General features: G+C 71.8%; 103 protein-coding genes (2 of these 103 running past the window's edge). 36 read left to right on the forward strand and 67 right to left on the reverse strand.

Annotation, left to right across the window (positions count from 1 at the left end):
• The 7 genes from ASH01_RS02065 to moeB all read right to left on the reverse strand — a co-directional run.
• Positions 1-2,326 carry the 5' portion of an ATP-dependent helicase gene (locus ASH01_RS02065; protein ID WP_056770730.1) on the reverse strand. 1,175 nt of this gene lie to the left of the window's left edge, so 2,326 of the gene's 3,501 nt are visible here — the first part of the coding sequence; it begins with the start codon at positions 2,324-2,326; its stop codon lies off the left edge, out of view.
• Positions 2,323-5,559, reverse strand: coding sequence for an ATP-dependent helicase (locus tag ASH01_RS02070; protein WP_056770732.1), 3,237 nt, complete (start codon positions 5,557-5,559; stop codon positions 2,323-2,325). Before ASH01_RS02070 ends, ASH01_RS02065 begins: the two co-directional genes overlap by 4 nt.
• Positions 5,560-5,772: 213 nt before the next feature.
• A complete protein-coding gene (katG, locus tag ASH01_RS02075) occupies positions 5,773-7,956 on the reverse strand; it encodes a catalase/peroxidase HPI (protein ID WP_235509534.1) in 2,184 nt (727 codons plus the stop codon).
• Positions 7,957-8,028: 72 nt separating this feature from the next.
• Positions 8,029-8,457, reverse strand: coding sequence for a Fur family transcriptional regulator (locus ASH01_RS02080; protein ID WP_056770740.1), 429 nt, complete (start codon positions 8,455-8,457; stop codon positions 8,029-8,031).
• A 31-nt stretch (positions 8,458-8,488) separates the two neighbouring features.
• A complete protein-coding gene (locus ASH01_RS02085; protein ID WP_056770743.1) occupies positions 8,489-9,232 on the reverse strand; it encodes a DUF4386 family protein in 744 nt (247 codons plus the stop codon).
• A gap of 169 nt (positions 9,233-9,401) precedes the next feature.
• The gene (locus ASH01_RS22325) at positions 9,402-10,142 is read right to left on the reverse strand and encodes an MGMT family protein (RefSeq protein WP_082619347.1); all 741 of its coding nucleotides are present in this window, start codon (positions 10,140-10,142) and stop codon (positions 9,402-9,404) included.
• A gap of 10 nt (positions 10,143-10,152) precedes the next feature.
• Positions 10,153-11,331: a molybdopterin-synthase adenylyltransferase MoeB gene (gene moeB, locus ASH01_RS02095; RefSeq protein WP_056770746.1), complete on the reverse strand. Its 1,179-nt coding sequence runs from the start codon at positions 11,329-11,331 to the stop codon at positions 10,153-10,155.
• Between the two features lie 102 nt (positions 11,332-11,433).
• On the opposite strand from moeB, the gene ASH01_RS02100 reads away from it, so the two are divergent.
• From ASH01_RS02100 to ASH01_RS02115, 4 genes are all read left to right on the forward strand, one after another.
• A complete protein-coding gene (locus ASH01_RS02100) occupies positions 11,434-12,126 on the forward strand; it encodes a TetR/AcrR family transcriptional regulator (protein ID WP_056770750.1) in 693 nt (230 codons plus the stop codon).
• Between the two features lie 56 nt (positions 12,127-12,182).
• Positions 12,183-12,404: a DUF3107 domain-containing protein gene (locus ASH01_RS02105; protein ID WP_026864027.1), complete on the forward strand. Its 222-nt coding sequence runs from the start codon at positions 12,183-12,185 to the stop codon at positions 12,402-12,404.
• 283 nt (positions 12,405-12,687) lie between these two features.
• Positions 12,688-12,960 (forward strand): GlsB/YeaQ/YmgE family stress response membrane protein, encoded by a 273-nt coding sequence (locus tag ASH01_RS02110; protein WP_056770754.1) that lies wholly within the window; start codon positions 12,688-12,690, stop codon positions 12,958-12,960.
• Positions 12,961-13,152: 192 nt separating this feature from the next.
• Positions 13,153-13,416 carry a GlsB/YeaQ/YmgE family stress response membrane protein gene (locus tag ASH01_RS02115; RefSeq protein ID WP_056770758.1) on the forward strand — a complete coding sequence of 88 codons (264 nt, stop codon included), beginning with the start codon at positions 13,153-13,155 and terminating at the stop codon, positions 13,414-13,416.
• Positions 13,417-13,554: 138 nt separating this feature from the next.
• On the opposite strand, the gene ASH01_RS02120 is transcribed toward ASH01_RS02115, so the two are convergent.
• The gene (locus tag ASH01_RS02120; RefSeq protein ID WP_056770763.1) at positions 13,555-14,283 is read right to left on the reverse strand and encodes a ferritin-like fold-containing protein; all 729 of its coding nucleotides are present in this window, start codon (positions 14,281-14,283) and stop codon (positions 13,555-13,557) included.
• A gap of 250 nt (positions 14,284-14,533) precedes the next feature.
• Between ASH01_RS02120 and ASH01_RS02125 the strand changes: the two genes are divergently transcribed.
• Together ASH01_RS02125 and ASH01_RS02130 are read left to right on the forward strand one after the other, a co-directional pair.
• Complete coding sequence (locus ASH01_RS02125; RefSeq protein WP_056770767.1) at positions 14,534-16,408, forward strand: DEAD/DEAH box helicase; 1,875 nt, start codon at positions 14,534-14,536, stop codon at positions 16,406-16,408.
• 204 nt (positions 16,409-16,612) lie between these two features.
• Positions 16,613-17,185, forward strand: a complete 573-nt coding sequence (locus ASH01_RS02130) for a pyridoxamine 5'-phosphate oxidase family protein (RefSeq protein WP_056770772.1) — start codon at positions 16,613-16,615, stop codon at positions 17,183-17,185.
• Between the two features lie 108 nt (positions 17,186-17,293).
• Here the strand turns inward: ASH01_RS02130 and ASH01_RS02135 are convergent, their stop codons facing one another.
• The 10 genes from ASH01_RS02135 to ASH01_RS02180 all read right to left on the reverse strand — a co-directional run bounded on the left by ASH01_RS02135 (position 17,294) and on the right by ASH01_RS02180 (position 28,460).
• Positions 17,294-18,340, reverse strand: a complete 1,047-nt coding sequence (locus tag ASH01_RS02135) for an NAD(P)-dependent alcohol dehydrogenase (protein ID WP_056770774.1) — start codon at positions 18,338-18,340, stop codon at positions 17,294-17,296.
• A gap of 103 nt (positions 18,341-18,443) precedes the next feature.
• Positions 18,444-19,238, reverse strand: a complete 795-nt coding sequence (locus tag ASH01_RS02140; RefSeq protein WP_056770777.1) for a ParA family protein — start codon at positions 19,236-19,238, stop codon at positions 18,444-18,446.
• 13 nt (positions 19,239-19,251) lie between these two features.
• Positions 19,252-19,977 (reverse strand): FkbM family methyltransferase, encoded by a 726-nt coding sequence (locus ASH01_RS02145; RefSeq protein ID WP_056770780.1) that lies wholly within the window; start codon positions 19,975-19,977, stop codon positions 19,252-19,254.
• A 241-nt stretch (positions 19,978-20,218) separates the two neighbouring features.
• Complete coding sequence (locus ASH01_RS02150) at positions 20,219-20,896, reverse strand: maleylpyruvate isomerase N-terminal domain-containing protein (RefSeq protein ID WP_056770782.1); 678 nt, start codon at positions 20,894-20,896, stop codon at positions 20,219-20,221.
• A complete protein-coding gene (locus tag ASH01_RS02155; protein WP_235508477.1) occupies positions 20,889-21,773 on the reverse strand; it encodes a RecB family exonuclease in 885 nt (294 codons plus the stop codon). The genes ASH01_RS02150 and ASH01_RS02155 overlap by 8 nt, the downstream gene beginning before the upstream one ends.
• A gap of 55 nt (positions 21,774-21,828) precedes the next feature.
• Positions 21,829-22,767 carry an NAD(P)H-dependent flavin oxidoreductase gene (locus ASH01_RS02160; protein ID WP_056770789.1) on the reverse strand — a complete coding sequence of 313 codons (939 nt, stop codon included), beginning with the start codon at positions 22,765-22,767 and terminating at the stop codon, positions 21,829-21,831.
• Positions 22,764-24,539, reverse strand: a complete 1,776-nt coding sequence (locus ASH01_RS02165) for a class I adenylate-forming enzyme family protein (RefSeq protein ID WP_056770791.1) — start codon at positions 24,537-24,539, stop codon at positions 22,764-22,766. Before ASH01_RS02165 ends, ASH01_RS02160 begins: the two co-directional genes overlap by 4 nt.
• Positions 24,540-24,654: 115 nt before the next feature.
• A complete protein-coding gene (locus tag ASH01_RS02170; RefSeq protein ID WP_056770794.1) occupies positions 24,655-25,659 on the reverse strand; it encodes a winged helix-turn-helix transcriptional regulator in 1,005 nt (334 codons plus the stop codon).
• Positions 25,643-27,160: a carotenoid oxygenase family protein gene (locus ASH01_RS02175; protein ID WP_056770797.1), complete on the reverse strand. Its 1,518-nt coding sequence runs from the start codon at positions 27,158-27,160 to the stop codon at positions 25,643-25,645. Before ASH01_RS02175 ends, ASH01_RS02170 begins: the two co-directional genes overlap by 17 nt.
• A gap of 49 nt (positions 27,161-27,209) precedes the next feature.
• The gene (locus tag ASH01_RS02180; protein ID WP_056770800.1) at positions 27,210-28,460 is read right to left on the reverse strand and encodes an acetyl-CoA acetyltransferase; all 1,251 of its coding nucleotides are present in this window, start codon (positions 28,458-28,460) and stop codon (positions 27,210-27,212) included.
• A gap of 171 nt (positions 28,461-28,631) precedes the next feature.
• Here ASH01_RS02180 and ASH01_RS02185 point away from each other — a divergent pair, with 171 nt between their 5' ends.
• Positions 28,632-29,861, forward strand: coding sequence for an acetyl-CoA C-acyltransferase (locus ASH01_RS02185; protein WP_056770802.1), 1,230 nt, complete (start codon positions 28,632-28,634; stop codon positions 29,859-29,861).
• A gap of 20 nt (positions 29,862-29,881) precedes the next feature.
• Here the strand turns inward: ASH01_RS02185 and ASH01_RS02190 are convergent, their stop codons facing one another.
• The 5 genes from ASH01_RS02190 to ASH01_RS02210 all read right to left on the reverse strand — a co-directional run bounded on the left by ASH01_RS02190 (position 29,882) and on the right by ASH01_RS02210 (position 34,875).
• A complete protein-coding gene (locus tag ASH01_RS02190) occupies positions 29,882-30,496 on the reverse strand; it encodes a MarC family protein (protein ID WP_056770805.1) in 615 nt (204 codons plus the stop codon).
• Positions 30,493-31,383 (reverse strand): PHP domain-containing protein, encoded by an 891-nt coding sequence (locus ASH01_RS02195; protein ID WP_056770808.1) that lies wholly within the window; start codon positions 31,381-31,383, stop codon positions 30,493-30,495. The genes ASH01_RS02190 and ASH01_RS02195 overlap by 4 nt, the downstream gene beginning before the upstream one ends.
• A gap of 164 nt (positions 31,384-31,547) precedes the next feature.
• Positions 31,548-32,483, reverse strand: coding sequence for a type IV toxin-antitoxin system AbiEi family antitoxin domain-containing protein (locus tag ASH01_RS02200; RefSeq protein ID WP_056770811.1), 936 nt, complete (start codon positions 32,481-32,483; stop codon positions 31,548-31,550).
• A gap of 188 nt (positions 32,484-32,671) precedes the next feature.
• Positions 32,672-33,301 (reverse strand): MaoC family dehydratase, encoded by a 630-nt coding sequence (locus ASH01_RS02205; protein ID WP_327191906.1) that lies wholly within the window; start codon positions 33,299-33,301, stop codon positions 32,672-32,674.
• Positions 33,302-33,330: 29 nt separating this feature from the next.
• Positions 33,331-34,875, reverse strand: coding sequence for a threonine/serine ThrE exporter family protein (locus ASH01_RS02210; RefSeq protein WP_235509505.1), 1,545 nt, complete (start codon positions 34,873-34,875; stop codon positions 33,331-33,333).
• 135 nt (positions 34,876-35,010) lie between these two features.
• On the opposite strand from ASH01_RS02210, the gene ASH01_RS02220 reads away from it, so the two are divergent.
• A complete protein-coding gene (locus tag ASH01_RS02220) occupies positions 35,011-36,555 on the forward strand; it encodes an aminopeptidase P family protein (protein ID WP_056772569.1) in 1,545 nt (514 codons plus the stop codon).
• Between the two features lie 98 nt (positions 36,556-36,653).
• Here the strand turns inward: ASH01_RS02220 and ASH01_RS02225 are convergent, their stop codons facing one another.
• The 5 genes from ASH01_RS02225 to ASH01_RS02245 form a co-directional block, all read right to left on the reverse strand.
• On the reverse strand, positions 36,654-37,712 hold the full coding sequence (locus ASH01_RS02225) for a hypothetical protein (RefSeq protein WP_056770821.1): 1,059 nt from the start codon (positions 37,710-37,712) through the stop codon (positions 36,654-36,656).
• 69 nt (positions 37,713-37,781) lie between these two features.
• Positions 37,782-38,384, reverse strand: a complete 603-nt coding sequence (locus ASH01_RS02230; protein ID WP_056770824.1) for a general stress protein — start codon at positions 38,382-38,384, stop codon at positions 37,782-37,784.
• A gap of 40 nt (positions 38,385-38,424) precedes the next feature.
• On the reverse strand, positions 38,425-39,624 hold the full coding sequence (locus ASH01_RS02235; protein WP_056770827.1) for an acyl-CoA dehydrogenase family protein: 1,200 nt from the start codon (positions 39,622-39,624) through the stop codon (positions 38,425-38,427).
• A 139-nt stretch (positions 39,625-39,763) separates the two neighbouring features.
• On the reverse strand, positions 39,764-40,639 hold the full coding sequence (locus tag ASH01_RS02240) for a caspase family protein (RefSeq protein WP_056770829.1): 876 nt from the start codon (positions 40,637-40,639) through the stop codon (positions 39,764-39,766).
• A gap of 61 nt (positions 40,640-40,700) precedes the next feature.
• Entirely contained in the window at positions 40,701-44,183 is a 3,483-nt protein-coding gene (locus ASH01_RS02245; protein ID WP_056770833.1) for a DUF7379 domain-containing protein, read from the reverse strand.
• Positions 44,184-44,433: 250 nt separating this feature from the next.
• Between ASH01_RS02245 and ASH01_RS02250 the strand changes: the two genes are divergently transcribed.
• A complete protein-coding gene (locus ASH01_RS02250; RefSeq protein ID WP_082619351.1) occupies positions 44,434-45,342 on the forward strand; it encodes a serine protein kinase RIO in 909 nt (302 codons plus the stop codon).
• A gap of 90 nt (positions 45,343-45,432) precedes the next feature.
• Here ASH01_RS02250 and ASH01_RS02255 read toward each other — a convergent pair whose 3' ends face one another.
• The 3 genes from ASH01_RS02255 to ASH01_RS02265 form a co-directional block, all read right to left on the reverse strand.
• Complete coding sequence (locus ASH01_RS02255; RefSeq protein ID WP_156415381.1) at positions 45,433-46,098, reverse strand: nitroreductase family protein; 666 nt, start codon at positions 46,096-46,098, stop codon at positions 45,433-45,435.
• Between the two features lie 111 nt (positions 46,099-46,209).
• Positions 46,210-47,619: a proline--tRNA ligase gene (gene proS / locus ASH01_RS02260; protein WP_056770837.1), complete on the reverse strand. Its 1,410-nt coding sequence runs from the start codon at positions 47,617-47,619 to the stop codon at positions 46,210-46,212.
• Positions 47,620-47,668: 49 nt separating this feature from the next.
• A complete protein-coding gene (locus ASH01_RS02265) occupies positions 47,669-48,571 on the reverse strand; it encodes an extensin family protein (RefSeq protein WP_056770841.1) in 903 nt (300 codons plus the stop codon).
• A gap of 152 nt (positions 48,572-48,723) precedes the next feature.
• Here ASH01_RS02265 and ASH01_RS02270 point away from each other — a divergent pair, with 152 nt between their 5' ends.
• Both ASH01_RS02270 and ASH01_RS02275 read left to right on the forward strand, forming a co-directional pair.
• Positions 48,724-51,159, forward strand: a complete 2,436-nt coding sequence (locus tag ASH01_RS02270; protein ID WP_056770844.1) for an FdhF/YdeP family oxidoreductase — start codon at positions 48,724-48,726, stop codon at positions 51,157-51,159.
• Between the two features lie 185 nt (positions 51,160-51,344).
• Positions 51,345-52,130, forward strand: coding sequence for an alpha/beta hydrolase-fold protein (locus tag ASH01_RS02275; protein WP_056770846.1), 786 nt, complete (start codon positions 51,345-51,347; stop codon positions 52,128-52,130).
• A gap of 9 nt (positions 52,131-52,139) precedes the next feature.
• Here ASH01_RS02275 and ASH01_RS02280 read toward each other — a convergent pair whose 3' ends face one another.
• The 3 genes from ASH01_RS02280 to ASH01_RS02290 all read right to left on the reverse strand — a co-directional run bounded on the left by ASH01_RS02280 (position 52,140) and on the right by ASH01_RS02290 (position 55,067).
• A complete protein-coding gene (locus ASH01_RS02280) occupies positions 52,140-53,018 on the reverse strand; it encodes a GNAT family N-acetyltransferase (protein ID WP_056770850.1) in 879 nt (292 codons plus the stop codon).
• A gap of 88 nt (positions 53,019-53,106) precedes the next feature.
• Positions 53,107-53,988 carry an HpcH/HpaI aldolase/citrate lyase family protein gene (locus tag ASH01_RS02285; RefSeq protein ID WP_156415384.1) on the reverse strand — a complete coding sequence of 294 codons (882 nt, stop codon included), beginning with the start codon at positions 53,986-53,988 and terminating at the stop codon, positions 53,107-53,109.
• Between the two features lie 5 nt (positions 53,989-53,993).
• On the reverse strand, positions 53,994-55,067 hold the full coding sequence (locus ASH01_RS02290; protein ID WP_056770853.1) for an HpcH/HpaI aldolase/citrate lyase family protein: 1,074 nt from the start codon (positions 55,065-55,067) through the stop codon (positions 53,994-53,996).
• A gap of 89 nt (positions 55,068-55,156) precedes the next feature.
• On the opposite strand from ASH01_RS02290, the gene ASH01_RS23305 reads away from it, so the two are divergent.
• From ASH01_RS23305 to ASH01_RS02310, 4 genes are read left to right on the forward strand one after another with little or no spacing between them, the layout of a single operon-like run.
• Positions 55,157-55,921 carry a hypothetical protein gene (locus tag ASH01_RS23305; RefSeq protein ID WP_200961742.1) on the forward strand — a complete coding sequence of 255 codons (765 nt, stop codon included), beginning with the start codon at positions 55,157-55,159 and terminating at the stop codon, positions 55,919-55,921.
• A gap of 17 nt (positions 55,922-55,938) precedes the next feature.
• Positions 55,939-57,246 carry a magnesium transporter MgtE N-terminal domain-containing protein gene (locus ASH01_RS02300; protein WP_020143111.1) on the forward strand — a complete coding sequence of 436 codons (1,308 nt, stop codon included), beginning with the start codon at positions 55,939-55,941 and terminating at the stop codon, positions 57,244-57,246.
• A complete protein-coding gene (locus ASH01_RS02305) occupies positions 57,243-57,803 on the forward strand; it encodes a DUF1003 domain-containing protein (RefSeq protein WP_056770855.1) in 561 nt (186 codons plus the stop codon). Before ASH01_RS02300 ends, ASH01_RS02305 begins: the two co-directional genes overlap by 4 nt.
• 57 nt (positions 57,804-57,860) lie before the next feature.
• Positions 57,861-59,003: an Mrp/NBP35 family ATP-binding protein gene (locus ASH01_RS02310; protein ID WP_056770857.1), complete on the forward strand. Its 1,143-nt coding sequence runs from the start codon at positions 57,861-57,863 to the stop codon at positions 59,001-59,003.
• A 155-nt stretch (positions 59,004-59,158) separates the two neighbouring features.
• Here ASH01_RS02310 and ASH01_RS02315 read toward each other — a convergent pair whose 3' ends face one another.
• From ASH01_RS02315 to ASH01_RS02345, 7 genes are all read right to left on the reverse strand, one after another.
• Positions 59,159-60,988: an ABC transporter ATP-binding protein gene (locus ASH01_RS02315; RefSeq protein ID WP_056770859.1), complete on the reverse strand. Its 1,830-nt coding sequence runs from the start codon at positions 60,986-60,988 to the stop codon at positions 59,159-59,161.
• A complete protein-coding gene (locus ASH01_RS02320; RefSeq protein WP_056770862.1) occupies positions 60,985-62,799 on the reverse strand; it encodes an ABC transporter ATP-binding protein in 1,815 nt (604 codons plus the stop codon). Before ASH01_RS02320 ends, ASH01_RS02315 begins: the two co-directional genes overlap by 4 nt.
• Positions 62,800-62,852: 53 nt before the next feature.
• Positions 62,853-63,209, reverse strand: coding sequence for a twin-arginine translocase TatA/TatE family subunit (locus tag ASH01_RS02325; protein ID WP_020143116.1), 357 nt, complete (start codon positions 63,207-63,209; stop codon positions 62,853-62,855).
• Between the two features lie 55 nt (positions 63,210-63,264).
• Entirely contained in the window at positions 63,265-64,923 is a 1,659-nt protein-coding gene (locus ASH01_RS02330; protein WP_056770865.1) for a S1C family serine protease, read from the reverse strand.
• Positions 64,920-65,642 carry a hypothetical protein gene (locus ASH01_RS02335; protein ID WP_056770868.1) on the reverse strand — a complete coding sequence of 241 codons (723 nt, stop codon included), beginning with the start codon at positions 65,640-65,642 and terminating at the stop codon, positions 64,920-64,922. The genes ASH01_RS02330 and ASH01_RS02335 overlap by 4 nt, the downstream gene beginning before the upstream one ends.
• 19 nt (positions 65,643-65,661) lie before the next feature.
• Positions 65,662-66,309, reverse strand: a complete 648-nt coding sequence (gene sigE, locus ASH01_RS02340) for an RNA polymerase sigma factor SigE (protein WP_156415385.1) — start codon at positions 66,307-66,309, stop codon at positions 65,662-65,664.
• 166 nt (positions 66,310-66,475) lie between these two features.
• Positions 66,476-66,934, reverse strand: a complete 459-nt coding sequence (locus ASH01_RS02345; protein WP_056770874.1) for a hypothetical protein — start codon at positions 66,932-66,934, stop codon at positions 66,476-66,478.
• A 72-nt stretch (positions 66,935-67,006) separates the two neighbouring features.
• On the opposite strand from ASH01_RS02345, the gene ASH01_RS02350 reads away from it, so the two are divergent.
• Positions 67,007-67,630 carry an O-methyltransferase gene (locus ASH01_RS02350; protein WP_056772578.1) on the forward strand — a complete coding sequence of 208 codons (624 nt, stop codon included), beginning with the start codon at positions 67,007-67,009 and terminating at the stop codon, positions 67,628-67,630.
• Between the two features lie 119 nt (positions 67,631-67,749).
• On the opposite strand, the gene ASH01_RS22330 is transcribed toward ASH01_RS02350, so the two are convergent.
• The gene (locus ASH01_RS22330) at positions 67,750-67,923 is read right to left on the reverse strand and encodes a DUF3117 domain-containing protein (protein WP_013493416.1); all 174 of its coding nucleotides are present in this window, start codon (positions 67,921-67,923) and stop codon (positions 67,750-67,752) included.
• 152 nt (positions 67,924-68,075) lie between these two features.
• On the opposite strand from ASH01_RS22330, the gene ASH01_RS02355 reads away from it, so the two are divergent.
• Positions 68,076-68,897: an enoyl-CoA hydratase/isomerase family protein gene (locus tag ASH01_RS02355; protein ID WP_056770877.1), complete on the forward strand. Its 822-nt coding sequence runs from the start codon at positions 68,076-68,078 to the stop codon at positions 68,895-68,897.
• A 115-nt stretch (positions 68,898-69,012) separates the two neighbouring features.
• Here the strand turns inward: ASH01_RS02355 and ASH01_RS02360 are convergent, their stop codons facing one another.
• From ASH01_RS02360 to dapE, 5 genes are all read right to left on the reverse strand, one after another.
• A complete protein-coding gene (locus ASH01_RS02360; protein WP_056821987.1) occupies positions 69,013-69,987 on the reverse strand; it encodes a hypothetical protein in 975 nt (324 codons plus the stop codon).
• 201 nt (positions 69,988-70,188) lie between these two features.
• Entirely contained in the window at positions 70,189-71,403 is a 1,215-nt protein-coding gene (locus tag ASH01_RS02365) for a hypothetical protein (RefSeq protein WP_056770882.1), read from the reverse strand.
• Complete coding sequence (locus ASH01_RS02370) at positions 71,400-71,870, reverse strand: hypothetical protein (RefSeq protein WP_056770886.1); 471 nt, start codon at positions 71,868-71,870, stop codon at positions 71,400-71,402. Before ASH01_RS02370 ends, ASH01_RS02365 begins: the two co-directional genes overlap by 4 nt.
• On the reverse strand, positions 71,867-72,640 hold the full coding sequence (locus ASH01_RS02375; RefSeq protein WP_056770889.1) for a TIGR00730 family Rossman fold protein: 774 nt from the start codon (positions 72,638-72,640) through the stop codon (positions 71,867-71,869). The genes ASH01_RS02370 and ASH01_RS02375 overlap by 4 nt, the downstream gene beginning before the upstream one ends.
• 22 nt (positions 72,641-72,662) lie before the next feature.
• Complete coding sequence (gene dapE, locus ASH01_RS02380) at positions 72,663-73,787, reverse strand: succinyl-diaminopimelate desuccinylase (RefSeq protein ID WP_056770892.1); 1,125 nt, start codon at positions 73,785-73,787, stop codon at positions 72,663-72,665.
• A 125-nt stretch (positions 73,788-73,912) separates the two neighbouring features.
• On the opposite strand from dapE, the gene dapD reads away from it, so the two are divergent.
• Together dapD and ASH01_RS02390 are read left to right on the forward strand one after the other, a co-directional pair.
• Positions 73,913-74,845, forward strand: coding sequence for a 2,3,4,5-tetrahydropyridine-2,6-dicarboxylate N-succinyltransferase (gene dapD / locus ASH01_RS02385; RefSeq protein WP_056770895.1), 933 nt, complete (start codon positions 73,913-73,915; stop codon positions 74,843-74,845).
• A 52-nt stretch (positions 74,846-74,897) separates the two neighbouring features.
• A complete protein-coding gene (locus ASH01_RS02390; RefSeq protein WP_235509506.1) occupies positions 74,898-75,770 on the forward strand; it encodes a hypothetical protein in 873 nt (290 codons plus the stop codon).
• 59 nt (positions 75,771-75,829) lie between these two features.
• On the opposite strand, the gene ASH01_RS02395 is transcribed toward ASH01_RS02390, so the two are convergent.
• The 4 genes from ASH01_RS02395 to fdxA all read right to left on the reverse strand — a co-directional run bounded on the left by ASH01_RS02395 (position 75,830) and on the right by fdxA (position 79,147).
• Entirely contained in the window at positions 75,830-76,180 is a 351-nt protein-coding gene (locus ASH01_RS02395; protein ID WP_056770898.1) for a hypothetical protein, read from the reverse strand.
• Positions 76,181-76,252: 72 nt separating this feature from the next.
• Positions 76,253-77,533: a citrate synthase gene (locus tag ASH01_RS02400; protein WP_081633811.1), complete on the reverse strand. Its 1,281-nt coding sequence runs from the start codon at positions 77,531-77,533 to the stop codon at positions 76,253-76,255.
• A 148-nt stretch (positions 77,534-77,681) separates the two neighbouring features.
• Positions 77,682-78,818 carry a succinyldiaminopimelate transaminase gene (gene dapC, locus ASH01_RS02405; protein WP_327191898.1) on the reverse strand — a complete coding sequence of 379 codons (1,137 nt, stop codon included), beginning with the start codon at positions 78,816-78,818 and terminating at the stop codon, positions 77,682-77,684.
• Positions 78,819-78,820: 2 nt separating this feature from the next.
• Positions 78,821-79,147, reverse strand: a complete 327-nt coding sequence (gene fdxA / locus ASH01_RS02410) for a ferredoxin (protein ID WP_056770903.1) — start codon at positions 79,145-79,147, stop codon at positions 78,821-78,823.
• Between the two features lie 64 nt (positions 79,148-79,211).
• On the opposite strand from fdxA, the gene ASH01_RS02415 reads away from it, so the two are divergent.
• Positions 79,212-80,342, forward strand: coding sequence for a GNAT family N-acetyltransferase (locus tag ASH01_RS02415; RefSeq protein WP_235508481.1), 1,131 nt, complete (start codon positions 79,212-79,214; stop codon positions 80,340-80,342).
• A gap of 45 nt (positions 80,343-80,387) precedes the next feature.
• Here the strand turns inward: ASH01_RS02415 and ASH01_RS02420 are convergent, their stop codons facing one another.
• From ASH01_RS02420 to ASH01_RS02440, 5 genes are all read right to left on the reverse strand, one after another.
• Complete coding sequence (locus ASH01_RS02420; RefSeq protein ID WP_056770911.1) at positions 80,388-82,115, reverse strand: VanW family protein; 1,728 nt, start codon at positions 82,113-82,115, stop codon at positions 80,388-80,390.
• A 109-nt stretch (positions 82,116-82,224) separates the two neighbouring features.
• Positions 82,225-83,157, reverse strand: coding sequence for an N-acetyl-1-D-myo-inositol-2-amino-2-deoxy-alpha-D-glucopyranoside deacetylase (gene mshB / locus ASH01_RS02425; RefSeq protein WP_056770914.1), 933 nt, complete (start codon positions 83,155-83,157; stop codon positions 82,225-82,227).
• Between the two features lie 44 nt (positions 83,158-83,201).
• Positions 83,202-84,974 carry an ABC transporter substrate-binding protein gene (locus ASH01_RS02430; RefSeq protein WP_056770916.1) on the reverse strand — a complete coding sequence of 591 codons (1,773 nt, stop codon included), beginning with the start codon at positions 84,972-84,974 and terminating at the stop codon, positions 83,202-83,204.
• Between the two features lie 7 nt (positions 84,975-84,981).
• Complete coding sequence (gene typA, locus ASH01_RS02435; RefSeq protein WP_056770920.1) at positions 84,982-86,880, reverse strand: translational GTPase TypA; 1,899 nt, start codon at positions 86,878-86,880, stop codon at positions 84,982-84,984.
• Between the two features lie 67 nt (positions 86,881-86,947).
• Entirely contained in the window at positions 86,948-87,424 is a 477-nt protein-coding gene (locus ASH01_RS02440; protein WP_056772584.1) for a (deoxy)nucleoside triphosphate pyrophosphohydrolase, read from the reverse strand.
• Between the two features lie 72 nt (positions 87,425-87,496).
• On the opposite strand from ASH01_RS02440, the gene ASH01_RS02445 reads away from it, so the two are divergent.
• From ASH01_RS02445 to ASH01_RS02485, 9 genes are all read left to right on the forward strand, one after another.
• Positions 87,497-87,805 (forward strand): 4a-hydroxytetrahydrobiopterin dehydratase, encoded by a 309-nt coding sequence (locus ASH01_RS02445; protein WP_056770921.1) that lies wholly within the window; start codon positions 87,497-87,499, stop codon positions 87,803-87,805.
• A 223-nt stretch (positions 87,806-88,028) separates the two neighbouring features.
• Positions 88,029-89,636, forward strand: coding sequence for a hemolysin family protein (locus ASH01_RS02450; protein ID WP_056770924.1), 1,608 nt, complete (start codon positions 88,029-88,031; stop codon positions 89,634-89,636).
• The gene (locus ASH01_RS02455) at positions 89,633-90,646 is read left to right on the forward strand and encodes a hemolysin family protein (RefSeq protein ID WP_056770927.1); all 1,014 of its coding nucleotides are present in this window, start codon (positions 89,633-89,635) and stop codon (positions 90,644-90,646) included. Before ASH01_RS02450 ends, ASH01_RS02455 begins: the two co-directional genes overlap by 4 nt.
• Positions 90,647-90,948: 302 nt before the next feature.
• Positions 90,949-91,941 (forward strand): ABC transporter permease, encoded by a 993-nt coding sequence (locus tag ASH01_RS02460; RefSeq protein WP_056772586.1) that lies wholly within the window; start codon positions 90,949-90,951, stop codon positions 91,939-91,941.
• Between the two features lie 45 nt (positions 91,942-91,986).
• Positions 91,987-93,768, forward strand: a complete 1,782-nt coding sequence (locus ASH01_RS02465; protein ID WP_056770929.1) for an ABC transporter substrate-binding protein — start codon at positions 91,987-91,989, stop codon at positions 93,766-93,768.
• Positions 93,769-93,884: 116 nt separating this feature from the next.
• Positions 93,885-94,898 carry an ABC transporter permease gene (locus ASH01_RS02470; RefSeq protein WP_056770930.1) on the forward strand — a complete coding sequence of 338 codons (1,014 nt, stop codon included), beginning with the start codon at positions 93,885-93,887 and terminating at the stop codon, positions 94,896-94,898.
• The gene (locus ASH01_RS02475) at positions 94,895-96,034 is read left to right on the forward strand and encodes an ABC transporter ATP-binding protein (protein ID WP_156415386.1); all 1,140 of its coding nucleotides are present in this window, start codon (positions 94,895-94,897) and stop codon (positions 96,032-96,034) included. Before ASH01_RS02470 ends, ASH01_RS02475 begins: the two co-directional genes overlap by 4 nt.
• Before the next feature lie 67 nt (positions 96,035-96,101).
• Positions 96,102-97,256, forward strand: a complete 1,155-nt coding sequence (locus tag ASH01_RS02480) for an ABC transporter ATP-binding protein (RefSeq protein WP_056770932.1) — start codon at positions 96,102-96,104, stop codon at positions 97,254-97,256.
• A 42-nt stretch (positions 97,257-97,298) separates the two neighbouring features.
• On the forward strand, positions 97,299-98,018 hold the full coding sequence (locus ASH01_RS02485; protein WP_056770934.1) for a DsbA family oxidoreductase: 720 nt from the start codon (positions 97,299-97,301) through the stop codon (positions 98,016-98,018).
• Positions 98,019-98,033: 15 nt separating this feature from the next.
• On the opposite strand, the gene ASH01_RS02490 is transcribed toward ASH01_RS02485, so the two are convergent.
• Positions 98,034-98,717 carry a winged helix-turn-helix transcriptional regulator gene (locus ASH01_RS02490; RefSeq protein WP_056770938.1) on the reverse strand — a complete coding sequence of 228 codons (684 nt, stop codon included), beginning with the start codon at positions 98,715-98,717 and terminating at the stop codon, positions 98,034-98,036.
• A gap of 201 nt (positions 98,718-98,918) precedes the next feature.
• Here ASH01_RS02490 and ASH01_RS02495 point away from each other — a divergent pair, with 201 nt between their 5' ends.
• Both ASH01_RS02495 and ASH01_RS02500 read left to right on the forward strand, forming a co-directional pair.
• On the forward strand, positions 98,919-99,755 hold the full coding sequence (locus ASH01_RS02495) for a class I SAM-dependent methyltransferase (RefSeq protein ID WP_056770941.1): 837 nt from the start codon (positions 98,919-98,921) through the stop codon (positions 99,753-99,755).
• 103 nt (positions 99,756-99,858) lie between these two features.
• A complete protein-coding gene (locus ASH01_RS02500; RefSeq protein WP_056770944.1) occupies positions 99,859-101,238 on the forward strand; it encodes a ferredoxin reductase family protein in 1,380 nt (459 codons plus the stop codon).
• Between the two features lie 181 nt (positions 101,239-101,419).
• Here the strand turns inward: ASH01_RS02500 and ASH01_RS02505 are convergent, their stop codons facing one another.
• Positions 101,420-102,310: a hypothetical protein gene (locus ASH01_RS02505; RefSeq protein ID WP_056772591.1), complete on the reverse strand. Its 891-nt coding sequence runs from the start codon at positions 102,308-102,310 to the stop codon at positions 101,420-101,422.
• Between the two features lie 6 nt (positions 102,311-102,316).
• Positions 102,317-102,682, reverse strand: coding sequence for a hypothetical protein (locus ASH01_RS02510; RefSeq protein ID WP_056770948.1), 366 nt, complete (start codon positions 102,680-102,682; stop codon positions 102,317-102,319).
• Between the two features lie 180 nt (positions 102,683-102,862).
• Here ASH01_RS02510 and ASH01_RS02515 point away from each other — a divergent pair, with 180 nt between their 5' ends.
• Positions 102,863-103,627 carry a DUF5995 family protein gene (locus ASH01_RS02515; RefSeq protein ID WP_056772595.1) on the forward strand — a complete coding sequence of 255 codons (765 nt, stop codon included), beginning with the start codon at positions 102,863-102,865 and terminating at the stop codon, positions 103,625-103,627.
• A 245-nt stretch (positions 103,628-103,872) separates the two neighbouring features.
• Here ASH01_RS02515 and ASH01_RS02520 read toward each other — a convergent pair whose 3' ends face one another.
• Both ASH01_RS02520 and ASH01_RS02525 read right to left on the reverse strand, forming a co-directional pair.
• Positions 103,873-106,539: an MGH1-like glycoside hydrolase domain-containing protein gene (locus ASH01_RS02520; protein ID WP_082619353.1), complete on the reverse strand. Its 2,667-nt coding sequence runs from the start codon at positions 106,537-106,539 to the stop codon at positions 103,873-103,875.
• Positions 106,540-106,656: 117 nt separating this feature from the next.
• Entirely contained in the window at positions 106,657-107,808 is a 1,152-nt protein-coding gene (locus ASH01_RS02525) for an ROK family transcriptional regulator (RefSeq protein WP_056770950.1), read from the reverse strand.
• An 88-nt stretch (positions 107,809-107,896) separates the two neighbouring features.
• Between ASH01_RS02525 and ASH01_RS02530 the strand changes: the two genes are divergently transcribed.
• Complete coding sequence (locus ASH01_RS02530) at positions 107,897-109,189, forward strand: DUF1479 domain-containing protein (RefSeq protein ID WP_056770954.1); 1,293 nt, start codon at positions 107,897-107,899, stop codon at positions 109,187-109,189.
• A gap of 2 nt (positions 109,190-109,191) precedes the next feature.
• On the opposite strand, the gene ASH01_RS02535 is transcribed toward ASH01_RS02530, so the two are convergent.
• Positions 109,192-109,548: an ArsC/Spx/MgsR family protein gene (locus ASH01_RS02535; RefSeq protein ID WP_056770955.1), complete on the reverse strand. Its 357-nt coding sequence runs from the start codon at positions 109,546-109,548 to the stop codon at positions 109,192-109,194.
• A gap of 138 nt (positions 109,549-109,686) precedes the next feature.
• On the opposite strand from ASH01_RS02535, the gene ASH01_RS02540 reads away from it, so the two are divergent.
• Positions 109,687-110,253, forward strand: a complete 567-nt coding sequence (locus ASH01_RS02540) for a hypothetical protein (RefSeq protein WP_156415387.1) — start codon at positions 109,687-109,689, stop codon at positions 110,251-110,253.
• Positions 110,254-110,270: 17 nt separating this feature from the next.
• On the opposite strand, the gene ASH01_RS02545 is transcribed toward ASH01_RS02540, so the two are convergent.
• Positions 110,271-110,606, reverse strand: a complete 336-nt coding sequence (locus tag ASH01_RS02545; RefSeq protein WP_056770961.1) for a DUF4760 domain-containing protein — start codon at positions 110,604-110,606, stop codon at positions 110,271-110,273.
• A gap of 358 nt (positions 110,607-110,964) precedes the next feature.
• On the opposite strand from ASH01_RS02545, the gene ASH01_RS02550 reads away from it, so the two are divergent.
• Together ASH01_RS02550 and ASH01_RS23310 are read left to right on the forward strand one after the other, a co-directional pair.
• Entirely contained in the window at positions 110,965-111,168 is a 204-nt protein-coding gene (locus ASH01_RS02550) for a cold-shock protein (RefSeq protein ID WP_009777120.1), read from the forward strand.
• A 199-nt stretch (positions 111,169-111,367) separates the two neighbouring features.
• Positions 111,368-111,652, forward strand: a complete 285-nt coding sequence (locus ASH01_RS23310) for a hypothetical protein (RefSeq protein ID WP_056770963.1) — start codon at positions 111,368-111,370, stop codon at positions 111,650-111,652.
• A gap of 229 nt (positions 111,653-111,881) precedes the next feature.
• Here ASH01_RS23310 and ASH01_RS22335 read toward each other — a convergent pair whose 3' ends face one another.
• The 4 genes from ASH01_RS22335 to ASH01_RS02570 all read right to left on the reverse strand — a co-directional run.
• Positions 111,882-112,295: an acyltransferase gene (locus ASH01_RS22335; RefSeq protein ID WP_162263855.1), complete on the reverse strand. Its 414-nt coding sequence runs from the start codon at positions 112,293-112,295 to the stop codon at positions 111,882-111,884.
• A gap of 122 nt (positions 112,296-112,417) precedes the next feature.
• On the reverse strand, positions 112,418-113,512 hold the full coding sequence (ychF, locus tag ASH01_RS02560; RefSeq protein WP_056770966.1) for a redox-regulated ATPase YchF: 1,095 nt from the start codon (positions 113,510-113,512) through the stop codon (positions 112,418-112,420).
• Between the two features lie 67 nt (positions 113,513-113,579).
• On the reverse strand, positions 113,580-114,119 hold the full coding sequence (locus ASH01_RS02565; protein WP_056770969.1) for a histidine phosphatase family protein: 540 nt from the start codon (positions 114,117-114,119) through the stop codon (positions 113,580-113,582).
• Positions 114,116-114,237, reverse strand: the end of a protein-coding gene (locus ASH01_RS02570) for a thioesterase family protein (RefSeq protein WP_056770975.1). Its footprint extends 727 nt past the window's final position; only the last 122 of its 849 coding nucleotides appear in the window; its start codon lies beyond the right edge, outside the window — the gene reads right to left on this strand; it ends in the stop codon at positions 114,116-114,118. The genes ASH01_RS02565 and ASH01_RS02570 overlap by 4 nt, the downstream gene beginning before the upstream one ends.

Below are 114,237 nucleotides of genomic sequence, written 5' to 3' on the forward strand. Positions count from 1 at the left end.
CCTTGACGTCACCCGAGCAGGCGTATGCCGTGGGCTCGCTGTCGGCGACGGGCGCCACCGCGGTCGCGCCGTGCGCCGGGAAGACTCCCTCGACGAGGGTCGGGACGGCGACGACGTCCCACTCGAGCCCCTTGGCCGCGTGCACGGTCAGGACCTGGACGGCGTCGGCGTCGGACTCGGTGTGCCCGGCGTCGAGGCCGCGCTCCTGGTCGCGGGCGGCGTCGAGCCAGCTGAGGAAGCCGGACAGGGTGGGTCGATCGGCGGTCGTGGCATAGCGCGCCGCGACGTCGGCGAAGGCGTCGAGGTGCACGCGGGCGGTCGAGGCCGTGTGCTCGGGCCGCGAGAGCACCTCGATGTCGAGCCCGATGGCGACCTCGGCCTCGGCGACGAGGTCGACGAGGGGCAGCGCCGTGAGCCGACGGAGCCGCCGCACGACGTCGCCGAGGTCGTGCAGCCGGGCCAGCGCCTCGTCGCCGATGCGGGCGCCGTCGCGTCCGGTCCACCCGGCGCGAGGCAGGTCGTCGAGGGCCTCGACGAGCGTGGCGGTGTCGGCGCTGTCGGCCGCGAGGTCGGAGCCCCGGCGGTCATCGGCTGATGCCGTGCCGCCATCGGCACCCGCCACCTCCGCCACGACGCCGTCCGCCGGGGCGCCGTCGCCCGTGGGTGGCCGGCCTCCGGAGGGCCCGGATCCCGGGCTCCGCTGCGCGGCGACTGCGCCGGGGCTGCCGGCCGCCGGCTGGTCGGGTGCGGTCGAGGTGGCGGCCCCGACGCGGGGCGTTCGCCGGTGCAGCTCACGCGCCCAAGCCCACAGCCCGGCCAGGTCGGCCGCGCCGAGGCGGACGACGGGCCCGGTCAGCAGGCGCATCAGCTGGTCGCCGCGGCTGGGGTCCTGCACCACCCAGAGGGCGGCGACGAGGTCGCTGACCTCGGGGGTGACGAGCAGCCCACCGAGGCCGACGACCTCGACGGGCAGCTGGTGGCGGCGCAGCGCCTCGAGGACGACGGGGAAGGTCGAGCGTCGCCGGCACAGCACGGCCGCGCTGCGGCCGGTGCGCCGGCCGCTCGGGCTGAACCAGTGCGCGGCGATCCAGGCGGCGAGGTGGTCGGCCTCCTCCTCGGCGGTCCCGAGCCGGGCCACCTCGATCGTCCCCACCCCGGCGCCCGGCCGAGGCCGCAGCGGCTGCACGTGCTCGGTCGCGAGCGGCGCGGCCACGGCGTTGGCCGCATCGAGGATGAGCGAGTCGTTGCGCCAGCTCGTCGACAGCGGCAGGACGTCGGCGGGGCCCTCGTCGCCGCCGAACTCGGACGGGAAGCGCAGCAGGGTGGTGGCGCTCGCGCCACGCCAGCCGTAGATCGACTGGTTGGGGTCGCCGACGGCGGTCAGCGCCACCCCGGGGTGGTGGAAGAGCGAGCGGAGCAGCTCGAGCTGCGCCTCGGACGTGTCCTGGAACTCGTCGAGCAGCACGGCCCGGAACCGCTCGCGCTCGATCTGGCCGACGGCCGGCACCGAACGGGTGAGCCGGGCCGCGATGGCCATCTGGTCGGCGAAGTCGAGGGACTCGCGCTCGCGCTTGAGCGCGAGGAAGGCCTCGACGATCGGCAGGACCGTGCGGCGCTCGCGCAGGACGGCGACCGCGTCTCGCGCGGCGGTGAGCGACCCACGGCCCTCGCCGTCGGGCAGGGCGTCGAGGCGCGCGAGCACGGCGTCGAGGTGGTCCATCACGTCGACGGGCGTGCGCACGTGCTCGGCCATCTCGCCGGCGAGCGCCATGACGGCCTGGATGACGGTCGCCTCGCTCTTGACGACGTCGTCCATCGGGCCGTCCCAGCGCGACACCGCCTCGGCAGCCAGCTGCCACGCCCCGGCCTCGGTGAGGATGCGGAACTCCGGCTCGATGCCCACCCGGAGGGCGTGCTCGCGGACGAGCCGGCCGGCATACGCGTGGTAGGTGGAGACGGTCGGCGTGCCGCCGAGCACCTCGGCGCCCGTGCCGTCGTCGGCGGGCGGCGTCCAGATGCCGGCCCGCTCGAGGCCTCGCAGGCGCTTGGCGATGCGCTGGGAGAGCTCGGCCGCGGCCTTGCGGGTGAAAGTCAGGCCGAGCACCTGGTCGGGGTCGACGAGGCCGTTGGCGACGAGCCACACGACGCGCGCCGCCATCGTCTCGGTCTTGCCCGAGCCCGCGCCGGCGACGACGAGCAGCGGGCGGGCACCCGCCTCGATGACGGCGGCCTGCTCGGCCGTGGGCGGCGGCATCTCGAGCGCCGTCGCGATGTCGAACGCACTGTGCGCCACCGTCGTCGCGGGGCGCGCCTCGGTCGTCGTCACAGGGCGTCTCCCTCGGGCTGGACGGGGCACGACGACCGCACCGGGCAGGTCTCGCAGGCCTTGCCCTGCGCAGCCCGGAACTCGGCCGCCCCCATCCCCTCGGCGGTCTGCTGCACGAGCGTCCGTGCCCACGTCGGATCGTCGCTGCTCGCGAGCGGTGGCTGTGGCAGCACGCTCGGCTTGAGCCCGGAGAGCCCTCCCTTGCCGATGAAGGCGAGCGCCGCCCCGGCACTGCGGTCTCCGAGCGCGGGGAACCCGCCTTCCTCGACGGCCACCTGGTAGGCCCCGAGCTGGCCGTGCTGGGCCAGCTCGGCCTTGGTCGGCTTGGTCTTGCCGGTCTTGAGGTCGACGATGCGCAGGCGCCCCTCGGCGTCGCGCTCGATGCGGTCGACGCGCCCGGCCACGACGGCGCGCCCCACCTCGACCCGGAAGTCGGACTCGATCCCGACGCGCTCCCAGTCGCGCTCGGCGGCGGACCGGTAGGCGACGAACCGCGCCACCATGTCGTGCGCCTCCTGGTGGGTGCGGTCGGTGACCCAGCCGGGCTTGAGCCCCAGGCGTCCCCACCGTGCGTCGACCTCGTGCTTCAGCACCTCGAGCGGCGCGTCGGGCAGCTCGGCGACGATGTCGTGGACGAAGGTGCCGACGGAGGCTGCGCCGAGGGAGACGCCCTCGCCACCGACCGACGTGAGGAACCAGCGCAGCCCGCACTCGGCGAAGTAGGTGACCTTCGACGGCGACACGGGCACCGGCTCGTCGGGTCGGCGCACGGGACGCTCGCTCGTGACCGACCGGAGCGCCCACCACGAGGTCGGGTCGGCCCCGCGCACGCCCTCGCGCGCCGCGGCTGCGAGCAGGTTGAGGGCCGGCTCGGCGACGCCCGGGTCGGGGCTGACGGCCTCGCGCCTCAGCTCTCCGACGAGCCCCGGCAGGGTCATGGTGCGCGCCACCTCGGAGTGCGGGCGCACCTCGTCGGCCAGACGCGTCGTGGCAGGCGGGTCGACGAGGTCGAGGTAGACCGACGGCTGCTCGTCCTCGTTGCCGACGGCGGTGACGAGCAGCCGCTCGGTGGCGCGGGTGACGGCGACGAGGAAGAGGCGCGTCTCGTCGTAGCGCACCGCGGCCTGGGCGGCGCGGAAGCCGAGCGGCCGCTGGGCGACGACGTCGACGAGGTCCTCGGACCCGAGGACCGAGCCGCGCAGGCGCAGGTCGGGCCACACGCCCTCCTGGACCCCCGCGACGACGACGATGCGCCACTGCCGGCCGGCGGCGGTCTGCGGCGTCAGCAGCGCGACCCGGCCCCCGGACTGACCGCCGACGAGCAGGGTGTCGCCGGGGACGTCCTGACCCTGGATGTGCTCGAGGAACTTGTCGGGGCCGGCGGTCGGCAGCCGGTCGACGAACGCGCCCGCCGCGTCGAAGAGCGCGAGCACGGCGTCGAGATCGCGGTCGGCCCGCTCGCCCGACGTGCCTCCGGAGAGCGCCTGTCGCCGCCACCCGTCGGCGACCCCCGCGCCCTGCCAGATGGCCCAGAGCACGGACTCGGCCGTGACCCCGCGCGCCCACCGGCCGTCGTCGGCGACGCGCGCCGCCGCGGCGCCGGCGGCGAGCGCCGTCGCGATGCGTTCGGCGGGCCGGGCGGTCGACCCGAGCATCCGGGCGCGGGGCTGCGACTGGAGCAGCTCGGCGAGCAGCTCGTCGCTGGACCGCCCACCGCCAGAGGCGAGCTCGTCCTGTCGGAGCAGCCGTCGCAGTCGTCGCAGCCCGACGGTGTCGCTCCCCCCGACGGGGGACAGCACGAGGTCGGCGGCCCGCACGGGGTCGATGACGTGGGTGTCGCCGCGGTGCTCGGCGCGAGCGATGGCGATGCTCTCGTCGAGCAGGTGCAGCAGCGGGCGCACCGCGCTCTCGTCGCGGACCGGAGTCTCGGCGCTGCCGGCCTGGACCGGCACCCCGGCCTGCCCGAGCAGGCGACGCATCGCGTCGGCGCGGCCCGATCCGCGCACGATGACGGCCATGTCGGTCCAGGGCACGCCCTCGACGAGGTGCGCCCGGCGCAGCAGGGCCGCGACGTGAGCCGTCTCCTGGGCGGCGGAGCGCAGCAGGGCCACCTCGACGGTGCCCCGCGACGGGTCGCCGGTCGCCGACGACATCCGGCGCTGCTCGCCGCCGCCGAGCGCCCCGATGCGCCGCGAGACCCGGTCGGCCACCCCCACCATGGCCGCGCCGAGCCGGTGGGTCCGGTCGAGGACGACGGTCTCGCTCGCACCGTCACCGGCGTCGTCGATGAGGTCGAAGAGCCCGCCGACGAAGCGGGGGTCGCGCCCGCTCCCCGCGAGGTCGGTCCAGCCGTCGGCGAGGAAGCGCGGGTCGGCGCCGCGGAAGGTCTGGACGGCGACGTCGGGATCGCCGAGGAGGACCACCCGAGGGCCACCGGCGCGGGCGACGACGCGCAGCAGCCGCGCCGCTGCCGACGTCAGCTCCTGGGCGTCGTCGACGACGACGAGGCGGATGCGCTCGTGCAGCCGGTCGAGTGCCGACGGGTCGTCGTCGAGCAGCTCGGCCACCGCGGTGAGCACCCACGCGGGGTCGTAGGAGCCGTGCCGGCTGAACGAGGTGACCTGGTCGTACTCGCGCAGCACGTGCGCCGCCGCAGCCCACTCGGGCCGGTCGTGCTCGTCGGCGAGCCGAGCGAGATCGTCGGGGCCCTGCCCCAGCTCGACCGAGCGCATGAGCAGGTCGCGCAGCTCGTTGCGGAAGCCGCGGGTCGTCAGCGCCTCGCGCAGCTGCTCGGGCCATGCCGGCCCGCGCACCTCCCCCGACGCGTGCCCGGCGAGCAGGTCGCGCAGGATGACGTCCTGCTCGGGGCCGTTGAGCAGCCGGGGCGGTGGGTCGCCGCGCAGCGCCGCCTCGGCCCGGAGCACCCCGAATCCGAAGGCCTGCCACGTCCGGGCGAGCGACTCGGTGGACGTGCCGCCGAGCCGCGCCGTGACCTGCTGGCGCAGCGCGCCGGCCGCGCTTCGGCTCGAGGTGAGCACGAGGCACGAGTCGGCCCGCAGCCCCTGACGGCGCACGGCGTCGACGACGAGCTCGACCGCGACGGTCGACGTGCCGGTGCCCGGCCCGCCGAGGACCCGCAGCACCCGGGCCGAGGAGTCGAGCGCGGCCTGCTGCCGCTCGTCGAGCCGCACCTGCGCCGGGGCGAGGGCGGGAGCTCGACGGAGGATGACCACCGGAGGATTCCATCACGCCCGACCGACACCCGCGCACGACCCGATGGCGTATGCCGTCCGCCCCGTCCCGGCGGGCGCGCCCCGCTCCTGCCTCGGCGGGGCCCAGGGCCCTCGGTGACGCGACCTCGACCCAGCCGCCCGCGGCGCGAGCGGGCACGCGAAGGGCCCGGGACGGCATACGCCATCCCGGGCCCCGTGCGGTGCTTCAGGCCGTCACCTGACGTCGAAGCGGTCGGCCTCCATGACCTGCGACCAGGCAGCGACGAAGTCGTGGACGAACTTCTCGGCGGCGTCGTCGCTCGCGTAGACCTCGGCGAGGGCGCGCAGCTCGGAGTTGGAGCCGAAGAGCAGATCGACGCGGCTGCCGGTCCACGTCTGCTCGCCGGCGGCGTTCGTCGCGGTGAACGTGTCGCCGCCCTCGTTCGCAGCGGTCCACGTCGTGCCGAGCTCGAGCAGGTTGACGAAGAAGTCGTTCGTCAGCGTGCCGACGCGGTCGGTGAGGACACCGGTCGTCGAGCCACCGGTGTTGGCGCCGAGGACGCGCAGCCCGCCGACGAGGACCGTCATCTGCGGGGCCGAGAGGCCGAGCAGGTTGGCGCGGTCGACGAGGAGGTACTCGGCCGGCACGCGGCCGGGCTTGCCGACGTAGTTGCGGAAGCCGTCGTGCCTCGGCTCGAGGTAGCCGAACGACTCGACGTCGGTCTGCTCCTGCGTGGCGTCGACGCGGCCGGCGCGGAAGGGCACCTCGACCGTGACGCCGCCTGCGGCAGCGGCCTGCTCGACCGCGACGTTGCCGCCGAGGACGATGAGGTCGGCGACCGACACGGTGGCCCCGCCGCGACCGTTGAAGTCGGCCTGGATGCCCTCGAGGGCGCGCAGGACGGTCGCGAGCTCGGCGGGGTCGTTGACGTCCCAGCCGCTCTGCGGCTCGAGGCGCACGCGGGCACCGTTGGCGCCGCCGCGCTTGTCGCTGCTGCGGAAGGTCGACGCGGACGCCCACGCGGCCTTGACGAGCTGGGTGACGGTGAGGTCGGAGTCGGCGATGGCCTGCTTGAGGGTCGCGACGTCGTCGGCGCCGATCGCCTGACCGGTGGCGGCGGGCAGCGGGTCCTGCCAGAGCAGCTCCTCCTGCGGCACCTCGGGGCCGAGGTAGCGCTCCACCGGGCCCATGTCGCGGTGGGTCAGCTTGAACCACGCGCGGGCGAAGGCGTCGGCGAACTCGGCGGGGTTCTCGTGGAAGCGGCGGGAGATCTGCTCGTAGGCCGGGTCGACCCGGAGCGACAGGTCGGTCGTCAGCATCGTGGGCAGTCGCTTGGCGCCGCCCTCGTCGGGCGCCGGGATGATGGCCTCGGCGTCCTTGGCGACCCACTGGGCCGCGCCGGCGGGGCTCTGGGAGAGCTCCCACTCATGGCCGAAGAGCATGTCGAAGAAGGTGTTGTCCCACTGCGTCGGCGTGGGCGTCCACGTGACCTCGAGGCCTGAGGTGATCGCGTCCTTGCCCTTGCCCGAGCCGAAGGACTGCTTCCAGCCCAGGCCCTGCTCCTCGAGGCCGGCGGCCTCGGGCTCCTTGCCGACGTACTCCAGCGGGTCGGCCGCGCCGTGCGTCTTGCCGAAGGTGTGGCCACCGGCGATGAGGGCGACGGTCTCCTCGTCGTTCATCGCCATGCGGGCGAAGGTCTCGCGGATGTCGCGGGCCCCGGCGAGCGGGTCCGGGTTGCCGTTGGGGCCCTCGGGGTTGACGTAGATGAGGCCCATCTGGACCGCGGCGAGGGGGTTCTCGAGGTCACGGTCACCGGTGTAGCGCTCGTCGCCGAGCCACTCGGCCTCCGAGCCCCAGTAGACGTCGGCGTCCGGCTCCCAGACGTCCTCGCGTCCGCCGCCGAACCCGAACGTCTCGAAGCCCATCGTCTCGAGGGCGACGTTGCCGGTGAGGACCATGAGGTCGGCCCACGAGAGCTTCTGGCCGTACTTCTTCTTGACCGGCCACAGCAGGCGGCGGGCCTTGTCGAGGTTGCCGTTGTCGGGCCAGGAGTTGAGCGGGGCGAAGCGCTGCTGGCCGGAGCCCGCGCCGCCGCGACCGTCCTGCACGCGGTAGGTGCCCGCGCTGTGCCAGGCCATGCGGATCATGAAGGGGCCGTAGTGGCCGAAGTCGGCGGGCCACCAGTCCTGCGAGTCGGTGAGCACGGCGGCGATGTCGGCCTTGACGGCGGCGAGGTCGAGGCTGGTGAAGGCCGCGGCGTAGTCGAAGTCGTCACCGAGCGGGTTGGCGACCGCGGGGTTCTTGGAGAGGATCTTGAGGTCGAGGCGGTTGGGCCACCAGTCCTCGTTGCTCGTGCCCGCGGGGCGGGTCGACCGGTCGTGGGCCACGGGGCACTTGCTGGCCTCGGGCTCGTTCATCTCGCCGACTTCGGCGTTGGGCTGGTTGAGCTCAGACACGAGGACGTCCTTCTCTTTCTGGGGTGGGCAACTTCAGGAGGCGGCCTCGGCGGCGCACGCAGGGCAGATGCCCCAGTACGTCACCTCGGCCTCGTCGATCACGAATCCGTGAGGGTCGGATGCCGTGAGGCAGGGGGCGTGGCCGACGGCGCAGTCGACGTCGGCGATGGCACCGCACGAGCGGCACACCACGTGGTGGTGGTTGTCGCCGACACGCACCTCGTAGCGGGCGACGGAGCCCGTCGGCTGGATGCGGCGCACGAGACCGGCGTCGGTGAGGGCGCGCAGGACGTCGTAGACGGCCTGGTGGGACACGTCGCCGGCGACCTCGCGGACGCGGCGGATGACGGTGTCGGTGTCGGTGTGCGGGTGGTCGTGCAGGACCGAGAGGACGGCGACGCGCTGGCGCGTGACGCGCAGACCCGCCTCGCGCAGCTGCACCTCGACGTCGGCTCCGGTCATGTCCCGAGTCTCCCGACTTGTCTGGAACAAATCAAGTCTTGATCACTCTCTGGCGACCGAGCCGGTAGAGGTGCCAGGCCACTGCGGCCATCCAGATCGGCAGCAGGACCCCGTAGACGACGTAGAACCCCTCGACGACCGTGCGCAGCGCCTCGGCCGCGATCCCGAGCACCCCGGCGACCACCCCCAGCCAGGCCACCCAGCGAGGGAAGACCCCCCGGAGCATGACGACCGAGACGAGGAGCAGGCCCACGGTCGTCAGGGGCCCGACGACCGACGTCGTGCGGTTCTGGGCGATGAGCGTCTCGGCCGCTGTCGCGAGGGCGAGCCGACGCGCGGGCCCGGCCACGGCGAACTGGTCGCTGAGGTGGACGAGGGCCGGCGCGCCCGTCGTCGTCGTGGGGATCGTCAGGGTGAGTGCCCAGGCTCCGCCACCGATGGCCGCGCCCAGGGCGGCCAGGCTCCGGTCGAGGTGCTTGAGCGCCGGGAAGAGCGACAGGTAGACCACCGCGGCGAAGACTCCCGGGACGAGCCACAGCTGCTGCTGGACGACGTAGAGCGATCGGTGCGCGGCGATGTGGGCGAGCGTGGCCTCGCCGCCCTCGGTGGGCGCGGCCGGAGCCGCCACGGCCAGGACGATGCCGGCCGTCACCATGACGACGAAGACACCGGCGCAGACCCCACCGATCCGGTAGAGGCGGGCCCACGACGGGTCCGCCCCCGTCACCGCGGTGCTCGCGCTGCCCGGCGCCGAGGCATACGTGGACGTGACCATCGGACCGTCTCCTTGGTGACCTGGCTGACGACGTGGCGTCACCCTCGTGAGCGACCCACAGCCACGGGCCGCTCTCCCACCCTCACGCGCCGCGGCCCCGACCGGCAGGGCCGAAGGTCCCGGCAGGGGTCCCGACGTCCGGACGGGGCCGTGCGTCCGGGATCCGGCGTCAGGTGTCAGCCGCGACGACCTCGACCTCGAAGCCCTCGCCGCTCTCGAGGTAGGCGGCGTAGTGCTGCGGGCCACCGGCATACGGGTGGGTGTCGGCGAACATCAGCGTCCAGCCGCCCTCGCCGCAGGCGTCGACGAGCGCGTCGACCTCGGCGCGCGAACCGCCGTGGAAGGCAAGGTGGTTCAGGCCCGCGCGGGTGCGCTCATGGCGTCCGGCGACGACGTCGGGCCCGGCCTCGACGACGACGTAGAGCGAGCCGAGCTCCCACGCCTGTCCGTGCCCCCAGTCGTCACCGAGGTGGTAGCCGAGTCGTCCGAGCAGCCAGCCCCACTCGCGCGTGGCAGCGGTGATGTCGTCGACCCAGATCTCGATGTGGTGCAGGCCGCCGCGCGGCACCGCTCCCCCGGCGGCACCGGACGCCGCCGGCGCTCCGCCGAAGTCCCAGCGCGCGCGGCCCATGTCGGCGCGGCCACCCTCGACGAGCCCGCCCACCATGGGCGTCCCCTCGGCCCGCCAGTGCTCGAGGGCCTCGTCCTCGAGCCCCTGCGGCGGCCGACCGTCGGAGCGGATGACCCGCCACCACGGCAGGTCGGACCCGTAGCGGCTCATCACGGTGCCGACCGTGCGCGGACCCATGCCGCCGAGACGCTTGGCGATGTCGCCGTAGGCGAGCACCCGCCCCTCGGGGATGGTCGCGACGAGGTCGAGCACGCGCTCGGCGTGGTCCTCCAGCGGCACGGGCGTCCTCTCAGTACTCGGGTTGGCTCGGGTCGATCTCCCGGAGGTAGGCGAGTATGCCGCCCTCGACGTTCGCGACGTCCGTGAGCCCCGCGCGGAGCGCGAGCCGCGTCGCCTCGGCCGATCGGCCACCCACCTTGCAGTGGATGAGCACCCTTCTGTCCGTGGGCAGCTCGTCGAACGCCTCCCCGGACCGGAAGCGGTCGAGGTGGATCGCGACGGCGCCGGGGATCGAGGCGATGGCCCGCTCCTCGTCACCGCGCACGTCGACGAGCAGGGGCGGCTCGTCGGCGGCGAGCTCGCCCACCATGTCGTGGACGGTGACCGTCGGCAGGTCGCCCTCGTCGTGGGCGGCGGCACCGGGCACGCCGCAGAACTCGACGTAGTCGATGAGCTCGGTGACGGTCGGCTCGTCGCCGCAGACCGGGCACTCGGGGTCGGCCCGGACCGTCAGGGTGTCCCAGGTCTGGCGCAGCGCGTCGTGGACCACGAGCCGGCCGACGAGCGGCTCGCCGATGCCGAGCAGGAGCTTGATCGCCTCGGTCGACTGGATCGACCCGATGGCGGCACACAGGACCCCGAGCACGCCGCCCTCGGCGCAGCTCGGCACCGAACCGGGCGGCGGTGGCTCGGGGAAGACGCAGCGGTAGCACGGCCCCTGACCGGCCCACCACACCGAGACCTGGCCGTCGAAGCGGAGGATCGAGCCCCACACGTGCGGCTTGCCGAGCATGACGCAGGCGTCGTTGACGAGGTAGCGGGTCGGGAAGTTGTCGGTGCCGTCGACCACGAGGTCGTAGTCGCCGATGATCCCCAGGGCGTTGGCCGAGTCGAGCGCGACGTCGTGTCGGACCACCTCGACGTGCGGGTTGACGCGGTGGACGGCGGCCTCCGCGGACTCGGTCTTGAGTCGACCGATGTCGGCGTCCGAGTGGATGACCTGACGGTGGAGGTTGGTGAGGTCCACGACGTCGGCGTCGACGACCCCGATCGTGCCGACCCCGGCGGCGGCGAGGTAGAGCAGCGCGGGCGACCCGAGACCACCGGCACCGACGACGAGCACCCGGGCGGCCGCCAGGCGCTCCTGTCCGTCCCGGCCCACGTCGGGCAGCAGCACGTGGCGGGCGTACCTCGTCGTCTCGGCCTTGCTGAGCGCCCGACCCGTCTTGACCAGCGGATCCGTCGACATGCCCTCACCGTACTGCTCGGTATGGTGAGACGGACACGGTCGTCTGCGGGGGCGGACGCCGAGGACCGACGAGCAACGCGCCCACACCCGAAGAGGATCCGCATGGCAGACGAGACCACCCCGCCGGGCCGCGGCCAGCGGCTGCCCCGATCGGAGCGGCGCGCCCAGCTGCTCGACGCCGCTCTCGGCGTCTTCGTCGAGAACGGCTACCACGCTGCCGCGATGGACGACATCGCCGCGCGGGCCGGGGTGTCCAAGCCGGTGCTCTACCAGCACTTCCCCGGCAAGCTCGAGCTCTACCTCGCGCTCATCGACCAGCACACCGGCGAGCTCGAGCAGCTCGTTCGCGACGCCCTGGCCCTGTCGGACAACAAGGCCCGCATCAACACGATGACGCGCGCCTACTTCGACTTCGTCGGCCAGGAGGGCGCGGCGTTCCGGCTCATCTTCGAGTCCGACCTCGCCAACGAGCCCGAGGTGCGCCGCCGTCTCGACCAGATCGACCTCACGTGCGCCGAGGCGATGGCCGAGATCATCCGCAGCGAGACCTCGATGGACCAGGAGGAGGCCGTCCTCGTCGGCGTGGCCTTCGTCGGCCTGGCGCAGACGTCGGCCCGCCACTGGCTGACCCACGAGGCGACGCTCTCCAAGGAGACGGCCGTGCGCCTCACCGCTGCGCTCATCCGCCGCGGCTTCGGTGCGTTCCCGGTCGTCGGACGGGGCGACGGCCGCGGCGACGAGGGCGACAGGCCCGGCGGCGCGGCCAGGGAATCGGTCGGCACGCCGGCTCGTTAAGGTGACGACAGGACGCGGTCGACCGCGTCCACCAGAACTGAGAAAGCAGGTTTGACGTGGAGGTCCGCATCGGCGTGCAGAACGTGGCACGCGAGATCACCTTCGAGACGACCCAGAGCAGCGACGAGATCTTCGCCGCCGTCAAGGCGTCGCTCGGCTCCGAGGCCCTCGAGCTGACCGACGACAAGGGCGGTCGCATCATGGTCCCGTCCGCCTCGATCGGCTACGTGACGACGGGTGCCGAGCGCAAGTCGGGCGTCGGCTTCGGCGCTCATTGAACGCGTCCGAGGAGCACGACCCCGCCGACATTCCCGGTACCGGCCAAGGCGACCGCCGCGACCCGCCGGAGGACCACAGCCCGAGGACGGGCCGTCCAGGCATGACGAAGGCCGCCGACCACCACGGTCGGCGGCCTTCGTCATGCCCGCCGAGCCGGCGTCCCGACACGTCCTCCGTCGGGGTGTGGCCCGGAGCGACCATGCGGGTACAAGGTGGAGGAACGAGCCGGGATCGCCGGGTCGTCGCCGCCCGTCCTGCGGGCTCGAAGGAGGAAGCGTAGACATGATCGGAACCATCCTTGCCGCCCTCGTCGCGGGTGCGATCGTGGGACCGCTCGCCCGGCTGGTGCTCCCCGGGAAGCAGGACATGAGTGTCCTGCTCACCGTCATCCTCGGTGCCATCGGCTCCCTGATCGGCGCGTTCATCTACTACAAGGCCACCGGTGTCAACGACACCAAGGGGATCGACTGGATCTCCGGCCTGATCGGCGTCGTCGTCGCAGCCGCGCTCATCGTCGGCTACGGCATGATCACCGGCAACCGCCAGACGCGCTGACGCTTTCGGACGGGCTCCCGACCCGGGTCGCTCGTCCCCTTCGTCCCCTCGCGGGCGAATCCCCGTGGAATTGGCAGGCGCCACATCCACCACACCAGCCCCACGCGATGGGACATTGATCTCGTCGCATGTGTTGTCCGCACCCCTCGCGGACCAAGCGGTCGCCCCTGTGGCGGCCAGAAGGAGCGTCACATGATCGGAACAATCATCGGGGCCATCATCGTCGGTGCCATCATCGGTGCACTCGGCCGTCTGATCCTCCCCGGCAAGCAGAACATCTCGCTCGTCGTGACGATCCTCATCGGCATCGTCGCCAACGTCCTCGTGACGTTCGTCGTGCGCCAGCTCGGTTACTCCAACAACTCAGGTATCGCGTGGATCCCGCTGATCCTCGGCGCCATCGTGGCGGCGATCATCATCGTTCTCTACGGCCGCATGAGCCACAAGTCGGTCTGACCGACCGCACGACCGAAGGGCCCGACCGCACGCGGTCGGGCCCTTCGGCATGTCCGCCCACCGCGTGGCGTATGCCGTGTCGCCCGGTCCGAGGGACCGCGGCCTCCGTCGGTGGCCGGGAGGGCGGCATACGCCCCCTCAGGCCGACAGGCCGAGGCGCTCCATCCGGCGGGAGTGCTCGTCGGTGAGACGGGCGAACATGCGGCCGAGCTCGGCCAGGTCGGCCCCGGCGCGCCCGGGGGCCCCGACGAGGATGCTGGCCAGCGCGTCCCGCTCGACGCCGACGCGCTGGGCCTGGGTGATGGCCTCGCCGACGAGACGACGGCCCCAGAGCGCGAGCCGGCCCGCGAGGCGCGGGTCGGCGGCGATGGCCTCGCGGACGACGGTGACCGCGAAGTCGGCCTGACCGGTGTCCTCGAGGACGCTGACGACGAGCGCGCGCGTGTCCTCGTCGACGTAGCGCGAGATCTCGCGGTAGAAGTCCTGGGCGATGCCCTCGCCGACATAGGCCTTGACGAGTCCCTCGAGGAAGTCGGAGGCGGCCGTGCGCTCGTGGAAGGCGTCGACCGCCGGCACGAACGGCTCCATGGCCGACTCCGGCTCGACGCCGAGGGACTGGAGGCGCTCGGTGAGCACCGAGTAGTTCTTCAGCTCGTGGGCGGCGAGGACGGCGAGCGCCGACTTGTGATGCAGCGTGGGCGCGAGCTCGGCGTCCTTGGCCAGCTGGCTGAAGGCACGCAGCTCGCCGTACGCGAGCGCACCGAGCAGGTCCGTGACGGCGGCGAGGTAGCCGGGCTCGTCGGTGCTCTCCTCGCGGCTCCCATGGTCCGTGTCGACCTGGGGTCCGGGCGTCGCGTCGTCGCTCATGCGCCCAATCTAGTGAAGGAGTTCGGGCGTTCTGCCCGCATGCCGGTAGACTGGGCTTGACAACTCGGTGCCCGGTCGGCCCGATGGTTTGCCCAGATGGTGCTCGCGGAGTCCCCGCGCACCGGTGGAGCCCGCACCGCGTCCAAGCAGTGCGAGAGCCACCCACCGTCCCTGACAGTCTCCGATCGGCCCGTCACGCGCCACTGAGCTCCCGCACCGTCGGGGTGCTCGTGCCGATCGAGAGATGCCCATGACCCAGCCCCACGAGACCCCCGCCGACGCGGGGGTCGCCACGGACGCGCCCGAGCCCACCGTCGCCGAGACGGTCGCGGACACGGCTCCCGAGGCCCCCACCGAGTCGGCCGAGCCGCTCACCCCCGCGGCCGAGGAGCCGGTCGCCCCCGAGCTGACCTTCGCCGACTTCGACGTCCACCCCGACATCGTCGCCTCGCTCGCCGAGCACGGGATCGTCCACCCCTTCCCCATCCAGGCGATGACGCTGCCGGTCGCCCTCGGTGGCCACGACATCATCGGCCAGGCCAAGACCGGCACCGGCAAGACCCTCGGGTTCGGCGTGCCGATCCTCAACCGCGTCCTCGCCCCCGGCGACGCCGGCTTCGACGAGCAGGCCCGTCCGGGCAAGCCGCAGGCCCTCGCCGTCGCCCCGACGCGCGAGCTCGCCGTCCAGGTCGCGAGCGACCTCGAGCGGGCCGGCCGCAAGCGCGGCGTCCGCGTCCTCACCGTCTACGGCGGCCGCGCCTACGAGCCGCAGATCGAGGCCCTCAAGAAGGGCGTCGAGGTCGTCGTCGGCACGCCCGGCCGCCTCATCGACCTGGCCAAGCAGGGTCACCTCGACCTGTCGCAGGCGCGCACCGTCGTGCTCGACGAGGCCGACGAGATGCTCGACCTCGGCTTCCTGCCGGACGTCGAGACCCTCATGTCGCTGACGCCGGCCTCGCGCCAGACGATGCTCTTCTCCGCGACGATGCCGGGAGCCATCGTGGCCCTCGCCCGTCGCTACATGTCCCAGCCGACGCACATCCGCGCGATGGGCGACGAGAACGAGAACGCCCACACGGTCAAGGCCGTCGAGCAGTTCGTCTACCGTGCGCACGCCATGGACAAGGTCGAGATGCTCTCGCGCATGCTCCAGGCCAACGGCCGAGGGCTGACGATCATCTTCAGCCGGACCAAGCGCACCGCCGCCAAGGTGTCCGACGAGCTCGTCGAGCGTGGCTTCGCGGCTGCCGCGATCCACGGTGACCTCGGGCAGGGTGCCCGCGAGCAGGCGCTGCGCGCCTTCCGCAACGGCAAGGTCGACATCCTCGTCGCCACCGACGTCGCGGCCCGCGGCATCGACGTCGAGAACGTCACGCACGTCATCAACTACCAGTGCCCCGAGGACGAGAAGACCTACCTGCACCGCATCGGCCGCACGGCCCGCGCCGGCAACACCGGCGTCGCGGTGACCTTCGTCGACTGGGACGACCTGCACCGCTGGGCGCTCATCAACAAGACGCTCGACCTCGGCATCCCCGAGCCGCAGGAGACCTACTCGAGCTCCGACCACCTCTACAGCGACCTCGACATCCCCACCGACGCCAAGGGCCGCCTGCGTCGCTCGCAGCAGAAGCTCGCGGGCCTCGGTGCCGAGGAGATCGAGGACCTCGGTGAGACGGGCAAGCGCCACGGCAAGTCCGGCGCGGGCGCCGGAGCCGGTCGCGGCGACCGTGACCGGGGTGAGCGCGGTGACCGTGGCGGCGACCGTGGGCGCTCGCGCTCCGACCGCGGCCGCGGAGACGCCGAGGCGAACGGCTCGTCCGGCTCGGCAGGCTCGTCCGACTCGTCCGACGCCGGTGAGACGCCGGCCGCCGAGGGTGGCGAGAGCCGCCCCCGCCGCAGCCGCAACCGCCGTCGCACCCGTGGCGCCGGCGCTGCAGCCGCCGGTGCCGCAGGCGAGGCCGGTGGCTCCGAGTCGTCGGCTCCTGCCGGCAACGGCCCCGACGGTGGGTCCGACGCCGCCGAGGGTGGGTCGCGTCCGCCGCGCCGTCGCCGTCGTGGCGGTGCCGGCCGCGGTGGTGCGGGTCACGGCGAGTCCGAGCCCGCGACAGCCGCTGCCGAGTGACGGCGCGACGTCGAGCCACATCGGCTGACGTCGCATCCAGCACGTGAGAGGCCCGGGCCGACACCACACGGTGTCCGCCCGGGCCTTCGCACACCCATGTGGCCGCCCGCACACCCGGTCGGGTCCACGCTGCGGTCAGCCCGGGTCGGCGTCGTGACGGGCTCCTACGCTGGGGCGAGACGCCGGCACCGAGGAGGGCCACCCATGAAGCTGCACGATCGGATCGACGAGCGCCTGCGCGCCTTCATCGAGGCGCAGCACCTCTTCTTCGTCGCGACGGCGCCGCTCGCCTCCGACGGACACGTCAACCTCTCCCCCAAGGGCCTCGACGGCACCTTCGCGGTGCTCGGCGAGCACGAGGTCGCCTACCTCGACCTTACGGGCAGCGGCTCCGAGACCGTGGCCCACCTGCGCGAGAACGGTCGCATCACCGTCATGTTCTGCGCGTTCGAGGGGCCGCCGAACATCGTGCGGCTGCACGGGACCGGTCGCTACGTGGCGCTCGGTCACAGCGAGTTCGACTCGTACCGTGGACTCTTCGCCGAACACCCCGGTGCCCGGGGAGTCGTCGTTATCGACGTCGAACGCGTCTCAGACTCGTGCGGCTATGCCGTGCCGTTCATGAGCCACGAGAGCGACCGGGACCTACTGACCCGGTGGGCGGGCAACCGGGGTGACGAGGGCCTGGCGACCTACCGTGCGACGAAGAACGCCACCTCCATCGACGGCCTCCCCGCCCTCGACCCGACGGCCACACCATCAGCCGCAGCCGACTGACGTCGCCACCCACGCCTCGAAGGGGCAGGTGACTCCGGGAACGCGGACGGCCGGGCCCTCGTGGGACCCGGCCGTACGGCCTACGCCCTCGGTGGGGCGACGGTTGGATCAGGCGTTGATCGTCGCGGTGTCGATGACGAAGCGGTAGCGCACGTCGCCGGCCACCACGCGGTCGTAGGCCGCGTCGACCTCGTCGGCCGAGATCGTCTCGACCGACGCGCCGATGCCGTGCTCGGCGCAGAAGGCCAGCATCTCGGCGGTCGCTGGGATTCCGCCGATGTTCGAGCCGGCCACGACGCGGCTGCCTCCGACGACGGCACCGGGCGCGAAGTCGTAGTTGCCCGTGGGCAGCCCGACGTTGGCGATGACACCGAGCGGGCGCAGCAGGCCGATGTAGGTCTGCATCGGCAGGTCGGCGCTCACCGTGTTGATGATGATGTCGAAGGTCCCCTTGAGGCCCTTGAGGACACCCTCGTCGCCGGTCGCGAAGTAGTGCGTCGCGCCGAGCGCCTCGCCGTCGCCCTTCTTGGCGTCGGTGCGGCTGAGCACGCTGACCTCGGCGCCCATGGCGGCGGCGAGCTTGACGGCCATGTGGCCCAGGCCGCCGAGTCCGATGACGGCGACCTTCTTGCCGGGGCCGGCGCCCCAGCGCTTCAGCGGGGACCACACGGTGATCCCGGCGCAGAGCAGCGGGGCGGCGACGTCGAGCTCGATGCCGTCGGGGATGCCGACGGCGAAGCGCTCGGAGACGACGACCTGCTGGGCGTAGCCACCCTTGGTCGGCTCGCCGTCGTAGCCCTTGCCGTTGTAGGTCATGACCGCGCCCTTGGAGCAGAACTGCTCCTCGCCGTCCTTGCAGAACTCGCACTCGCCGCACGAGTCGACCATGCAGCCGACACCGACGCGGTCGCCGACCTGGTACTTCGTGACACCGTCACCGACGGCGGACACGACACCGGCGATCTCGTGGCCGGGGACCATGGGGAAGATCGCGCTGCCCCACTCCTCGCGGACCTGGTGGATGTCGCTGTGGCAGATGCCGGCGAACTTGATGTCGATGAGGACGTCGTCGTCTCGCAGGTCGCGGTGCTCGACGGTCCGGGCCTCGAAGGCGGCTCCGGCGCTCGGTGCGACCAGTGCGGGGGTGGAAATCAAGGGGATTCTCCTTCGTGGTGGGTGGCGACGCTCTCAGGTGCAGCGCGCCCTCACCACGGTTCATTCCCCGTCGGCGGGTCCGGTCGAACGTCTGGGACCTTGCTCACAGCCTCGCGAGCAGCGAGGCGGCGACCTCGCGGTAGGCCTGCGCGCCCTTCGACGTGCGGGCCGTCGTGAGGATCGAGCGGCCGACGGCGGGTGCCTCCGCGAAGCGCACGGTCTTGGGGATCGGTGGCTCGAGGACGGGCAGGTCGTAGCGCTCCCCCACGTCGGCGAGCACCTCGCGCGCGTGGTTGCTGCGACCGTCGAAGAGGGTCGGCAGGATGCCCCACACCTCCAGGTCGCGGTTGAGGATCTTCTGCACGTCGGCGACGGTGTCGAGCAGCTGTCCGACGCCGCGGTGGCTGAGCATCTCGCAGGGCATCGGGATGATGAGGGCATCGGCGGCCGTCAGCGCGTTGAGCGTCAGCACCCCGAGGCTCGGCGAGCAGTCGAGCAGCACGACGTCGTATGCCGTGTCGGCGCCTTCGAGGGCCGAGCGCAGGACGTACTCGCGACCGGGTCGCGGCAGCAGCATGGCCTCGGCGCCCGCGAGATCGATCGCCGATGGCACGAGGTCGATGCCCTCCTCGCACGTGACGACGACGTCACCGAGCTCGGCGGAGCCGGTGAGGACGTCGTGGATCGACCGCTCGACGGTGTCGGGGTCGACGCCCAGCGAGAAGGTGAGGCAGGCCTGCGGGTCGAGGTCGACGAGGAGGACGCGCTGCCCGAGCTCGGCGAGCGCGGCGCCGATGCTCGCGACCGACGTCGTCTTGGCGACGCCGCCCTTCTGGTTGGCCAGGGCCACGACGGTCGGTGCCCTCTTCACGTCGCTGCTGCGGCTGCGGGTCCCCATGCCCGACAGTGTGTCAGGCGCGGGGGCCCGGGATGAACAAGACGTCCGTCGTGCTCCGCAGGTCGCGGACGTCCACCTCGTCGCCGTTCACCAGCGTGGTCCCGTAGCCGAGCGCTTTCAGCGCGTCGAAGGCTGCAAGCTCCTGGGGCCACTCCGGGTGCCCGGCACCCCAACCGACCTCGCAGAGGATGACCGGCAGTGGTGACCACAGCGCGATGGACGGCAACATCCCTGCGAGCACGCGGTACTCCGCACCTTCGACGTCGATCTTGACGAGGTCGGGCACGTCCGTGATCGCGAGACCGTCGAACCGGGCGACCTCGATGTCGACGGGGATCATCGCCTTGCCGTGTGCCTTCTTCTCGACCATGGTGTTCCAGCCGAGGTTGCCGTCGCTCGAGACGAAGATCTCCAGGTGCGAGTCGGCGTCGCTCAGGCCGATGCGGTGGACCGTCGCATCGCAGGGCAGCTCGTCCGCCGTCCGGGCACAGAGCTCGGCCAGGTTGGGCACGGGCTCGAACAGGTGAGCGCGACCCGAGAAGCCGGTTCGCTCGACCAGCACCTTCGTGAAGAAGCCGACATTGGCTCCGACGTCGAAGAGGACGCCGTCGGTCGGTAGGTACGGCGCCACGGCGTCGGCCAGGGTCTCATAGGCTGCGCGTCGCTTCTCGAAGAACGCGTTGGCCCCGTCCAGGTCGACGGTCTGTGCCGTGACGGCGCCCGCTGCACCAGGTTTCACCTCTGCCGGCGGGACCGACGCCGAGGGTGCAGGACGTGCCGGCGGCCCGGGCGAGGCGGTGCGTGACCGCACCAGTCGCAACGTCCAGGCCCGGGTGGCCCTCAGGACCCCCGGCAGCCCTCCACGTGCATAGGCCCTGCGGATCGACGACAGGTCTGGCATGGCACGACAGTAACCACCTACGGGGGTCGGTGGCACTGACGCCGACATTGCCGGGTCGGGTCTCCGGCCTGCGACGAGGTCAGAAGGCCGAGATCGTTCGCGGGGCGCGCTCGGCGCGTGACAGAGCGGACACCAGGGCGCCCTGCCCGTGCCGGCGCGCGGCCAGTCGGGTCAGCAGGGCCATGACGGGCGCGAGCACCTCGTCGGACAGCGTCGGGGCGGTGAAGCCGACGCTCGCGGCGACGTCCTCACCGTGGACGACGATTTCCATCATCCGGCCGGTGAGGAAGTCGTCGCGGCGCAGCGCCCAGCCCGTCCACGGGATGAGGACGGCTCGGTCGGCCTCCTGGCCGGCGAGCACGTCGGGGAGCTCGGCCCGCGCTGCGACGACCCGCCCGAGGACGGCGTCGCGGCCGGCGTCGGCCTGCTCGTCGCTCCCGGACCGGATGGAGACGTTGACGTCGTCGTCGAGGCCGCCTGACACCCATGCCGACCGCGCGTAGTGCTCGTCGAGCGCGATGGCGTCGGTCACGGGATCGGCGCGCAGCAGGGTCAGGGCCGTGACGGGCTGGCTCGCGAGGTGGGCCACGAGGCCGCCGACGCTCCACTCGGGCAGCGCGCTCGCCTGGTGCCAGGCGGCGGCGACGTCGTCCCGGGACAGGATGGCGATGACGTGGTCGGTGGCCGCGAGGAACGCCGGCCGCAGGTCGCGCTCGGGTGCGGACCGGGTGGTGGGCTCAGCGGTGGGCTCAGGCATCGTCGCGCTCCGGTGGGGTCGTCTCGTAGCCGGCGGGCTCGAGGCCGGCCCAGTCGGACTTCTCGGGGCCCATCTGCTGGCCCTCGGGGCAGTGCGCGCGGAAGTCGCACCACGAGCAGATCGCGGAGGTGCGGGGCGCGAACCTCGTCGACTCGACGCCGAGCTCCTTGAACTCGGCGTCGGCCCGGCGCAGGTCGGAGGCGATCGACTCGGCCTCGGCGATCTTGCGCGCGAGGGACTCGTCGGTGTGCTCGTGCGCGGCGATCGTGCCGGAGGGCACGTGGTGCAGCTCGACCCGGTGGCACGGCCGGCGGAACATCCGGGAGGCTGCGACGGCATACAACGCGAGGGGCAGCGAGGTGCGCGCGTCGTCGTCGGTGGGGACCTGGCGGCCCGTCTTGTAGTCGACGACGACGAGCTCGCCCGCGCGGTCGTCGAGCCGGTCGATGCGGCCGGTGATGGCGACCTCGTCGGTCTTGAGCGAGACGCTGCGCTCGATGCCGACGGGCTGGTTGTCGCGGTCGCTGGAGCGGAGGTACTCGGTGACGGCGTCGCGGACCCGCAGCCGCCATCCGGCGGACTGCTGGGGGTCACGGAAGCCCACGTCGATCCACGACGAGCGGACGAGCTCGGCGACGCCGGCCGGCGTCCGCTGGCCCACCGGGAGGTCCCAGAAGTCGCGGAGCGCGTTGTGGGTCGCGATGCCGACCGAGGTGTGGGCGCGCTGCGGACGGGCCTGTGGGCGGGGTCGGTCGAGGTACTGCATGCGGTAGCGCCTCGGGCAGTCGAGCCACGCGAGCAGCCGCGACGGCGAGCCGGAGTAGAGCGGCGTGGGCATGCCCGCAAAGGTCGTCTGCTCAGCCGGTCCCGTCGTCACGCCGACACCCTACGACCCGCCCGCGACATCCACCCGACGACATCCCCAGCCCCGGTCAGTGGCGGCGGGAGGCGACGCGGTCGAGGCGTGCCGCGGCGGCCCGGAACTCGCGCTCGAGCTCGTCGACGACGTCGGCGACCGGGAGCACCGACCGGATGCTCTGGAGCCCCTGCCCGGCGGCCCACAGCTGCGACCACTTCTTCGCCGGTGACTCGGCCGCGTCGTAGCTGCGGACCCCGTCGTGCACGAGGTGGTCGGGGTCGAGCCCGTGAGCCCGCAGGCTCGGCCGCAGCCAGGACGCATCGGCTCCCGTGATGCCGTCGCTGACGACGAGGTCGTCGGGGCCGTGCGCGACGACCATCTGCTTGTAGTCGTCGGCGGCCCGGCTCTCCGTCGTCGCGAGGAAGCGGGTGCCCATGTAGACGAGGTCGGCACCCGCGGCCACGGCGCCGGCGACGCCGGCACCGTCCGCGATGCCCCCGCCCACGGTGACGAGACCGTCGAAGAGGTCGCGCACGGCGGAGACGAAGGCGAAGGGCGACAGGTGCCCGGTGTGTCCCCCGGCCCCGGCGCTGATGCAGGCGAGGCCGTCGACGCCCGCCGCGATCGCCTTGCGGGCGAGGACGAGGTCGATGACGTCGGCCACGACGAGCCCGCCGTACGCCTTGACCGTGTCGATGACCGGACGCGGCGAGCCGAGCGCGGTGATGACGACGGGCGGTCGGTGCGCCGCGACGAGGGCGAGGTCGTCGGCCAGGCGCGTGTTGCTCCGGTGCGTGACGAGGTTGACCGACCACGGTGCCTGACCCGAGCCCGAGGCGATCGCTCCGAGCCACTCGTCGAGCTGCTCGGGCGTGCGGCAGTTCTGCGTCGGGAAAGCGCCGAGGATGCCCGCCCGGGCCGCCGCGACGACGAGCTCGGGCCCCGAGACGAGGAACATCGGCGCCGCCACGACGGGGAGCCGCAGCGCCGCGAGCAGCTCCTGCGGCGTCACCCGCTCGCCCCCGGCGTCCCGGCTCCGCCACCGTCGGGGAGGTCGCGGACCGCGGGCGCGTCAGGTTGCCGCAGGAGCCGCTTGAGCACCTTGCCGACGGGGTTGCGGGGGAGCTCGTCGCGCACCTCGAGCCGCTCGGGCAGCTTGAACGAGGCGATGCTCCGCTCACGCAGCCACCCGACGAGCTCGTCGAGCGTCAGGCTCGTGCCCGGGCGCAGCACGACGACGGCCGCGACACGCTCGCCGAGCCGCTCGTCCGGGTCGCCGATGACGGCGACGTCGGCGACGGCCGGGTGGTCGGCGATGAGTCCCTCGAGCTCGGCCGGGGCGATGTTCATGCCGCCGCGGATCACCTGGTCGCGGGCCCGGTCGAGGTAGCGGAGGAACTGTCCGTGGTCCCCCGCGATCTCGAAGAGGTCCCCGGTGCGCAGGTAGCCGCGGTCGTCGAAGGGGCTCTGCAGCTCCTCGCCGTGGAGGTATCCGGCGAAGACGCTCGGCCCGCTGATGTGCAGCTCACCCGGGTGGCCGGGCTCGGTGACGTCCTCGCCCGTGACGATGTCGACGAGCCGGGTGTCGGTCCACTCCCCGGCCCGGGTCGACCACGTGACCCCCGGCGCGCCGAACCGCGGGAAGAACTGCGCGCGGTCGTCGGGGTCGGGGAAGTCGACAGGACTCGACAGCAGGCCGATCCCCTCGTTGGACCCGAAGAAGTTGATGACGCTGATGCCGTGCCGCTCCTGCCAGCCGCGCACCATCGCGGGCTGCAGCGGCGCCGAGCCGGAGCCGATGCGGGTCAGGCTGCTGACGTCGACGGTCGCCATCAGCGCCTCGTTGCCGAGCAGCATCCACAGCAGCGCGGGAGGCGCGCACGTGTAGGTGGCGCGCTCGACGGCGACCTGACCGAGGAACGTCGGCAGGTCGAAGGGGTGGTGCTGCACGAGGACGCAGCCCGTGAGCAGCCACGGCAGGAACATCCCGCTGATGCCGGCCATGTTGATCATCGGGAAGGGGTTGAGCAGCACGTCGTCGACCGTCACCTGCGGCGCCTCGGTGGTCGCGACCCCGATGGCGAGCCAGTCCATGTGACAGCGCGGGACGCCCTTGGGCGCGCTCTCGGTGCCCGACGTCCAGCAGATCGTCACGGCGTCGTTGGCCTCGTTGGGGTCGGCGGCGGCGCGTGCCTCGACCGCCTCGCGATCAGCGTCCGTGCCCGGGCCCGGGTGCCAGACGCGGACGCCGATGGGCACGTCGGCCGTCTCCTCCTCGGGGCCGTAGGCGATGACGGCCCGCACCGATTCCACTCCACCGAGCGCAGTCGCCGCGTCCACGGCCAGGGCCCGGTCACCGAACCGGGCACTGCCGAGGTATGCCGTCACGCCGGCCCTCGCGCACATGGCGGCCACCTCACGCTCGCGCAGCTGCACGGGCAACGGCGACACGACGACGCCGAGGCGCCAGGCGGCGAGGTAGACCTCGACGAGCTCGACCGAGTTGGCGAGCTGGACCGCGACCACGTCACCTCGGACGAGCCCGAGCGACATCAGCCGCGCGGCGAGGGCCGTGACCTCGTCGTCGAGCTCGCGCCACGTCAGCCGTCGCGGCGCCGAGCCGAGCAGCGCCTCGCGGTTGGCGGGGTCGACGACGGCGAGGGCGTCCCCGCGGGCGCGCACCCGCTCGGCGAAGAGCCCGTCGAGGGTGTCCTCGCCCCACCAGCCCCTGGCCCGGTAGTCGGCGACCTTCTCCGGCGCGTGCAGTCCCCGTGCGTTCGCCATGGCTCGGCGCTCCTTCGTGGTTCGGCGTGAGGTGGTCACTGCGAGCTGTACGTGTACGTGTGCCTGAGCTGCGTTGCTGCTGCGGGTCTTTCGTCTCGGGAGTGGCTGCCCGCCTCTAGCGGTCGGACCGGCGGTGCGCGCGTGGCACGACCTCGATGTCGCTGCCGTGGAGGTCGGCCGAGCACTGGTCACAGGCGAGCGCGACGGCGAGCGGAGCCCCGCACGGCACGTGCTGCTGCACGAGCGCGGGACCCTCCTCGGCGGCATACCAGTGGTGCGCCCAGTCGATGGCCACGGCGACGACCGGGTAGAAGGCGTGGCCCTTGTCGGTGAGGTGGTACTCGGCGCGGCCGTCGGCACCGCCCGTCCGGCGCCCCCTGGCCTCGAGCACGCCGATGTCGCAGAAGGCGCGGAGCCGCTCGGCGACGAGGCTCGGCGGCGCGCCGAGGGCCTCCTCGAAGTCACCGAAGCGCGTCAGCCCCCGGAGGGAGGCGCCGATGAGGGCGGAGGACCACCGGTTGCCGAAGATCGCCATCGTCTCGGGAAAGAGTCCCGCGGAGGACCGGTCCACGCGGGGGTCTGAGCGCCGCCGCGTCGTCGACTCCGGGACGGACCGCTCCCACGAGCCGCTCGGCCCCCACTCGGCGTGGACGTCGCCGGAGCGCACGACCTCGCGGCAGCCGGTGCACGTCAGGACCGGTGCGAAGTTCTGGCCGCAGAGCGCGTGGCGCATCGCCGGGAGCGTCGCGGCGTGCCGCGGCACCCATCGCCGCTCCCAGTCCCAGATCGCGATGGTGACCGGCCACAGCCCACGGCCGCGCTGGGTGAGGACGTACTCGGCCCGGACGGGGCGCTCCTGGTAGACGACACGGCGCAGCAGGCCCTCGCGCTCCATCGTCGCGAGGCGGGAGGTGAGGACCGCGTTGGAGATGGCGACCTCGTCGAGGAACTGGCCGTAGCGGGTCGTGCCGCGCAGCGCCCGCTGGAGGATGAGGAGGGTCCACTCGTCGCCGAGCAGCCCGAGCATGCGTCCGATGGCGTTCGTCGACCCGGGATCGAGCCGGTTGGGCACCGTGCCGGGGTCGACGTCGTCGACCACCGGCTCAGAGACCGATCGCATCCGCTGCCGTGTCAGCCGTGCTCCACCGTCGCAGCTCGGCACCCGGGGCCCAGGTCGAGTGGGTGCCACTCGAGATCCGCTCGGGCAGCCGGAGCTTGCAGACCGGCCCGTCGGAGACCCGGGCGGCGTCGAACACGACGCAGTAGGAGGCGTCGTCGTTCATGTCGGTCGTCAGGGTCACGAGGTAGCCGTCGTCCTCGCCGGCGCTCCCGACGCGCGGCGCCATCGCGGTCTCGCTGCCGAAGACGTTGTCCCCGAAGGAGTATCGCTCCTCCGTGCCCGAGTGGAGGTCGTGCTTGACGAGGCCGTCGAAGAGGAACCAGGCGGGCTTGCCGGTCGCGGCGTAGGCATACCGGTACTTCCCACCGGCGTACGAGCCGTTCATCATGCCGAACTCGGTGATGCTGTCGGAGAGCGGCGACTCGGTGACGAGGCCGGTGCGGAGGTTGAGCCGCCAGCGGTGCAGGCGTGCCTGCATGCGGTCGAGGGCGAGGAAGCGGAAGGCCCGCTCCCACCGGTTGCCCATGCCGTTGTCCTGCGGCTCGGGGTCGCCCTGGAAGAAGCCGTCTAGGACGATCTCGTCGCCGTCCTCGTACGCGTTGACGAAGTGCAGGACGTACGTCGGGTCGGCCTCGAACCACCGGATGTCGCTCGTCTTCCCGCGCCGCGGGATGACGGCGAAGCGGCTCGGCATGTCACGGTGGAAGCGCGCGACGTGTGCGCCCTTGGCGAGGGCCTCCGGCTCCCAGAAGAGCGGGAAGTCGTTGAGCACGACGTAGTTCTCGGTGAAGGCCATGTCGTGCGGCAGCCGCGGCCCGGGCAGCGGGACGTCGACGTAGTGGACGAGGTCGTCCGCCTCGTCGACGACGCCGTAGTGCATGTACGGCGCCTCCTTGCTGTAGTTGAAGAAGAGGAGCTCGCCGGTGCGGTCGTCCACCTTCGGGTGCGCTGAGACGCCCCAGTCGAAGGGAAAGCGGCCGTTCCACGTCGCCTTGCCGAGGGTCTCGGCCGACGTCGGGTCGACGCGGTAGAGGTCGCCGCACTGGTAGAAGCTCGTGAGGGCCGTGCCGCGGTGGACGATGACGTCGGTCGACGACGCGTCCTTCATCTGGCGGCGGGCGCCCCAGCCGTCCTCACGGAGCGAGAGGTAGGGCGGTTCGGCCAGACCGGCCCACAGCGACTGTCCTGCCTCCTGCTCGGCGAGGAAGCCGTCAGTGCGCACGAACCGGTTGCGGTAGAAGGCTTTTCCGTCACGGAAGCCGACGACGTGGACCATCCCGTCGCCGTCGAACGGGTGGTAGTGCTTGAGCGAGGGGTGGACGGGGTTCTCCGTGTTGCGGAGGTAGACCCCGTCGAGGTCGTTGGGCACCTCACCCTCGACGACGTCGAGGTCGTCCGCCCTCCACTCGGTCGTCTGCGGCTGCCACGGGCCCGTGCGGTAGGGATGGTCGTCGTCCGCGGGCAGGGTCGACAGCATCCGACCGACGATGTCGACATCCATCCGGGTCTCCTTGGCTCTCAGTGGTTTCCGTGGTTCGGGGAGTTCGCGTTCAGTCGGCGACGGCGCCGACGACGAGGCTGACGGTGGTGGCGGTGCTGCCACCGAAGTTGAGCGTGCCGAAGGTGCGGGCACCCTCGACCTGGTAGTCGCCGGCAGTCCCGCTGACCTGCTTGGCCGCGTCGACGAGCATGCGGATGCCGCTGGCCCCCACCGGGTGGCCGCCGCCGATGAGCCCACCGCTCGGGTTGATGGGCAGGCGACCACCCAGGGCGATCGAGCCGTCCTCGACGGCCTTCCACGACTCCCCCGGACCGGTGAGCCCGATGTGGTCGATGGCGAGGTACTCGGTCGGGGTGAAGCAGTCGTGCACCTCGAAGCCGTCGAGGTCCTCGAGGATGACGTGGGCCCGGTCGAACGCGTCGGTCACAGCCCGGCGCACGTGCGGCAGGACGTAGAGCTCGTCGCGGTCACGGTCGAGCTTCTGCCGGAGCCCGAGGCCGACGGTGCGGTGGCCCCATCCCTCGATGCGCGCGACCGGTCGTCGCCCCGGGTGGTCGCGCAGCCACGCGTCGGAGACGAGGACCACCCCGGCGGCGCCGTCGGTGACCTGGCTGCAGTCGTAGCGGCGGATCCGGCCCTCGACGACGGGGTTTCGCGTGTCGTCGGTGGCGTCGGGGCCGGTGAGGTCCGGGACGTCCCAGCCGCGGGTCTGGGCGTGGGGGTTGCGTCGGGCGTTCGCGAGGTTGAGCGCCGCGATGGCGCGCAGGTGGGCCTCGTCGAGGCCGTGCCGCCGGTCGTACTCGTCGGCGATGGCGCTGAAGACGTGGGGCCACATGAAGCGAGCGCCCTCACCGTCGTGCCCCACCCAGGCGGCCGCGCCGAGGTGCGTGGCCGCCTCGTCGCCGGGCACGGTCTTCTCGAGCTCGACGCCGAGCACGAGGGCACAGTCGTAGTGCCCTGCCCGGAGGTCGGCCATGGCGGCGAGCAGCGCCACCCCGCCCGACGCGCACGCGGCCTCGTGCCGGGCGGCCGGAACACCCCACAGGTCGGGCCGGACCGTCGCGGGCATGGCCCCGAGGTGGCCCTGACCGGTGAAGAGCTGGCCGAAGGCGTTGCCGACGTGGATGACCTCGACCTCGGCCGCGCCGGAGCGGCTCGCCTCGAAGGTGCGGTCGACGATCTCGCCCACGAGGTCGGAGACGTCTCGCCCCTCGCGGGTCAGGTGGCGCGCGAAGTCCGTCTGCGAGCCACCGAGCACCCAGACCCCCGTCGGGGAGGTGCTCGAGCTGCCGCCCGTCATGTCCGCCTCCGCTCCCGACGCCGCCGTCGGTGCCCAGCCTTGCCCTTCTCCGGGCACGGTACTACAACTAGCAGAGTGACTCGCCGGGTGCGACGCGGCCGTTCCGGGTCCGGGCCGGACGACCAGGAGCGGCAGGTCTCGTGAGCTCCGGCAGGACCGAACGGAGGACGAATGGACGACGGCGACGACGCGTACGTCCTCGATGTCGTCCGCACCCCGCGCGGGCGCGCGTCCGCGCGGGGTGCGCTGCACGGCCTCACCGCCGTCGACCTCGTCGTGCACCTCCAACGGGCCCTCGTCGAACGCACCGGGATCGACCCGGAGCGCGTCGACGACGTGACGCTGGGCTGCGCGACCCAGGTCGACGAGCAGGGCGCCGACCTCGCCCGCACGGCCACCCTCGTCGCCGGCTGGGGCACCTCCGTGCCGGGTGTCACGCTCAACCGCTTCTGCGCGTCCGGCATCGACGCCGTCGGCCAGACTGCGGCCCGGGTCCGCGCCGGCGACCTCTCGCTCGCCGTTGCCGGGGGCGTCGAGAGCGTGTCGCGCGTGCCGATGTTCGCCGACCGCGGCGCGCTGTATGCCGACCCCACCCTCGTGCGCCGTCTCGGCTCGGTCCACATGGGCATCGCTGCAGACCTCAACGCGACGCTCGAGGGCTTCACCCGCGAGCAGCTCGACGCGTATGCCCTCGAGACGCAGGCCAAGGCGACCCGGGCACGCGTGATGGGTGCCTTCGCCCGGTCGCTCGTCCCGGTACCGGCCGACGACCGCGGCCCCGGCCTCGACCACGACGAGCTCGTCCGGCCCGGCACGACCGCCGAGTCGCTCGCGGCGCTGCCGCCTGCCTTCGCGGAGCTGGGGTCGGACGGCCAGGACGACATCGCGCTCGCGGCGGCGCACGGCATACGCCCCCTCGACCGGATCGAGCACCTGCACACGGTGGGCACCTCCCCCGCCGTCGCGGACGCCGCAGCGCTGCTGCTCGTCGGTTCGGCGCGAGCCGCCCGGGCCTCGGGCCTCGCGCCGCGGGCGCGGATCGTCTCGGCCGCGTCGACGGCGGTGGACCCCGTCGTCATGCTCACCGCCGGGCAGTCGGCCGTCGAGCAGGTGCTCGCGAGGGCCGGCCTGTCTCCCAGCGACATCGACGTCTTCGAGTTCGCCGAGGCCTTCTCGGCGCTGTGCCTCCGCTTCCGCCGCGACCTCGACGCTGGGCCGGACCGGATGAACCCGGACGGCGGCACCATGGCGATGGGTCACGCCTTCGGGGCGACGGGCGCGATCCTCGTCGGCCAGTGCGTCGAGGCGCTCGAGCGCCGTGGCGGGCGCTGGGGCGTCGCGGCCGTCAGCGGTGCCGCCGGCCTCGGCACGGCCGTGCTCGTCGAGCGCGTCGACGGTTGAGCGGCCCGGCGCTTCGGCCGTCAGCCCTCGCCGTTGACGAACGCCCGCACCGAGTCGGCGACCATCTGCACGGCGATCGCCGACAGCAGCAGCCCGGCGATGCGGGTGAGCAGCATCGTGCCGCTCTCACGCAGCAGTCGGCGCACCTGCCCGGCGAAGCGGAGCACGAGGTAGACGACGAGCATCGCCCCGACGAGGGCGGAGCCGACGGCGACGTACGCCCCGGTCGTGTCCGAGCCCTGCACCGCGAGCATCGTCGCGACGATGGCGCCCGGACCCGCGAGGAGCGGCGTCCCGAGCGGCACGAGGGCCACGTTGACGCCGGCGTCGGCGAGCGAGTCGGACTCCTTGCCGGTCAGCAGCTCGAGCGCGACGAGGAGCAGGAGCAGGCCGCCGGCCCCCTGGAGCGCGGCGATCGAGATGTGGAGGTAGTCGAGGATCCTCTTGCCGAAGAGCGCGAACATCCCGATGACGAAGACGGCGACGAGCGAGGCACGCCGCGCCGCGACGTGGCGCTGCACCTTCGTCAGTGACCCGGTCAGGGCGAGGAAGACCGGCACCGCGCCGGGTGGGTCGAGGATGACGACCAGGGTGATGAAGGTGCTGAGGAAGACGGTCGTGTCGAGGACGCTCACGGCCTGACGACCTCCGTGGCCCCGCTCGAGGCCGCCTCGATCGCGTCGAGCACCTCGAGGGACGTCGTGTTCTCGGCGAGACGGTTGCGCTTGCCCTCGCCGTGGTAGTCGCTCGAGCCCGTGAGGAGCAGCCCGAGCCGGTCGGCGAGCGCCGTCGCCCGGGCGACCTCCTCGGGACCGTGGTCGCGGTGGTGCGCCTCGAGCCCCACGAGCCCGGCCTCGCGCATCCGCGCGACGAGGGCGTCGTCGAGGTCGCCCGACCGGGTCCGCGTGAAAGGGTGCGCGATGACCGGCACCCCGCCCGCTGCGCGCACGAGCTCGACCGCCCGTACCGGGTCGGGCGCGTAGTGGCCGACGTAGTAGGGCGAGTCGTCGCCGAGCCACGAGCGGAACGCCTCGTCGCGGTGGCGGATCGTGCCGTTGGCGATGAGGGCGTCGGCGATGTGGGGGCGTCCCGGGGTGGCACCGGGGCCGACCTGCGCGAGCACCTCGTCGTAGCCCAGGGGTATGCCGTCCGCCGCCATGAGCGCGACCATCCGCTCGAGACGCGTCGAGCGGGAGTCGCGGGCGCGGGCGAGCTCGTCCCGGAGCGGCCGGTCGTCGGCGTCGGGGAGGTAGCCGAGCAGGTGGATCGAGGAGTGGCGCCAGGCGCACGAGATCTCGATGCCGCGCACGAGCGTCACACCGTGGACACGCGCTGCGTCGGCGGCCTCGGCCCAGCCGCCGACCGTGTCGTGGTCGGTGATGGCGAGGACGTCGACGCCGGCCGTGGCTGCAGCGGCGACGAGCTCGGTCGGCGTCTCCGTGCCGTCGCTGACCGCCGAGTGGGCATGCAGGTCGATGACCGGTCGTGGGTGCCCTGCACTGTCGGTCCCGGTCGGAGTCACGCCCCCAAGCGTAGGGGCGCGCCGTGCCCACCCTGCCGTGCCCACCCCCGCCGCCCCTCCCCGCAACACACCGTGCAGGTCACAACCCACCGGGATCGGATCACGGTGGGTGGTGACTTGCACGGTGTGTTGCACCAGTCAGCAGGGTCAGGCCGGGCGTGGGGCTAGGGGGCGACGAGCGCACTGGCGGAGCGCACCCGGGCACCGATGAGCCCCGGGCGGGCCAGCTCGCTCCAGATGACGCGCTCGACGGGGTGGCCCAGCCGCCGGATCGCGTCCTCACGTCGCTTCTCGAGCCAGACGACCTCCTCCGGCCCGGCCGAGCCGTCCTCGGCGTCACGCTGGCGCGCGTACTTCACCTGCCCGTCGAACTCGAGGACAACTCCGTCCACGACCAGGTCGACACGCGCGATGAAATGGCCACCGGAGTCACGCAGGACCACTTGGCTCTCGGGGGTGAAACCGAGGCGACGCAGCGCCAGACGAGTTCGGGACTCGCCCACGGACTCGCTCCTGCCGTCCATGAGCAACACGGCCTCCAGGGCCCGCCGGCGCCCTTGGTGCGGGGAGATGAGCGCCACCTCGGTGACCAGATCCGCCTCGGTGACCAGACCTCGACGCAGAGCCGCATCCCCCGCCACGACGGCACAGTCCTGGCCCATCGTCAGGGCCGTCCGAACGAGTGCCCGCGCAGGCGAGACACTCGGAGTGTCCGCGACCGGAGCTAGGACGACGCCGTCGTCCGGATGGAGCCACACCGCCCCGCGGCGCACGCCCTGGACCGTGTCGGTCACCAGGTCGATTCGTGCTGCGTCGTGTCCCCAGAGCGGCAGCCCGAGCACGGCGAGGGCCGCGTGGTGGCTCAACGCGTCACCCGGTCTGGACCTCGCTACCGCGAGACACCCGAGCCGGTAGCGCTCGTCGGGCGACGCGTGCTGCCAGACGGTCGCCTGGACGTAGGCGCCTCGCCGCACCCGAACCAGCTCGCGCGCACGGAGTGCCCGGTGCAGGCAGGCATTGGTGACCCCTGCGGCCAGGGCCTCGTGGGCGGCGAACATCCCGCCTTGGCGGCCGGCCAGAGCCTCGAGTCGTGTGTCCATGGGAGCAGGCTCTGGGGCATACGGCCAGGTTCTCGTAGTCGCGACGGCACCTGTGGACAGAGGGGTCGTCGGCGCGCCGGCTGTGGACGGCCACAACACACCGAGTAGGTCACAACCCACCGGGATCGGATCGCGGTGAGTTGTGACCTACTCGGTGTGTTGCGGGAGAGGGCTGGTCGCGCCGTGGGTCAGGGCTGCGGAGCCGCCTCGGAGGTGGCGTCGCGGCCCGGCCAGTTCTTGTCGGGCACGGGGACCGGTCGGCCGGGCTGCTCGCCGCCGCGGGCCTCGAGGTAGTTCTCCTTGGGCACCATGACCTTGCGCCGGAAGATGCACACGACGGTGCCGTCCTGCTTGTAGCCGATCGTCTCGACGTGGACGACGCCGCGGTCGTCCTTCGAGGTCGACTCCCACTTGTCGAGGACCGTCGTCTCGCCGTAGATCGTGTCGCCGTGGAAGGTCGGCGCGACGTGCCGCAGCGACTCGATCTCGAGGTTGGCGATGGCCTTGCCCGACACGTCCGGCACCGACATGCCGAGGAGCAGCGAGTAGACGTAGTTCCCGACGACGACGTTCTGCCCGAACTGCGTCGACCCCGCGGCGTAGTGGGTGTCGAGGTGGAGCGGGTGGTGGTTCATCGTCAGCAGGCAGAAGAGGTGGTCGTCGTACTCCGTGACCGTCTTGCCGGGCCAGTGCCGGTAGACCGCACCGACCTCGAACTCCTCGTAGCTGCGTCCGAACTGCATGCCCGCTCCTCGTCGAAGGTGGTCACCCGGCCCCGCTGGGACGAGCGGCTCCCAGCCTGCCGGAGCGGGCGGCATACGCCCATGGTCGTATGCCGTGTGCTTGCTCACGCCTGCGCGTCGGCGTCGCTCGTGGCAGCGAGGTCGCTCGTCTCGGAGAGCACCGGCGCGGTGCTGCCGGACGCGTCGGGGTCGGGGTCGGCGGGGAGGGTCGCGCCGGCGGCGGGACGCGGCCGCACGCCCTGGCTCTTGGCGACGAGCAGGCTCGCGAAGTAGGTGCCGAGCGAGACGCCCGCGGCGAGCCCGAGGCCGAGCCCGAAGGCCAGCAGGAGCGTCGGCACGCCGATCGCGAACCCGTTGCCGTCAGGGTTCGTGACGATCTGCGAGATGCCCTCGTAGGCCATCCGGCCCGGCAGCAGCGGCACGATCGCGGCCGTCGTGACGGCGAGCGCAGAGATGGTCAGGTGCCGGGCGACGAGCCGGGCCGCGAAGCCGATGACGAGCGCGGCCGTCGCCGACGCGCTCACAGCGCCGAGCTGCAGCAGCCGCTCCCCCAGCGCGAGGACGGCCCAGCCGAGGCCGCCCGCGACCCCGGCCACGGCGACCGCACGGCCGCTGGCGTAGGACATGACGGCGAACGAGACCGCGATGATGACGGCGCAGACGACCTGCACGACGACGTCGTCGCTGAGCAGGGTCTGCGAGCTGATCGCGATCGGGTAGTCGAGCCGGTTGCCGAGGGAGAGCACGACGGAGATGCCGACCGCGATGCCGAGCGAGAGCACGATCACCTCGAAAGCCCGCGCGCCGGCCGTGACGTAATAGCCCTCGAGGGCGTCCTCGGCGGCTCCGACGACCGACAGTCCCGAGAGCAGCAGCACGATGCCGGACGCGACGACGAGCGAGGGTGACACGTCGCCGACGAAGGTCATCCCGGCCGACTGGGCCGCGACGACGAGGGTCGCCACCGCGGTCGGGATGGCGGCGCCCACGCACTGTGCGAAGAAGGCCGCGACGCCTGCGCCGGTGAGCCAGCTGAGGACCCGCCCGACGACGGTCGCGGTGAGGAAGCTGAGCAGGATGATGAACGGCCCTGCGCCCACGAGGCCGGCGGCACCCGCTGCGAGCGCGCCGCCGGCGACGGTGACGAGCCAGCGGCGGTAGGGGTGTGGGGCCGTGATGACCGAGTCGAAGCGCACCCGGGCCTCGTCGACGGGCACCGGGTCCTGTGAGAGGTCGACGATGAGCCCGCGGAGGCGCTCGAGCCGCGTGTAGTCCTGCACGCGGAACCGCACGATGCGCATCACGGTGATCGGGTCGGCGTTCGGGCCGCGGTGGTAGGAGACGGTGACCGACGTGTAGGTGACGTCGACGTGGACCGAACTGAGGCCGTACGCCTTGGTCAGGGTGAGCACGGTCGCCGTGACGTCCGCGGCGGCCGCCCCGGTGGCGATCATCGCGACGCCGGCGCGCATGGCGAGGTCGATGACGGCCTGGGCGGTCACCGAGTCGACCCCGTCCGGCGTCGTCCAGATGGGGATCTCGTCGGTCGGCGGCCCGCTCGGTCTCATGGCCCGCCGGGTGCTCGCCCTCAGCGAGGGCAGGCTCCGGTGGGCGGTGGTCGGCCGGGCGGGTCGGTCGGTGCGGGCCACCCCCAGACCGTATGCCACCGCCCCGGACCCGCAGGTACCCCACCGGGGTGCCCGGCGGGAGCGGGACGGGCCGTACGCGGGCGCGGTGAAAGCTGGTTCGGCGGTCCCCGTGCCGCGTGGCACCATGGCGGGGTGATGAGTGAAGAGCAGAAGACCTCTCCGAGCCGCAAGCGCCCGACGACCGACGAGTTCCGGGCCTTCGTCGCGACAGGGTGGGCGCCGCGCGACACCGGGGTGACCCCCCGGGCCGAGGTCGCCGACCACGCAGCCCGTCGCCGTGACGCCGTCAGCGCCGCCTTCCCCGGTGAGCGCCTCGTCGTCCCGGCCGGCGGCCTCAAGGTGCGCAGCAACGACTGCGACTACGTCTTCCGTCCGCACAGCGCCTTCGCCCACCTGACGGGCCTCGGCAGCGACCGCGAGCCCGACGCCGTGCTCGTGCTCGAGCCGCGCGCCTCCGCCGACGGCGAGGCCGGCGACGGGCACGAGGCCGTCCTCTACTTCCGCCCGCTCGCCGACCGCGACACCGAGGAGTTCTTCGGCGACTCGCGCTACGGCGAGTTCTGGGTCGGGGCCCGCCCCACCCTCGCCGACATCGAGTCCGAGCTCGGCCTCACGGCCCGCCACATCGACGAGTTCGGTGAGGCCGTCGGCAAGGACGCCGGCCAGGTGACGATCCGCGTCGTGCGCGACGCCGACGCCGAGGTCGCGACCCGCGTCGACAAGGCCCGCGCCGCCGCGGCCGAGACGCAGGAGTCCGCCGAGGCCGAGACCCGCGTCGACCGCCAGCGCGAGGCCGACGAGCAGCTCGCCGCGTTCCTCTCGACGCTCCGCTTCGTCAAGGACGAGTGGGAGGTCGAGCAGATGCGCGACGCCGTCGACGGCACCCACAAGGGTTTCGACGCCGTCATCGCCGACCTGCCCGAGGCGGTCCGCCGCGGCCGCGGCGAGCGCTGGGTCGAGGGCGTCTTCGGCCTGCACGCCCGCCACCACGGCAACGGTGTCGGCTACGACTCCATCTGCGCCAGCGGCGACCACGCCAACACGCTGCACTGGATCAAGAACACCGGCGACATCAAGGACGGCGACCTGCTGCTCCTCGACGCCGGCGTCGAGGTCGACTCGCTCTTCACCGCCGACATCACCCGCACCCTGCCGGTCAGTGGCACCTTCACCGACGCGCAGCGCAAGATCTACGACGCCGTGTACGCCGCCCAGGAGGCCGGCATCGCGGCCTGCAAGCCGGGCAACACGTTCAGCGACGTCCACGCAGCGGCCATCCGCGTCATCGCCGAGCACCTCCACGAGTGGGGCCTGCTCCCCGAGGGCGTCGACGTCGAGGGCACGCTCGACGCCGACCACGGTCAGCACCACCGCCGCTGGATGGTGCACGGCACGAGCCACCACCTCGGCATCGACGTGCACGACTGCGCCCTCGCGACCCGCGAGGAGTACTCCGACGCCGAGCTGAAGCCGGGCATGGTCCTCACCGTCGAGCCGGGCCTCTACTTCAAGGCCGACGACGAGCTCGTCCCCGACGAGTTCCGCGGCAACGGCGTGCGCATCGAGGACGACATCCTCATCACCGAGGACGGCTGCGAGAACCTCTCGGCCGCGATGCCGCGCAGCTCCGACGAGGTCGAGCGGTGGATCGCCCGCATCTGGGACGGCGCCGAGGCCTGAGCGACTGACCGACCCTCCCCCACCTGACCGAACGCGGCTTCGGTCTCGAGCTCCGCGGCAGCACACCGCTGTCGAGACGGAACGCCGCGTTCGGTGGGTCAGGGCGACGTCGACGACACCGAGCCGTTCAGGTCGGGGCCCGGGATGCGCGGGCTCCACTGCTCGACGAGCTCGACGAGCGAGGACGCGTCGGCGGACTCGAGGTTCGAGCCGAGCACGGCCGGTGCGCAGTCCGGGTCGATGGTGAGGCGCACGGGCGGCCCCACGGCATACGTGAGCAGGAGCGTGAACCGCCCGTTGCTCGGGTCGTCCGGGCGCTGGCACGTCTGCCCCGTCGGCTTCGTCGGCAGGGCGCGCAGCGCTGCGACGACCTCGGCCGACTTCGCGGCGTCCAGCTGCGCCACCTTCACCGTGCCGTCTGCCGCGTCACGGCACACGGTCGCCGTCGGGTTGCCCTCCGGGGCCAGGCTCCGGTCGTCGCCGAGGCGTCCCCACGACGCCCGGTTGCACGCGGCGACCCCGGCGGACGGAGGGGTGCGCGTGCCGAACATCTGGTCGAGCACGACCGCCGGGCCGGGACCCGACCGGAAGTCGCCGTTCGTCGACGTCGAGCAGGCGTTGGCGTCGGCCAGCGCGCCGACCCACACGATCGCGTCACCGTAGGCGGCCCCGACGACGTATGCCGTCTCGTTGCCGGCCATGAGCGTGCACACCCGCTGGGCCCCGGTGTCGCGCGGCGACCACGTCAGAGCCTCCACCAGTGCCGCCCGTTGCGCGTCGCTCGCGACGGTGCGCTTGGCCAGGCGGAACGGGGCCGAGACCGGCTTCATGATGTCGGCAGCCGGATAGCCGCAGACGACGAGCGAGGTCGGGTCGCGGTCGGGCAGGAGCCGACCCGTGGCGTCGACGCCCTGCGGCTTCTGAGGCACGGGCACGGGCTTGTCGAGGGCCGCGGTGTCGATGGACTCGGGGCACCGCAGACCCCCGTCTGCCTCGACGGGCTGGCTGGTGACGGGCCGCACCGGGCCGGCGGCGAGCGACGTCTCCCCCGGCTGGGGCGCAGTGGCGCTGCCGCACGCGACGAGCGCCACGGCGGCGGCGACGCCGGTCACGAGGACGCGGCCGACGGCATACGGGCGGGGCCTTCGGGACTGCATCGGGCGCTCCTTCGTCGGGGATCCGTCACCGGGAAGGACACCTGGGCGAGCGCATTCGTTGCAGCTGCCTCAGCCGGCGGGAGGCGGCGGACCCGGATGGTCCGGGCTCGACGGCTGCGTCGGCGGCGAGGTCGGAGTGACCGGGGCGATGCCGATGCCCTCCCGGCCGCCGACGTCGATGCCCGCGTCGGCGAGGATCTGGCGACCCTGCTGGGCGAACTTGTGCTCGCAGAAGACCTCGTAGCGGGTCGCGACGACCTGGCTGACCGACGAGAAGTCGCGTGCACCGCGGGTGAAGGCGTAGCCGACGACCGACCAGATGAGGCCGAACACGGCGCCGTAGAGGGCGGTGTAGAGCAGCAGGGTCAACGGGTTCGAGGGGCGGGAGAAGAGCGAGAGGATCAGGCCCACGAAGAGCCCGAGCCACACGCCGGAGAGCAGACCGCCGAGAGCCACACGTCCCCACGTGAGGCGTGCGGTCACCCGCTCCATCTGCTTGAGGTCGGTGCCGACGATGAGGCAGTTCTCGACCGGGAACTGGTTGTCGGACAGCGTGTCGACGGCCTTCTGCGCGTCGACGTACTGCTCGAACACACCCAGCGACATGGGGTACTCCAGGGAGAGTGTCGCGAATCCCTGGCGTCCCCCCGGACCCTTCGGTTGCAGGCTCATGCGTCCATCCTCGCATCCCCGCCGCGGTGGAGAGGGGCCCTCAGGCCTTGAGCTTGTAGTCCTCGACGAGGCGGCGGCCGATGATCATCCGCTGGATGTCGGCCGTGCCCTCGCCGATGAGCAGCATCGGCGCCTCGCGGTAGAGGCGCTCGATCTCGTACTCCTTGGAGTAGCCGTAGCCGCCGTGGATGCGGAAGCTGTCCTCGACGACCTGCGAGCAGTACTCGGACGCAAGGTACTTCGCCATGCCGGCCTCGAGGTCGTTGCGCTGGCCGGAGTCCTTCTTGCGGGCGGCCTTGACCATCATCTCGTGCGCGGCCTCGACCTTGACGGCCATGTCGGCGAGGCGGAAGAGCACGGCCTGGTGGTCGACGATCTTCTTGCCGAAGGTCTCGCGCTGCTGGGCGTAGGAGATGCCGAGCTCGAAAGCCCTTCTCGCGACACCACATCCGCGCGCAGCGACGTTGACACGGCCGACCTCGACGCCGTCCATCATCTGGTAGAAGCCCTTGCCCGGCTCGCCGCCGAGGATCTGGGCGTCGGTCGTGCGGTGCCCGTCGAAGATGAGCTCGGTCGTGTCGACGCCCTTGTAGCCCATCTTGTCGATCTTGCCGGGCACCGTGACGCCCTGGGCGGTCTCGCCGAAGCCCGACTCCTTGTCGACGAGGAAGGTCGTCATGTTCTTGTAGACGGAGTCGGCGCCCGTGTCGGTCTTGACGAGGACGGCGACGAGGTTGGCGGAGCCGCCGTTGGTCAGCCACATCTTCTGTCCGGTGATCGACCACTCGCCGTCGTCGCCCTTGACGGCCTTGGTCTTGATGGCGGCCACGTCCGAACCGCAGCCCGGCTCGCTCATCGAGAACGCACCCCGGATCTCGCCCGTCGCCATCTTCGGCAGGTAGTGCTGCTTCTGCTCCTCGGTCCCGTGCTGGAGCACCATGTACGCGACGATGAAGTGGGTGTTGATGATGCCGCTGACACTCATCCAGCCGCGCGCGATCTCCTCGACGCAGAGGGCGTAGGTCAGCAGGGACTCGCCCAGGCCGCCGTACTCCTCGGGGATCATCAACCCGAAGATCCCCATCTCCTTCATTCCGTCGACGATCGCCTGGGGGTACTCGTCCTGGTGCTCGAGCTCCATGGCGACGGGGATGATCTGCTCGTCGACGAACTCACGGACGAGCTTGATCAGCTCGGTCTGCTCCTCGGTGAGGCCGTCGGTCTGCTGCAGTCGGGACATGCTCGGATCGCCACCTTGCGTCTGGGCTCTCGGACAACTGCGACCGAGTATGCCGTCGCCCCGGGCACGCGGTCAGCGCGCCCGCGTGTGAGTGTCGACACCTGTGTCCTCGGTCACCGGAGTTCGTCGGAGCCACCAGCTACCAGAGCTGGCCGAAGGCGACCTTCTTGGCCTTGACCGGGCCCTCGAGCGTCGAGCGCTGGCTGAAGTCGCCGTCCTTGAGCCCGGCCGTCACGGTGCGGAGCAGCTCGGTGCGGGTCGCCGTCGGGCTCGCCTTCATGGCCTTGAGGAAGAGGTAGGTGAAGGCCCCGTTGGAGCGGCCGTCGAACGTCGCGTCGGACGCCGTCTGGTTGGGCTTGCACGCCGCGAAGAGGACGGGCTTCGAGGCCGTGGCGCGGCTCTTCGTCAGCTCCACGAGCGCCTTGCGGTCGACGGTGCGCACCGGCGTGACGGCACGGATGGACCTTGTCTGCTCGAGCCCTCTGGGAGTCGGCGGCGGCAGGTAGCGCGGCTTGCGGCCGAGCAGCTGGGCCTGGAGGATCTCGTCGAGGTCCTTGAGGCCGGTGCCGCTGTGGCACGTGTCGAGCAGCACCTCTAGCAGGACGCCGGCGGGCACGCGGGTGAAGAGGTCGCGCAGCTCGTCGTCGACGATGACGGTGTCGCGGTCCCACTGGTCGCCCTTCTGGCGGATGTCGTGGCACGCGAAGGCCTCGTCGAGACCGTCCGGCTCGTCGTCGCCACCGGGCTCGTTGGGCACCTGCGTGCCGTGGCTGGAGAAGGTGAAGATGAGGTGGTCACCGGCCTTCGCGGTGTCGACGAGCGTCGTCAGCGCCGCCATGACGGCCTTCTTCGTCGCGCCGGCATCGGTGAGCACCGTCGTCGCGCGCGCGGTGAAGCCGAGGGGCCGCAGCGCCTTGGCGATGTCGTTCGCGTCGTTGACGCAGCCGTTGAGCCAGCTCGTCTGCGGCAGCGACTCGAACTCGTTGATCCCCACGCACAGAGCCCTGCTTGCCATGGCCGTTCCTTCCTTCTCGGAACCCCTCGGTTGAGCGGGTTCGACTGGGGTGTATGCCTTTTCACACTGTCTCGAGGACCGCGTCGGGTCTCGCGTACACGACGTAGGCGAGCCACGTCGGGTCGTCCGCGTCCCGCGCGGCCGCCCGGGCGAGCGCGCTCGCCCGGGACATCTGGGTGCCCTTGAGCAGCTCCTCGTAGAGCGTCTCGACGAAGACCCGCGCCGGCTCCTCCTGGACCGACCACAGGCACGACACGAAGGCCGAGGCGCCGGCGTCGAGGAACGCCTTCGCGAAACCGCCCACCGTCGTGAAGAGCTCGCCGGACCGTCCGGTCTGACAGGCGTTGAGGACCACGATCGGGCCGACGCTGTCGGGGCCCGTCCAGTCGAGGTTCTGGGACACGTCGGTCGAGCTGAGGTACTGCTCACGAACGCTGGTGCCGCGCCGCTGGCCCTTGAGCAGCACCTTCGCCTCGGCGATGTCGTCGGTACGTGCCGCCCCGTGGCCCGAGAAGTGGAGCAGGTCGAAGCCGCCGCCGCGCAGGAGACGCTCGACGCCGCTCGGGGTCGCCGTCACGGCCTTGGCGCCGAACCGGTCCTTGAGGTAGCCGGCCTCGGCGACACCGACGTCGTTCTTGAACATCGGGTTGGCGTAGACGGGACAGATCGACCGTGCGTGGCCCCGGCGCACGCGGACGGCCCGGGGCGGGAAGCTGCCGAGCTGCCAGCGCACGAGCCCGCCGGACGCGAGGAAGCGTGGCGTGGTGCCGCGCTTGCCGCGGGCGGGCTTGAGGTGAACGAGCTCCCACGGCACGAACGGCTCGTCCGTGTAGACGATGAGGTCGTGCACGAGCTCGCGGTGCTCCCAGAGGTGGGCCTGCATGTCCTCGGGGAAGAACTGGTCGAAGAGCATGGTGCCGGTGTTCTGCAGCTGCGACATCCTCTGGCGCGGCGTCAGGTCGGGGTCCTTGATGACCCGCTCCACCTCGGCGATCCGGTCGCGCACGAACTCGTCGCGCCCGAGGATCGGTGCCGACTCGAAGACCCGCTCGGCCTCGCCCGGCACGAGCCGGAGCGCATAGCTGTAGACGCGCTCGCCCGTGACGCGACGACTCTCGACGATGTCGAGACAGGGCAGGCCGTCGAGCTCTGGGGCGTCGATCCCGGTGTGGACCGTGGCGGTGACGGGCGTCGGGGCGACCATCCCCGCAGCGGCTGCGGTCGACTCCAGGGTGACCGTGGCGACGGGCACCCAGCCCTGTCGTAGGACGACGGAGACGCGGACGGGCCCGGGCGCCAGGGCACGTACCCGGAAGGTCAGCTCGCTGGCCCAGTCGCCGCTCGGCAGGCCGAAGACCTTGGCGTCGGTCTCGAGGACCTGCACGTTGTCCTTGGCGTAGACCTGCACACTGATCGGGCGCTCCGCGTCGACGTGGACCGTCCTCGAGACGTGGACCGTGCCCTCCGTCGGTGCCAGCGTCTGCCGTGCCAGCCGAACCCGCACCGTGGCGTCGGCACCCGGGGACACCGTGGAGGGCATCTCCGCCGCGAGCTCGGCCTCCGTCGTGCCCTCGAGAGGGCTCGTCGGTCCACTGCTCGGGGGCCTCTCGCGGTCACGGCGCGTCGCCTGCTTCGCCGTCGTCTTCGTCGCCCTCTTCGACGTCGCCCTCGTCGGCGTCGCCCTCGTCGGCGTCGCCCTCTTCGACGTCGCCTTCCGGACGCCCGTCCTCACCGGCGGCTCCGCCCGCGGGCCGGGTGATGGTCTCGCAGGCGGGCGTGCGGTCGTGCCGGGAGGCCTGGTCGCGGACGGCGGACGGGCGGCCGTCGGGGGCCGGGCGGCGGTGGTTGGCGCCTCCACCTCGGCCATCTCGAGTCCACGCTCGTCACCACCACCGTCGGCGCCGAGCACCGGCCCCGCGGTCATCCACTCGGGCAGGTGCGCCTCCGCGTCGGACGCGCCGAGCCCGAGCGGCAGCCACTGCGAGATCGCGCCGATGACGGAGAGCTGCGAGAAGTAGTTGACGTGGTACACGACGTCGTTGGTGCCGAGCGCGAACGTGTCGCGCACGTAGCCGCCGGTCGGCGGGCCGATCGCCGACATCGAGTCGGTGTCGACGACGAGGTCGTTGCGCCCCTTGAAGATCCCGTCGACGAAGCCCTCGGCGAGACGGACGGCGAGCTCGCGGGGGAACTCGGGCGGGTTGTGGTGGTCGTCGAAGAGCGACACGTGGAAGTCGGACGAGACGACGTACCAGCTCGTCCCGGGCCGGGGCTGGCCGGGCTGGTCCTCGTTGAGGCTCGTGACGAAGGGCCCGTCGGGCGTCATGGCGGCGAGGCCGGGCACGCCGTCGTCGCCGGCGGCGTACGACACGAGGTACTTCACGAGCGCGCCGACGCCACGGACGACACCGCTGACGACGGCCGCGAAGGGGGCCCCGCCGGGCACGAGGGAGAGACCGGCGGCGGTCACCAAGACGAGGTTCGTGTAGAGGTCGACGAGGTCGTGCCAGCGCTCTGGGTCGGCGAGGTGGGTGCCGCCGTTGGTGGAGGCCACGAAGACGATGGAGTCGACCGCGACGCGCAGTCCGGCACCCGGCAGCACCGACTCGACGAACGACCGCGTGACCAGCCCGCCGCGGCTGTGCGTGATGACGTCGAGGACGAGCTCGCCGTCGTGGGGCGCGAGCAGGGCGAGCAGGTCGCGGGCGTTGCGCTCCGGGTCGACGCTGAGCGTGCGGTGGTCGAAGCCGATGACGGCGTCGTACGCGGACACGAGGGTGTCGACGAAGCCCTCCGCGCCGGGCGTGACGGCGAGAGCTCCGAAGGCACTGGTGGTCGACGAGAACGTGCCGTGGACGAGGAGCAGAACCCGTGCCGCGCGGTCGGTGGGGAGGCCCACCTCCGCGAGCGAGCCGACGGGCTTCCACGCGTCGAGCGCTCCCCCCGTGACGTGGACGAGCCCGGTGCGCACGCCTGACTCGAGTCGCTCGACGACCTTGCCGACGATGACGGGCGCGGCGAAGCGCAGCACGATCGCCTGGAGGACGCCGTGGGCGAGGTCGCCGAGCAGCCCACGGTCAGCCGGTCCTGCGCCCGGCCCGTCGAGGCCCCGTGACCGCGGTCGCGGACGGCGCGCGCGCTGCGGCTGCACCGACAGGGCGAAGGACACGGTGCGGGGGCCGGGGTCGATCGACCGCGTGCGCTCGGCGGCATCGACCGGCAGGTGCCACGAGTAGACCCCGTCGCGCTCGAGCAGGACGACGGCGTCGTTGCCGGCCGGCACGTCGACGTCGAGCTTCACGGTGCCCGCCCTGTTGGCCGGCGCGGGACCACCCAGGTCGCGAGATCGCTGTGGTGTCAGGTCGATCCGGTCGACGACGACGAAGTCGTCGGTGCGCAGGGCCTCGACGAGGGCGGCCCGCTCGGCCGCCCGCCGGTCTCCTGACGGCAGGTCCCGGTCGGTGCGGTCGGTCGCGGCGGACGCGTCGTAGCCGCGGGGCGCGCGCACGCGCACCGCTCCCCCGCCGAAGGACGCGGACGGCATACCTGGGCTCCCTCCGAGACGTCTCCCCTGCTCCTTGCCACGGTAGAGGTGAACGGGGGGCTCGGTGATACAGATCGCGGCAAACGCTCGAAGCCACGCGGAATCAATTCCGTTGCGCGGGACCCACTGGATGCGCCAGTCTCTTCGCGAGCGCAGTGGCACACGGCCACACGCCAGACCCCAAGGAGGGTGACATGACCATCACGGCCCCGGGCATGCCTGCCCACATCTCTTCTTCCTTGGAGTTCTCTTGTCATTCAACGCTTTTCACGACGACGACCTCGCGGTCGTCGACACCAGACTGACCGCTCGGCGCACCCTCGGCCTCGAGGACGAGCCGTACGCGGTCGACACCGACCCCGACGGCCCTCCCGAAGGTGACCGGTGGTCGAGCTGGGACGGAGCCACGCACGGCCCGAAGCCCCGCCCCGACTGGGTCATCACCGACCTCGGCGCCGTCGAGGCCGACCTCGGGGTGCTCAAGACCGGCAAGGAGGCCGACGTCCACCTCGTCCGACGGTGGGTGCCCGGCTTCGCCGACCGGGACGTGCTCATGGCCGGCAAGCGGTACCGGTCGAGCAAGCACCGCATGTTCCACCGCGATTCCGGCTACCTCGAGGGCCGGCGGGTGCGGAAGTCGCGCGAGACGCGGGCCATCCGGACCCGCACCGCGTTCGGCAAGGAGCTGATCAGCGGCCTGTGGGCGTTCGCCGAGTTCGAGACGCTGGTCCGCCTCTGGCACGAGGGGCTGCCGGTGCCCTACCCGGTGCAGATGTCCGACGACGAGATGCTGATGGAGTTCATCGGCACCCCCGACGGGCAGGCCGCGCCGCGGCTGGCGCAGGTGCGTCCGGACCCGGACCTGCTGCCCGTGCTGTTCGAGCAGCTGCGTGAGGCGATGCTGCGGCTCGCCGAGCTCGGCTGGGCGCACGGCGACCTCTCCCCGTACAACGTGCTGCTCGAGGGCGACGGGGACGACGCGCGGCTCGTCCTCATCGACTGGCCGCAGGTCGTCGACGTCATCGGCAACCCGCACGGCCCGGAGTTCCTCGAACGCGACACCCACAACATGTGTGACTGGTTCACCCGTCGTGGGTATGCGGTCGACGAGGGCCTGCTCTTCGGTGACCTCATCGCGGCGGCGACGTCGCGGTGGTAGCGACGCTCGTCGTCACACCGATGGGCCACGGACCAGATGGAGGCCACCCGTTCGTGGGGTGGCCTCCATCGTCTGTGCGGGCGCTCTCGGTCAGTCGGTGAGGAAGTCCGCGGGGTGGCCGAACTTCCCGGAGTGGACGAAGGCCTCGAGCGGCAGGCGGGACCGCGGCAGCCGCGCCCGGGCCAGCACCCAGTCCGGCATCTCGCCGTCGTCGTCCGGGCCGGCGGGCAGTCCGAGCGCGATGCCCGTCGTGACCGCCCAGTGCGGCGGCACGGCGAACCGCTCGGTCGCCGCACCGTGGTCGAAGCCGCCGAACTGACGCACCTGCAGGCCCATCGAGCGAGCCTGCACGGTGATGTGGGCGACCGCCTGCCCGAGGTCGAACATCGCGTAGTCGCTGTAGGCCAGCTCGTGGTCCTCGTCGGTCGCGACCTGGTGCAGCGTCAGGATGATCGCCGAGGCGGACGGCGCCCACACCTGGTTGGCTGACGAGAGGACCTCGACCATGGCGGCGTGCGTGTCGTCGCCGCGCAGGCCGACGAGGAAGCCCCAGGGCTGCGAGTTTCCGGCCGACGGCGACCATCGCGCGGCCTCCAGGATCGCGCGCAGGGCGTCGGGGCCGAGCACGTGCGAGCGGTCGTAGACCATGACGCTCTCGCGGTCGCGTAGCAGGGGCGTCAGCGTCTCCGGCTGCGCCGTGGGTGCCATCTGAACCACGGGCGTATGCCGTCCGCCGACCACCGTCTCGTCACTCACGTCTCGATCGCCGTCCTCACGCACTCGTCAACCATGCCGCAGCCCGGCGTCTTCCCGGCCTGGGTGTGGGCGGCACCACGCCGGTGGCCGACGGATCGGCGACGTGCCATGTCAGTAGGCGCGGCCGACGACGGCGAGCACGCCGGCGTCGGACTCCGAGGTCGGCACGGTGCCGTCGGGCATCGTCAGGCACCGGACCGTCACGGCCGACTCCGCGAGCAGCGACTCTCCCTCCTCACCGAGGGTCGACCACGGGATGGTGGCCCAGCCGGTGCGGGCCGCCTCGGCGGCCTCCTCGAGGGTGCTCACGGCGGCGGTGTTCGTGTCGCGGTGGGCGAGCGCGGCGGCATACAGCGCGTCGTGGTCCTCGTCGAGCGCGGCGGTCACCGTGTCGACGACGCCGCCGAGCGGCACCGACGACTTGCCACCGGCGATGCGTCGGGCGACGGTGACGGAGCCCTCGGCGAGGTCGCGGGGACCGACCTCGACCCGCAGCGGGATGCCCTTGAGCTCGGCGTCGACGGCGCGACGTCCGAACGGCGTGTCGACACGGGCGTCGAGCTCGGCCCGCACCCCGCGCGCGAGGAGGTCGGCGACGACCTGACGCGCTGCCTCGACCACGCCCTCGCCGTCCTTGACGACCATGACGAGCGCCTGGACGGGAGCGAGTCTCGGCGGCACCCGCAGACCGTGGTCGTCACCGTGACCCATGATGAGGCCGCCGAGCATGCGGGTCGAGCTGCCCCACGACGTCGTCCAGCACGTCTCCTGGCGGCCCTGCTCGGACAGGTAGGTGATGTCGAAGGCCTTGGCGAAGTTCTGGCCGAGCTCGTGGCTCGTGCCCATCTGCAGGGCCTTGCCGTCGCGCATCATCCCTTCCAGCGCAAGGGTGTTCGTCGCACCGGCGAAACGCTCGCGCTTCGTCTTGCGACCGAGGACGACGGGCATGGCGAGCATCTCGCGCATGAACGGCGCGTAGACCTCCTCGTGGATCCGCTTCGCGTAGAGGCGCGCGTCCTCCTCGGTGGCGTGCGCCGTGTGGCCCTCCTGCCAGAGGAACTCGCTCGTGCGCAGGAAGATCCGCGGGCGCAGCTCCCACCGCACGACGTTGGCCCACTGGTTGAGCAGCAGCGGCAGGTCGCGGTAGCTCTGCGTCCATTTCGCCATGCACTCACCGATGACCGTCTCGGAGGTCGGGCGCACGACGACCTTCTCCTCGAGCTCCTTGCCCCCGGCGTGGGTCACGACCGCGAGCTCGGGGCTGAAGCCCTCGACGTGCTCGGCCTCGCGGCTGAGGTAGGACTCCGGGATGAAGAGCGGGAAGTAGGCGTTGCGTGCGCCGGCCTCCTTGATGCGCCGGTCCATGTCGGCCTGCATCCGCTCCCAGATCGCGTAGCCGTACGGTCGGATGACCATGGTGCCGCGCACCGGACCGTTGTCGGCGAGCTCCGCCTTGGCGACGATGTCCTGGTACCACCGGGGGAAGTCCTCGGACTGGGGTGTGAGCACGGTCTTGGCCATGGCCCCGATCCTATGAGCGGCCCCGGGGGCGCCGTCACGTCGATTCCGCCTAGGCCCGCTCCATCGTGGCGACCATGAAGGCCTGCCAGGCCTCTCTGCTGTCACCGAGCTCCCCCGGGCTGCCGGCCTGCTCGAGGATGTGGGTGGTCGCCTCCCGGGTCACGTCGTCGAAGTCGCCGGTGATCTCCACGTCGGTGCGACCCCAGACGTGCCGGCACATCGCCTGGACGGCCTGCACCTGGGCGTCGGAACGGCGGATGAGGCGCGGACGCTCCGGCCCGAACCGGCCGAGGTCGACGTGGATGTGGTTGCTGTGCGCCGCGTCGAAGAGGTAGGTCAGGACGTCGGCGAACTCGTGGTGCAGTCCGGCGGCCGTGCGCCAGTAGAGCGCGAGGCGACGACGCAGCTCGGGCGCCGGTGCGTCACGCCACAGGTCGTAGCGCAGGCTCGTCAGGTCGCGGCCGTCGGCGCGCAGCCGCGCGATGTCGATGGCCTCCCCCGAGCTGTGCCACGACGTCGCCGAGCCGCGGACCCAGGCCCCGTAGGAGCGCACCTCGTCGGGCACCTGCCCGACGTGGCGCCGGTGCAGGGCCAGCCACCGGTCGAGGCGCGCCCCGAACGGCTCGGTGACGTAGTACGTGGCGGGACGGGCCGTCACCTCGTAGACGTGGGCCGCGGCCCCGATGCGCCGCCGCGCCTGCAGGGCCGAGCGGTCGACCGGCTGCGGGTCGATGCGCAGCTCCGGCGGCGGCGGCTCACCCAGGCCCGCCAGCTGCGGGAGGGACGCGAGGCCGGGACCGCGCGACACGGCATACGCCCCTCCGGCGGCGACGGCACCCACCGCGCCGAGCGTGAGCAGGCGGCGGCGGGTCAGTCCGCTCTGACCGGATCGCGGCGCTTCCGGGTCGGGGCGCCGGGCTGCCGGCTCCCCCGTCCGCGTCTGCTCGCCCATGCCTGGTCCAACGTGCGAGGTGGCCGGAGGTATCCCGCAGGGGACGAGGGCCATGGGGCAGACTCACAGGAAACTGCCAGTCCTGCATGGTGACGTGCAAGGACGAACGGGGAACGAGTCTTGTGACAACCGATCCGACGAGGGGTTAGACCATGTCCGAGCACCGGCGCCGCACCATGATCCCGATCGTGCCCGTGCGGCCGACAGCGGCTCCCACCCACGACGTCGACCCCACCCAGGTCGACCGGGGCAAGATCAAGTCCAAGGCAGCCGGCCTCACCGCCATCGCCGTCACGGCGCAGCGCGGCATGGAGCAGATGGGCGCCCGCCGGTCGTTCGCGACCCTCCGGCGGATCAACCAGGCCGACGGGTTCGACTGCATGGGCTGCGCGTGGCCCGACCCGCACCCGGAGGAGCGCAGCTTCGCCGAGTTCTGCGAGAACGGCGCCAAGGCCGTCGCCGAGGAAGCGACGCTGCGGCGGGTCGACCCGTCGTTCTTCGCCGAGCACCCCGTCGCCGAGCTGTCCGGCTGGACCGACTACCTCCTCGGCCAGCAGGGACGCATCACGCACCCGATGGTGCTGCGCGAGGGCGGCACCCACTACGAGCCGATCTCGTGGGACGACGCGTACGCCCTCATCGCCGAGCGGCTGCGCGGGCTCGCGTCGCCCGACGAGGCGGTCTTCTACACGAGCGGCCGCGCCTCCAACGAGGCGGCGTTCGCCTACCAGCTCTTCGCCCGGGCCTTCGGCACGAACAACCTTCCCGACTGCTCCAACATGTGCCACGAGTCGACGTCGGTCGCGCTGGCCGAGGTCATCGGCATCGGCAAGGGCTCGGTGAGCCTCGACGACATCCACGAGGCCGAGCTCATCCTCATCGCCGGACAGAACCCCGGCACCAACCACCCGCGCATGCTCACCGCCCTCGAGATCGCCAAGCGCGCCGGGGCGAAGATCGTCGCCGTCAACCCGCTGCCGGAGACCGGCCTGCGCGGCTTCGACAACCCGCAGAAGGTCCGCGGCATCGTCGGCGTCGGCACCGAGCTCGCCGACGAGTTCCTGCCGATCCGGCTCGGCGGCGACCTGGCCCTCTTCCAGGCGATCGGCTCGCTCCTCGTGGCCCGGCACGACGCCGGCGAGGACGTCTTCGACACCGACTTCATCGAGCGCCACACCGAGGGTTTCGACGCGTGGGCCGCGCACGTGCGCGAGCTCGACTGGGACCTCGTCGACGAGGCCACCTCGCTCGACCGCGCCCAGATCGAGCGGGTCGCCGAGCTCTTCGCCCGGTCGCGCAAGACGGTGCTCTGCTGGGCCATGGGTGTCACGCAGCACCGCCACGCCGTCGCGACGATCAAGGAGATGGCCAACGTCGCCCTCGTCCAGGGCAACATCGGCAAGCCCGGCGCCGGCCTGTGCCCCGTGCGCGGGCACTCGAACGTCCAGGGCGACCGCACCATGGGCATCTGGGAGAAGCTGCCACCCCACTTCGGCGACGCGCTCGAGGCCGAGTTCGGCATCGAGGCGCCGCGCGAGCGCGGCCTCGACGTCGTCAACTCGATCCGCGCCATGCGCGACGGCGAGGCGAAGGTGCTCGTCGGGCTCGGCGGCAACTTCGCCGCGGCGACGCCCGACACCGAGGTGACCCACGACGCCCTCCGGTCGGTCGACCTCGTCGTCAACATCTCGACCAAGCTCAACCGCTCGCACGTCGTCGTCGGTCACACCTCCCTCATCCTGCCGACGCTGGGGCGCACCGAGCGTGACGAGCAGCGCAGCGGTCTGCAGGGCGTGACCGTCGAGGACAGCATGTCGAGCGTGCACCTCTCGCACGGCCGCCTCGAGCCCGCCGGCCCGCAGCTGCGCTCCGAGGTCTCGATCATCAGCGGGATCGCCGCGGCGACGCTCGCCGGACGGGGTGCCGCGGGCGAGATCGAATGGACCGCCATGGCCGACGACTACTCCGTGATCCGGCGCCACATCGAGCGCGTCGTGCCCGGCTGCGAGGCCTACGACGAGAAGGTGCACCGCCCCGGGGGCTTCGTGCTGCCGCACCCGCCGCGCGACTCGCGGACGTTCGAGACGCCGTCGAAGAAGGCCGTCCTCACGGTCAGCCCGCTGCAGATGGTGTCTGCGCCCGAGGGCCACCTCGTGCTCCAGTCGCTGCGCAGCCACGACCAGTTCAACACGACGATCTACGGCCACGACGACCGTTACCGGGGCATCTCCGGCGGGCGCGAGATCGTCATGGTGCATCCCGACGACCTCGCCGACCTGGGGTTCTCCGACGGTGACCACGTCGACGTCGTCGCACCCTGGCCCGACGGCACCCAGCGGGTCGTGCGCGACTTCCGCGTCGTCTCCTACCCCACGGTGCGGGGCTGCGTCGCCGCCTACTACCCCGAGGTCAACCCGCTCGTGGCCCTCGAGTCGACCGCCGTGGGCAGCAACTGCCCGGTGTCCAAGGCAGTCACCGTGCGCCTCGTGCCGGCCGGGCAGGCTCCGCCGCACTCGGCCAGCGACGACCTCCAGGCCGGCGACGACTCCGAGAAGCGCAGCGAGGTCAAGCCGCACCACCTGAGCTGACCGGAACGCCCCGACGGGCGCCGCCGTCCCACGAGTGCATCGCCGCCCCGACCCCACCCGGTCGGGGCGGCGCGCTCATGCCGGGTGCCGGCGGCACCTGCCGGATGCGCCCCGCGCGCGTATGCCGGGTGCCTCCCGGCGCGCGTCGCCCCGTCGCGTGGCCGCCTGAGTCCTACGCTCCCCGCATGTCCTCCGACACCGGGCCGTCTCGACGCGTCGTCCTGCTCGGCGCGCTCGGTCTGGCGACGGCGACGACCGGGGTCGGCGGCTGCTCCGCCACCGACGGGCCGACCCTCAGCGACGGGGTGCTGTCGGACCGCTTCGGTGTCGAGGCCCCACGCTGGCGGATGGCCGTACCCCGCGCAGGCCGATCCCGGGGGCTCGTCGTGGCGCTGCACGGTTTCGGAGGGGGCGCCGACGACGCGTTCAACCTCGGTTTCGGCGATGCCGTCGAGCCCTCCAGGATGGCGCTGGTCTCCGTCCACGGGGGCAACAGCTACTGGCACCCACGCCGCGACGGCAGCGACACCGGGGCGATGGTCCGTGACGAGCTCGTGCCGATGGCGCTGGAGGCCGCCGGGCTGCCGGCGTCCTCGCCGGTCGTCCTGCTCGGGTGGTCGATGGGCGGCTTCGGTGCACTCCTCATCGCGAGCGAGCTCGGGCGTTCTCGCGTCAGCGGCGTCGTCGCCGCGAGCGCAGCACTGTGGCGGAAGGGCAGCGAGACGCCCGCCCGGGCCTACGACGGGCGGGCCGACTTCGACCGGCACTCGATCTTCAACCGGCTGGACCGGCTGCGGGGCATTCCGGTGAGGCTCGACTGCGGCGTGTCCGACCCGTTCATCGCCGCGAACCGCGTTCTGGCCCAGCGCCTCCCGGGCACCGAGACCCACTTCACCACGGGAGGCCACGACGACGGCTTCTGGAGCGGCAACGTCAGCGCCGAGATGACGTGGGCCGCCGCTCGGTCCTGACGCCCCGGCTCAGGCAGCGCGGTGCAGGTCGTGGGCGTCCGGCAGGCGGCGGAAGCCGGCCGAGACGTAGGCGGCGACACCACCGACGTTGGCGCTCGGGGTGCAGACCAGGCAGCTCGAGGCACCCAGCTCCCGCAGGGCGGCCGCGCACGCGAGGGTGATCGCGCGCCCGTGGCCGCGGCCCCGGTGGTCGCGGTGCGCCCCCAGCGGCTCGATGAGACCCGGTCGCCCCGGGCCGGCCGACCACACCGTGGCGGTTGCCACCGCGGCTCCGGACTCGTCGTAGGCGACGAGGCACCTCGCGTCGACGTAGGCAGGCCCGGACGCCATCTCCCGCCACCGCTCCTCGCTGAACGTCGAGGTCTCGAACGACGCGCGCTGGACCGCCACCCGGTCACGGAGCCGCTCCGGCGCCGGGTCCGCGCCGACGACTTCCACCCGCAGTCCGCTGTCCTCGACGGGCTCGGTCAGGTCTCGGACGAGCGGCGTCCACGGCTCGCCGTCGGCCCATCCGTCGCCCGCGAGGCGGGCGCGGAAGGCATCACCGAAACGCGCCTCCACCGAGCCCTCCCCGGCGGGGAGCACGCCACGCTCGGAGCGCGACACGTCGGAGAGCAGCTGCTGCGCCAGCTCGTCGTCGTCACCGTCCTCCGGCGCGATCGCCATCCGGAGCACGCGCGGGTCGTCGAGGAACCCCACGGCCAAGAGGCGCCCGTCGCGGCTCCACGTGCGAACGGCCGCCGCGGTCACGTCGGCGCCGAAGCTCCAGTTCCAGCCGAGGTCGCCGGGGTGCAGCTGGACCGGCATCCCGTCCTGCTGCCACTCGCGCATCTCGTGCACGGCCTCGACGAGGCCCTGGACTCGCGGCGCGCTCAGCTCGATCGACATGCCCCGATCCAACACCGTCCACGCGCGAGCACACACCTCGTTTTGCGACGGCACCGTGCCCTGCGGCGAGCGGTGTCGACGGTGTCGGTCAGGACAGCGCGGCGATGGCCTCGGCGGTCACGAGGACCTTGTGGGCGGTGTCGACGTGCAGGCTCTCGATGAGCCTCCCGTCGAGGGTGACGACGCCCTTGCCCTCGGCCTGCGCGGTCTCGAAGGCGGCGATGACGGCCCGCGCCTGCTCGACCTGCTCGGCGCTCGGCGCGAAGACGTCGTTGCACGCCTCCACCTGCCCCGGGTGGATCAGGGTTTTGCCGTCGAAGCCCATCTCCCGGCCCTGGCGCGCCTCGGCGAGGAAGCCGTCGGAGTCCTTGACGTCGTTGTAGACGCCGTCGACGACGGCCACGCCGGCGGCCCTTGCCGCGAGGACCGCGAGCTGGAGCGAGGTCTGGATCGCAGCCCGCCCGGGCGAGAAGCTCGCGCCGAGCTCCTTGTAGAGGTCGTTCGTGCCGAGCACGAGGCATGCAAGACGGTCGGACGCGCGCGCGATCTCCTCGGCGTGCAGCACGGCCACCGGCGTCTCGACCATCGCCCAGAGCCGCGTGTGCTCCGGAGCGCCGGCAGCCTCCATCGCGGCTACGAGGCCGCGCACCTCGTCGGCCGAGCCGACCTTGGGCACGACGATCGCGTCAGGTCCCGCCGCGGCCGCCGCCGCGAGGTCGGCGTCGTGCCATTGCGACCCCAGGCCGTTGACCCGGATCGTCAGCTCACGCCGGCCGTACTCTCCGGACAGCACTGCGGCGCATGCCTTCTCGCGCGCCGTCTCCTTCGCATCGGGGGCGACGGCGTCCTCGAGGTCGAGGATGAGGGCATCGACGGGAAGGGTCTTCGCCTTCTCCAGGGCGCGCTCGTTGGAGCTCGGCATGTAGAGCACCGAGCGTCGGGGGCGGTATGCGTCGGGCTCGACGGGCACGGCAGTCAGCCTTCCTGCAGGGCGGGCTCGGCGGCATACAGCTCGGCGAGCGCGGGGTCGGTCTGCGAGAGACGCTCGGCGAGCTCGACGATGACGAGACACTGCTTGAGGCTGGCGTCGTCCTCCATCTTCCCGTCGAGCATGACGGCACCCGTGCCGTCCCCCATCGCTGCGACGACGCGTCGCGCGTGCGCGACGTCCTCGGCCGACGGGCTGAAGACGCGCTTGGCGATCTCGATCTGCACCGGGTGCAGCGACCACGTGCCGACGCAGCCGAGGAGGAAGGCGTTGCGGAACTGGTCCTCGCACGCGACGACGTCCTGGATGTCGCCGAACGGCCCGTAGTACGGGTAGATCCCGTGCATCGCGCACGCATCGACCATGCGGGCGATCGTGTAGTGCCAGAGGTCCTGCTGCGCCGTCGCGCGCGCTCCCGTGATGTCACCGTCGACGGGGTCGGTGCGCACGAGGTAGCCGGGGTGCCCGCCGCCGACGCGGGTCGTCTTCATGCGTCGGTCGGCCGCGAGGTCGGCCGGTCCCAGCGACAGGCCCTGCATGCGCGGCGAGGCGCCACAGATCTCCTCGACGTTGACCATGCCGCGCGCCGTCTCGAGGATCGCGTGCACGAGGATCGGACGGGTCAGGCCCGCTTTCGCCTCGAGCTGGGCGAGGAGGCGGTCGACGTAGTGGATGTCCTCGGCGCCCTGCACCTTCGGCACCATGACGACGTCGAGCTTGTCTCCGATCTCCGTGACGAGGGTCGTGAGGTCGTCGAGCGCCCACGGGCTGTCGAGCGCGTTGATGCGCGTCCAGAGCTGGGTGTTCTCACCGAAGTCGGTGGCCTTCGCGATCTCGACGAGGCCGGCCCGGGCCGCCTCCTTGCGGTCGGCCTTGACGGCGTCCTCGAGGTTGCCGAGGAGGACGTCGACGGTGCCGACGAGACCCGGCACCTTCGCGGCCATCTTCGGGTTGCTCGGGTCGAAGAAGTGGATGACCCGGGACGGGCGGGCCGGCACCTGCGTCAGGGGCGTCGGCGCCCCCACCGCGAGCGGCCGGAAGAAGTCCTTGGCGCTGCGCATGGGCGTCAACGTAGCAACGGGCGGACGGCCCGCGTTATGACGACAGTCACGCGCGCCGCCGATGAGGGCGGGATCACTAAGGTGGCGGTGTGACCGAGCGCGCGACCGAGCCTGTGACCGAGCAGGGCGCAGGAACGAGCCCCGAGAAGGGCACGGGGACGGGCACCGAACAGGTGCCCTCCGCGCCCACGGCGCCGCGCACGGGGCCGTCCACGCAGGCCGACCCGCAGGCCGACCCGCAGTCCGCCGCGGCCGCCGCCTCCGCGACCGCCCTGCTCGGCGAGGCGATGGCGAAGTCCGGTCTGCTCTGGATCGAGGTCGCCGACGACCGCACGTGGCCGGCCTGGCACGTGTGGGACGACGGGGCTGCCCTCGTCGTGAGCGGACCGGGCGAGCAGCCGCTCCCGTGGCTGCCCAAGGAGGTCAGGGTCATCCTGCGCAGCAAGGACACCGGGGGCCGCCTGCTCACGGTCCGCGCACACGTCCACGTCCTCGAGCCCGGCACCCCCGAGTGGCAGCGCGCCGCCGAGCTCCTCCGCGCGTCGCGGCTCAACTCGGTGGACGACTCGCTGACACGCTGGGCGGCCGAGTGCACCGTCACCGCCCTCGTGCCCTTCGACAGCCCGCTCGAGTCCCCCGGCGCATATGCCGCCCACGACCACCGCGAGCCCCCGGCCCGCACCGCCGCGACGACCACGTCCTGGCGCCCGTGGCACTGGGGTGGGCGCGGCGAGGAGAAGGCCGAGCGCAAGCGGGTCAAGGACGAGGCGAAGGCCGCGCGCAACGCCGCGAAGGAACGCGCGAAGCTGCGCAAGAAGCGCCAGCGACGTGGCACCCGTCGCCGCGGACGCTGACCCCATAGCCTTGGGCCATGAGTGCGAGCACCCGCGTCTTCGTCGCGCGCCTGACCGGACTGAGCGTCTTCGACCCGCTCGGTGACCAGGTCGGGCGCGTGCGCGACGTCGTCGTGATGTTCTCGGTCAACCGACCCGAGCCCCGCGTCATCGGCCTCGTCGTCGAGGTGCCCGGTCGCCGCCGGGTCTTCGTGCCGATGACCCGGGTCACGTCGATCGACGCCGGCGCCGTCATCACGACCGGCCTGGTCAACATGCGCCGCTTCGAGCAGCGCACCAACGAGGTCCTCGTCGCCGCCGAGCTGTTCGACCGGACCGTCCGCGTCACGACGGCCGAGGCCGTCGAGGCCGGCTTCGCCGACTCGCTCGTCGAGGACCTCGCCATCGAGCAGGGCCCGCGTCGCGACTGGATCGGCACGCGGGTCTTCGTCCGGCAGGCGCCGGCGGGGGTCTCGTCGGCCTCGAAGGCGATGTCCCGGCTCACGCGTCGCCGCTCGGGCAAGACGATGCTCGTCGACATCCGCGACGTCGTCGGCCTCCACGAGCAGGCCGGCGCCCAGAGCGCCGAGCGTCTCCTCGAGACCTACGACGACCTCAAGGTCGCCGACCTCGCCGAGGTCATCCACGACCTCAACCCCAAGCGCCGGGCCGAGGTGGCCGCCGCGCTCGACGACGAGCGCCTCGCCGACGTGCTCGAGGAGCTGCCGGAGGACGACCAGGTCGAGATCCTCGCCGGCCTGGCCAACGAGCGCGCGGCCGACGTCCTCGAGGCGATGGAGCCCGACGACGCGGCCGACCTGCTCGCCGACCTGCCGCCCGAGCAGGCCGAGGAGCTGCTCCAGCTCATGGAGCCCGACGAGGCCGCCCCCCTGCGTCGTCTGCTCGCGTACGACGAGAAGACCGCCGGCGGCATGATGACGACCGAGCCCGTCATCCTCGGACCCGAGGCGACCATCGCCGAGGCTCTCGCGACGGTGCGCCGCGAGGAGCTCGCCCCGGCGCTGGCGTCGATGGTCTACGTCTGCCGCCCGCCGCTCGAGGCCCCGACCGGCCGCTACCTCGGCCTCGTCCACATCCAGCGACTGCTGCGCGAGCCGCCGCACGGCGCCGTCGGGTCGATCATCGACAAGGAGATCGAGCCCGTCGTGGCCACGGCGTCGCTCGAGACCGTGACTCGCACCCTCGCGACCTACAACCTCGTCTCGCTGCCCGTCGTCGACGACGACGGACGCCTCATCGGAGCGGTCACCGTCGACGACGTGCTCGACCACATCCTCCCTGAGGACTGGCGTGAGGAGCGGCACGAGCTGGGGGTGAAGCCGTGAGCGAGCGCGCCGAGCGTCGTCCTGGCGCCCGGGCCGTCCGCGGGGACAAGCTCGACCAGCCCCAGGAGAAGCGAGCCCGGGTCCTGCCCCGGATCACCCTGACCCAGGAGGCCTTCGGCGTCCTGTCCGAGCAGTTCGCCCGCTTCATGGGCACGGCCCAGTTCCTCATCGGCATGACGGTCTTCGTCGCCGCCTGGATCGCCTGGAACGTCCTCGCGCCCCCGGCGCTCGTCTTCGACGAGTTCCCGTTCATCTTCCTGACGCTCATGCTGAGCCTCCAGGCGTCGTATGCCGCACCGCTCATCCTCCTCGCGCAGAACCGTCAGGCCGACCGCGACCGCGTGGCCCTCGAGCAGGACCGGGCCCGCGACGAGCGCAACCTCGCCGACACCGAGTTCCTGACCCGCGAGGTGGCCTCCCTGCGTCTCGCCCTGCGTGAGCAGGCCACGCGTGACTTCGTGCGCTCCGAGCTGCGTTCGCTGCTCGAGGAGATGGAGGACCGCGGGATCGTCCGCGGCGCCGACGACGAGCCCAAGGACAACCGGCACCGACCGTGAGCGAGCGCACCCCGGCCGTGGTCGGGGTGCCCGGCACGGCGGCATACGATGGAACACATGTCTGTCGCCGCACTGCCCAGCCGTGACGCCATGCTCACGGCGCTGTCGAAGGTCAACGACCCCGAGATCCGCAAGCCGATCACCGAGCTCGGCATGGTCAAGTCGGTCGAGATCGACGACGCCGGCAAGGTCGACCTCGCGATCTTCCTGACCGTCTCCGGCTGCCCCATGAAGGAGACGCTCACCAAGGACTCGAGCAACGCGCTCCTCGCCCTCGACGGCGTGACCTCGGTCGAGGTCGAGCTCGACGTCATGAGCGACGAGCAGCGCGCCGAGCTGCGCTCGCAGCTGCGTGGTGGCGCCCCGGAGAAGGAGATCCCCTTCGCCAGGCCCAACAGCCTGACGCGGGTGTATGCCGTGGCCTCCGGCAAGGGCGGCGTCGGCAAGTCGTCGGTGACCGTCAACCTCGCGGCCGCGATGGCCGCTCAGGGCCTGCGGGTGGGCGTCGTCGACGCCGACGTCTACGGCTTCTCGGTGCCGCGCATGCTCGGCGTCGAGCAGCGGCCCACGCAGGTCGACGACATGATCCTGCCGCCCATCAGCCACGACGTGAAGGTCATCTCGATCGGCATGTTCGTGCCCGGCAACCAGCCCGTCGTGTGGCGTGGCCCGATGCTGCACCGCGCGCTCCAGCAGTTCCTCGGCGACGTCTTCTGGGGCGACCTCGACGTCCTCCTGCTCGACCTGCCGCCCGGCACCGGCGACATCGCGATCTCCGTCGCACAGCTCATCCCGACGGCCGAGATCCTCGTCGTGACGACCCCGCAGCAGGCCGCCGCCGAGGTGGCCGAGCGGGCCGGCTCGATCGCCCTGCAGACCCACCAGCGGGTCGTCGGCGTCATCGAGAACATGAGCTGGCTCGAGCTGCCGGACGGCACCCGCCAGGAGATCTTCGGCTCCGGTGGCGGGCAGGCGGTCGCCGACTCGCTGACGAAGAGCATCGGTGCCCCGGTCGAGCTGCTCGGCCAGATCCCCCTCGACACGCGCCTGCGCGAGGGCGGCGACAACGGCACGCCGGTCGTGCTCGGCGATCCCGACACCGCTGCTGCCGTGGCGCTGCGCGGCATCGCCCGCAACCTCGGCTCTCGCGCCCGCGGCCTCGCCGGCCGTTCGCTCGGCCTCACCCCCGCCGGCCGCTGACCCACCGGGAGGGCCTCTGACGGGCTCTCCCGCCCTCCGCCTCTCCACCGAACGCCGCGTTCGGTGGTGAAAGCGTTGGTAGAACACTGAGTTCGCGACCGAACGCTGCGTTCGGCGAGGGGACGACGGGAGGGCCCGGGCTCGGCGCGGGCGGGTCAGGCGAGCGAGTCGACCCAGGCTCGGTGGAGGTCCGAGTAGCGGCCGTCGCCGGCTGCGACGAGGTCGCTCGGCGCGCCGTCCTCGACGATGCGGCCGTGCTCGAGCACGAGCACCCGGTCGGCGATCTCGACCGTCGAGAGGCGGTGCGCGATGACGATGGCGGTGCGCCCGGCGAGGATCGTCCCGAGGGCCTGCTGCACGAGCCGCTCGGAGGGCACGTCGAGCGACGACGTCGCCTCGTCGAGGATGAGCACCGCCGGATCGGCGAGGAAGGCCCGCGCGAAGGCGACGAGCTGACGCTGACCGGCGCTCAGCAGCCCACCCCGGTTGGACACCGGCGCGGCATACCCCTGCGGCAGCTCCACGATGAAGTCGTGCGCGCCGAGCGAGCGGGCCGCCGTCTCGACCTCGTCGTCGGTGGCGTCGGGCCGACCGAAACGGATGTTGTCGGCGACGGTGCCGCTGAAGAGGTAGTTCTCCTGCGTCACCATGACGACGGCGCGGTGCAGGTCGTCGGACGCCAGCCGGGTCAGGTCGACCCCGTCGAGGCTCACCGTCCCGGCGGTCGGGTCGTAGAAGCGGGTGGCGAGCTTGGCGATGGTGGTCTTGCCCGCACCGGTCGTGCCGACGAGCGCGACCGTCTGCCCGGCCGGCACCGTCAGGTCGAGGCCGGGCAGCACCGCGGTGCCGGTGACGTACTCGAAGCGGACGTCGTCGAACCGGACCTCACCGCGAGGAGCCCCGAGAGGCACCGGGTCGGTCGGCAGGGGGACGTCGGGCACCTCCTCGAGCACGCCGGACAGCTTCTCGAGCGCGGCCGAGGCCGACTGGAAGGTGTTGTAGAACTGCGAGATCTCCATCATCGGCTCGAAGAACTGCCGCAGGTAGAGCAGGAAGGCAGCGAGCACCCCGACGGTGACCTCACCGTGGTAGGCGAGGTAGCCGCCGTAGAGCAGGACGAGGGCGATCGTGACGTTGCCGATGAGCCGGATGGCCGGCATGAACCACGCGACGAGCCGGAAGGCCACGAGGTTGGCGCGGCGGTACTGGTCGTTGACGTCCTCGAAGATGGCCTGGTTGCGCGGCTCACGACGGAAGGCCTGCACGGCACGGATGCCGTTCATCGACTCGACGAAGTGGACGATGACGAGGGCGACCTTCTCGCGGGTGGCGCGGTAGCTCTTGGCCGACTCCTTGCGGAACCAGTTGGTCAGCAGCGCGAGGGCCGGGCCGCAGAGCAGCGCCACGAGGCCGAGCTTGACGTCGAGGACGAGCAGCAGCACCGACGTGCCCACGAGGGTCAGGGCCGCGGTGACGAGTCCGTCGAACCCGGTCTCGAGCATCTCGTAGATGGCGTCGACGTCGGAGGTCTGCCGGGAGATGACGCGCCCGGACGTGTAGCGGTCGTGGAAGGCCGGGCTCAGGTGCTGGAAGTGGCGGAAGATCCGCCGCCGGATCGACAGGAGGATGTCCTGGCCGATGAGGCCGGACCGCAGAAGGAAGAGGTTGCGCGAGACGGCCTGGGTGATCGTGGCGACGAGGACGAGCCCGACGACGAGCAGGAGCGGGCCGAGGTCGCCCGACTCGCGGATCGGCGGGATGCCGGTGTCGATGCCCTCCTTGACGAGGTACGGGATCGACAGGCGCGCGGCGTTCTCGATGACGACGACGACCATGAGCCACCAGAGCGCCCGGCGCCACGGCCGCAGCACGTCGCGCAGCAGCCGCCGGGAGCGGCCGGCGAGCCGGGCCGAGGTCTCGGCCGACAGCTCACCGTCGATGTTGTCGGCGGCGACACCGCGCCACTGCTGGGTCGGGGCCGTCATGCGCGTACCTCCTCGTTCGCGTCGCTGGCGTGGTCGCCGGAGCCGGGCGCGTCAGCCTCGTCGAAGGCGTCGGCCGCGAGCAGCTCGCGGTAGGCCGGGACGCCGTCGAGCAGCTCCCGGTGGGTGCCGACGTGGGTGATGGTCCCGTGCTCGAGCAGGGCGACCCGGTCGGCGAGCATGACGGTCGATGCCCGGTGGGCCACGACGAGGCCGGTGGTCTCGGACAGCACCCTCGAGAGCGCCTCCTCGACGAGCTTCTCGGTGTGCACGTCGAGGGCGGAGAGGGTGTCGTCGAGGACGAGGACGGCCGGGCGCGAGAGCACGGCCCGGGCCAGGGCGAGCCGTTGGCGCTGACCGCCGGAGAGCGACAGCCCCTGCTCGCCGATGCGGGTGTCGAGGCCCCAGGGGAGGTCGTGGACGAAGCCGGCCTGGGCGATCTCGAGGGCCGCGAGCACGTCGTCGTCGGGGGCGTCGGCACGGCCGAGGGTGACGTTCTCGCGGGCGCTCATCGAGAAGAGGGTCGGCTCCTCGAAGGCGGTCGCGACGAGGCTGCGCAGCGCGGCGAGCTCGAGGTCGCGCACGTCGACGCCGTCGATCGTGATGCGCCCAGCGGTGACGTCGAAGAGGCGCGGGACGAGCGCGGTGAGGGCGGTCTTGCCCGAGCCTGTCGCGCCGACGAGCGCGAGGGTCTCGCCGGGGGCGACGTCGAGGTTGACGTCACGCAGCACCGGCTGGTCGGGCGCGTCGGGAAAGGCGAAGTCGACGTGCTCGAAGCGCAGGTGGCCGCGGCGCGCACCGACCTCGTGCGCGCCGGAGACGATGTCGGGCTCGGTGTCGAAGATCTCGAGCACACGCGCGGCCGCGGTCATCGCCTCCTGTGCCATCGCGAGGATGACGCCGAGGGAGGACACGGGCCACACGAGCGAGAGCATCAGGGTGATGAAGGCGACGAGCTCGCCGGGCGTCAGGTCACCCTGGCCGACGCCGATGGCGCCGAGCAGGAGCACGACGACGACGGCGAGGTTGGGGAGGACCTCGAGGAAGGTCCAGAACTTCGCCGAGAGGCGGACCTTGTCGAGGCTCGTCGCCCGCAGCTCGAGCGCCGCCTCGTCGTAGCGACGGGCCATGTGGTCGCTGCGTCCGAACGACTTGATGACGCGGATGCCGACCGCGCCCTCCTCCGCCTGGGTCGCGAGGTCGCCCTGCTGGTCCTGGACGCGCCGGGAGACGACGACGTAGGCCTTCTCGAAGCGCATCGAGAGCCAGATGATCGGCGCCGCCGTCGCGGCGACGACGAGCCCGAGCGGCCAGTACATCGTCAGGAGCACGATCGTGACGGCCGTGACCTGCAGGACGTTGACGACGAGGAAGAGCAGGCCGAACCCGCTGAACCGGCGGATGGCCGAGAGGTCGGTCGTCGCGCGGGAGAGCAGCTGCCCCGACTGCCACCGGGTGTGGAAGCTCATCGGCAGTGCCTGGAGTCGCTCGTAGAGGTCGCGGCGCAGCTCCGTCTCGAGCCCGAGCACGGCGTTGGACTGGACCCACCGGCGCACGAAGATGAGGACGGCCTCGAGCACCCCGAGCGCGAGGGCGAGCAGGCCGAGGGGCAGCACCGGCGCGAGCTCGTGCCGGGTGATCGGCCCGTCGATGATGGCTCGCGTCACGAGCGGGATGGCGATGGAGAGGCCGACGCCGGCGAGCGATGCGGCGAACATGACGGCGAGGGCCCAGCGGTGCGGGCGCAGGTAGCCGCGCAGGCGCCACAGGGACCGGACGGAGGCGGGCGGTTGAGAGGCAGGATCAGCAGGCATCAAGGAGTGACGATAACCCCGACCACCGACAGAGATGCCTCTGGGTCAGAGATTCACGTCGCTTCGCTGTCCCAGGGGGTCGGGACCGACGGGTCGTGGCCGCGCGGCGTGCTCACGGGCTTGTCGACGACGGGCGACGGCTGGTCGTCCTCGTCGGGTGGCGCGGAGAGCGCGTCGCGCACGATCTTGCGCGGGTCGTACTGGCGCGGGTCGTAGGCCCGCCAGTCCACGTCGGAGAACTCCGGCCCCATCTCGTCCTTGAGCTGCTGCTTGGCCCGGTCGGCCATGCCGCGGGCCTGGCGGACGAACTTGCCGAACTTGGCGGCGTACTCGGGCAGGCGCTCCGGACCCAGGATGAGGATCGCGAGCAGACCGAGCAGGAGCAGCTCCCACCCGTTGATGTCGAACACAGTCCCTCGCTTCCACGCGTACCGGCTGCGCCATCCTACGGTGGCGCGTCGTGCTCTACTTGGCCGGATCCGCTTCCAGCGTCATCTGGAGCTCGAGCTCCTTGCCGTCACGCTCGACCTTGAGGCTCACGGTGTCGCCGACGGCCCGCGCGCGGATCGAGACGATGAGCTGGTCCGGGGTGCGGATGCGCTTGCCCTCGAAGCCGACGATGACGTCGCCGGCCTGGACGCCGGCCTTGGCAGCCGGCCCCCCGGAGGTCACCGCGTCGGGCGCGTCGAGGACCTGGGCGCCGTCACCGACGAACGTCCGGCTGAGGTTGACGCCGATGACCGGGTGGGTGGCCTTGCCCGTCGCGATGAGCTGGTCGGCGGTGCGCCGGGCCTGGTCGCTCGGGATGGCGAAGCCGAGCCCGATGCTGCCGCCGGTGGCGCCGCTCGTCCCCGGGACCCGGGCGATGGCGCTGTTGACGCCGATGACCTTGCCCGTCATGTCGAGCAGCGGGCCACCCGAGTTGCCGGGGTTGATCGCCGCGTCCGTCTGGATGGCGTTGATGAAGGAGGACTCGCTGCCCTCTCCCGGCGTCACGGGGCGGTTGAGCGCGCTGACGATGCCCGTGGTGACGGTCTGGTCGAGGCCGAGCGGTGCACCGACGGCGATGACCTGGTCGCCGACGACGACCTTGTCGGACGCGCCGAGCGTCAGGGGCTTGAGGTCGGTGCGGTTGATCTTGAGCACGGCGAGGTCGTAGCTCGCGTCGCGCCCGACGATGGTCGCCTTCTCGGTGTCGCCGTTGCTCAGCACGATCTCGATGTCACCGTTGACGCCGGGCTCGACGACGTGGTTGTTGGTCAGGACGTGGCCCTTGCCGTCGATGACGAAGCCGGAACCGGTGGCCGATCCCTCGCTACCGGCGTCGACCTTGATGGTCACGACGCTCGGCAGGGCGACGGCGGCGATGTTGGCGACCGAGCCGGCCGGTCGCTGCGTGGCGCCCGGACCGGGCTCGGGCAGGGTCGAGCCGGCGAGGTTGATGCGGTCCTCGGCGACCTGGCTGGCGATGCCACCGATGACACCGGAGAGCAGACAGAGCCCGACGACGGCGGCGACCACCTTGCCGCGACCGCGGCGGGCGGACGGCGCCGGCGGGTCGGTGAGTGCGACGCCGCCCCCGGACGGCACCGGGCCGCTGCCGAGGTCGGGGTCGCCCCCCGCGGGTGCGTGGGGCACGGAGCCGAGGTATGCCGTCCCGCCGGCTGCCGCGGCGGCGCCGGCCAGCACGTCGCCCGGGGGGGTGGACGCACCGGGCCCGGTCGCAGAGGGCGCGTCGGCCGCCGGGGTGGGCGGGGCGTAGGCCGAGCGGTGGGCCTCCTCGGCGAGGGAGTCGGCGCGGTCGCTGCCCCAGGCGGCATCGGCCCGGGCAGGGACGCCGGCACCCTCGGTCGGGTGCTCGCCTCCGAAGACGTCGAACCAGGCGTCGTCACCCGTGTCGGAGGGACCCGGGCCGGAGGCGCTCACCGGCGGCTGCGGCTCCGAGGCGGACGGGACGGGGGCCGGTGTCGTCGGCGACGTTGACGGGATGGCCCGGGTGTCGTGCAGGTCGATGATGCCGGTCTGCTCCACCTCCGGGTCACCGCCGGGGGCCTGAGTGAGCTCGCGGGGCTCAGGAGCTGCTGCCGTCGGATCGGGGTCCGGCGTCGTCGACTCGTCGCTCATGGCCCTGATTGTGCCGAACGGACGTTGGTGACCCGAACCGGGGCCACCAGGGCGGAGGTCGGGCCGACGGCCAGCGACGCGGTACGGGCCGACGTGCGGGTCGTGACGACCCAGTACGGGACGTTGCCGGCGCCGACGTCGTTGAGGCCCTGCGTCTGACGCGTGACGGGCGAGATCCTGTTGCCGGGCAGCACGGAGCCGCCGAAGTTCACGGCGCTGACGGGGCCGGCCCCGAAGTTGGCCACCGGGCCCCGCACCGAAGGGGCCCGCGAGCCGGGCACGGGCGCGATCGCGAGCCCCCACGCGGCAGCGACCGACGCGCCCGCCGCGATCGAGGCCACCACGGCAGCACGCATCGGCGAGCGGTGCAGGGCAGGAGCGGTGGGCCGAACGGTGGGCACGGGCTCGTAGGACGGCGTCGACGGCATACGGAAGCCGACGGGCGGCAGCGGGATGCGCGGGGCCCTGGGCTCCCGCGAGGGAGCGGGCGCGGGCTGGGGCTCACCCGAGGGAGCCGCACCGAGACCCATGAGGGAGGTGCGCAGGCTCATCGGGACGCCGGTGTCGGAGCGCAGCGACGCGACGATGCGGCGCTCCTGGTCGGCGGCGGCGCGGCAGACGGTGCAGCACACGAGGTGCTTGTCGTAGAGGTGCAGCATCGCCGGCGGCAGGGCGCGGTCGACATAGGCGCGGACGTATCCCTTGAGGTGCGGCGTCACGACATCACCTCCGGATCCATCAGCGCGAGCTCGCCGCGACTCGGCGGCCGGGAAGGCGCAGGCCGGCGCGAGCGGCGCGCGACTCGGGCTTGGCCGGACGGGCGGCGGCGGCCACCTCGGGGGCGCGGTGCGCGAGGGCCTCGCGCAGCTGGGCGCGGCCACGGTGGATGCGCGAGCGGACGGTGCCGAGCTTGACCCCGAGAGTCGCGCTGATCTCCTCGTAGCTGAGGCCCTCGATGTCGCAGAGGACGACGGCCGCGCGGAACTCCGGCGCGAGGGCATCGAGCGCCCGCTGCACGTCGTCGTCGAAACGGGCGTCGTGGTAGGTCTGCTCCGGCCCCTTCTCGTTGCTGGGGAGCCGACCGGCGGCGTCGTCGGGCAGGGCGTCGAAGCGGATGCGCTGCTTGCGACGCATCTTGTCGAGGAAGACGTTGGTCGTGATGCGGTGCAGCCAGCCCTCGAAGGTGCCCGGCTGGTAGGAGTGCAGCGACCGGAAGACGCGGACGAAGACGTCATGCGTCAGGTCCTCGGCGTCGTGCGGGTTGCCCGTGAGGCGGTAGGCCAGGCGGTAGACGCGCGCCGAGTGCTGCTCGACGATCTCCTCCCACGTGGGGGGAGTCCACGTCGAGTCGGCCTGCTCCACCGAGGTGGGAGAGGTGGACGTCACGCTGGTGCTCACTGGGGGCTGGGCCTTTCACGGAGAGGGGTCAACGACAAGAACGCCGTCAGATCTCGTTTCGTTCCCGTCGATCGTCTCGGATTGCCCTGTCCGATCGCCAGCCAGAACCTGTGGTTCTGCTGTGGACGGGGTGGCGGGACGGCGGGCGGGGTGGTCAGCGGGACTGCTCGCTGCCGTCGTGCGGGACCGCCTCGTGGTGGGCCCGGCCGTGTGTGCGTCGGTCCTCCTTCATCTCCGCCTCGAAGAGGTGGCGTCGGCCACCGACGAGGTCGTCGCGCGCCGTCTTCTCGAGCTCCTTGAAGGTCGCGTAGTAGCCGTCGTCGTACTCCTCGACGATCTGGAAGGTCCACCGTCCCTGCACGACGTTGCGCCCGACGAGCTCGGTCTGCAGCCGGTCGGCGAGCTCGGTGTGGCCGGCCTCGCGGAAGAGGTCGACGGCCTCGCCCAGGGTGAGGTCCGCCATCCCCGTGAGCCGGTGGAAGCCGTAGAGGTGGCCGCGGGCGTCCTCGACGACCTCGAGGGCCTCGGACAGCTTGCCCAGGGCCTCGACCGTGGCGTCGTCGACGCCGCCCGGACGCAGGTGCTCCGCGGTCGGCTTGTCGTGTTCGTCCATGACCTGATCCTTACCCGCTTCAGGGCGACGGGGTGCCGAATCGGCCCGGCACGTCACAGTAGGGTGACGAACATGAGCACCCAGAAGGTCGCCGCGTGGTCGCACGCCGAGGAGTTCGTCACCCCGAGCGAGCACGTCGAGGAGGCGACCCACCGCGGTGAGGAGCTCGGTGCGCCGGCCGTCGGCAACGGCGTCGGCGCCGTGCTCCAGATGCTCGCGGCCGCGACCGAGGCCAAGGCCGTCATGGAGATCGGGACCGGCGCGGGCGCCTCGGGTCTCTGGCTGCTCGGCGGCATGCCCGCCGACGGCATCCTCACGACCATCGACCTCGAGACCGAGCACCAGCGGGCCGCGCGCGACGCCTTCGCGGCTGCCGGCATCGCCCACCAGCGCACCCGCTGCATCGCCGGTCGTGCTCTCGAGGTGCTCCCCCGGATGACCGACGGCGCCTACGACCTCGTCGTCGTCGACGCCGACAAGGAGGAGTACCCCGAGTACCTCGCGCAGGCCACCCGCCTGCTGCGGTCCGGCGGCACCCTCGTCATGACGTGGACCGACAAGGAGTCCGACCCCGCCAACCGGGACGCCGAGACGCGCACCCTCCGCGAGGTCGGCCGCGCGATCCGCGAGCACGACCAGTTCACCGTGTCGCTGCTGCCGGTCGGCGACGGTCTGCTCGTGGCCGTCAAGCGCTGAGCGCACGTATGCCGTCCCGCCGGCCGGACGGCATACGCCATCCTCCGCCCGGGGCGGGCATGCGAAACGGCCCCCGACCGTGAGGTCAGGGGCCGTCGAACCTGGATCAGGCGGAAGGGTCAGTTGACGCCGTCACAACCCTGGATCGCGTCACGCAGAGCTGCAGCCTCGTCGGGGGTCATCTCGACGACGAGACGCCCGCCGCCCTCAAGGGGCATCCGCAGCACGATGCCGCGGCCCTCCTTGACGACCTCGAGCGGGCCATCGCCGGTCCTCGGCTTCATTGCTGCCATGGTTCCCCTTCCCTAGGAATCCTCGGTCTTTGGCCCCATTATTCCGTGTCTCGTTTGCGAGACCTAATTGGGGATGTGACAGAGGGCACGTCCGGGCCCTCCGAGGCTCGTCACGCTTCCGCCCGGGGACGGATTGGGACAGAGTGGCGCCCATGACGCAGACGCCCGACTCCTCCTCCTCGCCCGCCACCGAGCCCCTGCTCGTCGAGGTCGCCGACGGCATCGCCTGGCTCCGGCTCAACCGCCCGGACGCCATGAACAGCCTCGACAACGCCCTCAAGGACGCCCTCGTCGCGGCCCTCCGCGAGGTCGGTGGGGACCCCGCCGTGCGGTGCGTCGTGCTCACGGGGACCGGGCGGGCCTTCTGCGTCGGGCAGGACCTCAAGGAGCACGTCCGCAGCCTCGGCGACCCGACGTCGACGCTCGAGACGACCGTGACCGACCACTACAACCCGATCGTCATCGCGCTCTCGACGATGAACAAGCCCGTCGTCGCGGCCCTCAACGGTGTGGCGGCCGGGGCGGGGATGAGCTTCGCGCTGGCGTGCGACTTCCGGGTCGCGTCGGAGCAGGCCGGGCTCAACACCTCGTTCGCGGGCATCGCGCTCTCGTGCGACTCCGGGGCCTCGTGGACGCTGCCCCGTCTCGTCGGGCCCGCCCGCGCCAAGGAGCTGCTGCTCCTGCCGCGCACGGTCTCGGCGGCAGAGGCGTTGGCGATGGGGCTCGTCACGAAGGTCGTGCCCGCCGACGAGCTCGAGGCGACGGTGACCGAGCTGGCCCGGACCCTCGCCGACGGCCCGACGCTGGCCTACGGCTCGATCCGGCGGGCCGTCGCCTACTCGGCGGGCGCAGACCTGCCCGCTGCCCTGGCCCACGAGGCCGAGCTCATGGCGTTGACGGGTGGCAGCAGCGACCACCGGGCCGCCGTCGACGCCTTCCTCGCCAAGGAGAAGCCCACCTACACCGGCACCTGACCGCCGGACCCGCTCGCGCGCGTCTCCCGATGAACCTGCCCATGGTGCTGCATCTGGTGTGGTGATCACCCCACCAGATGCACGATGATCAGCCGGACCACCACGCATGTCTGGCTCAGCCCGTCACCCCGAGGGGCACGGTGGCGCGGACGCTGGCGGTGACCGGGGCTCGCACACCGGTGCGCGCAGCCGCCTCGTGAGCCCGCTCGATGCGGCGCAACTGCGCCTCGGGGTCGCGCGCGAGTGCAGTCGGGGTGACGCCGACGACCACGACGCGCATCGTCGACAGATCGGATCCCTGCTCCACGGTGGCCTCCCAGTCGAGGCGGTCGGCATGGAATCGACGAGACTGCACCATCACGGCCAGGCCCACGTCGTCGAACCAGAGATCGGGCGAGGTCAAGGTCTCGCCGCCCGGACCGGTGAGGATCGGGTTAGCCATCGGCGGGGGCAGTCGGCGCGAGGTCCGGACCAGCGCGAGCAGGTCGCTCTCGGGCACCGACCACGCGCCCTCCGCGACCTCGGCGAGAATCCGCCGCAGCCGCGCGGAGCCACGACGGCCCCTGGCATCGACCCAGTGCTCCAGGTCGTCGAGCCGGACGAGACGGCGTTGGACCGCCTCGATGACGACACCACGCGCCGCTCGCTCATCAGGAGTCTCATGTGCTGCGTCGACGACGGCGCGGGCGAGGCATCCGAGGCGTAGCGGGCCGCGCTCGACAACGCGTTCGCCCAGCAGGGTCGTGCTCCGGACGTCGACCCACGAGATCCGCCTGGACCTGCGTGGTGCAGGCACGAGCACCCGGATCGGCATCGATATCGGGGCGCTCGTGATCCCGTGCAGCGAGGCGGCGGTGGATCCTGCGAGCCACGCTCCCTCGCCGCCCACGAGCTGCGCAGCGACGAGCCGCTGCCACACCGAAGGCAGGCCGGTCTGAAGCGCGTAGACGCCGGGCAGCAGGAGCCTCCAGTCCCGACCGACCCGCCAGCGCAGGGTCTCGCGCGTGACACCGGCTTCGAGGAGCTGACGCCGGGACACCACTCCGTGCTGCACCTCGGCCAGAGCAGTTGTCGCGTCGGTCAGGGTCATTCCGTCACCCTGCCCCGCTGAGGCGAGTGGCGCGCTTGCGGCGGGCGACGCTGTGGACGACGGGTCACGCTGGTCATGGGTGTGGAGGACCAGGCGTGACCCGCAGCATGGTCTGCGTGATGGTGGGGTGATCAGCACACTGATCGGCAGATCATCTGCCGGTCGAACCACCGAGAACGGCGGGGTCAGACCGGTGTCCGGTCACGGCGGGTAGTCGCTCGGGGGGACGAAGCGCCACAGGATGTCGGTCCAGTAGTACTGGCCCACGACGCTGAGGACGAGGAGCGGGACGAAGCGCCACAGCAGCCGCTTCCACGTGTTGCCGCGACGGTCGGCCCAGCCCGCCCCGAGCACGACGACGAGGAGCGGGAAGAGCGGGATGAGGTAGCGGAAGATGCTCGTGAAGGGGTCGAGCACCGCCGCGAGGTACGCCGGGTAGGCGAGCGTCCACGTGCGCAGGTCGGCGCCGAGGTTGCGGGCCCACGGTCCGGCCACCATGGCGATGGCGACGAGCGGCGCGACGACGAGCATCACCGGGCCCCACGTGTCGCCGAACGCATACTCCGACATCCCGACCCACGGCGTGAACGGCTCGACGGTGCCCGAGCCACGCCACGACGCCATCGTGTCGGTGTAGGCCGACGGCACGCCGGTGCGCCACCACGCGATGGCGGGCCACAGCAGCCCGGCGACACCGCAGCCGACGAGCGAGGCGAGCATCGCGGCATACGTCCCGCGACTGATCGGGCGCTCACGGCGCGCCCGCCAGCGCAGGAAGACCACGACGAGCGTCACGAGTCCCAGCGGCACGGCGATCGGTCTCGAGAGCCCGACGAGCAGGGCCACGGCCGTCGCGACGAGCCACCGCTCCTTGGCCAGCGCGTAGAGGTAGCCGACGAGCAGCAGCATGGCGAGCGACTCGGTGTAGGCCAGCTGCAGCGTCACCGACGCGGGAAAGCTCGCCCACAGGGCGACGACGAGGTATGCCGCCGGGTCGCCGATGCGCTCGCGCAGCAGCAGTCCCATGAGCACGGCCGCGCCGGCCCCGCAGAGGAGCGCGATCGTCGAGCCCACCGCCGGGAAGTCGAGCCCGGTCAGGGCCATGCCGGCGCGGGCCATGAACGGGAAGAGCGGGTAGAAGGCCCACGGGTTCTGCTGGACGGCCCCGCTCTCGCCGACCGGTAGCTCCGAGGGATACCCGTGCTGGGCGATCGTCTGGTACCACTGGCCGTCCCAGAGCGCCGTGAACGGGAAGTAGGACACGGGCACGTCGTCGCCGCCGGTCATGCCGGACGGGACCTGGTGCTGCATGACGAGCAGCAGGATCGTCGTCGTGACGACCCGGGCCAGCGCGTAGACCGCGAGCACCCAGGCGACGAAGACGCCGCGCGAACGCAGCGAGAGCACCTCGGTCATGTGGTGCGTTCGCGGCCGACCGTCGGATCGGACTGCTCGGCCGGCTCGGCCGGCTCGGCCTCCTCGGCAGCCTCAGCCGTGTCGGCCGGCTCGGGGGTCGGCTCGAGCCCCTCCGTCTCCGCCTCGGCGGGCTCGGCGGGCTCGGCGGGGCCGGGCACGTGCTGGGCCGGCTCGGGAGCGAGCTCCGCCGGGGCGTCCCCGCGCAGCACGGCGATCTCCTCGTCCTTCTCGCGGAGCTCGCGCCTCAGCCGGTCGACGACCCCGTCGACCTGGCTCATCCGGTAGCCCCGGGCGCCCACGTCGAAGACGAGGTCGTCGAAGTCGGTGTCGCGGATCGGCTCGTCGGGCAGGGGCTCGTGGCTCAGGCTCGTCGTGTTGCGGCCGAGGCCACCACCGGCGAGCCCGAGAATGAGCGCGACGACGGAGCACAGGACGACGATCCCGACGAGGAGGATGAACCACTTCACGCGCGCGGCTCCTCGTACGTGCGGATCGCCTTGACGGCCTCGTCCGGGTCGTCGGTGACGATGAGCCGCTTGAGGTCGGCCGGACTGATCATGCCGTGGTCGAGCACCGTCTCGCCCAGCCAGTCGATGAGCCCCTGCCAGTACGCGACGCCCATGAGCACGATGGGGAACTCGGTGACCTTCTGCGTCTGCGCGAGCGTCAGCGCCTCGAAGAGCTCGTCGAGCGTGCCGAAGCCCCCCGGCAGCACGATGAAGCCGCGGGAGTACTTGAGGAACATGACCTTGCGGGCGAAGAAGTAGCGGAAGTTGATGCCGAGGTCGACGTACTCGTTGAGGCCCGTCTCGAAGGGCAGCTCGATGCCGAGCCCGACCGAGGTCCCCTTCGCCTCGAAGGCACCCTTGTTGGCCGCCTCCATGGCGCCCGGCCCACCGCCGGTGATGACGGCGTAGCCCGCCTCCGCCAGCAGGCGGCCCACCTCGACCCCGATGGCGTATGCCGGGTCCTCGGGTCGCGTGCGCGCCGAGCCGAACACCGCGGCCGCCGGCCCGAGCTCGGAGAGTGTGCCGAAACCCTCGACGAACTCGGACTGGATGCGCATGACGCGCCACGGGTCGGCGTGCAGCCACTCGTTGGGCTGGTGCGCCTCGAGCAGTCGCTGGTCGGTCGTCGTCACGGGCACCTTGTGACGGCGCAGCGTCACCGGACCGGTCTGGCGCCGGTCCTCGTGCGGGCTCCCCGAGGTGACGGGTGCAGGCTGGTGGTCGGTCACAGCGCCACCCTATGCGGAGAGGTCAGCCGAGCCAGCGCAGCAGGGCGGCCTCGGCCTCGACGTACTGCTCGACCGGGCAGCGCTCGTCGTCCATGTGCGCGAGGTTGGGGTCTCCGGGCCCGAAGTTGACGGCGGGGATGCCGAGCGCGGAGAAGCGCGCGACGTCGGTCCACCCCTCCTTCGGGTTGACGGGGACGCCGAGCGCGTCGATGAACGCCTTGGCGGCGGGCAGCAGGAGGCCGGGCCTGGCGCCGTCGGCCGCGTCGCCGAGCGTCACGTCGAAACCGTCGAACACCTGGCGCACGTGCGCGAAGGCCTCCTCGGTGTTCTTGTCGGGCGCGTAGCGGTAGTTGACGGTGACGGTGCACCGGTCGGGGATGACGTTGCCGGCGATCCCTCCGCTGATCCCGACGGCCTGGAGGGCCTCGTGGTAGTCGAGCCCGTCGACGGTGATGGTCTCGGCCTCGTAGGCGGTCAGCCGCGAGAGCACCGCGGCGGCGTCGTGGATGGCGTTGTGACCCTTCCACGGGCGGGCCGAGTGGGCGGCGACGCCCTTGGTGACGACCTCGGCGCGCAGGGTGCCCTTGCAGCCGCCCTCGATGGCGCCGTCGGTCGGCTCGAGCAGGACGGCGAAGTCGCCGGCGAGCAGCTCGGGCGAGGTGTCGGCGAGGCGGGCCAGACCGTTGTACTGCCCGTCGATCTCCTCGCACTCGTAGAAGAGGAAGGTCAGGTCGCGACTCGGGTCGGGCACCTGCGCCGCGATGCGGAGCATGACGCCGACACCGCCCTTCATGTCGACCGTGCCCCGGCCCCACAGCTCACCGTCGACGCGGCGCGTGGGCAGGTTGGGCACCGCGGTCAGCGGCACCGTGTCGATGTGTCCGGCCAGCACGACCCGCTCCGAGCGGCCGAGGGAGGTGCGGGCGACGACGGTGTTGCCGTCGCGGACGACCTCGAGGTGCGAGAGGGGCCGCAGGGCGGCCTCGATCGCGTCGGCGAGCGCCGCCTCGTCCTGGCTGACCGACTCGATGTCGCAGATCGCGGCCGTGAGGGTCGTGACGTCGGCGGACAGGTCGAGGGTGGCGGCGCGGGCCCCCGTGTCGGCGGGCACGGTGGTCGGGTCGACGGACTGCGAGGTGGACGGCATACGCGAAGGTTATCCGGAGGCCACCACGTCGCGGCGCCCGCGGGACCGTCCGAGCGTCACCGTCCGGTGACCACGGTGCGGGTTCGTGTTTCACCGGCGCAGGCCGTCCCCATATCCTTGCGGCCATGTCGGAGCGCAACGCATGGGGACACGGACTGACGACGACCACGGATGACGGGCAGGTGCTCGACACGTGGTTCCCGCAGCCGGCGCTCGGGGAGCGCCCGGCCGGCGCGACCGTCCCCGAGGGCCTCGACGCCCTCGTCGGCACCGACGAGGCGCGCCGCGTGCGCACCGAGGTCCGGCTCGTCGAGATCGACCTCGACGCCCCCCCTGCCGACGCGCCGGACGCCTACCTGCGTCTGCACCTGCTGTCGCACTGCCTCGTCGAGCCCAACACCATCAACCTCGACGGCGTCTTCGGCGCCCTGCCGAACGTCGTCTGGACGAGCGCAGGCGCGTGCGCCGTCGACGGCTTCGAGCAGACGCGGATGCGGCTGCGGGCCCGGGGCCAGCACGTCGCCGTCTACGGCGTCGACAAGTTCCCGAGGATGACCGACTTCGTCGTGCCGCAGGGCGTGCGCATCGCCGACGCGGACCGGGTGCGCCTCGGCGCGCACCTCTCGGCGGGCACGACGGTCATGCACGAGGGCTTCTGCAACTTCAACGCCGGCACGCTCGGCACCTCGATGGTCGAGGGCCGCATCGTGCAGGGCGTCGTCGTCGGGGACGGGTCCGACATCGGCGCCGGCGCCTCGATCATGGGCACCCTGTCCGGTGGCGGGACGGAACGCGTCAGCATCGGCGAGCGTTGTCTCGTCGGAGCCAACGGCGGCATCGGCATCGCGCTCGGGGACGACTGCGTCGTCGAGGCCGGGCTCTACGTGACGGCGGGCACCAAGGTGACGCTGCCCGACGGCACCGTGGTCAAGGCCAAGGAGCTGTCGGGGTCGAGCAACATCCTGTTCATCCGCAACAGCGTGAGCGGTGCCGTCGAGGCCCGCGACCGCGCGGGGACGGGCATCACTCTCAACGCCGCCCTGCACGCCAACGACTGACCCAGACCGGACGCCACCGGTTCAGACCAGAGCCGGACCACCTGAGGACCCCATGCCGAAGAACCGACCGGGCCCGACCCTTGCCGACTCCCGGGGCCGCCCGCGCGCTCGTCGCCGCCCCCGCTGGGTGCCGATCCTGCTCGTGCTGGCGGTCGTCGGCACGGCCGGGTGGTTCGGCGCCCGCTTCCTCATCCAGAGCGTCGTCAACCCGCAGTGCACGATCAAGGCCGGCGGGATCACCGAGACCTTCGACCCCGACCAGACGGCCAACGCCGCGCTCATCGCGGCGCTGTCGATCAAGCGTGAGATGCCCCCGCGTGCGGCCACGATCGCGTTGACGACGGCGTTCCAGGAGTCGAAGATCCGCAACCTGCGCTACGGCGACCGCGACTCGCTCGGCCTCTTCCAGCAGCGGCCGAGCCAGGGCTGGGGCACGAAGGAGCAGATCCTCGACCCCGTCCACGCGACCAACGCGTTCTACGACGCCCTCGAGAAGTACCAGGGCTACGAGACCGCCGACATCACGAAGATCGCCCAGCGCGTCCAGAAGAGCGGCTTCCCCGAGGCCTACCGCGACCACGAGGGCCAGGGCCGGGTGCTCGCCTCGACCTTGACCGGGCACTCCCCCGCCGGCCTGACGTGCCGCCTCGACGCGGTGAAGACCAGCCTCACGCCGCAGCGCGTGGCCGCCGACCTGTCCGAGCAGATGGGCGTCACCTCGGTCCGACCCGGTGAGGGCGTGCTCACAGTGACGGCCCGCGACCGCACGACTGCCTGGGCCGTCGCGCAGTGGGCCGTGGCGCGCGCCGAGATCTACGGGGCGAGCAAGGTCAGTGTCGGCGACCGCGTGTGGGACCGCTCGAAGGGCGACGAGGGCTGGTCGTCCGGCTCCGACGGCACGACGGTCACGATCACCCTCGGCTGAGCCCGGCGGCATACGCCCCCGGGCGGGCACCCTGCTGGCTCCAGGGGGACGGGTCGTGGTCAGCCGGACACCCGGTCGAGGTGCTGGAGCAGGTCGTGCGCGGCGAGCTCGACGTCCTTGTGCCGCCACTCGCTCGCGCGGTAGACGCAGGCGATGAGCGCCGTGCGGTGGACCCGCCGGAAGTCGCCGACGACGAAGGCGTAGCGCGCCTTGGTCCCGTCGTTCGCGCCCTCGGTCAGGCCGAGGTGCCAAGCGGCGTAGTCGTCCCACGGGTGCCGCTCGAGGTAGGCGTTCTGCGCCTCTGCATCCGGCTGGACCTGGCCCCAGTCGCTGTCCAGGACGTACTGCCGCTTGTCGATGAGGTCGCGGCACCGGGCGACGGCCGCGTCGTTGACGAGGTACTTGGCCATCGCCCCATCATGCCGATGCCCCCGTCCCAGGAGGGGCGGGGGCATCGGGTGGATCTCGGGTGAGCCGACGGCTCAGGCGGGGTAGCTGCGCTGGGCCTCACCCGTGTAGATCTGGCGCGGACGGCCGATCTTCGTCTCGGGGTCGGTCATCATCTCGCGCCACTGGGCGATCCAGCCCGGGAGACGGCCGATGGCGAAGAGCACCGTGAACATCTTCGACTCGAAGCCCATGGCCTTGTAGATGAGGCCGGTGTAGAAGTCGACGTTCGGGTAGAGCTTGCGCTCGACGAAGTAGTCGTCGGCCAGCGCGATCTCCTCGAGCCCCTTGGCGATCTCGAGCAGCGGGTCGTTCTGGCCGAGCTTCTCGAGGATGTCGTCGGCGGCCTTCTTGATGATCGCGGCGCGCGGGTCGTAGTTCTTGTAGACCCGGTGCCCGAAGCCCATGAGGCGGACACCGTCCTCCTTGTTCTTGACCTTCTCCATGAACTTCTTCGGGTCGTCGCCCGACTCGTGGAGCTTGCCGAGCATCTCGAGGACCGCCTGGTTGGCGCCGCCGTGGAGCGGGCCGGACAGGGCGTGGATGCCGGCCGAGACCGAGTTGAAGAGGTTCGCGTGCGCCGAGCCGACGAGGCGCACCGTCGAGGTCGAGCAGTTCTGCTCGTGGTCGGCGTGCAGGATGAAGAGCAGGTCGAGGGCCTTGGCGACGGTCGGGTCGACCTCGTAGGGCTCGACGGGATAGCCGAACGTCATCCGCAGGAAGTTCTCGACGAACGACAGCGAGTTGTCGGGGTACATGTACGGCTGGCCGACGCTCTTCTTGTGCGCCATGGCCGCGATGGTCGGCAGCTTGGCGAGGAGGCGGACGGTCGAGATCTCGACCTGCTCCTGGTCGAAGGGGTCGAGGCTGTCCTGGTAGAACGTGCCGAGCGCCGAGACGGCCGAGCTGAGCACGGGCATCGGGTGCGCGTCGCGCGGGAAGCCGTTGAAGAACGCGCGGAGGTCCTCGTGCAGCATCGTGTGCCGGCGGATCGAGTCCTCGAAGCGGGTCAGCTCCTCAGGCGTGGGCAGCTCGCCGTAGATGAGCAGGTAGGAGACCTCGACGAACGTGGACTTCTCGGCCAGCTCGGCGATGGGGTACCCGCGGTAGCGCAGGATGCCCTCGTCGCCGTCGATGTAGGTGATCGCGCTCTTGCACGACGCGGTGTTGACGAAGCCGACGTCATAGGTGACGAGGCCGGTCTCCTTCAGCAGGGACCCCACCCCGAGCCCGTCGTTGCCCTCGACGGCGTCGACTCCCGGGAACGTGAGTTCCTTGTCTGCGACCTTGAGTGTCGCGTCCACTGCCTTCGTCACTGTTCCTCGCCTCCTGTAACTCCGGCCCAACGGCGCCGGACGTATCCGCGAGCGACGTTACCCCAGCGCCGGGTCCGCTGAGAAAACAGGTCCACCCCATACCACCGCACGAGGTCGGGCCGGAACGGGGGCCGAGACGGTCTCGGCGTCAGAGCCGGGAGCAGGCGGCGGCGATGCGGTCGTCGGTGGCCGTGAGCGCGATGCGCACGTGCTGACTGCCGGCCGCGCCGTAGAACGCGCCCGGGGCAACGAGGATGCCGCGGTCGGCGAGATCGGAAACCGTTGTCCAGCAGTCCTCTTCGCGGGTGGCCCAGAGGTAGAGCCCGGCCTCGGAGTGGTCGACGCGCAGCCCCGCTCGGGTGACGGCGGCGAGCAGCTGCTCGCGACGCCGGGCGTATGCCGTCCGCTGCGTCTGCACGTGGGTGTCGTCGCGCAGGGCGACCGCCATGGCGTGCTGGACGGGTGTGGGCATGATCATGCCGGCGTGCTTGCGCACCTCGAGGATCGCGCCGACGAGCGCGGGGTCCCCGGCGACGAACGCGGCGCGGTAGCCGGCGAGGTTGGACTGCTTGGACAGCGAGTAGACGGCGAGCAGGCCCTCGTGGGACCCGCCGCAGACGTCAGGGTGGAGGATGCTCGGCGTCGCGGTGCCGACGTGGCCCTCGCGCCAGTCGAGCTCGGCGTAGCACTCGTCACTGGCGACGACGACCCCGTGCCCACGCGCCCACTCGACGACCTTGCGCAGGTGCGGGACGCCCAGCACCTGGCCGTTGGGGTTGCCGGGGCTGTTGAGCCACAACAGCTTCGGCGTCGTGGCCGCCGTGAGCGGGCCGAGGCTCGTCAGCGACTGGGCGACGACGCCCGTCGCGCCGGCGATGCGCGCGCCGATGTCGTAGGTCGGGTAGGCGACCGCGGGGATCCCGACGACGTCACCGGCGCGCAGGCCGAGCAGGGTGGGCAGCCAGGCCACGAGCTCCTTGCTGCCGATGGTCGGCAGGACCGCGTCGACGGTGAGGCCCGGGACGCCGCGGCGACGCTCGAACCACTCGCAGATCGCGGCCCGCAGGTCGGCGGTGCCGACGGTCAGCGGGTAGCCCGGGGCGTCGGAGGCGTCCGCGAGCGCCCGGCGCACGACCTCGGGGGTGGGGTCGACCGGCGTGCCGACCGACAGGTCGACGATGCCCTCCGGATGCGCGACCGCTCGCGCCTTGTAGGGCGCGAGCGAGTCCCACGGGAAGTCCGGGAGGTCGAGCCCCCGCACGGACGCGCTGGGCGCGCCGGGCACGGTCACTCGTCGTGTTCCTGCGGCGGGAGCGCCTCGATGAGCGGGTGGTCCTTGTCGATGATGCCGAGCTTGGCGGCGCCACCGGGGCTGCCGAGGTCGTTGAAGAACTCGACGTTGGCGTTGTAGTAGTCGGCCCACTGCTCGGGGACGTCGTCCTCGTAGTAGATCGCCTCGACGGGGCACACGGGCTCGCAGGCGCCGCAGTCGACGCACTCGTCGGGGTGGATGTAGAGCGACCGCTTGCCCTCGTAGATGCAGTCGACCGGACACTCCTCGATGCAGGCACGGTCCTTGAGATCGACGCAAGGCTGGGCGATGACATAGGTCATGGGGAGCGGACCTCCTGCTGTGGAGCGTTCGGGAGCGGATGCTGCACGGCCTAGTATGCCGGACATGAACGGCGAGCCCACGCACGGCCCCACGGATGAGACCGACCCGGAGACGACGTCCTCGGAGGACACCACGAAGGGCTCGGAGGCGACCCCGCTCTCCCCCACCGCTGCCGCGGACACCACCGGCCACCGCCTCACCGCGGGCCTGACGATCGGCAGCAGGGTCGTCGTGCGCTACCGGCTCGCCGAGGGCGCCGAGGCGGCCGCCACCGACTTCGTCGGCGAGCTCGTCGCCCGCAACGACGACTTCCTCGTCGTCGACACGAAGACGGAGCGGGTGAAGCTGATCCGTGCGGACGTCGTCGCCGCCAAGGACGTGCCGCCGCCCGCCAGCCGCCCCGGCCGCGCGCACGAGCGCGTGTCGGCCGACGACCTCGAGAAGCTGATGGCCAAGGGCTGGCAGGCGCTCGACCGCGGCGGCATCGGCGACTGGGTGCTCCGCGCGTCCGACGGCTTCACGGGTCGGGCCAACTCGGCGCTCGTCGTGGGCGACCCGAGCCTGCCGGTCGACAAGGCGATCGACTTCGTCGAGAAGTGGTACGCCGAGCGCGACCGTCCGCCGATCTTCCAGGTCCACGGCGAGCGTGGGTTCGCCGTCGACGGGATCCCCGCTGCCGCAGCGCTGCTCGAGCGCGGCTATGCCATCGGCGGCGGCCGTGACGACTGGCAGCGGGTGCTCGTCATGACGGGCCTGTCCGCCGCGGTGCCGCCCCTCACCGAGGCGTCGGTCCCGGTCACCGCCGATGCGGAGCTCAAGCTCGACTGGCTCATGAGCTACGCCGAGCAGCGCACCGTCGTGCCGGGAGCGACCGAGGCGGTCCTCACGGGCAGCGACGGGCAGCTCTTCCTCTCGGTCACCGATCCCGAGTCGAAGCGGATCATCGCCTTGGCGCGCATGGCGATCCACCCCGGGTGGGCCGGCATCTTCGGGCTCTGGGTGCACCCCGACCACCGCCGCAAGGGCCTGGCCACGACCATCGTCTCGGCGATCGCCATGGTCGCCCGCGAGAACAACATGCCGGCGATCTACCTGCAGGTCTCGGCCGACAACGCCGACGGTGTCGCGTTCTGGGAGGGCCTGGGGTTCGGTGTGCACCACGAGTACACCTACCTCGCCCGTCCGACCGCCTGAGCACCGGGGCGCACCCGACGTAGCACGGTCGCAGTCCCGCCTCGGTCACGGCGGCGTGGCGGCGGGGTTCGTGCAGATGATGTGGTCCTCGGGCACGTAGTGGGTGCTGACCGGCTCGCTCCTGACGAGGGCGCTCGACCCGGGGCGGCGCCACTCGCGCGTCACGGTGACGTCGAAGCTAGGGTTGGGCTGCTGCGGGTAGCACTTCAGGCTGTCTGTGCGAATCGTCTTGGGGGGCACGACGTTTCGCCGCGGGCCCTTGACCGAGGTGATGTCCCAGGTCTTCGTGCTCCACACCCGTCCGTGGACGAAGCCACCCTCGACCCAGGTCTGCAGGAGCATCCCGTAGGGGGTGTCGTTCTTCCACTTGTTGTCGATCGTCGGCCAGTAGACGGTGGCCTCACGGCCTTCCGGGTAGCGCGGGATGAAGAACGCGTGCGGGCTGAACGCGAGGAAGTCGACACCGGCGAAGTAGGCCAGGTTGTAGACGACGGTGGACACCTGGCTGATGCCGCCCCCGGTCCCGCGCGTCAGCCGGCCGTCGATGATGACGGTGCCGTCGGCATACCCCTTGTCCTCGGTGCGCTCGCCGAGGATCCCGTTGAGGCTGAAGGTGCCCCCGGGCGGCACGTAGATGCCGTTGATGCGCTTCGTCGCGACGACGAGGTTGTTGGTGCGCGTCGCGTCGTTCGTCGGGAAGGGCGAGCGGAAGTCGGCCACGAGGGTGCTGACGCCGGCCTGCTGGGCGTCCTCGGTGGTGAAGGGTGGCTGGGCGACCGCGGGCCGCACGTCCACCGTGCGCTCGGTGCCGGAGATCGCGGCGACGACCTGCCTGGCGACCGCGTCCTCGTCGAAGGTGAGCCCGTCGACGGAGGGCACGAGGCGGGGCTTGCCGTTGTTCGGCTCGAAGACCCAGCGGGCGCTGCTCGCCGTCCGGCTCGGCACCGTCACCTTGCCGGCGACGAGCCGGGCGAGGCCGGGCTCGTCGAAGCGCGGCGTGAGCCCGCCCGACCCGTCGGGCACGACCGAGACCATCGGGGCGTACTCGGCCGGGGAGAGCAGCACGCGCGTCGAGCCGGACACGAGCGTGAGCGGCCGGGACATCGCCGTGCTGCCGAACTGCGAGCCGACCTGCTGGACGACGTCCGCACTCACGGCGGGCGGCACCTGGCGCACCACTGCCGTGGCCTGGGTGGAGTCGGGGAAGGCGCGGCGCAGCGCGAGCTTCGTCGCGGCCACGTCGAGCGTGCTGCCCGACGCCGGCATGTCGACGGAGACGGAGCCGTCGGGGAAGGTCACCTGGCCCTCCACGGGGGCGACGGCCAGTCCGGGTGCGAGCCGGTCGAGGTAGGCCGTGAGGGCCTCGTCGTCCGCGGCCGTGAGCAGCGGTGTCCGGACCGACCCGGTGAGCTTGTCCCACACGACCCGCGGGTCGAGCGTGAAGCCGGTGAGCCCCTCGAGGGAGCGCTCGGCGTCGACCGTGAGCCCGGCGTCACGCGGTACGACCTCGATCGGCGCGGCACGGCCCGGCACGCTGAGCACGATGGGCGTGTCGAGCAGCGACCGCGAGCCCTTGTCGATGGCCGCCCGGGCGGACTCGGGCGTCATCCCACCGACCCGGATGTCACCCACCGACACGGATGCCGGGACGTGCTGCGAGGACCACACGCAGAGGCCGGCGTAGCCGCCGCCGAGGACGATCGCGGCCACGAGCAGGCGCAGCACCGTCGAGCGCCGCTCGCGGCGCGTGTCGTCGGACCAGTCGTGGGCCATCGGCTCTCCGGGCAGGGGACATCGTGTGGCACGAAGGTAACGCCGCGGCTGTCCGATTGCAGCCAAGCACCGCGAGGTGTCGGCTCCGTGACGAGATCGTTGCCGTCAGTCAGGCGAGCAGGCCGGCCTCGCCCGCCTGCACGGGGCCACCCACGGTCTGCCACGTGAGCGGGTCGACACGCCGGAAGCCCTCGCGGGCCGTCGTCCGCGCGGCGACGAGGTTGGACAGGGCGTGCACGTCCGCGCTCGCGACGATGACCTGGGTCGCGTGCTCGCGCAACGCGTCGCTCTGGACCGTGCGGGCGGCCTCGTCGACCACGGCGTGCGTGACGCGATCGTCGTCGACGACCGACGGCGGGAACGCGTCCTCGGCCGCGGGCACGACGAGCCGCGGCGGCGCGGGCGGCTCCGGGCCGAGGTCCTGACGGCTCCACCACGCGCTGGTGTCGAGCAGGTCGGGGTCGGCGGCGGCCAGCCACGCGCGGTCCTCGCGCGCCCAGCCGAGCGGCGTGAGGATCTCGTACACGCGCGTCGGCCGGTCCGCGGCGTCGAGGAGCTCGAGGGCGCGCCGCGCGACCCGGTGGGTCTGGACGTGGTCGGGGTGGCCGTAGCCGCCGTGCTCGTCGTAGGTGACGACGACGTCGGGGCGCAGGTCGCGCACGAGCTCGGCGACGAGACCGCCGGCCACGTCGAGGTCCGCCGCCGCGAAGGCCTCGGGGCGAGCCGCAGCCGGGGAGCCGACCATGCCGGAGTCCCGGTAGCGCGAGAGCCGCCCGGCCGCCTCGTCGGCCCCGAGCACGTGCACGACGGCCCCGATCCGGTCGAGGGCGCGCGTCAGCTCACCGTGGCGGTACGGTCCGAGCCGGTCGTCGGGGTCACCCTCGAGCTCGGCGAGCCCCGGGGGGATGACCTCGCCCTCCTCACCCAGGGTGCACGTCAGCACGTGCACCTCGTCGCCACGGGCGACGTGGTGGGCCATCGCGATGCCGCACGTCAGGGTCTCGTCGTCGGGGTGGGCGTGGACGAAGAGCAGGCGGGGCACGGTGGTCCTCTCGAAGCGTCGGGGAGCGTCGGGCGCTCGGTGCGTCAGCGCACGGACACGGTGGCGAGGTCGACGATGCCGCCGACGCTGTGGTCCTCGTAGGTCTTGACGCCCGCTCCGTGCAGGTAGAGGGCCTTCGTCGCCGACAGCGCGATGTAGCCGCCCTCGTCGCGGATCGACCGGTCGGCCTGCTCCCACACCCTGGACCGGGCGGCGGGGTCGGCCGTGGCGTCGGCCTTGTCGATGAGCGCGTTGACGGCGTCGTTGCTGAAGTAGCCGACGTCCTGGCCGGGACCCGACGAGTCGATGTTGATGCGGGGGTCGAAGAGCGCCGGCAGCACCCCTCCGGCGGACGGCCAGTCGGGGGTCCACACCCCACGGAAGACGTCGTAGGAGTCGACCGACGTCGGCTTCTCGATCGTCTCGTAGTACTCCTCGGGCGGCACGCCCGTGAGCTCGACCTTGAAGCCCGCGCGCTCCCACCCGGCGGCGAGGGCGGCATACGCCTTGTCGCCGAGCACCGAGCGGGCGTAGACGACGCGCAGCGGGACGGGGAGGGTGACGCCGGACTTCTGGAGCAGCTTCCGGGCGCCTTCGGGGTCGCCCTCGACGCCGAGGCCGGGCGCCGGCGACACGGACTCGGGGTCGACCGTCGGCGACAGGACCGACCACGTCGGCGTGCCCGCCCCCTCACCCCCGGTCGCGGTGACGTAGGTCGCGCGGTTCGTCGACAGGGACAGCGCCTTGCGCACCGCCGGGTCGGACATGACCTTGCTGCGCATGTTGACGGCGAGGTAGTCGACGTTGCCCGTGTAGGGGAAGGTGAGCCGCGTCTGGAGGTCGGTGCCGGCCTGGTTGCGCAGGGTCGGGCTCGCCTGGACCCACGACACGGCGTACGCGTCGTCGTCCTGCTGGTTGAGCAGCCGCTGGATGACCGTCGACTCCCCCAGCCCGGACGTCACGTGGATCTCGTCGGGGTAGGCGTGCCGGATCGGGTCGGTGCGGGCGTCCCAGTGCTCGTTGCGCACGAAGGTGCCGCCCTTGCCGACGACCCACGGCTCCTTGAGTCGGTAGGGTCCGCTCGACATGACGGCATACGTCGCCTTGTCGCTCGTGGTGTCGGCCGCGACCTTGCGCGGCGCGAACTCGGGCAGCGCCACGATGTGCGCGAAGTCGGGCTCGGCGTCGCGCAGCCGGAAGGTGATGGTGCGGCCCTTGCACGACACGGCGCGGTCGAAGTCGGACTGGTGGGCCGTGTCGGACGGCCCGGCGTAGACGGGCTTCTCGAGACCCTCGGGCGTCACCTTCGTCGGCATCGCGAGCAGGTAGCTCGCGTAGTTGGTGCCGCCGACGTGCGTGCGCCGGTCGAAGGTGCGGGCGACGCCGTGGCGCACGTCGTCGCACGTGATCGGCGAGCCGTCCTGCCAGGCCAGCCCCTCGCGCAGGGTGAAGGACCACGTGCGTGCGCCGTCGCTCGGGGTGCCGGTGTCGGTGGCGAGGTCGGCCTCGACGTCTCGCTGGTGCTCACCCGTGCCGTATGCCGTGAGGCCGCGGGCGAAGGTGCGCTGGGCGAAGAACGCCTCGGGCCCGACGTACATCAGCTGCGGGTCCCAGGTCGCGATGGTGCCCGAGACGAGGACCTGCAGCGTGCCGCCCGGCTGGGGCTGCCCCGTCGCGGCCGACGGGGCGGCGCCCAACGCCTCCTGGGTGCTCGTCGGGTCGCTCGACCCGGTGCACGCCGCGGCGCCCGCTGCCAGGACGGCAGCGACGACCGCGACGGCCGACGACCTCCTCAGCCCGCGCACCACGTTGCGCACGGCTCGGTCAGCCCTCGGCCTTCGCCGCCGAACGCGCCCGTGACGCGGTTCGGGCGCGCTCGCCGGCGTCGAGGACGACCTTGCGGATGCGGACCGACTCGGGCGTGACCTCGACGCACTCGTCCTCGCGGCAGAACTCGAGGCTCTGCTCGAGGCTCAGCTTGCGCGGCGGGACGATCTTCTCGAAGTTGTCCGAGGAGGAGGCGCGCACGTTGGTGAGCTTCTTCTCCTTGGTGATGTTGACGTCCATGTCGTCGGCGCGGGAGTTCTCGCCGACGATCATGCCCTCGTAGACCTCCGTCGTCGGGTCGACGAAGAGCGTGCCGCGCTCCTGGAGGTTGACCATGGCGTAGGAGGTGACGACGCCCTTGCGGTCGGAGACCAGCGAGCCGCTCGTGCGGGTCGTGATGGCGCCGAACCACGGCTCGTAGTCCTCGAAGACGTGGTGGGCGATGCCCGTGCCGCGCGTCTCGGTGAGGAACTCGGTGCGGAAGCCGATGAGGCCACGGCTGGGCACGAGGAACTCCATGCGGATCCAGCCGGTGCCGTGGTTGGTCATCTGCTCCATGCGGCCCTTGCGGGCGGCCATGATCTGCGTGATGGCGCCGAGGAACTCCTCGGGGGTGTCGATGGTGAGGCGCTCGACGGGCTCGTGGACCTTCCCGTCGACCTCGCGGGTGACGACCTGCGGCTTGCCGACGGTCAGCTCGTAGCCCTCGCGACGCATCTGCTCGACGAGGATGGCGAGCGCGAGCTCACCACGGCCCTGGACCTCCCAGGCGTCCGGACGCTCGGTGTTGAGGATGCGCAGCGACACGTTGCCGATGAGCTCCTTGTCGAGGCGGTCCTTGACCATGCGGGCCGTGACCTTCGAGCCGCGGACCTGGCCGACCATCGGGCTCGTGTTGGTGCCGATGGTCATCGAGATCGCCGGCTCGTCGACCGTGATGAGGGGCAGCGGGATGGGGTTCTCGGGGTCGGCGAGCGTCTCGCCGATGGTGATCTCGGGGATGCCGGCGACGGCGATGATGTCGCCGGGGCCCGCCTCCTCGGCGGGCTTGCGCTCGAGCGCCTCGGTCATGAGCAGCTCGGTGATCTTGACGCGCTGCTGCGAGCCGTCGTGGCGGCACCACATGACCTGCTGGCCCTTCTTGATCGTGCCGTTGAAGACACGGAGCAGGGCGAGGCGGCCGAGGAAGTTGGAGGCGTCGAGGTTGGTGACGTGCGCCTGCAGGGGCGCCTCGTCGTCGTACGTCGGCGCGGGGATCGTCTGGAGGATCGTCTCGAAGAGGGCCTCGAGGTCCTCGCCCTCCGGCAGGCCACCGTTGTCGGGGCGCTCGAGCGAGGCGCGGCCGGCCTTGGCCGACGCGTAGACGATCGGGAAGTCGATCTGCTCCTCCGTCGCGTCGAGGTCGAGGAAGAGCTCGTAGGCCTCGTCGACGACCTCGGCGATGCGCGAGTCCGGACGGTCGACCTTGTTGATGCACAGGATGACCGGCATCTTCGCGGCGAGCGCCTTGCGCAGCACGAAGCGGGTCTGGGGCAGCGGGCCCTCGGACGCGTCGACGAGCAGGACGACACCGTCGACCATCGACAGGCCGCGCTCGACCTCACCACCGAAGTCGGCGTGGCCGGGGGTGTCGATGATGTTGATCGTGACGCCGTCGGTCAGGCCGCGGTCCTGGGCGGCCTTGCCCGTGTAGTGCACCGCGGTGTTCTTCGCGAGGATCGTGATGCCCTTCTCGCGCTCGAGGTCGCCGGAGTCCATCGCGCGCTCGTCGACGTGCTGGTGCTCGCCGAACGCGCCGGACTGCCAGAGCATCTTGTCGACGAGGGTGGTCTTGCCGTGGTCGACGTGGGCGACGATGGCGACGTTGCGGATGTCCGCGCGGGTCTTCATGGGCATGAGGGACAGTCTCTCAGGGTTTCGAGGGTGGTTCGGACCACGGCGTCGTGGGTGGTTCTCGTGTGGTTCAGGAGGCGCTTCGGGCGTCCGGGTCGGATGCGGGCGGGCGCAGGAGCTGCTCGAGCTGCTCGACGATGGGCAGGTCGGCGGGGAGCCACCCGACGGCACGGAGGTCGTCCCGGTCGAGCCAGCGCAGCTCATCGTGGTCCTCCAGGGGCTCGGGCGTGCCCTCGACGACCTCGGCGAACCACACCAGCATCTCGTACCGATCGCCCAGCGGCCACGTGGAGCCCGGCTTCGGACCGGGCACGTGCGCGCCGAGGCGCACGCGGACGCCGAGCTCCTCGAGCAGCTCGCGGTGCAGGGCCGACAGCGGGGACTCGCCCTCGTCGACCTTGCCGCCGGGCAGCTCCCAGCCGCCGGCGAGCGCCGACGGCTCCGTGCGGCGGGCCGACAGCAGTCGGGTCGGTCGCTCCAGGTCGTCGACGACGGCGGCCCCGACGACGAGGCGTACCGGGTGCTGGACGGGGTCTGGACTGCTCATGGCGCCACCGATGGTGCCACAGCACGAGGTCCAGGACGACCGGGCGAGCACGGTGGGGCGTTTACTGGTGACATGACACGACGGCTCACCGACGAGGAGATCGAGCGCCAGCTGGGCGACCTGCCCGACTGGACGCGTGACGACGACACGATCCGGGCTTCTTTCGAGGCGCCGGACTTCCTGACCGGCATCGCCCTCGTGCAGGAGGTCGCGTCCGCCGCGGAGACGATGGACCACCATCCCGACATCGACATCCGTTGGCGCACCGTCGCCTTCGCGCTGTCGACCCACTCCGAGGGCGGCCTGACCCAGCTCGACGTCGAGCTCGCGCACCAGATCAGCCAGGAGGCCACCCGCCGGGGCGCCGCCGCGACGGGCTGAGCCGTGCCGGCTCAGCCGAGGATCTCGGGGAGTCGCCTGAGGATGGCCCGGGTCCGGTCCGGACGTCGCCGGGTGGGCGGGTCGCGCCCGTAACTTAGGATTGCCTCATGCGATCCCACTCACGCTCCGACTCGCGTGCCGAGTCCCGGGAGGGCCATAGTCCCTGGCCGGACCCGATCCGGCCGCCCCAGACGCACCGCTCGCTCACCCGGGTGGTGAACGCATGAGCACCGCCCTCGGCATCTGCCTGGGCATCGCACTGATCCTCGCCCTGACGGCGGCGACCGGCTACTTCGTGGCCCAGGAGTTCGCCTACGTCGCCGTCGACCGCAACGCCCTCAAGCAGCTCGCGGCGGAGGGTGACGCCCCCGCCCAACGCGCCCTGCGCGTCACGTCGCAGCTGTCGTTCACCTTGTCGGCCGCCCAGTTCGGCATCACCGTGACCGCCCTGCTCGTCGGCTACGTCTCCGAGCCACTCGTCGGCGCCGGCATCGCCGAGCTGCTCGACCCCTCGATGTCGTATGCCGCCCGGCTCAGCCTCTCGGTCACCGCCGTCCTCGTCTTCTCGACGGTCGTGCAGATGGTCTTCGGCGAGCTCGCGCCCAAGAACCTCGCCATCGCGCGCACCGTGCCCCTGGCCCGCTCCCTGAGCCGGTCGACGCTCGCCTACCTCACGGTGGCCGGGCCGATCGTGCGGCTCTTCGACCGTTCGTCGACGGCCCTGCTGCGCAAGGTCGGCATCGAGCCGGTCGAGGAGCTCGAGCAGGGCGCGACGGCCGAGGACCTCACCCGCATCATCGACGAGTCGCACGCGGGCGGCCTGCTCGACGACGACCTCTCCGACGTGCTCGAGGGCGGCCTGCGCTTCCGCGAGCTCGACGCGGGAGACGTCATGACGCCACGCGTTCGCGTCACGACGATCCACGCCGACGCCCCGGTCACGGCCCTCGTCGACCTGCTCGACACCGGCTGGTCACGCTTCCCGGTGACCGGCCGCGACGGTGACGACATCGTCGGGGTCGCCGGCATCGCCGAGGTGCTGGCCGTCGAGCCCGACCGGCGCGGCACCACGACGGTCGGCTCCGTCGTCTCCGACCCGACCGTCGTCCCGACGAGCGCTCCGCTGCCCCGCGTCCTCGAGCAGATCCGGGCCGACCACCGGCAGCTGGCCGTCGTCGTCGACGAGCACGGTGGCTTCGCCGGCATCGTCACCTTCGAGGACATCGCCGAGGAGGTCGTCGGCGAGATCCTCGACGAGGACGACACCCCGGAGCCCGGCATCGTCGAGACGGGCGCCGACACGTGGCTCGTCCCGGGCCACCTGCGCCTCGACGAGCTCGACACCGCGACCGAGCTGCGCCTCGCGAGCAGCGACGAGTACTCGACCATCAGCGGACTCATCCTCGAGGACCTGGGCCGCACGGCCGTCGTCGGCGACGAGGTCCACGTCGAGGCGCGCCGCGAGGTCGTGTCCGACGGTCACCACGGGTCCGAGGGCGACGGTGCCGACGTCCGCTCCGGTGACGTCCACGAGAACGCCGAGCCGTCCGGCGACCACGAGGCACCGGGGCGCTCTGGCGACCCGCGTGAGCCCGACCGCGAGCACGACCGCGAGCACGACCGCGAGCACCGGCACCTGCCGGTCTCGGTCCGCCTCACCGTCGAGGCCGTCGAGCGACACGTCCCGTCGGCGGTGCGCGTCGAGGTGCTCGACCTCATGTCCCACCTCGAGGCCCTCGACATCGACACCGGCTCCGACCACGGGTCGGACGCTGCCGGCGGCGATGCGACCGACCGCACGGCCGGCTCACGGACGGAGGCCGGCCGATGACGACCGCCCTGCTCGTGTCCCTCCTGCTCCTCGTGCTCAACGCCTTCTTCGTCGCGGCGGAGTTCGCGCTCGTGGCCAGCAAGCGCCACCGGCTCGAGGACCTCGCCGAGCGTGGCAGCGTCGCGGCGCGGGCCGCCGTGCGCGGCAGCCGCGAGCTCTCGCTCATGCTCGCCGGCGCCCAGCTGGGCATCACGCTGTGCACCCTGGGGCTCGGCTCGCTGGCCAAGCCGGCCGTGGCGGAGCTGCTCACCCCGGTGTTCACCTTCGCGCGCGTCCCGGAGGCGGCGGCATACGTCGTCTCCGTCGTGCTGGCCGTCGGCATCGTCGTGTTCCTGCACATGGTCGTCGGTGAGATGGCCCCCAAGTCGTGGGCGATCGCCCACCCCGAGCGGTCAGCGGTGCTGCTGGCGTTGCCGTTCCGCGGTTTCGCCCGCGTGATGCGCCCGGCGCTCAGCCTGCTCAACGCCATGGCCAACGGCTGCCTGCGCCTCGTCGGCGTGACGCCGCAGGACGAGCTCGGCCAGGTCCACGGCCCCAAGGAGCTGCAGCTGCTCATCGCGAGCTCGAAGGACCACGGCATGCTCGCCGAGCCCGAGCACCGCGTCCTCGCCGGTGCCATCGACCTCGACACGACACCGGTCCGCGAGGTCCTCGTCCCCATCGAGCTGGCCGTCGGGGTCGACACGACCGCGACGTGCGCCGAGGCCGAGGCCGTGTCACGCGACACCGGCCGCTCGAGGTTGGTCGTCCGAGAGGGCGACACGCCGGTGGGCATCGCCCACGTGCGCGACATCGTCCGCGCCGTTCCCGGCGCGCCCGTCACCACCGTCACGTCGCCGGCGGTCCACGTCGACGCCGGCCTCTCGCTGCTCGACACCGTGTCGGCGATGCGGGCGCAGCACGTCCAGCTCGTCCTCGTCGACGGCCCGTCGGGCCCGGCCGGCCTCGTGACGATGGAGGACCTCCTCGAGCGCGTCCTCGGTCAGTTCGACGACGAGACGGACGCGTAGGCGCGCGTCCGTCCCGACCGGGCCCGTACGCGTACGGCCGCGTGTGTCACAGGCGGCGCTGGGCCCCTGCTGGGAGTCCCCTCCGAACCTCGGCGGGCGCGGGCGATCTTCCGGTCGTGCGGGCCAGGTCGCCGGAAGATCTCCTCCGAGTCACGATTCGGCCAAGTCGGTTGCTGACCGTGTCGAGCCGCTGAATGATGAAGCGCGCGGTCGTGGGGGCGGTAGGTTGCGGCTGCTACCCAGCATGTTGGAGGGCCGACCCGGTCTCCGGCACCGATCACGACCCGGAGGTGACGGCATCCATGAGCACTCCCCTTGACCTCGAGCCCGGCGCGACCTCGGCTGAGCCCGAGTCGGTCCTGCAGGGCGAGAAGCGCATCGAGGGCAGGTCGCTCGGCCAGATCGCCTGGACCCGTCTCAAGCGCGACAAGGTCGCGCTCGCCGGCGGCATCTTCGTCCTCTACCTCATCGTCGTCGCGATCGCGGCCCCGCTCGTCGTCGGCCTGCTCGGCCACCCGCCGAACGAGTTCCACCAGGACCTCATCGACCCCAACACCCAGATCCCGATCGGCCCCTACGGCGGCATGTCGTGGGACTTCCTCTACGGGCTCGAGCCGGTCAACGGACGCGACATCTTCAGCCGCGTCATCTACGGCTCCCAGGTGTCCCTGCTCATCGCCTTCCTCGCGACGCTGCTCTCGGTGGTCATCGGCACGGTCCTCGGCGTCGTCGCCGGCTTCTTCGGCGGCACCATCGACACCCTGATCAGCCGCACGATGGACGTCTTCCTCGCCTTCCCGCTGCTCGTCTTCGCGCTGGCCCTCGCCGGCGTCGTGCCCGACGAGGCGTTCGGCCTCAAGGGAGACGCGCTGCGCATCTCGGTCATCGTCTTCATCATCGGCTTCTTCAACTGGCCCTACATCGGCCGCATCGTGCGCGGCCAGACGCTGTCGCTGCGCGAGCGTGAGTTCGTCGACGCAGCGCGCAGCCTCGGGGCGCGCACGCCCTACATCCTGTTCAAGGAGCTGCTGCCCAACCTCCTGGCGCCGATCCTCGTCTACGCGACGCTGCTCATCCCGAGCAACATCCTCTTCGAGGCGGGCCTGTCGTTCCTCGGTGTCGGCGTCCAGCCGCCCACCGCCACGTGGGGCGGCATGCTCTCCGACGCCGCCCAGTGGTACCAGATCGACCCCTGGTTCATGCTCTGGCCCGGCCTCGCCATCTTCGTGACGGTGCTGGCCTTCAACCTCTTCGGGGACGGCCTGCGTGACGCCCTCGATCCGCGGTCTCGGTAACCCACCGCAGGCCGCATCCCGCAACACGAAGGAGCGCATCCACTCATGAGAAACACACGCGTGATGGTGGCCGCGACCGCGGCCGCCCTCGCCTTGGGTCTGTCCGCGTGCGCGGGCAGCACGACGCCGGGCACGACGCCCAGCGGCACGGCCGGCGGCGGCGGAGGTGGCACGACCCCTACCGCCAACGCCGCCCTGAGCGCGGTCTTCAACCCGTCCGACAAGAAGGGCGGAACGCTGCGTTTCGGCATCTCGAGCGACTGGGACTCCGTCGACCCGGGTGACACGTACTACGGCCTGTCGTGGGACTTCCTGCGCAACTACGCCCGCCAGCTCGTGTCGTTCAAGTCGGCGCCGGGCAAGGAGGGTGCGCAGCTCGTGCCCGATCTCGCCACCTCGCTCGGCAAGGCCAGCGACGGCAACAAGACGTGGACGTACACCCTTCGTGACGGCCTGAAGTACGAGGACGGCACGCCGATCACGAGCAAGGACATCAAGTACGGCGTCGCCCGCTCGCTCGACAAGGGAACGTTCCCCAACGGCCCGACGTACTTCAACGACTTCCTCGCCGACGTCCCCGAGGGCTACTCGGTCTACAAGGACAAGAACCTCGACAGCCTCAAGGCCATCGAGACGCCCGACGACAAGACGATCGTCTTCCACCTCAGCAAGCCCTTCGCCGGCTTCGACTACTTCGCCCAGCTGTCCAACACCTCCCCCGTGCCGCAGGCCAAGGACACTGGCTCGAAGTACAAGGAGCACGTCATCTCGAGCGGGCCGTACAAGTTCTCGGTCTACCAGACGGGCAAGCGCATCGAGCTCGTCCGCAACGACCAGTACGACCCCGCCACGGACCCTGACACGGGCCGCAAGGCGCTGCCGGACAAGATCACCGTCGAGATCGGCGTCAACGCCGCCGACCTCGACAACCGGCTCATGGCCGGTGACCTCGACATCGACCTGGCCGGCACCGGCGTGCAGGCTGCGGCGCAGGGCAAGATCCTCGCCGACCCGGCCCTCAAGGCCCACACCGACAACCCGACGACCGCGCGCGCGAACTACGCGCAGATCAACGGCGACGTCGCGCCGTTCGACAACATCGACTGCCGCAAGGCCGTCATCTTCGCGGCCGACAAGACGGGCTACCAGCGCGCCTACGGCGGCGACATCGGCGGCACCATCGCCACGGGTCTGCTGCCCCCGATCATCCCCGGCTTCCAGGAGATGGACCTCTACAACTCCAAGGCCAAGCCGACCGGAGACGTCGACTCCGCGAAGGCCGCACTCGCCAAGTGCGGTCAGCCGAACGGTTTCGAGACCAACATCTCCTACCGCCCGGAGCGCCCGAAGGAGAAGGCCGCCGCCGAGTCCATGCAGCAGTCGCTCGCCAAGATCGGCGTCAAGCTGACGCTCAAGCCGTACCCGGCCGGTGACTACTTCAAGCTCTACGCCGGCAAGCCGGACTTCGCCAAGGCCAACAAGCTCGGCCTCATGGTGATGAGCTGGGGTGCTGACTGGCCTGACGGCTTCGGGTTCCTGCAGCAGATCGTCGACAGCCGCGTCATCCGCCCCGCGGGCAACACCAACCTCGGCATCAAGCTCCCCGAGGTCGACAAGCTCATGGACCAGGCGCTCAACGAGGCCGACACGACCAAGCGTGAGGCGATCTGGGGCCAGATCGACAAGGTCGTCATGGAGAACGCCGAGGTCATCCCCGGCGTCTGGCCCAAGTCGCTGCTCTTCCGCCCGGACACCATCTCCAACGTGTTCGTCAACGACGGCTACTCCTACTACGACTACGCCTCGACGGGCGTCGCCAACCCGTGACCCACGGGCCCTTCCGAGGGCCTCCCGGTTCGAACCTTTTCATCGAAAGTAGGTGAAGGCGTGACGCGGCGACGGGTAGCCACGAGCTGCTCGTCGCCGCGTCCGGCCACCACATCGTGCTGACGTACCTGATCCGCCGGCTCTTCGCCGCCGTCCTGCTGCTCTTCATCGTGAGCGCGGTCGTCTTCGTCATCTTCTTCCTCGTGCCTCGCATCGGCGGCGCGACGGCGGACGACCTCGCCTCCCGCTACGTCGGCAAGAGCGCCGGCGAGGCCCAGATCCACGCACAGGCGGTCAAGCTCGGCTTCACCGACCCGATCTGGGTGCAGTACGGCCGGTTCGTCAAGGGCGTCCTCACGGGATCCGACTACGACACCGGCGCCGGCATCGACCACTGCCCGGCCCCGTGCCTCGGATACTCCTACATCACGCAGAACCCCGTGCTGCCCGACATCCTCGACCGCCTCCCCGTCACCGGGATCCTCGCGGCGGGCGCCGCGTTCCTGTGGCTCGTCGGCGGCGTCGGCACCGGTGTCATCTCCGCGCTCAAGCGCGGGAGCGTCCTCGACCGCGGCTTCATGGGCGTCGCCCTCGCCGGCGTGTCCCTCCCGATCTTCTTCACCGGCCTGCTCTCGCTGACGATCTTCAGCTACGGCCTCAAATGGACGTATGCCGGTGGCGCGAGTCCGATGGACGCCACCAGTCCGCTCGACCTCGTCCATCGCATGCTGTTGCCCTGGATCACGCTCGCGTTCCTCTACGCGGCGTCGTACGCCCGCCTGACCCGCGCCGGCATGCTCGAGACGATGAACGAGGACTACATCCGCACGGCCCGTGCCAAGGGCCTGAAGGAGCACGACGTCGTCGTCAGGCACGGGCTGCGCTCGGCTCTGACGCCCATCCTCACGATCTTCGGTCTCGACCTCGGCCTCCTGCTCGGTGGCGCCGTGCTGACCGAGACGACGTTCTCGCTCCAGGGCATCGGCTACTACGCTGTTCAGGCGATCACGAACAACGACCTGCCGAAGGTGCTCGGCGTGACGCTCTTCGGCGCCGTGTTCGTCATCTTCGCGAGCCTCATCGTCGACCTCCTCTACGCCGTCCTCGACCCCAGGGTGCGCACCTCATGAGCCAGTCCACCAACGAGACCACGAGCCGCGCGGACGACCGCACGCGCCGCAGCGACAAGGGCGGCGCCACGTCGGCGAACACCCTCGACGGCATCGGGGGCCTGGGGGCCCCGGCCGCCGACGCGTTCCTGTCGGTGCGTGACCTCCGCGTCCACTTCCCCACCGACGACGGCGTCGTGAAGTCCGTCGACGGCCTCTCCTTCGACGTGGCCCGCGGCAAGACCCTGGGCATCGTCGGTGAGTCCGGCTCGGGCAAGAGCGTCACGAGCATGTCGATCATGGGCCTGCACAAGCCCGGCACGGTGCGCATGACGGGCTCGATCAAGCTCGACGACACCGAGCTCATCGGCGCCAAGCCCGAGCGAGTGCGCGAGCTGCGTGGCAAGCGCATGGCGATGATCTTCCAGGACCCGCTCTCGGCGATGCACCCCTTCTACACGGTGGGCCACCAGATCATCGAGGCCTACCGGATCCACAACAAGGTCAGCACGTCCGTCGCGAAGAAGCACGCGATCGACATGCTCGGACGCGTGGGCATCCCCCAGCCGACGAGCCGGGTCGACGACTACCCCCACCAGTTCTCGGGCGGGATGCGCCAGCGCGCCATGATCGCGATGGCCCTGTCGTGCGACCCGGACCTGCTCATCGCCGACGAGCCGACGACGGCGCTCGACGTCACGGTGCAGGCGCAGATCCTCGACCTCATCCGCGACCTCCAGTCGGAGTTCAACTCGGCCGTCATCCTCATCACCCACGACCTCGGGGTCGTCGCCGAGCTCTCCGACGACATCATGGTGATGTACGCCGGCCGCTCGGTCGAGTACGCCACGGCCGACGAGGTCTTCACCCGCCCCCAGCACCCCTACACGTGGGGCCTGCTCAGCTCGATGCCCCGCCTCGACCGCGTGCGCACCGAGCGCCTGCGCCCCATCAAGGGCGCCCCGCCCAGCCTCATCAACGTGCCGTCGGGCTGCCCGTTCCACCCGCGGTGCGCCTACGCCGATCGCACGAACGGGCTGAGCCAGACCGAGCGTCCGCCGTTCGCCGAGACGCACCCGGGGCACTACTCCGCGTGCCACCTCACCCGCGAGGAGCGGACCGCGATCTGGGAGAACGACATCAGGCCGACGCTGTGATGCCCGCGTCGTCCGTCCACACCGCGTCCGGTCGCGCACCCCGCGACCTCAGCACAGGAGCCCCATCGTGACCACCACCCACGTCAAGCCGACCGCGTCCAAGCAGGCGGGCGAGTCGCTGCTGCAGGTCACCGGCCTGACGAAGCACTTCCCGATCACGCGTGGCCTGCTCCAGCGCCAGGTGGGTGCGGTCCAGGCGGTCGACGGCCTGACGTTCAACGTGTCGCGCGGCGAGACGCTCTCGCTGGTGGGCGAGTCCGGCTGCGGCAAGACGACGACCGGCCGCATGCTGACGCGCCTGCTCGAGCCGACCGGCGGCACGATCCTGCTCGAGGGCGAGGACATCACCCACTGGTCCGCCGGCAAGCTGCGGCCACTGCGCCGCGACGTGCAGATGATCTTCCAGGACCCCTACGGCTCGCTGAACCCGCGGCACACCGTCGGCACCATCGTCGGGGCGCCGTACCACCTGCAGGGGATCAAGACCGAGCACGGCATCAAGCGCGAGGTCCAGGACCTCCTCGAGCTCGTCGGCCTCAACCCGGAGCACTACAACCGCTACCCGCACGAGTTCTCGGGCGGTCAGCGCCAGCGCATCGGCATCGCGCGCTCGCTCGCCCTCAAGCCGAAGCTCATCATCGCCGACGAGCCCGTGTCGGCCCTCGACGTGTCGATCCAGGCGCAGGTCATCAACCTCCTCGAGGACCTCCAGGACGAGCTGGGCCTGACCTACGTCGTCATCGCCCACGACCTGTCGGTCGTGCGCCACATGTCCGACCGGGTGGCCGTGATGTACCTCGGCAAGCTCGTCGAGATCGCCGAGCGCGACGAGCTCTACACGCGACCGATGCACCCGTACACGACCGCGCTGCTCTCGGCCGTGCCGATCCCCGACACGCAGCGGCGCACGAAGCGCGAGCGCATTCGCCTCGAGGGCGACGTCCCGAGCCCGGTCAACCCGCCGCCGGCCTGCCGGTTCCACACGCGCTGCTGGAAGGCCCAGGAGATCTGCAAGACGCAGGAGCCGCCGCTCGTCGAGCTCGCGCCGCTGCACCAGGTCGCCTGCCACTTCCCGGAGAACACCGACGTTCCGGCACCGGCCCCGGCGGGCGCCCCGCTCGGCGACGTCGTACCCGACGACGCCCCCCGCGCCGACGCCACCGGCGCCCCCCTCACCCCCGAGCGGGACACCACCGACGACGACGACGGCTCGCGCGCCTGACCCTCGGGGAAGCAATCCCCCGTCGCCGTCGTTGAGCGGTGCATGAAGGTCGAGATCTGGTCCGACATCGCCTGCCCGTGGTGCTACATCGGCAAGCGCCGCTTCGAGAAGGCACTGGCCGCGTTCCCGCACCGCGACGAGGTCGAGGTGCAGTGGCGCAGCTACCAGCTCGACCCGACGCTGCCCGACCACCACGACGGCACGGAGCTCGACTACCTCGTGGACCGCAAGGGCATGTCGCGCGCCCAGGTGAGCCAGATGTTCGACCAGGTGACGTCGATCGCCGCCGACGAGGGCCTGCGCTACGACTTCGGGTCCGTCGTCGTGGCCAACAGCTTCGCCGGCCACGAGCTGCTCCACCTCGCGAAGGCCCGCGGCGTGGGCGACGAGGTCAAGGAGGCGCTGTTGTCGGCGCACTTCGAGCACGGGGAGGACATCGGCGACCGTGAGGTCCTCGTTCGCATCGGCACCCAGGCAGGGCTCGACGCCGACGAGATCGCGCGCGACCTCGCGACACACACGTGGCGGGACGCGGTCGTCGCCGACATCACCGCCGCGAACTCCCTTGGCATCAGAGGCGTTCCGTTCTTCGTGCTCGACGAGAAGTATGGCGTCTCCGGTGCTCAGCCCACCGAGCTCTTCACCCAGGCGCTCGAGCAGGCCTGGCGCGAGTCGCACCCCCTCGTCATGCTCCAGCCCGTCGCGACGGGGATCGCCACCGACGCCGCCGACACGGTCGCCTGCGGGCCCGACGGCTGCTGAGCGCTCTCCCCGGGGTCACGCCGGCCGCGCCCGCATGGCCGCGACGAAGGGTGCCACCGGGCTGAGCCGGAGCACCTCGTCGAGCCGGCGCGTCACCGCCGTCGACCCGTCGAGGTGCACCCGGCCCGACCGCAGCGCCGTGGTCAGGGGCAGACGGCCGAGCCACACGGCATACAACGACGCCACGTCGCTGCTGATCGTCACGTCGACGGGGAACCCCGGGTCGGTCATGCACACCGAGGGCGTGCCGTGCTCGACGAGGATCCAGAAGCGGCGCACATCGTCGTCGAAACGCAGGTGGAGCACGTGCCGGTCACCCGCCAGGACGGAGGTGTCGACGCGCGTGTGCATCCACCAGACGAGCAGCTGGGCGTCGAGCTCCTCCGGCTGCGGATCGCCGAACATCCAGTCGGCTCCCCACTGCGCCAGACCGAAGACGACCGGCTCGAGCGCGCGCCCCGATGGGGTCAGCACGTAGCGGGTGCCCGACCGCTCGACGACGCCGTACCGCTCGAGATGGCGCAGCCGCTTCGTCAGCAGCGTGCGCGACAGCCCGGGCAGGCCCCGCGAGAGGTCGTTGAAGCGCGTCGTCCCCGTCAACAGGTCGCGCAGGATGAGCAGAGACCACCGCTCCCCCACGACGTCCAGCGTCCGTGAGATCGGGCAGTACTGGCCCGCCCCGGGATCATGTCGTCCCATGGCCCACCTCCGGTCGGAGGCCGCGGACCCTGACCTGCACCGCGGCCCACCGCCCAGTATCGGTCCTCGACGTGCACCGCGTCAGTCCACTTCGTGTACTGGAGCCCGCGTCGGCGGCAGCGGACTCTGGAGACGGACGGCCCGGGTGGGCCGCCGGGCCGCCGGATCGCAGCGGGCCCGTCACCGATGGAGGGAACGCGAATGACGACACACACCCGGACGACGGAGGCCACCGCCCCCGACGCCGCACTCAAGGCCCGGCATGCCGCCATGTGGGCGCTCGGCGACTACCCGGCCGTGGCCCGGGAGGTCATCCCGGAGCTCGGCCGCGAGCTCGTCGACGCGTGCCGCGTCACGGTCGGACAGGACGTCCTCGACGTCGCCGCAGGGACCGGCAACGCCGCGATCCCCGCAGCGCGGACCGGCGCACGCGTCGTGGCGAGCGACCTCGCCCCCGAGCTGCTCGACGTCGGCCGCCGGCTCGCCGCCGAAGCCGGAGTCGCGATCGACTGGGAGCAGGGCGATGCGGAGGCCCTTCCCTATGCCGACGCCACCTTCGACGTCGTCCTCTCGTGCGTCGGCGTGATGTTCGCGCCGCACCACCGGGCGGCTGCGGACGAGCTCGTCCGCGTCGCACGACCGGGCGGCACGCTGGGGCTCGCCAGCTGGACGCCGCAGGGCTTCATCGGGCAGATGTTCGCGACGATGAAGCCGTATGCCGCGCCGCCGCCTCCGGGCGCGCAGCCGCCCCCGCTGTGGGGCGACGAGGCGCACGTGCGCGAGCTCCTCGGGAGCCAGGTCGCAGAGCTCACCGCCGAGAAGCGTTCGCTCCCAGTGCATTTCGAGCACCCCGAGGACTTCCGGGACTTCTTCAAGCGCGCCTACGGTCCGACGATCGTCACCTACCGCGGCATCGCCGACTCCTCGGACGCGGTCGCAGCCCTCGACGCGGCCCTGCTGGACCTGGCCCGCGACCACATGGACGCGCACGGGCGGATGGGGTGGGAGTACCTCCTCGTCACGGCCCGACGGGCGTGAGGCCGGACCGTCCGGCTTAAGGGTTTCTTGACCCGGGCTTGAGGCGGCTGGTCGAGCGACTCCGTAGGCTCGGGAGGATCTTCCGCCTCCGGATGGAGTCATCGTGGGCTCGACCCCCGTCGGCGGTCGGCGCATGTGGTGGGGCGGCAGGGGCGGCGCATCTCGGCGGCGACTCGCCCCTGCACTGTGGGCGCTGCTCGTCGCCGCTGCCCTCGTCGTGCCGCTGTGGGCTCTGTGGTCGGCGCCCGACGGCGCGCACCAGGGGCCGCTGAGGGTCGTCTCGCTCGTCACGGCACTCGCCGCCGCCTCGCTGCTCGTGCTGACGTTCGTGCTGCCGAGCCGTTTCCGACCCGTCACGGGCTACCTCGGCGTCGAGCGACTCCTGCGCAACCATCGCGCCCTGGCCCTCGCTGCCGTGACGCTCGTCGCCGTGCACGTCGGCGTGGTCATCGTCCGCCCCGGGCCCGGGGTGGCAGTCCTCGACCTGCGATCGGCACCCCCGCGGGTCTGGGCGGCACTCATCGCGACCGCTGGCCTGGCCGGCATCGTGGCCCTCGGCATGAGTCGTCGCCGCCGTCGACCGCGCTACGAGGGGTGGCGCCTCGTCCACGTGCTGCTCGCCCACATCGTGCTCCTCGCGACGGCCCTGCACGTCCTGTGGCTCGGGGACCTGACCCGCTTCCCGTCGGCACGGCTGTGGTTCCAGACCTTGGCCGTGTTCCTCGTCCTCGCCTTCCTGCACCGCTGGGTCTGGCGTCCCCTGCGGTCCTACCGCAACCGCTATGTCGTCGACGAGGTACGGCACGTCTCGCCGACCGCGACGACCCTCGTGCTGCACGCCGCCGGTCACTCCGGCGTGGCTTTCCGGCCCGGACAGTTCGCCTGGCTCAAGATCGGCACCTCGCCGTACGTCTTCGAGGAGCACCCCTTCACCATCGCCTCGGCCGCGACCGAGCCCTGGCGCAAGGAGTTCACGATCAAGGGCATGGGCGACTTCAGCGAGCTCATCGCGGGCCTGCGTCCCGGACGCAGCGTCTTCATCGACGGACCGCACGGGTCGTTCACCCTCGACGGACTGCGCTCCGACCGCTTCGTCCTCATTGCCGGCGGCGTCGGCATCACCCCGATGCTCAGCATGATCCGCACCCTGGCCGACCGGGGCGACGAGCGGCCCGTGCTGCTCGTCGTCGCCGGCCGCACGGCCGACGACCTGCTGCACCGCGCCGACGGGGAGCACCTCGGCGATCGACTCGACCTCCACGTGGTCGAGATCCTCGAGGAGCCGCCGGACGAGTGGGACGGCGAGGTCGGGCGGTTCACGGCGGCGGTGCTCGAGCGGGCCCTGCCCCAGCGTCGGTCCAAGGAGGACGTCGACTACTTCGTCTGCGGACCCGGGCCCATGGTGGCCGCCGCGACCGAGATCATCGGCGACCGCGGCGTGCCCTCGCGGCGCATCCACACCGAGCTGTTCGACGTCGTCTAGGTACGCCCGCCGAGTCGCTGGGCCAGCGAGACCGGGATGATCGAGAGGACGATGAGCACGATGCGACGACGTTGATGACGGGCGCCTGCCGGTCGTCACGTCGTCGGACCCGACGTGGGTGACGGACGACCTGCTCCGGGGACCGCCGTTCCTCGTGCTCTCACCGCGCTGAGGCTCCACCTCAGCGGGCGGACGTCCGCGGGGGCGCCGGTCGCGCGGACGTCCCTCGCGCCCGCTCACGCCCGGCCATGGCCCTCCAGAGCAGCAGCGAGGCCCCGAGCGTGGCGGCGAGGCCCGTGAGGAGCAGCCAGGTCAGGGGACGGTCGGTGTAGAGGTCGGACCGCCCCCGCACGGCCCCGACGAGGATGAGCGTCAGCATGACGACCTCGACCTCGACCATGAGCCGCAGGCGTACCCACCTGCTGTCACGGAGCACGACGAGACCGGCGCTGCCGAGGCAGAAGACCGCACCGACGACGCGGCACGTGAGCGGTGTCAGCAGCCACGGCCAGACCGGGATCACGAGGCTCGGGACGGCGAACATCACGAGGCCCTGCGCGAGCGCGAGGCCAGCACCGCCGGCGACGACCGCCCGCGCACCCGGGCGGAGGCGCAGCTCGTCGGGACGGGGCAGCGCGGCGACCCTGGTGTTGGCCACCCAGGCCGCGAGCACGAGGAACGGGGCGACGAAGTAGAGCGTGGCCCAGAGCCAGAAGGCGACGTGGCCGTGGTTGAACCGGTCCCAGTGGATGACCGTGGCGACCCCGAGCAGGGCCGCGAAGAGGGTGACGGACAGCAGGCCCGCACCGACCCGCGCCCACCGCCGCTCACGCGCGACGCGGACGAAGAACCACGCCCCGCCGAGATAGGCCGACCCGAGCACCATGGGGGTCAGGCTCGGCCTGATCGTCCAGGCGAAGAGGCGCCCGGTGTCGGACGGGGAGCCGTAGAGGATGACGAACGCGGTGAGCAGGATCGGCACGAGCACGACGGAGAGGACCCGGGTGGCCGGCAGGACGCGGTCGTCCCTCCGAGTCGTCGAGGGCGGGGACGCAGGGTCGACGTGCGCCACGGCCACTCACCCCCTCGACCGTCCGACCGCGTCGAGGTCGACGAGGGCGCCGACGAGCTGGTCCTTCGTCACGTCGGCGTCGCGCTGGTGCTCACGGGGCACGCGCCACCACTCGAGCTCGAGGGTTCCGGCCTGCGTGGGCTCGAGGTCGAGGCCGGCCGTCTCTGCGACGAGCGCGTCGAACCGGCGCATCAGGTCGCGCGCACGCTGGGGGTCGTTGTCGGGGAAGGGCGCCCACGCCTGGTTGGCACGCAGCACGAGCCACGCACCCCGCAGCGTGTCGGGCCCGTTCATCCCGAAGCCCGCCGCCACCATCGCCACCGACGCCCGCAGGAACGTCGCCCACTCGTGCCGGTAGTAGGCCCCACCCACGCGTCCGTCTCGCGCTGCCCGACGGTGACCGCGTCGAACGATCCGGGCCCGTGCGTCCCTGCTCTCATCCGGCCTCCTCGACCAGGAGCGCCTTCGCGCGACGGCGTCCGGATTCGACTGACACCGCGAGACTCCCGCTCCAGAATAGGAGCGAGGGGCGGCGTGCGTGAGGAGAACGCGATGACCGGAACCGAGGGTGGGCGCACCATCGACGACGTCCTCGAGCGGATGACCGCGACCCTCGAGCAGATGCCGCCGGAGCTCTCCGTCCGGCGCGCGTTCCTCGCGACCTACCAGCGCACGACGCGGGCCGTCGGCAAGGCCATCGGTGCCGCCGCCTTCGAGGACCCGGAGTGGGTCGAGGTGTGGGACGTCGTCTTCGCCGACCTCTACCTCGACGCCCTCGACGCCGACCTGTCGGGCGACCCGGGACGGCAGGCACCGCGGCCGTGGCGGCTCGCGTTCGGGGCTCCCGCCGACCTGCCGCCGCTGCGGCAGGTGCTCCTCGGGATCAACGCGCACATCAACTACGACCTGCCGCAGGCCCTCCTCGGCGTCATCAGCGACGCCGACTTCGCCGACCCCGTCCTGCTCGACCGGCGGCGACGCGACCACGAGCGCATCGACGGGGTGCTGTCCGCCCGGGTCGCCGCGGAGGACGACGAGCTGGCCACCCTGCGTGCCAAGAGCGCGCTCGACCGGGTGCTGACGCCGCTCAACCGCGCCGCCTCGACCCGCTTCCTGCGCGAGGCCCGCACCAAGGTGTGGCACAACACGACCGAGCTCCAGCGGGCTCGCGTCGACGGCCCGGAGGCGTATGCCGTCCGGCTCGCCGAGCTGGAGGTGCTCAGCGCCGCTCGCATCGCCGACCTGCTCGCCCCCGGACAGGTGCTGCTCCGGCTGGCCGTGGCCGGCTTCGGCGTCGTGCTGCCACCGGCGCGCTGACGCCGCCACACGCATACGCGAGCAGGCCTCCCGGACACAGGAGAGGCGCCACTCGCTCGGGGGTCCGAGTGGCGCCTCTTCTGACCCCTCCATCGGCAGGGCCGGCCGGGGCGTTACAGCGATCCGAGAAGTTTTTTCCGCGCCATCCACAACAAGAGGCCCGACCGACCTGCTCGTCGTCTTCTGGGACCCGCTCGAGCCCCAACCGCACGATCCCGACGTCAAGGCGCTCCGGCTCCGGGGCCTCACAGGCCCCACGGCTGCTGGTCGCCCGCGAACGGGTCGGGCCGGCAGATCAGGTCGGCCACGAGACCGGTCCACCCGGTCTGGTGGCTGGCCCCCAGCCCGGCACCGTTGTCACCGTGGAAGTACTCGAAGAAGGTCACGTTGTCCCGCCAGCGAGGGTCGTCCTGCAGCTTCCCGACGTGCCCGTGGCACGGCCGTCGGCCGTCGGGACCTCGGAGGAACAACGAGATCAGGCGCCGACGCAGGTCCTCGGCACAGTCCGCCAGTCCCTGCGTGTGCCCGCTGCGGGTGGGGTACTCGACCTCGCTCGTGGCTCCGAGTGACCGGGCGTATCGCTGGAGGTTGCGCAGCACGAGGTAGTTGACGGGCATCCACACGGGCCCGCGCCAGTTGGAGTTGCCGCCGAACATGCCGGTCGTGGACTCCGCGGGCTCGTAGTCGACCGTGACCATCGACCCTGAGAGCTCGACCCACAGCGGGTGCTCGAGATGGTGGCGCGAGAGCCCGCGCAGCCCGTGCGGCGACAGGAACTCGTCCTCGTCGAAGACCCGCGCCAGGACGCGGCGCGCCTCTGTCGGCGGCACGACACCGATCGCCACGGCTTCCGTGCCGGGGACCTCGACGACCCGTCCGCGACTGCGCTCACCGGAGGTCGACCCCTGCTGCCCGAGGAACCCCGAGAAGCGCTTCTGGAGCGTGCCGAGCGTCCTCAGCAGCTCCGGCCTCACGACCACCATCCCCAGGAGCGGGAGCACCCCGACCATCGAGCGCGCCCTGATCGGGACCGTGCTGCCGTCGCCGGCGTGGAAGACGTCGTAGAAGAAGCCGTCCTCCTCGTCCCAGAGGCCCTGGGAGTGCATGGCGTCGACGATGAGCACGAAGTGCTCGATGAACTTCACCTCGATGTCGGTCCACGCGTCGTCCTTCTCGGCGAGGATCCTCGCGATCTCGAGGAGGGTGAGCGAGTAGAACGCCATCCAGCTCGTCCCGTCGGCCTGCTCCAGGCGGCCGCCCGGTGGCAGGTGGGACCGGTCGATGGCGCTGATGTTGTCCAGGCCCAGGAAGCCACCGGCGAAGAGGTGGTCGCCCTCGGGGTCCATCCGGTTGACCCACCACGTGAAGTTCATGAGCAGCTTGGGCATGAGTCGGCCCAGGAAGTCGGTGTCGCGCCTTCCGTCGATGTCCCACACGTGCAGGGCGGCCCACGCGTGCACGGGTGGGTTGGCGTCGCTGAAGGACCACTCGTAGGCAGGAAGCGCGCCGTTCGGGTTCTGGAACCACTCCCGGCAGAGCACGAGCAGCTGGTACTTGGCGAAGGCCGGGTCGAGGTGGGCCAGGGCGACGGTGTGGAACGCCATGTCCCACGCTGCGAACCACGGGTACTCCCACGGGTCCGGCATGGACAGGATGTCGCGGGCGTCCACGTTGAGCCAGCCGGCATTGCGCCCGGCCCGTCGCTCCGGCGGAGGTGGAGGCTGCGTGGGATCGCCCTCGAGCCAGCGCTTCACGTCGTAGCGGTAGAACTGCTTGCCCCAGATCATCCCGGCGAACGCCTGCCGCGCCACGAGGCGGGCGTCCTCGTCGACGTCGGCGGGGATCACCTCGGCATAGAACTCGTCGGCCTCGGCACGACGCTGCTCCAGCACCGTGTCGAACGCTGCGCCGAAGGCGGGCGCCGAGGACGGCGCACGGAGCCGGACGCGTACGACCTGCGTGTCGCCCGGGGCCACGGTCAGGCGGTACCAGGCCGCACTCTTCGACCCGACCCGTTCCGGGTTGACCGTCGGCGCACCGGTCACGACGTGGTCGTTGACCCCGTCCTTGGGGTAGTCCGCTGACGAGTCCGAGCCGTAGAGCCGCCGGCCGTTGGTCTCGTTCTCGCAGAACAGCAGCTCGGGTGACTCACCGGTGGGTCCGGGCGCGAGCTCCCACTCGAGCTCGCCGAACCGCGGGTGCTCCACCGCCACCCGATCGGGACCCGTGGCCCTCAGCGAGGGCCGGGCGGCACCCACGTCCCAGGACCACGTGTTGCGGAACCACAGCTGGGGCAGCACGTGCAGCGTCGCGACGTCCGGGCCCGCATTGGTGACGCGGACCTCCATCAGCAGGTCGTGCGGGTCGGCCTTGGCGTGCACGACGTCGACCACCCAGTAGCGGTCGTCGTCGAAGACCCCGGTGTCCATGAGCTCGTACTCCGGCTGCGTGTGGTCACGCCGGGCACTCTCGGCCACGAGGGCGGCATACGGGTACTCGGCCTGCGGGTAGTGGTAGCGCCAGTGCAGCCACGCGTGGCTCGGGAGGGCGTCGAGGAACCACCAGTACTCCTTGACGTCCTCGCCGTGGTTGCCCTCGGGACCGGTCAGGCCGAACATCCGCTCCTTGAGGATCGGGTCCCTGCCGTTCCACAGGGCCAGCGCCATGCACAGGTTCTGGCCGACGTCGCTGACGCCTGCCATGCCGTCCTCGCCCCAGCGGTAGGCGCGGGAGCGCGCATGGTCGTGGGGGAAGTAGCCCCAGGCCGAACCGTCCGCGCTGTAGTCCTCGCGCACCGTCCCCCAGGCCCGCTCCGAGAGATAGGGACCCCAGTCGTACCAAGGGGTGGCCTCGTGCAGACCGTCCTCGGGGTGACCGAACGAGTCAACCCTGGCGCGTTCCGTACCGGGCATGTGCGCTCTCCTTCGTCGACCTGCCTGCGCATCCGACCGGCATGTCGGCCGGATGAACGCCGAGGGCTCCCCGTGTGTCGATGCGGCCGCGCGTCGCCCCCTGACCCGCTCACCAACCTAGACCGGGTCCGGTCCCCGGACCGTGGTGATGATGACTTCTCGCAGCTGCGCCAGCGCGGCGGCGCGCGCGCCGACGAGCTGTGGCTGGTCGGTGACGGCCGCCACGACCACGGGCACCGGGCGTGGGAGGTCTGCGGACCGGCGACGCAACTCTCCGACCACCGCCTCGTCGCTCCCCCACGCGCCGCCGACGACGACCATCTCGGGGTCCGCGAGTGCGACCGCTGCCTCGAGGACGCCCGAGACGGCGGTCCCGAGGGCCGAGAGCGTCGATGCGCCGCGGTCGGCGTCGACGATCGTCGTCGTCAGACGCGCGACGTCGATGGCCGTCGAGCCGGCCCGGCGCAGGCCCAGCTGGGCGAAGACCTCGGTCAGTCGCGTCGCCCGGCCGTCAGGGCCCTGCGTCGTGAGGTGGGCGATCTCGCCGGCCAGGCCGGAGTGGCCACGCCGCACCTCGCCGTCGGAGACGACAGCGAGGCCGAGCCCCTCGTCGAGGTAGAGGTAGACGAAGTCGTGGGAGCCGCTGACGGCTCCGGCCTCACCCGCCGCGTGCTCGGCGCGCGCCGCCCAGTTGACGTCGTTGTCGACGAGGACAGGCCCGTCGACGGCGGGCGCGAGCAAGGACGGCGCGTCGAGGTCGCCGACGAGGAACGGGGCGTCGGGCAGGTGCACGAGCCGCCCGGTCTCGCGGTCGACGGGGTCGGCCGCGCTGACGACGGCCAGCCGCAGCCTCCCGGTCACTGTGGCTCCGGCGGCTTCCGCCGCTCGCGTCAGGGCGAGGCCCACGGCACCGACGCCGGCGTCTCGCGCGAGCGCCACCTCGGCCGAGGCGACGACCGCACCGAAGGCGTCGACAGCCTCCGCCACGACGCCCTGCGGCGTGATGCCGACGACGAGGGCGGCGCCGGAGTCGGGCGCGAGCGTGTAGTAGGACCCGGCGCGACCACGGCCCGAGCTGCGCTCCCCCGTGTCGACGACGAGGCCGGCGTCGACGAGACGTCGCACTCCCTCGGAGATCGTCGGCTTCGAGATGCCGGTCAGGGCTGCGACCTCGGCCCGGGTGAGGCGCCCGTGCTCCATCAGGGCGTGCAGCACGTGCTCCTCGGTGAGCGAGCGGAGCAGGTCGAGGCTCGGTTTCGCGGACGACATGCACCCATTCTAGTTAGGACTCTTGCCCAAATGCGTCGCGACGCGCTACCGTCGTTCTTCGTAAGGAGTCCTGACCAAAGGAACCACCATGACCACCACGCACATCACCCCCGCCGACACCGACCTCCCGCACTGGGAGACCCCGCCCGACGACCTGCCCGCGGCGATCCGTGAGGTCAAGAGCGCGATCCGGGCGCGCATCGAGGCGTCCGGCCGCACCGTCGCCGAGGTGTTCGCGGTCGTCGAGGCGCGTGTCGCCGAGCGCGTCGCCGAGATCCGCGCGGCCCGCGAGCGCGGCGAGGACGTCTGGCCCGTCATCGACTACGCCGACATCGAGCAGGGCGCGGTCACGCCGGAGCAGCTCGAGGCGCTCCGCCGGCGCGGCTGCCTCGTCGTCCGGGGCCACTTCCCGCGCGAGCAGGCGCTCGCCTGGGATGCCGGCATCGTCGACTACGTCGAGGGCAACGCCTTCTTCGAGAGCTACCGGGGGCCGGGCGACGACTTCTTCGGCAGCGTCGGCTCGAAGCCCGAGATCTACCCCGTCTACTGGTCCCCCGCGCAGATGGAGGCACGACAGAGCGAGCGCATGGCCACGGTCCAGTCGCTGCTCAACGCGCAGTGGACACACGAGTCCGACGGCGTGCAGTGGTTCGACCCCGACCGCGACTCCCTCTACCCCGACCGGATCCGCCGACGCCCGCCGGGTGCCGACTCCAAGGGCCTCGGCACCCACTGCGACCCGGGCACGCTCGACCTCTGGATGACCCAGGGCTACCAGAAGGCCTTCCGTCACCTCTTCGACGGCAGCGTCGAGCAGTACGACCCGTGGGACGCGGCCCACCGGACCTCCGGCCCGCAGTACCCGGGCACGACGATGTGCTCCGCCTTCCGCACCTTCCAGGGCTGGACCGCGCTGTCCGACATGGACCACGACCAGGGCGTCCTGCACACGGTCCCGATCCCCGAGGCGATGGCATACCTCATGCTCCGCCCGCTGCTCGACGACGTCCCGAACGACGACATGTGCGGGGTCACGACGAACCAGGTGTTCCCGGCCAGCGAGCGGTGGCACCCGCTCCTGCTCGAGGCCCTGAGCGGCATCCCGGACGTGCGCGCCGGCGACTCCGTCTGGTGGCACTGCGACATGATCCACAGCGTCGCGCCCGTCACCGACCAGCAGGGCTGGGGCAACGTCATGTACATCCCCGCCGCGCCATGGTGCGAGCGCAACGAGCGGTATGCCGCCAGCGTGCGTGAGGCGTTCCTCAGCGGTTCCAGCCCGAGCGACTTCCCGGAGGAGGACTACGAGCGCAGCTGGCCCGACCGGTTCGCCCCCGAGCAGCTCAACGAGACGGGACGCCGCGGGCTCGGCCTCGACTGAGCTCAGTCGGCGAGGAAGGCCGCAACCCGCTCCTTCGGCCGGCCGATGATGGCGCGGTCACCCTTGACGAGGACGGGTCGCTGGAGCAGCCGCGGGTGCTCGGCCAGGACGGCGACGACCTGATCGCGGGTCTCGACGTCGGCGTCGGTCAGCCCGAGCTCGGCGAAGTGCGCGTCGCGGCGGACGAGGTCGGTCGGTGGGTCCTCGAGCTTGTCGAGCAGGTCGCCCAGCGCGGCCGCGTCGAGCGGGTGGCGCAGGTAGTCGACGACCTCGGCCGCGACGTGCGCGTCGTCGAGGCGCTCGACGGCAGCCCGGGACGTCGAGCAGCGGTTGTTGTGCAGGATCGTCACGTCGCTCATGGCGCCGAACCCTAGCGTCGACCGGCGACGCACCGGGACGAGGGTGGCCCAGCCCCTTGTCCCCTCGCACGACACCGGAGGACGATCGACGGGTCAGGATGGTCCGCGTCGACGACGCGTGGTGCTCGAGGAGTGCTCATGGGGATTGGCGACAGGCTCGGCAAGGTCCGGCCACGGAAGCACGGTGACGACGCATCCGACGGGCAGGCGCTGGACGTCGCCCGATACGCCTTCCTGCTGCGCGTCGCATCCTCGGACGCGCTCCGCCAGGCACACCGCGAAGCCTTCGCCACGCTCTCGTCGGAGCAGTCGCAGGCTCTCTTCCTGCGTCTCGACCACGACCTGCCGGAGGGACTGCGGCCGCCGACGGCAGAGCCGGCCGACCTCGCCCAGGCCGCCTTCTCGGCGGAGCTGCTCGACCATGGACATCTGGTCAGGATCCTGCGCCGCCCGGGCCAGGGTGTCACCGAAGGGCACGCGGTCGGTTCCGGCGCCGCTGGGGGTGGCGCGCTGCTCTACGCGCACTCGCTCCTCGCGTCCGTCGCCGCCGCGGTGGCCGGGTCACCTGCGGTCACGGAATGGCTCGCAGGCTTCGCCAACTCTCCGGAGGCCGCGCAGGTCGACCCTTCGCTCTTCGTCCGCAGTCCCGGCGCAGGCACCTACGGCTCGACGCTCGCCCGCCACACCGGCGTCGCCGGCCACTGAGTGTCGGAGGTGGCGCGTCAAACCTGCCGCGTGGCCAGGGCCTCGAAGTTCTCGTACAGCTCAGGCACGCCGTGCTCTTCGCGCAGCTTCCTGGCTGCGGGCCCGACGCGCGACCACAGTCCCGACATCCAGAGCCAGTCGAGGACGAGGTCGGTGTCGAGGAGCCCGTTCTTCGTGAGCGTCCCGATGGTTTCGCCCCAGTTGAGGACTCGGGAGACGAGCACGTCGTCGGTGGTGGCGGTCTCGGGGTCGAAGTCGTCGGACCAGATCGCCTGCTGGGCCTCCTCGATGCCCATCGTGGAGCCCCACTGGGCCACCTGCACGAGCAGTGCTCCGTCTGCCTGGTTCGGCATCTCGATCTCCCTCGTCCGGGCCCGATGTGACTCCCACGAACGCTACTCGTCGCTGTCGCGTCCGACAGGCCTTCGTCGGAACTGCGACGCAGGAGCGGCACCGAGTACACGTGAACCGTGCGCCACGCGGTCCCCGGCGCATCTCGAAGCCCGGACACACTGGGCTCGCACCCACCGGGACGGGGTCAGGGGAGCCTGGGACTGCTACCTTCGTTCCCAGTTGCCGTCCCAGTCCGTCATGTGCGGGCTCGGCACGACGAAGCTGCTGCGCGAAGGTTCGCGTGACGCGCCCGTCGTGACCAGCGGCAGCCTGAGGTCTCCGCACGGGAGGCCTCGCAGACAAGAAGAGGCAACACCAGTGGCAACAGGCACCGTGAAGTGGTTCAACAGCGAAAAGGGCTTCGGCTTCATTGAGCAGGACGGCGGCGGCGCCGATGTCTTCGTTCACTACTCGGCCATCGAGAGCGGCGGCTACCGCGAGCTCCAGGAGGGCCAGAAGGTCGAGTTCGACGTCACGCAGGGCCCGAAGGGCCCCCAGGCGGAGAAGGTCAAGGGCATCTGACCCCCCACAGCCTTCGGTGACTTCGGTCCCGCGCAGATCCCCGACCTTCTGGTCGGGGATCTGCTTTTTTCACGGGCGAGCCCTCGCAGGCCTCACCGGCGGTCACGGCTCGCTGTCCACGGGTCGTCACGAGCAGGGAACCTCGCCATGTGTAGCGACGCGCACAGACGGCAGGGCCGGTGGCGGCCGATCCTGAGGCATGGACACGACCAAGAGCTTCACGTGCATGATCGGCCGGCACCGCTGGGAGCCTGCGGCGGACGACCCGACACACGGCCGCACCTGCACGGAGTGCGGTAGGCACCGTCCCGGTGCGCGAGGCACCGGGCTCGGCGCAGGTCGATGGGACTCCGCCGGCTTCGGGGCCGAGAGCGGTTGGGGCTACGCCAACGGCGACGGGTTCGGCGGGGGATTCTCCGGCGGCTTCGACGGCGGCGGCTTCGACGGCGGCGGCTGCGGTGGCGACGGCAGCGGCGGCTGTTGAGCGCGGGCGAGAGGACCGATCATGCGACTGAGGAACGCCCCGTGCTGGGTCATGGGGCACATGTATCGACGCCAGCCGGGTGACAAGGACGTGATCGTCTGCCAGCGGTGCGGCAGCCGGGAGCTCCTCGCGGTCAAACGCATGCGTGACAGCGCGGACCGACCCTGGGTGTGAGCCCGCTCAGACGTTGAAGCGGAACTCCACGACGTCGCCGTCCGTTCGTACGGTTCTAGCCGGGCTTACCATGGTGAGATTGAAGGTCACGGATCCGATGCGCCGGGACCCCTGCATACAAACCGTCGGGCGCGGTCGACTTGGCGACCACCGCCCCGGCCGCTATCACACACCCGGGCGCGACATCGACTCCTGGCAGGATCGTGACGCTGGCACCGATCCAGGTGCCGTCGCCTATGGTGACCGATCCATAGGTTAGTGGTCCCGCTCGACGTTCACCGCGATCCAACTCATGCGAGCGAGTCAGCACCCGGCAGTATGGCCCGACCGCGACGTTACGACCGATCACAACCGGGGGGTCGCCCTCGAAGAAGCTGCCGGTGTTGATATAGGAGCCGTCCCCGATCTGGATGTCGCGAAACCGGAATTCGACGCCAGGCTCGATCCAACAATTGCCGATTCCTACCATGCCCAGTCTGCGTAGGGTCTGAAGTCGCTGGACGCCCCCCATGTACCGACTACATGCGAACTGCTGTGCGGCGGCCGACAGACGCCACCTGATTCCAAACACCGCCCCACTCCCCCGACCCGTTACTTAGTAGTTGCAGAGTGTCGGAACTCCACGACGTCGCCGTCGGCCATGACGTAGTCCTTGCCCTCGATGCGGACCTTGCCGGCGGCCTTGGCGGCGTTCATGTTCCCCGCTGAGACGAGGTCGTCGAACGAGACGACCTCGGCCTTGATGAAGCCGCGCTGGAAGTCGGTGTGGATGACGCCGGCGGCCATCGGGGCGGTCCACCCCTTGCCGATCGTCCACGCACGCGACTCCTTGGGGCCGGCCGTGAGGTAGGTCTGCAGCCCGAGCGTGTGGAAGCCGGTGCGGGCCAGCTGGTCCATGCCGGACTCCTCGGCGCCGAAGCTCTGGAGCAGCTCGAGCGCCTCGTCGGGCTCCATCTCCATGAGGTCCATCTCGAGCTTGGCGTTGAGGAAGACGGCATCAGCCGGTGCCGCGAGCTCACGCAGCGACGCCTGGAGGTCCGCGTCGGCGAGCTGGTCCTCGTCGAGGTTGAAGACGTAGATGAAGGGCTTGGTCGTCAGCAGACCGAGCTGCTTCGCCTCGGCCAGGTCCACCCCTGCGGGCGGCCCGGCGGCATACAGCGTGTGACCCTCCTCAAGGACCTTCTGCGCGGCGACCGCGAGGTCGACGGCGGCCTTCCTGTCCTTGTTGACCCTGGCCTCCTTCTCGAGGCGGGGCACGGCCTTCTCGAGCGTCTGGAGGTCGGCGAGGATGAGCTCGGTGTGGATCGTCTCGATGTCGCTCGCGGGACTCACCTTGCCGTCGACGTGGACGACGTCGCCGTCCTCGAAGGCGCGGACGACCTGGCAGATCGCGTCGGCCTCACGGATGTTGGCGAGAAACTTGTTGCCGAGCCCCTCCCCCTCGGAGGCGCCGCGGACGATGCCGGCGATGTCGACGAAGCTCACCGTGGCCGGGAGGATCTTCTCCGAGCCGAAGATCTCGGCGAGCGCGCCGAGGCGCGAGTCCGGCAGCGGGACGACGCCGACGTTGGGCTCGATCGTCGCGAACGGGTAGTTCGCGGCGAGCACGTTGTTCTTGGTCAGCGCGTTGAAGAGCGTCGACTTGCCGACGTTGGGGAGACCGACGATTCCGATGGTGAGTGCCACGAGGACAAGAGTTTAGTGGCGATCGGGCCCGGCTCCGACCACGAGGGCGTATGCCGCCCTCCCCCGCTCACCCCAGCGTCCAGTCCCAGCCGGGCTGCCACGCGAAGGGCGCGGTGACGAGCTGCTCGAGCGGCACCCCGTCGAGCAGGTGCTGGAGCGCCCAGCGGTTGGCGGAGTGGGCGATGAGGAGCACACGCTCGCCGTCGTGGTCGCGCCGCAGGTCGCGCAGCACGTCCGCCGTCGCGTCGACGACGTCGCGGTAGCTCTGGCCGCCGCCCGGGAAGGGCACGTCGACGTGGTCGAGCCGCACGCGTTCGAGGTCGGCGACGGGCCCCCCGTTCAGCCGGCCGTAGTCGCACTCGCGGAGCCGGGCGTCGGCGTGCCGGGGCACGTCGGTGCCGCCGTAGGCGAGCTCGGCCGTCTCGACGGCACGGGCCAGGTCCGAGGTGTAGACCACGGCGAACCCGGCCGCGGGTCGCCGTCGCCCGAGCTCGACGGCGAGACGACGACCCTCCTCCGAGAGACGACCGGGGAGCCAGCCGGTCGCGACCCCGGCCTCGTTGTCCTCGGTGATCGAATGGGTCTCGTAGACGAGCTCGACGCTCACCCGCCGGCCTTGGGCAGCCGCACGCCGCACAGCTGGCGGGACTGCGCGACGAGGTTGCCGGCGGAGTCCCAGATCATCGCGTCCTCCTCCATCATCCCGCCGCCGAGGGTGTCGCTGC

It is taken from the genome of Terrabacter sp. Soil811 (assembly GCF_001429655.1).
Lineage (GTDB): Bacteria > Actinomycetota > Actinomycetes > Actinomycetales > Dermatophilaceae > Terrabacter.

Bases quoted from the DNA above. Each gene is read 5' to 3' on its own strand.
- ASH01_RS02545 (WP_056770961.1), bottom strand. From the start codon at position 110,606: ATGCCGAACCAGGCAGACGGAGCACTGCTCGTGCAGGTGGCCCAGTGG.
- ASH01_RS02290 (WP_056770853.1), bottom strand. From the start codon at position 55,067: ATGCGCAGCGCCAAGGACTTCTTCCGGCCGCTCGCGGTGGGGGCGCCG.
- ASH01_RS02390 (WP_235509506.1), top strand. From the start codon at position 74,898: ATGCCGAAGAACCGACCGGGCCCGACCCTTGCCGACTCCCGGGGCCGC.
- ASH01_RS02265 (WP_056770841.1), bottom strand. From the start codon at position 48,571: ATGGGCGAGCAGACGCGGACGGGGGAGCCGGCAGCCCGGCGCCCCGAC.
- ASH01_RS02140 (WP_056770777.1), bottom strand. From the start codon at position 19,238: ATGGGGACCCGCAGCCGCAGCAGCGACGTGAAGAGGGCACCGACCGTC.
- ASH01_RS02270 (WP_056770844.1), top strand. From the start codon at position 48,724: ATGTCCGAGCACCGGCGCCGCACCATGATCCCGATCGTGCCCGTGCGG.
- ASH01_RS02110 (WP_056770754.1), top strand. From the start codon at position 12,688: ATGATCGGAACCATCCTTGCCGCCCTCGTCGCGGGTGCGATCGTGGGA.
- ASH01_RS02170 (WP_056770794.1), bottom strand. From the start codon at position 25,659: ATGCGATCGGTCTCTGAGCCGGTGGTCGACGACGTCGACCCCGGCACG.
- fdxA (WP_056770903.1), bottom strand. From the start codon at position 79,147: ATGACCTATGTCATCGCCCAGCCTTGCGTCGATCTCAAGGACCGTGCC.
- ASH01_RS02355 (WP_056770877.1), top strand. From the start codon at position 68,076: ATGACGCAGACGCCCGACTCCTCCTCCTCGCCCGCCACCGAGCCCCTG.
- ASH01_RS02365 (WP_056770882.1), bottom strand. From the start codon at position 71,403: ATGACCGAGGTGCTCTCGCTGCGTTCGCGCGGCGTCTTCGTCGCCTGG.
- ASH01_RS02460 (WP_056772586.1), top strand. From the start codon at position 90,949: ATGAGCACTCCCCTTGACCTCGAGCCCGGCGCGACCTCGGCTGAGCCC.
- ASH01_RS02520 (WP_082619353.1), bottom strand. From the start codon at position 106,539: ATGCCCGGTACGGAACGCGCCAGGGTTGACTCGTTCGGTCACCCCGAG.
- ASH01_RS02180 (WP_056770800.1), bottom strand. From the start codon at position 28,460: ATGACGGGCGGCAGCTCGAGCACCTCCCCGACGGGGGTCTGGGTGCTC.
- ASH01_RS02330 (WP_056770865.1), bottom strand. From the start codon at position 64,923: ATGAGCGACGAGTCGACGACGCCGGACCCCGATCCGACGGCAGCAGCT.
- ASH01_RS02495 (WP_056770941.1), top strand. From the start codon at position 98,919: ATGACGACACACACCCGGACGACGGAGGCCACCGCCCCCGACGCCGCA.
- ASH01_RS02200 (WP_056770811.1), bottom strand. From the start codon at position 32,483: ATGGACACACGACTCGAGGCTCTGGCCGGCCGCCAAGGCGGGATGTTC.
- dapE (WP_056770892.1), bottom strand. From the start codon at position 73,787: ATGCCGTCCACCTCGCAGTCCGTCGACCCGACCACCGTGCCCGCCGAC.
- ASH01_RS02395 (WP_056770898.1), bottom strand. From the start codon at position 76,180: ATGGCCAAGTACCTCGTCAACGACGCGGCCGTCGCCCGGTGCCGCGAC.
- katG (WP_235509534.1), bottom strand. From the start codon at position 7,956: ATGAACGAGCCCGAGGCCAGCAAGTGCCCCGTGGCCCACGACCGGTCG.
- dapD (WP_056770895.1), top strand. From the start codon at position 73,913: ATGTCGGAGCGCAACGCATGGGGACACGGACTGACGACGACCACGGAT.
- ASH01_RS02440 (WP_056772584.1), bottom strand. From the start codon at position 87,424: ATGAGCAGTCCAGACCCCGTCCAGCACCCGGTACGCCTCGTCGTCGGG.
- ASH01_RS02175 (WP_056770797.1), bottom strand. From the start codon at position 27,160: ATGGATGTCGACATCGTCGGTCGGATGCTGTCGACCCTGCCCGCGGAC.
- moeB (WP_056770746.1), bottom strand. From the start codon at position 11,331: ATGTCGACGGATCCGCTGGTCAAGACGGGTCGGGCGCTCAGCAAGGCC.
- ASH01_RS02310 (WP_056770857.1), top strand. From the start codon at position 57,861: ATGTCTGTCGCCGCACTGCCCAGCCGTGACGCCATGCTCACGGCGCTG.
- ASH01_RS02275 (WP_056770846.1), top strand. From the start codon at position 51,345: ATGTCCTCCGACACCGGGCCGTCTCGACGCGTCGTCCTGCTCGGCGCG.
- ASH01_RS02525 (WP_056770950.1), bottom strand. From the start codon at position 107,808: ATGTCGTCCGCGAAACCGAGCCTCGACCTGCTCCGCTCGCTCACCGAG.
- ASH01_RS23310 (WP_056770963.1), top strand. From the start codon at position 111,368: ATGGACACGACCAAGAGCTTCACGTGCATGATCGGCCGGCACCGCTGG.
- ASH01_RS22335 (WP_162263855.1), bottom strand. From the start codon at position 112,295: ATGGTAGGAATCGGCAATTGTTGGATCGAGCCTGGCGTCGAATTCCGG.
- ASH01_RS02205 (WP_327191906.1), bottom strand. From the start codon at position 33,301: ATGCCGCCCGCTCCGGCAGGCTGGGAGCCGCTCGTCCCAGCGGGGCCG.
- ASH01_RS22330 (WP_013493416.1), bottom strand. From the start codon at position 67,923: ATGGCAGCAATGAAGCCGAGGACCGGCGATGGCCCGCTCGAGGTCGTC.
- ASH01_RS02100 (WP_056770750.1), top strand. From the start codon at position 11,434: ATGGCAGACGAGACCACCCCGCCGGGCCGCGGCCAGCGGCTGCCCCGA.
- ASH01_RS02490 (WP_056770938.1), bottom strand. From the start codon at position 98,717: ATGGGACGACATGATCCCGGGGCGGGCCAGTACTGCCCGATCTCACGG.
- proS (WP_056770837.1), bottom strand. From the start codon at position 47,619: ATGGCCAAGACCGTGCTCACACCCCAGTCCGAGGACTTCCCCCGGTGG.
- ASH01_RS02445 (WP_056770921.1), top strand. From the start codon at position 87,497: ATGACACGACGGCTCACCGACGAGGAGATCGAGCGCCAGCTGGGCGAC.
- ASH01_RS02240 (WP_056770829.1), bottom strand. From the start codon at position 40,639: ATGGCAAGCAGGGCTCTGTGCGTGGGGATCAACGAGTTCGAGTCGCTG.
- ASH01_RS02535 (WP_056770955.1), bottom strand. From the start codon at position 109,548: ATGAGCGACGTGACGATCCTGCACAACAACCGCTGCTCGACGTCCCGG.
- ASH01_RS02415 (WP_235508481.1), top strand. From the start codon at position 79,212: ATGAACGGCGAGCCCACGCACGGCCCCACGGATGAGACCGACCCGGAG.
- ASH01_RS02455 (WP_056770927.1), top strand. From the start codon at position 89,633: ATGACGACCGCCCTGCTCGTGTCCCTCCTGCTCCTCGTGCTCAACGCC.
- ASH01_RS02235 (WP_056770827.1), bottom strand. From the start codon at position 39,624: ATGTCCCGACTGCAGCAGACCGACGGCCTCACCGAGGAGCAGACCGAG.
- ASH01_RS02515 (WP_056772595.1), top strand. From the start codon at position 102,863: ATGACCGGAACCGAGGGTGGGCGCACCATCGACGACGTCCTCGAGCGG.
- ASH01_RS02165 (WP_056770791.1), bottom strand. From the start codon at position 24,539: ATGGCGAACGCACGGGGACTGCACGCGCCGGAGAAGGTCGCCGACTAC.
- ASH01_RS02475 (WP_156415386.1), top strand. From the start codon at position 94,895: ATGAGCCAGTCCACCAACGAGACCACGAGCCGCGCGGACGACCGCACG.
- ASH01_RS02225 (WP_056770821.1), bottom strand. From the start codon at position 37,712: ATGCAGTCCCGAAGGCCCCGCCCGTATGCCGTCGGCCGCGTCCTCGTG.
- ASH01_RS02115 (WP_056770758.1), top strand. From the start codon at position 13,153: ATGATCGGAACAATCATCGGGGCCATCATCGTCGGTGCCATCATCGGT.
- ASH01_RS02360 (WP_056821987.1), bottom strand. From the start codon at position 69,987: ATGACCCTGACCGACGCGACAACTGCTCTGGCCGAGGTGCAGCACGGA.
- ASH01_RS02345 (WP_056770874.1), bottom strand. From the start codon at position 66,934: ATGGACGAACACGACAAGCCGACCGCGGAGCACCTGCGTCCGGGCGGC.
- ASH01_RS02485 (WP_056770934.1), top strand. From the start codon at position 97,299: ATGAAGGTCGAGATCTGGTCCGACATCGCCTGCCCGTGGTGCTACATC.
- ASH01_RS02540 (WP_156415387.1), top strand. From the start codon at position 109,687: ATGGGGATTGGCGACAGGCTCGGCAAGGTCCGGCCACGGAAGCACGGT.
- ASH01_RS02315 (WP_056770859.1), bottom strand. From the start codon at position 60,988: ATGACGGCCCCGACCCAGCAGTGGCGCGGTGTCGCCGCCGACAACATC.
- ASH01_RS02080 (WP_056770740.1), bottom strand. From the start codon at position 8,457: ATGACCGGAGCCGACGTCGAGGTGCAGCTGCGCGAGGCGGGTCTGCGC.
- ASH01_RS02130 (WP_056770772.1), top strand. From the start codon at position 16,613: ATGAAGCTGCACGATCGGATCGACGAGCGCCTGCGCGCCTTCATCGAG.
- ASH01_RS02125 (WP_056770767.1), top strand. From the start codon at position 14,534: ATGACCCAGCCCCACGAGACCCCCGCCGACGCGGGGGTCGCCACGGAC.
- ASH01_RS02280 (WP_056770850.1), bottom strand. From the start codon at position 53,018: ATGTCGATCGAGCTGAGCGCGCCGCGAGTCCAGGGCCTCGTCGAGGCC.
- ASH01_RS02085 (WP_056770743.1), bottom strand. From the start codon at position 9,232: ATGGTCACGTCCACGTATGCCTCGGCGCCGGGCAGCGCGAGCACCGCG.
- ASH01_RS02300 (WP_020143111.1), top strand. From the start codon at position 55,939: ATGAGTGCGAGCACCCGCGTCTTCGTCGCGCGCCTGACCGGACTGAGC.
- typA (WP_056770920.1), bottom strand. From the start codon at position 86,880: ATGCCCATGAAGACCCGCGCGGACATCCGCAACGTCGCCATCGTCGCC.
- ASH01_RS02465 (WP_056770929.1), top strand. From the start codon at position 91,987: ATGAGAAACACACGCGTGATGGTGGCCGCGACCGCGGCCGCCCTCGCC.
- ASH01_RS02420 (WP_056770911.1), bottom strand. From the start codon at position 82,115: ATGGCCCACGACTGGTCCGACGACACGCGCCGCGAGCGGCGCTCGACG.
- ASH01_RS02350 (WP_056772578.1), top strand. From the start codon at position 67,007: ATGAGCACCCAGAAGGTCGCCGCGTGGTCGCACGCCGAGGAGTTCGTC.
- ASH01_RS02220 (WP_056772569.1), top strand. From the start codon at position 35,011: ATGAGTGAAGAGCAGAAGACCTCTCCGAGCCGCAAGCGCCCGACGACC.
- ASH01_RS02530 (WP_056770954.1), top strand. From the start codon at position 107,897: ATGACCACCACGCACATCACCCCCGCCGACACCGACCTCCCGCACTGG.
- ASH01_RS02450 (WP_056770924.1), top strand. From the start codon at position 88,029: ATGAGCACCGCCCTCGGCATCTGCCTGGGCATCGCACTGATCCTCGCC.
- ASH01_RS02150 (WP_056770782.1), bottom strand. From the start codon at position 20,896: ATGCCTGAGCCCACCGCTGAGCCCACCACCCGGTCCGCACCCGAGCGC.
- ASH01_RS02245 (WP_056770833.1), bottom strand. From the start codon at position 44,183: ATGCCGTCCGCGTCCTTCGGCGGGGGAGCGGTGCGCGTGCGCGCGCCC.
- ASH01_RS02230 (WP_056770824.1), bottom strand. From the start codon at position 38,384: ATGAGCCTGCAACCGAAGGGTCCGGGGGGACGCCAGGGATTCGCGACA.
- ASH01_RS02320 (WP_056770862.1), bottom strand. From the start codon at position 62,799: ATGCCTGCTGATCCTGCCTCTCAACCGCCCGCCTCCGTCCGGTCCCTG.
- ASH01_RS02120 (WP_056770763.1), bottom strand. From the start codon at position 14,283: ATGAGCGACGACGCGACGCCCGGACCCCAGGTCGACACGGACCATGGG.
- ASH01_RS02185 (WP_056770802.1), top strand. From the start codon at position 28,632: ATGGACGACGGCGACGACGCGTACGTCCTCGATGTCGTCCGCACCCCG.